Origin of the sequence: Pseudomonas sp. JS425, assembly GCF_018223845.1 — a bacterium.
Taxonomy (GTDB): Bacteria; Pseudomonadota; Gammaproteobacteria; order Pseudomonadales; family Pseudomonadaceae; genus Aquipseudomonas; species Aquipseudomonas asiatica.
Map to the genome: position 1 here is coordinate 5178880 of NZ_CP073661.1, position 113083 is coordinate 5291962.

106 protein-coding genes and 1 pseudogene (2 of these 107 running past the window's edge) are annotated in these 113083 nt (G+C 63.4%); 52 read left to right on the forward strand and 55 right to left on the reverse strand.

Translation table 11 applies throughout. The features are described from left to right. Positions 1-578, forward strand: partial view of an ATP-dependent RNA helicase RhlB gene (gene rhlB / locus KDB76_RS23865; protein ID WP_013974143.1) — the final stretch only. The gene continues 886 nt to the left of window position 1, outside the view; only the last 578 of its 1464 coding nucleotides appear in the window; its start codon lies off the left edge, out of view; its stop codon occupies positions 576-578. A gap of 128 nt (positions 579-706) precedes the next feature. Here rhlB and moaE read toward each other — a convergent pair whose 3' ends face one another. The 5 genes from moaE to KDB76_RS23890 form a co-directional block, all read right to left on the reverse strand. Then, positions 707-1153 (reverse strand): molybdopterin synthase catalytic subunit MoaE, encoded by a 447-nt coding sequence (moaE, locus tag KDB76_RS23870; protein ID WP_013974144.1) that lies wholly within the window; start codon positions 1151-1153, stop codon positions 707-709. A 2-nt stretch (positions 1154-1155) separates the two neighbouring features. Then, complete coding sequence (gene moaD / locus KDB76_RS23875; RefSeq protein WP_003251777.1) at positions 1156-1401, reverse strand: molybdopterin converting factor subunit 1; 246 nt, start codon at positions 1399-1401, stop codon at positions 1156-1158. After that, complete coding sequence (gene moaC / locus KDB76_RS23880) at positions 1401-1871, reverse strand: cyclic pyranopterin monophosphate synthase MoaC (RefSeq protein ID WP_013974145.1); 471 nt, start codon at positions 1869-1871, stop codon at positions 1401-1403. The genes moaD and moaC overlap by 1 nt, the downstream gene beginning before the upstream one ends. Before the next feature lie 114 nt (positions 1872-1985). Then, on the reverse strand, positions 1986-3380 hold the full coding sequence (locus KDB76_RS23885; protein WP_013974146.1) for a PhoH family protein: 1395 nt from the start codon (positions 3378-3380) through the stop codon (positions 1986-1988). A 365-nt stretch (positions 3381-3745) separates the two neighbouring features. Beyond that, positions 3746-4873, reverse strand: a complete 1128-nt coding sequence (locus KDB76_RS23890; RefSeq protein WP_038410129.1) for a polysaccharide deacetylase family protein — start codon at positions 4871-4873, stop codon at positions 3746-3748. 136 nt (positions 4874-5009) lie between these two features. Here KDB76_RS23890 and yaaA point away from each other — a divergent pair, with 136 nt between their 5' ends. From yaaA to KDB76_RS23965, 15 genes are all read left to right on the forward strand, one after another. Then, positions 5010-5789, forward strand: a complete 780-nt coding sequence (gene yaaA, locus KDB76_RS23895) for a peroxide stress protein YaaA (RefSeq protein WP_013974148.1) — start codon at positions 5010-5012, stop codon at positions 5787-5789. An 866-nt stretch (positions 5790-6655) separates the two neighbouring features. After that, positions 6656-7972, forward strand: coding sequence for a UDP-glucose/GDP-mannose dehydrogenase family protein (locus KDB76_RS23900; RefSeq protein WP_023660654.1), 1317 nt, complete (start codon positions 6656-6658; stop codon positions 7970-7972). 73 nt (positions 7973-8045) lie between these two features. Beyond that, a complete protein-coding gene (locus KDB76_RS23905) occupies positions 8046-9527 on the forward strand; it encodes a glycosyltransferase family 2 protein (protein WP_031324250.1) in 1482 nt (493 codons plus the stop codon). Between the two features lie 36 nt (positions 9528-9563). Next, entirely contained in the window at positions 9564-10730 is a 1167-nt protein-coding gene (locus KDB76_RS23910) for an alginate biosynthesis protein Alg44 (protein ID WP_013974151.1), read from the forward strand. A gap of 12 nt (positions 10731-10742) precedes the next feature. Next, complete coding sequence (gene algK / locus KDB76_RS23915) at positions 10743-12203, forward strand: alginate biosynthesis TPR repeat lipoprotein AlgK (RefSeq protein WP_038410130.1); 1461 nt, start codon at positions 10743-10745, stop codon at positions 12201-12203. Beyond that, positions 12200-13678 carry an alginate export family protein gene (locus tag KDB76_RS23920; protein ID WP_013974153.1) on the forward strand — a complete coding sequence of 493 codons (1479 nt, stop codon included), beginning with the start codon at positions 12200-12202 and terminating at the stop codon, positions 13676-13678. Before algK ends, KDB76_RS23920 begins: the two co-directional genes overlap by 4 nt. 22 nt (positions 13679-13700) lie before the next feature. After that, entirely contained in the window at positions 13701-15260 is a 1560-nt protein-coding gene (gene algG, locus KDB76_RS23925) for a mannuronan 5-epimerase AlgG (protein ID WP_013974154.1), read from the forward strand. Between the two features lie 13 nt (positions 15261-15273). Continuing rightward, a complete protein-coding gene (locus tag KDB76_RS23930) occupies positions 15274-16716 on the forward strand; it encodes an alginate O-acetyltransferase (RefSeq protein ID WP_038410131.1) in 1443 nt (480 codons plus the stop codon). 7 nt (positions 16717-16723) lie between these two features. Beyond that, a complete protein-coding gene (locus KDB76_RS23935; RefSeq protein WP_038410132.1) occupies positions 16724-17827 on the forward strand; it encodes a mannuronate-specific alginate lyase in 1104 nt (367 codons plus the stop codon). Between the two features lie 182 nt (positions 17828-18009). Beyond that, entirely contained in the window at positions 18010-19467 is a 1458-nt protein-coding gene (locus KDB76_RS23940; RefSeq protein WP_013974157.1) for an MBOAT family protein, read from the forward strand. 10 nt (positions 19468-19477) lie between these two features. After that, positions 19478-20635 carry an alginate O-acetyltransferase gene (locus KDB76_RS23945; RefSeq protein WP_038410133.1) on the forward strand — a complete coding sequence of 386 codons (1158 nt, stop codon included), beginning with the start codon at positions 19478-19480 and terminating at the stop codon, positions 20633-20635. A 16-nt stretch (positions 20636-20651) separates the two neighbouring features. Continuing rightward, positions 20652-21299, forward strand: coding sequence for an alginate O-acetyltransferase AlgF (locus KDB76_RS23950; protein ID WP_013974158.1), 648 nt, complete (start codon positions 20652-20654; stop codon positions 21297-21299). Positions 21300-21334: 35 nt separating this feature from the next. Beyond that, a complete protein-coding gene (locus tag KDB76_RS23955) occupies positions 21335-22789 on the forward strand; it encodes a mannose-1-phosphate guanylyltransferase/mannose-6-phosphate isomerase (RefSeq protein ID WP_024087718.1) in 1455 nt (484 codons plus the stop codon). Positions 22790-22886: 97 nt separating this feature from the next. Continuing rightward, on the forward strand, positions 22887-23351 hold the full coding sequence (locus tag KDB76_RS23960) for a hypothetical protein (RefSeq protein ID WP_023660659.1): 465 nt from the start codon (positions 22887-22889) through the stop codon (positions 23349-23351). 150 nt (positions 23352-23501) lie between these two features. Then, on the forward strand, positions 23502-24314 hold the full coding sequence (locus tag KDB76_RS23965; RefSeq protein ID WP_024087719.1) for an SDR family oxidoreductase: 813 nt from the start codon (positions 23502-23504) through the stop codon (positions 24312-24314). 130 nt (positions 24315-24444) lie between these two features. Here KDB76_RS23965 and KDB76_RS23970 read toward each other — a convergent pair whose 3' ends face one another. From KDB76_RS23970 to KDB76_RS23990, 5 genes are all read right to left on the reverse strand, one after another. Next, positions 24445-25239 (reverse strand): SDR family oxidoreductase, encoded by a 795-nt coding sequence (locus KDB76_RS23970; RefSeq protein ID WP_024087720.1) that lies wholly within the window; start codon positions 25237-25239, stop codon positions 24445-24447. Between the two features lie 56 nt (positions 25240-25295). Next, the gene (locus KDB76_RS23975; protein ID WP_038410134.1) at positions 25296-26747 is read right to left on the reverse strand and encodes an efflux transporter outer membrane subunit; all 1452 of its coding nucleotides are present in this window, start codon (positions 26745-26747) and stop codon (positions 25296-25298) included. Next, positions 26744-27805: an HlyD family secretion protein gene (locus KDB76_RS23980; RefSeq protein WP_038410135.1), complete on the reverse strand. Its 1062-nt coding sequence runs from the start codon at positions 27803-27805 to the stop codon at positions 26744-26746. The genes KDB76_RS23975 and KDB76_RS23980 overlap by 4 nt, the downstream gene beginning before the upstream one ends. A 28-nt stretch (positions 27806-27833) precedes the next feature. Next, positions 27834-29375: an MFS transporter gene (locus KDB76_RS23985; protein WP_024087721.1), complete on the reverse strand. Its 1542-nt coding sequence runs from the start codon at positions 29373-29375 to the stop codon at positions 27834-27836. Between the two features lie 236 nt (positions 29376-29611). Beyond that, entirely contained in the window at positions 29612-30520 is a 909-nt protein-coding gene (locus KDB76_RS23990) for a LysR family transcriptional regulator (RefSeq protein WP_024087722.1), read from the reverse strand. A gap of 271 nt (positions 30521-30791) precedes the next feature. Here KDB76_RS23990 and KDB76_RS23995 point away from each other — a divergent pair, with 271 nt between their 5' ends. Further along, positions 30792-31241, forward strand: a complete 450-nt coding sequence (locus KDB76_RS23995; RefSeq protein ID WP_013974167.1) for a universal stress protein — start codon at positions 30792-30794, stop codon at positions 31239-31241. A 105-nt stretch (positions 31242-31346) separates the two neighbouring features. Here KDB76_RS23995 and KDB76_RS24000 read toward each other — a convergent pair whose 3' ends face one another. The 4 genes from KDB76_RS24000 to KDB76_RS24015 are packed head-to-tail and all read right to left on the reverse strand — an operon-like array spanning position 31347 to position 36126. After that, the gene (locus KDB76_RS24000; RefSeq protein WP_013974168.1) at positions 31347-32207 is read right to left on the reverse strand and encodes an HlyD family secretion protein; all 861 of its coding nucleotides are present in this window, start codon (positions 32205-32207) and stop codon (positions 31347-31349) included. Positions 32208-32217: 10 nt separating this feature from the next. Further along, a complete protein-coding gene (locus KDB76_RS24005; RefSeq protein WP_003257154.1) occupies positions 32218-32418 on the reverse strand; it encodes a DUF1656 domain-containing protein in 201 nt (66 codons plus the stop codon). 4 nt (positions 32419-32422) lie between these two features. Then, positions 32423-34600: an FUSC family protein gene (locus tag KDB76_RS24010; RefSeq protein WP_038410136.1), complete on the reverse strand. Its 2178-nt coding sequence runs from the start codon at positions 34598-34600 to the stop codon at positions 32423-32425. Then, entirely contained in the window at positions 34597-36126 is a 1530-nt protein-coding gene (locus KDB76_RS24015) for an efflux transporter outer membrane subunit (protein ID WP_013974171.1), read from the reverse strand. The genes KDB76_RS24010 and KDB76_RS24015 overlap by 4 nt, the downstream gene beginning before the upstream one ends. 191 nt (positions 36127-36317) lie before the next feature. Between KDB76_RS24015 and KDB76_RS24020 the strand changes: the two genes are divergently transcribed. The 4 genes from KDB76_RS24020 to KDB76_RS24035 all read left to right on the forward strand — a co-directional run bounded on the left by KDB76_RS24020 (position 36318) and on the right by KDB76_RS24035 (position 40173). Further along, on the forward strand, positions 36318-37265 hold the full coding sequence (locus KDB76_RS24020) for a LysR family transcriptional regulator (protein WP_013974172.1): 948 nt from the start codon (positions 36318-36320) through the stop codon (positions 37263-37265). A 177-nt stretch (positions 37266-37442) separates the two neighbouring features. Then, complete coding sequence (locus tag KDB76_RS24025; RefSeq protein WP_013974173.1) at positions 37443-38417, forward strand: D-glycerate dehydrogenase; 975 nt, start codon at positions 37443-37445, stop codon at positions 38415-38417. A 217-nt stretch (positions 38418-38634) separates the two neighbouring features. Then, positions 38635-39147: a hypothetical protein gene (locus KDB76_RS24030; RefSeq protein ID WP_212632197.1), complete on the forward strand. Its 513-nt coding sequence runs from the start codon at positions 38635-38637 to the stop codon at positions 39145-39147. A 42-nt stretch (positions 39148-39189) separates the two neighbouring features. Further along, the gene (locus KDB76_RS24035; RefSeq protein ID WP_013973047.1) at positions 39190-40173 is read left to right on the forward strand and encodes an IS5-like element IS2000 family transposase; all 984 of its coding nucleotides are present in this window, start codon (positions 39190-39192) and stop codon (positions 40171-40173) included. 321 nt (positions 40174-40494) lie between these two features. Here KDB76_RS24035 and KDB76_RS24040 read toward each other — a convergent pair whose 3' ends face one another. Continuing rightward, positions 40495-41397, reverse strand: coding sequence for an EamA family transporter (locus tag KDB76_RS24040; RefSeq protein WP_013974174.1), 903 nt, complete (start codon positions 41395-41397; stop codon positions 40495-40497). A 264-nt stretch (positions 41398-41661) separates the two neighbouring features. Between KDB76_RS24040 and KDB76_RS24045 the strand changes: the two genes are divergently transcribed. After that, positions 41662-42537, forward strand: a complete 876-nt coding sequence (locus KDB76_RS24045; protein ID WP_013974175.1) for an AraC family transcriptional regulator — start codon at positions 41662-41664, stop codon at positions 42535-42537. A gap of 90 nt (positions 42538-42627) precedes the next feature. On the opposite strand, the gene KDB76_RS24050 is transcribed toward KDB76_RS24045, so the two are convergent. The 9 genes from KDB76_RS24050 to KDB76_RS24085 all read right to left on the reverse strand — a co-directional run bounded on the left by KDB76_RS24050 (position 42628) and on the right by KDB76_RS24085 (position 51606). Beyond that, on the reverse strand, positions 42628-45018 hold the full coding sequence (locus KDB76_RS24050) for a TonB-dependent receptor (protein ID WP_038410138.1): 2391 nt from the start codon (positions 45016-45018) through the stop codon (positions 42628-42630). 218 nt (positions 45019-45236) lie between these two features. Beyond that, positions 45237-46220, reverse strand: coding sequence for a FecR domain-containing protein (locus KDB76_RS24055; RefSeq protein ID WP_024087726.1), 984 nt, complete (start codon positions 46218-46220; stop codon positions 45237-45239). Next, on the reverse strand, positions 46217-46792 hold the full coding sequence (locus tag KDB76_RS24060) for an RNA polymerase sigma factor (RefSeq protein ID WP_013974178.1): 576 nt from the start codon (positions 46790-46792) through the stop codon (positions 46217-46219). The genes KDB76_RS24055 and KDB76_RS24060 overlap by 4 nt, the downstream gene beginning before the upstream one ends. Before the next feature lie 4 nt (positions 46793-46796). After that, entirely contained in the window at positions 46797-47123 is a 327-nt protein-coding gene (locus tag KDB76_RS24065) for a DUF3325 domain-containing protein (RefSeq protein WP_013974179.1), read from the reverse strand. Further along, a complete protein-coding gene (locus KDB76_RS24070) occupies positions 47123-48670 on the reverse strand; it encodes a PepSY-associated TM helix domain-containing protein (RefSeq protein ID WP_212632198.1) in 1548 nt (515 codons plus the stop codon). Before KDB76_RS24070 ends, KDB76_RS24065 begins: the two co-directional genes overlap by 1 nt. Positions 48671-48750: 80 nt before the next feature. Further along, positions 48751-49506, reverse strand: coding sequence for an IS21-like element helper ATPase IstB (gene istB / locus KDB76_RS24075; RefSeq protein WP_038408850.1), 756 nt, complete (start codon positions 49504-49506; stop codon positions 48751-48753). Between the two features lie 17 nt (positions 49507-49523). Then, entirely contained in the window at positions 49524-51038 is a 1515-nt protein-coding gene (gene istA / locus KDB76_RS24080) for an IS21 family transposase (RefSeq protein WP_038408847.1), read from the reverse strand. Positions 51039-51178: 140 nt separating this feature from the next. Further along, positions 51179-51304: a hypothetical protein gene (locus tag KDB76_RS30110; protein WP_283091007.1), complete on the reverse strand. Its 126-nt coding sequence runs from the start codon at positions 51302-51304 to the stop codon at positions 51179-51181. Beyond that, entirely contained in the window at positions 51301-51606 is a 306-nt protein-coding gene (locus KDB76_RS24085) for a DUF3649 domain-containing protein (protein WP_013974181.1), read from the reverse strand. Before KDB76_RS24085 ends, KDB76_RS30110 begins: the two co-directional genes overlap by 4 nt. A gap of 232 nt (positions 51607-51838) precedes the next feature. Here KDB76_RS24085 and KDB76_RS24090 point away from each other — a divergent pair, with 232 nt between their 5' ends. Both KDB76_RS24090 and KDB76_RS24095 read left to right on the forward strand, forming a co-directional pair. Then, positions 51839-52186: an HPF/RaiA family ribosome-associated protein gene (locus tag KDB76_RS24090; RefSeq protein WP_003260689.1), complete on the forward strand. Its 348-nt coding sequence runs from the start codon at positions 51839-51841 to the stop codon at positions 52184-52186. 121 nt (positions 52187-52307) lie between these two features. Further along, positions 52308-52598, forward strand: a complete 291-nt coding sequence (locus KDB76_RS24095; protein ID WP_024087728.1) for a DUF3509 domain-containing protein — start codon at positions 52308-52310, stop codon at positions 52596-52598. A 3-nt stretch (positions 52599-52601) separates the two neighbouring features. Here the strand turns inward: KDB76_RS24095 and KDB76_RS24100 are convergent, their stop codons facing one another. Continuing rightward, on the reverse strand, positions 52602-53072 hold the full coding sequence (locus KDB76_RS24100; RefSeq protein ID WP_013974183.1) for a phosphate-starvation-inducible PsiE family protein: 471 nt from the start codon (positions 53070-53072) through the stop codon (positions 52602-52604). Positions 53073-53380: 308 nt separating this feature from the next. Next, a complete protein-coding gene (locus KDB76_RS24105; protein WP_038410380.1) occupies positions 53381-54709 on the reverse strand; it encodes an IS110 family transposase in 1329 nt (442 codons plus the stop codon). Between the two features lie 561 nt (positions 54710-55270). Here KDB76_RS24105 and KDB76_RS24110 point away from each other — a divergent pair. Further along, positions 55271-55534, forward strand: a complete 264-nt coding sequence (locus KDB76_RS24110) for a YebG family protein (protein WP_003260692.1) — start codon at positions 55271-55273, stop codon at positions 55532-55534. 242 nt (positions 55535-55776) lie between these two features. Here KDB76_RS24110 and KDB76_RS24115 read toward each other — a convergent pair whose 3' ends face one another. Then, positions 55777-56796 (reverse strand): Glu/Leu/Phe/Val dehydrogenase dimerization domain-containing protein, encoded by a 1020-nt coding sequence (locus tag KDB76_RS24115; protein WP_015271770.1) that lies wholly within the window; start codon positions 56794-56796, stop codon positions 55777-55779. Between the two features lie 124 nt (positions 56797-56920). On the opposite strand from KDB76_RS24115, the gene KDB76_RS24120 reads away from it, so the two are divergent. After that, positions 56921-57727, forward strand: coding sequence for a tetratricopeptide repeat protein (locus KDB76_RS24120; RefSeq protein WP_013974185.1), 807 nt, complete (start codon positions 56921-56923; stop codon positions 57725-57727). Here the strand turns inward: KDB76_RS24120 and maiA are convergent. The 3 genes from maiA to hmgA are packed head-to-tail and all read right to left on the reverse strand — an operon-like array spanning position 57721 to position 60963. After that, complete coding sequence (gene maiA, locus KDB76_RS24125) at positions 57721-58353, reverse strand: maleylacetoacetate isomerase (RefSeq protein ID WP_013974186.1); 633 nt, start codon at positions 58351-58353, stop codon at positions 57721-57723. The two genes, KDB76_RS24120 and maiA, sit on opposite strands and share 7 nt — an antisense overlap. Positions 58354-58365: 12 nt before the next feature. After that, the gene (gene fahA, locus KDB76_RS24130) at positions 58366-59658 is read right to left on the reverse strand and encodes a fumarylacetoacetase (RefSeq protein WP_013974187.1); all 1293 of its coding nucleotides are present in this window, start codon (positions 59656-59658) and stop codon (positions 58366-58368) included. 3 nt (positions 59659-59661) lie between these two features. After that, complete coding sequence (gene hmgA, locus KDB76_RS24135) at positions 59662-60963, reverse strand: homogentisate 1,2-dioxygenase (protein WP_013974188.1); 1302 nt, start codon at positions 60961-60963, stop codon at positions 59662-59664. Positions 60964-61137: 174 nt separating this feature from the next. On the opposite strand from hmgA, the gene KDB76_RS24140 reads away from it, so the two are divergent. Next, the gene (locus KDB76_RS24140; RefSeq protein ID WP_023661854.1) at positions 61138-61920 is read left to right on the forward strand and encodes an IclR family transcriptional regulator; all 783 of its coding nucleotides are present in this window, start codon (positions 61138-61140) and stop codon (positions 61918-61920) included. A gap of 350 nt (positions 61921-62270) precedes the next feature. Here the strand turns inward: KDB76_RS24140 and KDB76_RS24145 are convergent, their stop codons facing one another. The 4 genes from KDB76_RS24145 to KDB76_RS24160 all read right to left on the reverse strand — a co-directional run bounded on the left by KDB76_RS24145 (position 62271) and on the right by KDB76_RS24160 (position 65550). Continuing rightward, entirely contained in the window at positions 62271-63185 is a 915-nt protein-coding gene (locus tag KDB76_RS24145) for an SDR family oxidoreductase (protein ID WP_038410139.1), read from the reverse strand. 220 nt (positions 63186-63405) lie between these two features. Next, positions 63406-64311: an alpha/beta hydrolase gene (locus KDB76_RS24150; RefSeq protein WP_024087731.1), complete on the reverse strand. Its 906-nt coding sequence runs from the start codon at positions 64309-64311 to the stop codon at positions 63406-63408. A gap of 176 nt (positions 64312-64487) precedes the next feature. Then, on the reverse strand, positions 64488-65174 hold the full coding sequence (locus tag KDB76_RS24155) for an LrgB family protein (protein ID WP_024087732.1): 687 nt from the start codon (positions 65172-65174) through the stop codon (positions 64488-64490). Then, positions 65164-65550, reverse strand: coding sequence for a CidA/LrgA family protein (locus KDB76_RS24160; protein ID WP_013974193.1), 387 nt, complete (start codon positions 65548-65550; stop codon positions 65164-65166). The genes KDB76_RS24155 and KDB76_RS24160 overlap by 11 nt, the downstream gene beginning before the upstream one ends. A gap of 96 nt (positions 65551-65646) precedes the next feature. Between KDB76_RS24160 and KDB76_RS24165 the strand changes: the two genes are divergently transcribed. Beyond that, entirely contained in the window at positions 65647-66543 is an 897-nt protein-coding gene (locus KDB76_RS24165; protein WP_038410140.1) for a LysR family transcriptional regulator, read from the forward strand. Between the two features lie 127 nt (positions 66544-66670). On the opposite strand, the gene KDB76_RS24170 is transcribed toward KDB76_RS24165, so the two are convergent. Continuing rightward, positions 66671-67126 carry a flavodoxin gene (locus tag KDB76_RS24170; RefSeq protein ID WP_013974195.1) on the reverse strand — a complete coding sequence of 152 codons (456 nt, stop codon included), beginning with the start codon at positions 67124-67126 and terminating at the stop codon, positions 66671-66673. 128 nt (positions 67127-67254) lie between these two features. On the opposite strand from KDB76_RS24170, the gene KDB76_RS24175 reads away from it, so the two are divergent. Further along, the gene (locus KDB76_RS24175; protein WP_038410141.1) at positions 67255-67683 is read left to right on the forward strand and encodes a PAS domain-containing protein; all 429 of its coding nucleotides are present in this window, start codon (positions 67255-67257) and stop codon (positions 67681-67683) included. Positions 67684-67739: 56 nt separating this feature from the next. After that, positions 67740-68357, forward strand: a complete 618-nt coding sequence (locus KDB76_RS24180) for a hypothetical protein (RefSeq protein WP_038410142.1) — start codon at positions 67740-67742, stop codon at positions 68355-68357. Here KDB76_RS24180 and KDB76_RS24185 read toward each other — a convergent pair. Further along, positions 68342-69274 (reverse strand): MerR family transcriptional regulator, encoded by a 933-nt coding sequence (locus tag KDB76_RS24185; RefSeq protein ID WP_024087735.1) that lies wholly within the window; start codon positions 69272-69274, stop codon positions 68342-68344. The genes KDB76_RS24180 and KDB76_RS24185 overlap by 16 nt on opposite strands. Positions 69275-69493: 219 nt before the next feature. On the opposite strand from KDB76_RS24185, the pseudogene KDB76_RS24190 reads away from it, so the two are divergent. The 4 genes and pseudogenes from KDB76_RS24190 (at position 69494) to KDB76_RS24205 (ending at position 71460) form a co-directional block, all read left to right on the forward strand. Next, a pseudogene (locus KDB76_RS24190) lies at positions 69494-70049 on the forward strand (antibiotic biosynthesis monooxygenase). Between the two features lie 33 nt (positions 70050-70082). After that, positions 70083-70820, forward strand: coding sequence for a dihydromonapterin reductase (gene folM, locus KDB76_RS24195; RefSeq protein WP_013974200.1), 738 nt, complete (start codon positions 70083-70085; stop codon positions 70818-70820). A gap of 9 nt (positions 70821-70829) precedes the next feature. Continuing rightward, positions 70830-71126 carry a DUF1244 domain-containing protein gene (locus tag KDB76_RS24200; protein ID WP_013974201.1) on the forward strand — a complete coding sequence of 99 codons (297 nt, stop codon included), beginning with the start codon at positions 70830-70832 and terminating at the stop codon, positions 71124-71126. Continuing rightward, positions 71119-71460, forward strand: coding sequence for a HopJ type III effector protein (locus KDB76_RS24205; protein ID WP_003260709.1), 342 nt, complete (start codon positions 71119-71121; stop codon positions 71458-71460). The genes KDB76_RS24200 and KDB76_RS24205 overlap by 8 nt, the downstream gene beginning before the upstream one ends. 44 nt (positions 71461-71504) lie before the next feature. Here KDB76_RS24205 and KDB76_RS24210 read toward each other — a convergent pair whose 3' ends face one another. From KDB76_RS24210 to KDB76_RS24225, 4 genes are all read right to left on the reverse strand, one after another. Then, entirely contained in the window at positions 71505-72413 is a 909-nt protein-coding gene (locus tag KDB76_RS24210; protein ID WP_013974202.1) for an alpha/beta fold hydrolase, read from the reverse strand. Positions 72414-72580: 167 nt separating this feature from the next. Beyond that, positions 72581-73792 (reverse strand): enoyl-ACP reductase FabV, encoded by a 1212-nt coding sequence (gene fabV, locus KDB76_RS24215; protein WP_013974203.1) that lies wholly within the window; start codon positions 73790-73792, stop codon positions 72581-72583. Positions 73793-74035: 243 nt separating this feature from the next. Further along, complete coding sequence (locus KDB76_RS24220) at positions 74036-74569, reverse strand: cytochrome b/b6 domain-containing protein (protein ID WP_023661197.1); 534 nt, start codon at positions 74567-74569, stop codon at positions 74036-74038. Then, positions 74566-74832 (reverse strand): PepSY domain-containing protein, encoded by a 267-nt coding sequence (locus KDB76_RS24225; protein ID WP_024087737.1) that lies wholly within the window; start codon positions 74830-74832, stop codon positions 74566-74568. The genes KDB76_RS24220 and KDB76_RS24225 overlap by 4 nt, the downstream gene beginning before the upstream one ends. Positions 74833-75008: 176 nt before the next feature. Here KDB76_RS24225 and KDB76_RS24230 point away from each other — a divergent pair, with 176 nt between their 5' ends. Then, positions 75009-76187, forward strand: a complete 1179-nt coding sequence (locus KDB76_RS24230) for an acetyl-CoA C-acetyltransferase (protein ID WP_013974206.1) — start codon at positions 75009-75011, stop codon at positions 76185-76187. Positions 76188-76323: 136 nt separating this feature from the next. On the opposite strand, the gene metE is transcribed toward KDB76_RS24230, so the two are convergent. After that, a complete protein-coding gene (metE, locus tag KDB76_RS24235; protein ID WP_038410144.1) occupies positions 76324-78615 on the reverse strand; it encodes a 5-methyltetrahydropteroyltriglutamate--homocysteine S-methyltransferase in 2292 nt (763 codons plus the stop codon). 315 nt (positions 78616-78930) lie between these two features. On the opposite strand from metE, the gene KDB76_RS24240 reads away from it, so the two are divergent. After that, on the forward strand, positions 78931-80418 hold the full coding sequence (locus KDB76_RS24240) for a methylenetetrahydrofolate reductase C-terminal domain-containing protein (RefSeq protein WP_013974208.1): 1488 nt from the start codon (positions 78931-78933) through the stop codon (positions 80416-80418). On the opposite strand, the gene yjiA is transcribed toward KDB76_RS24240, so the two are convergent. From yjiA to KDB76_RS24255, 3 genes are all read right to left on the reverse strand, one after another. Beyond that, positions 80378-81355 carry a GTPase gene (gene yjiA, locus KDB76_RS24245; protein WP_208209249.1) on the reverse strand — a complete coding sequence of 326 codons (978 nt, stop codon included), beginning with the start codon at positions 81353-81355 and terminating at the stop codon, positions 80378-80380. The two genes, KDB76_RS24240 and yjiA, sit on opposite strands and share 41 nt — an antisense overlap. Before the next feature lie 146 nt (positions 81356-81501). Further along, positions 81502-81699 (reverse strand): YbdD/YjiX family protein, encoded by a 198-nt coding sequence (locus tag KDB76_RS24250; RefSeq protein WP_013974210.1) that lies wholly within the window; start codon positions 81697-81699, stop codon positions 81502-81504. Between the two features lie 13 nt (positions 81700-81712). Then, a complete protein-coding gene (locus KDB76_RS24255) occupies positions 81713-83779 on the reverse strand; it encodes a carbon starvation CstA family protein (protein WP_024087740.1) in 2067 nt (688 codons plus the stop codon). 178 nt (positions 83780-83957) lie between these two features. Here KDB76_RS24255 and KDB76_RS24260 point away from each other — a divergent pair, with 178 nt between their 5' ends. Together KDB76_RS24260 and KDB76_RS24265 are read left to right on the forward strand one after the other, a co-directional pair. Further along, positions 83958-84320, forward strand: a complete 363-nt coding sequence (locus KDB76_RS24260) for a PilZ domain-containing protein (protein WP_038410145.1) — start codon at positions 83958-83960, stop codon at positions 84318-84320. A gap of 263 nt (positions 84321-84583) precedes the next feature. After that, positions 84584-86101, forward strand: a complete 1518-nt coding sequence (locus KDB76_RS24265; RefSeq protein ID WP_013974213.1) for a nucleobase:cation symporter-2 family protein — start codon at positions 84584-84586, stop codon at positions 86099-86101. 176 nt (positions 86102-86277) lie between these two features. On the opposite strand, the gene radA is transcribed toward KDB76_RS24265, so the two are convergent. Beyond that, entirely contained in the window at positions 86278-87648 is a 1371-nt protein-coding gene (radA, locus tag KDB76_RS24270; protein ID WP_003251626.1) for a DNA repair protein RadA, read from the reverse strand. Positions 87649-87824: 176 nt separating this feature from the next. On the opposite strand from radA, the gene mscL reads away from it, so the two are divergent. Continuing rightward, positions 87825-88244 carry a large-conductance mechanosensitive channel protein MscL gene (gene mscL, locus KDB76_RS24275; RefSeq protein WP_013974214.1) on the forward strand — a complete coding sequence of 140 codons (420 nt, stop codon included), beginning with the start codon at positions 87825-87827 and terminating at the stop codon, positions 88242-88244. Between the two features lie 34 nt (positions 88245-88278). On the opposite strand, the gene KDB76_RS24280 is transcribed toward mscL, so the two are convergent. Continuing rightward, a complete protein-coding gene (locus tag KDB76_RS24280) occupies positions 88279-89055 on the reverse strand; it encodes a ferredoxin--NADP reductase (protein ID WP_023661108.1) in 777 nt (258 codons plus the stop codon). A gap of 211 nt (positions 89056-89266) precedes the next feature. Between KDB76_RS24280 and KDB76_RS24285 the strand changes: the two genes are divergently transcribed. Further along, positions 89267-89974, forward strand: coding sequence for an autoinducer binding domain-containing protein (locus KDB76_RS24285; protein ID WP_013974216.1), 708 nt, complete (start codon positions 89267-89269; stop codon positions 89972-89974). Positions 89975-90070: 96 nt separating this feature from the next. Then, positions 90071-91195 (forward strand): methyltransferase, encoded by a 1125-nt coding sequence (locus KDB76_RS24290; protein WP_013974217.1) that lies wholly within the window; start codon positions 90071-90073, stop codon positions 91193-91195. A gap of 116 nt (positions 91196-91311) precedes the next feature. Here KDB76_RS24290 and KDB76_RS24295 read toward each other — a convergent pair whose 3' ends face one another. Genes KDB76_RS24295 through KDB76_RS24305 form a run of 3 tightly spaced genes read right to left on the reverse strand, consistent with a single transcriptional unit; the run spans position 91312 to position 93924 of the window. Then, entirely contained in the window at positions 91312-91467 is a 156-nt protein-coding gene (locus tag KDB76_RS24295; RefSeq protein ID WP_013974218.1) for a DUF2474 domain-containing protein, read from the reverse strand. A gap of 9 nt (positions 91468-91476) precedes the next feature. Then, on the reverse strand, positions 91477-92484 hold the full coding sequence (gene cydB / locus KDB76_RS24300) for a cytochrome d ubiquinol oxidase subunit II (RefSeq protein ID WP_013974219.1): 1008 nt from the start codon (positions 92482-92484) through the stop codon (positions 91477-91479). Positions 92485-92487: 3 nt separating this feature from the next. Further along, positions 92488-93924: a cytochrome ubiquinol oxidase subunit I gene (locus tag KDB76_RS24305; protein ID WP_038410146.1), complete on the reverse strand. Its 1437-nt coding sequence runs from the start codon at positions 93922-93924 to the stop codon at positions 92488-92490. Positions 93925-94268: 344 nt separating this feature from the next. On the opposite strand from KDB76_RS24305, the gene KDB76_RS24310 reads away from it, so the two are divergent. From KDB76_RS24310 to trmA, 3 genes are all read left to right on the forward strand, one after another. Then, positions 94269-95489 (forward strand): MFS transporter, encoded by a 1221-nt coding sequence (locus KDB76_RS24310; RefSeq protein ID WP_013974221.1) that lies wholly within the window; start codon positions 94269-94271, stop codon positions 95487-95489. Between the two features lie 280 nt (positions 95490-95769). After that, a complete protein-coding gene (locus KDB76_RS24315; RefSeq protein ID WP_013974222.1) occupies positions 95770-97065 on the forward strand; it encodes an NCS2 family permease in 1296 nt (431 codons plus the stop codon). Further along, positions 97062-98147 carry a tRNA (uridine(54)-C5)-methyltransferase TrmA gene (gene trmA / locus KDB76_RS24320; protein WP_013974223.1) on the forward strand — a complete coding sequence of 362 codons (1086 nt, stop codon included), beginning with the start codon at positions 97062-97064 and terminating at the stop codon, positions 98145-98147. Before KDB76_RS24315 ends, trmA begins: the two co-directional genes overlap by 4 nt. Before the next feature lie 134 nt (positions 98148-98281). Here trmA and pcaG read toward each other — a convergent pair whose 3' ends face one another. Together pcaG and pcaH are read right to left on the reverse strand one after the other, a co-directional pair. Then, positions 98282-98887, reverse strand: coding sequence for a protocatechuate 3,4-dioxygenase subunit alpha (pcaG, locus tag KDB76_RS24325; protein ID WP_013974224.1), 606 nt, complete (start codon positions 98885-98887; stop codon positions 98282-98284). A 10-nt stretch (positions 98888-98897) separates the two neighbouring features. Beyond that, complete coding sequence (gene pcaH / locus KDB76_RS24330; protein WP_024087742.1) at positions 98898-99617, reverse strand: protocatechuate 3,4-dioxygenase subunit beta; 720 nt, start codon at positions 99615-99617, stop codon at positions 98898-98900. A 227-nt stretch (positions 99618-99844) separates the two neighbouring features. Here pcaH and KDB76_RS24335 point away from each other — a divergent pair, with 227 nt between their 5' ends. Together KDB76_RS24335 and KDB76_RS24340 are read left to right on the forward strand one after the other, a co-directional pair. Next, positions 99845-100729, forward strand: a complete 885-nt coding sequence (locus KDB76_RS24335) for a neutral zinc metallopeptidase (protein ID WP_013974226.1) — start codon at positions 99845-99847, stop codon at positions 100727-100729. Positions 100730-100975: 246 nt separating this feature from the next. Beyond that, positions 100976-102895: a methyl-accepting chemotaxis protein gene (locus KDB76_RS24340; protein WP_013974227.1), complete on the forward strand. Its 1920-nt coding sequence runs from the start codon at positions 100976-100978 to the stop codon at positions 102893-102895. 138 nt (positions 102896-103033) lie between these two features. On the opposite strand, the gene ggt is transcribed toward KDB76_RS24340, so the two are convergent. The 3 genes from ggt to KDB76_RS24355 form a co-directional block, all read right to left on the reverse strand. Continuing rightward, complete coding sequence (gene ggt / locus KDB76_RS24345) at positions 103034-104701, reverse strand: gamma-glutamyltransferase (protein WP_013974228.1); 1668 nt, start codon at positions 104699-104701, stop codon at positions 103034-103036. A 117-nt stretch (positions 104702-104818) separates the two neighbouring features. Next, positions 104819-105715, reverse strand: coding sequence for a LysR family transcriptional regulator (locus KDB76_RS24350; RefSeq protein WP_024087744.1), 897 nt, complete (start codon positions 105713-105715; stop codon positions 104819-104821). A 182-nt stretch (positions 105716-105897) separates the two neighbouring features. Beyond that, positions 105898-106488 (reverse strand): NAD(P)H-dependent oxidoreductase, encoded by a 591-nt coding sequence (locus KDB76_RS24355; RefSeq protein WP_013974230.1) that lies wholly within the window; start codon positions 106486-106488, stop codon positions 105898-105900. 158 nt (positions 106489-106646) lie between these two features. On the opposite strand from KDB76_RS24355, the gene KDB76_RS24360 reads away from it, so the two are divergent. Then, positions 106647-106961, forward strand: a complete 315-nt coding sequence (locus tag KDB76_RS24360) for a putative quinol monooxygenase (RefSeq protein WP_003258316.1) — start codon at positions 106647-106649, stop codon at positions 106959-106961. Here KDB76_RS24360 and KDB76_RS24365 read toward each other — a convergent pair. Continuing rightward, complete coding sequence (locus KDB76_RS24365; protein WP_038410147.1) at positions 106951-107715, reverse strand: sulfite exporter TauE/SafE family protein; 765 nt, start codon at positions 107713-107715, stop codon at positions 106951-106953. The two genes, KDB76_RS24360 and KDB76_RS24365, sit on opposite strands and share 11 nt — an antisense overlap. Positions 107716-107792: 77 nt before the next feature. Between KDB76_RS24365 and KDB76_RS24370 the strand changes: the two genes are divergently transcribed. The 5 genes from KDB76_RS24370 to KDB76_RS24390 form a co-directional block, all read left to right on the forward strand. After that, positions 107793-108674, forward strand: a complete 882-nt coding sequence (locus KDB76_RS24370) for a LysR family transcriptional regulator (protein WP_013974232.1) — start codon at positions 107793-107795, stop codon at positions 108672-108674. Positions 108675-109074: 400 nt separating this feature from the next. Continuing rightward, on the forward strand, positions 109075-109680 hold the full coding sequence (locus KDB76_RS24375) for a CDP-alcohol phosphatidyltransferase family protein (protein ID WP_013974233.1): 606 nt from the start codon (positions 109075-109077) through the stop codon (positions 109678-109680). Between the two features lie 30 nt (positions 109681-109710). Beyond that, positions 109711-111465, forward strand: coding sequence for a bifunctional alpha/beta hydrolase/class I SAM-dependent methyltransferase (locus tag KDB76_RS24380; RefSeq protein ID WP_038410148.1), 1755 nt, complete (start codon positions 109711-109713; stop codon positions 111463-111465). Next, a complete protein-coding gene (locus tag KDB76_RS24385) occupies positions 111466-112929 on the forward strand; it encodes a phosphatase PAP2/dual specificity phosphatase family protein (protein WP_024087746.1) in 1464 nt (487 codons plus the stop codon). Continuing rightward, a protein-coding gene (locus tag KDB76_RS24390; protein ID WP_013974236.1) for a hypothetical protein crosses the window boundary here: on the forward strand, positions 112926-113083 show its beginning. 274 nt of this gene lie beyond the right edge of the window; the window shows 158 of its 432 coding nt (coding positions 1-158); the start codon lies at positions 112926-112928; its stop codon lies beyond the right edge, outside the window. Before KDB76_RS24385 ends, KDB76_RS24390 begins: the two co-directional genes overlap by 4 nt.

The window sequence follows — 113083 nt, forward strand, 5'->3', positions numbered from 1 at the left end:
TGAACCTGGCCAAGCAGTGGACCACCAACCCGGCCATCGTCGAGATCGAGCCGGAGAACGTTGCCAGCGAAACGGTGGAGCAGCACGTCTATGCGGTGGCCGGCAGCGACAAGTACAAGCTGCTGTACAACCTGGTGACCCAGAACAAGTGGGAACGGGTGATGGTGTTCGCCAACCGCAAGGACGAAGTGCGGCGCATCGAGGAAAAACTGGTGCGCGACGGCATCAATGCCGCGCAGTTGTCGGGTGACGTGCCGCAGCACAAGCGTATCCGTACCCTGGAGAACTTCCGCGAAGGGCGCATCACCGTGCTGGTGGCCACCGACGTGGCGGGGCGGGGCATTCATATCGATGGCATCAGCCACGTGATCAACTTCACCCTGCCGGAAGACCCGGACGACTACGTGCACCGCATTGGCCGGACAGGCCGTGCTGGCACCAGTGGTGTGTCGATCAGCTTTGCCGGTGAGGATGACTCGTACCAGCTGCCAGCGATCGAAGAGCTGCTGGGGCGCAAGATCAAGTGTGAAATGCCGCCGGATGAGCTGCTGAAGCCGGTGCCGCGCAAGCATCATTGACCTGTGCCGGCCTCTTCGCGGGTGAACCCGCTCCCACAGGTACTGCACAGCTTTCAAAACCTGTGATGCACCTGTGGGAGCGGGTTCACCCGCGAACCGGGGCTTCGCCCCGGCCATCAAACAAGGATCTACCAGCGCTCCGCCGCATCCTGATCACTCTGTTTCCCTTCCACCCACCGTGCCCCTTCCTGGGTATTTTCCTTCTTCCAGAACGGCGCCCGCGTCTTCAGATAGTCCATGATGAAGTTGCAGGCATCGAACGCCGCCTGCCGATGGGCACTGGCCACGCCGACGAACACGATCGGCTCACCCGGCTCGAGCGCACCGATGCGGTGCAGCACCTCCACCTTGAGCAACGGCCAGCGCTGCTCTGCCTCCACCACGATCTTGGCCAAGGCCTTTTCGGTCATGCCCGGATAGTGCTCGAGGAACATCCCCGCCACCTCGCGGCCATCGTTGAAATCCCGCACGTAGCCGACAAAACCGACCACCGCGCCCACACCGACATTGGCCGCGTGCATGGCATTGGTCTCGGCTCCCGGGTCGAACGCACCTTCCTGGACTCGCACAGCCATGTTCAGCCTCCGGTCACCGGCGGGAAGAACGCCACTTCATCGCCCTCTTCCAGCGGCTCATCGAGCTTGCACAGTTCTTCGTTGCGCGCACACATCAGGTTCTGCTCGGCCAGCACTTCATACTGCCCACCCTTGGCCACCAAGGCCTGGCGCACATCGTCGAGCACCTTGAACGCACCCTCCACCCGCTCGGCATCCACGCCCAACAATTCGCGGTAACGGGCGAAGTACATCACCTTGACCTTCATCACGCCTCCACCTTGTAGTGGCCACTCTTGCCGCCGAGTTTTTCCAGCAGGCGCACCTGCTCGATGACCATACCTTTATCCACAGCCTTGCACATGTCATAGATCGTCAGCGCAGCCACGCTGGCGGCGGTCAGCGCCTCCATCTCCACGCCGGTCTGCCCGGCCAGCTTGCAGCGGGCGACGATACGCACGGCGTCCTGCCCCTCGGCACTCAGCTCGACCTTGACACTGGTCAGCATCAGCGGGTGGCACAGCGGGATCAGTTCGCTGGTCTTCTTCGCCGCCTGGATCCCGGCAATGCGCGCCACGGCGAACACGTCGCCCTTGGGGTGTTCACCGTCGACGATCATCTGCAAGGTCTGCGGCAACATGCGCACCCGCGCCTCGGCGGTGGCCTCACGCTCGGTCACGGCCTTTTCAGTGACGTCGACCATGTTGGCCCGCCCCTGGGAATCAAGATGTGTCAGCACTGCTCTGCTCCTGTGAAGGGAACTCGCAGTGTAAACCTGTGAGTCAGGTTTGAGCAGAGGGGCGTCAACCGTGCCCGCGAAAAAGCCGGGCGGCGGACCGCCCGGCGGAGAGGGTTACAGATGCGACTCGGCGTACTCGGCCAGCACCGAGCGTGGCACGCCCTGCAGGGTGATGTGCACGCCATGGGGGAAGTCCTTGAAGCGCTCGGTCAGGTAGGTCAGGCCAGAGCTGGTCGCGGACAGGTAGGGGGTATCGATCTGCGCCAGGTTGCCCAGGCAGACCACCTTGGACCCGGAGCCGGCACGGGTGATGATGGTTTTCATCTGGTGCGGCGTCAGGTTCTGGCACTCGTCGATCAGGATCAGGCTCTGCTGGAAGCTACGGCCACGGATGTAGTTCAGCGACTTGAACTGCAACGGCACGCGCTCGAGGATGTACTCGACGCTGCCATGGGTGCTTTCGTCATCCATGTGCAAGGCTTCGAGGTTGTCGGTGATGGCGCCCAGCCAAGGTTCCATCTTCTCGGCCTCGGTGCCCGGCAGGAAGCCGATCTCCTGGTCCAGCCCCTGCACACTGCGGGTGGCGATGATGCGCCGGTAGCGCTTGCTTACCATGGTCTGTTCGATGGCTGCGGCCAGGGCCAGGATGGTCTTGCCGGAACCGGCGGCGCCGGTCAGGTTGACCAGGTGGATATCCGGGTCAAGCAGGGCGAACAACGCCAGGCTCTGGTGGATGTCCCGCGGTTTCAAGCCCCAGGCTTCCTGATGCAGCAGCGGTTCCTGGTGCAGGTCCAGCAACAGCAGTTCGTCGTTTCGGATACCCTTGATCCAGCCGACGAAGCCCTGTTCATCGATGATGAACTCGTTGACGTGAACCGCCGGCAGGTTGTCGATCAATTGCACGCGGTGCCAGGTGCGGCCGCGCTCCTGGCGGGTATCGACCTTGCTCACCCGGTCCCAGAACGAGCCGGTGACCGAATGGTAGCCCTTGGACAGCAAGGACACGTCATCGACCAGTTGGTCGGTGCTGTAGTCCTCGGCCGCGATGCCACAGGCACGTGCCTTCAGGCGCATGTTGATGTCTTTGGTGACCAGCACAACATCCAGGTCGGTGCGCCGGGCCCGTACTTCGAGCAGCTGGTTGATGATGATGTTGTCGTTGAGGTTTTCCGGCAGCAGCTTGTTCGGCTCGTTGCGCGGAGTCATCAGGATGGACAGGAAGCCCTTGGGCCCGCTCTTGCCACGCTGGATCGGCACACCCTGCTCGACATCGCTGGGCGAGGCGTCACCAAGGGTCTGGTCGATCAGGCGAATGGCCTGGCGGCATTCGGCGGCGATGGTCTGTTTGCCGGTCTTGAGCTTGTCGAGTTCCTCCAGCACCGTCATCGGGATGGCGACATGGTGCTCCTCGAAGTTCAGTAACGCGTTGGGGTCGTGAATCAGGACGTTGGTATCGAGCACATACAGGATAGGCTTGCTGGAGGAAGGGTTGCGTCCTTGGTCATCCATACTCGGTCACCTTATGTCGAAGCCACACGGCGTGGTCTGTTACGCCGCAGAGTGACTGCCGCTGTCCCCGTATCCGCGTTGTTACGGGCGGGAAGCGAACCTGGCTAGGTGGGCCTGGATGACGCCACCTGTGCTGCAGGAATCGGCTGTCTGGTTTCTTCATACCGCAAAAATGATGACTAAAAAAAGTCTTTTTACGCGTAGGTGAAGTTTATTTTTCCAAATGACGAACAGGGGTTGGCGAGGGGGCGCGTGAGGACTACAGTCAAAAATCAGGCTGCCATTGCAGGGGCTATCGCCAGCAAGCCATGCACGGTACCTGTGGGAGCCGGCTTGCCGGCGATGGGCGGCGCAGCAGCCCCCTCTCACTCCCGGTTGGCATATCCCTGGCAGTCTCCCCAACCAATCCCGCTCTGCGCCGTATTGCGCAACAACCACTCCACCGCCGGCTGCGCCTTGGGCAGGCTGTCATGGAACTGGATCACGCCCTTGCGCCACAGCAGCATCAAGGTCAGCACCCGCTGGGCAGAGGCCTCGGCGCTCAGTGCGCCATCATCCTGGGCATCGATGTCCCACAACGACACTTGCAACTGCTGGCTGGCCATGAACGCCTCGCCATCGGCCCGGCGCTGCCCGTAGGGCGGCCGAAACAACGGTACATACTGCTCCGGCAAGTCGGCCTGCACCCGAGCCTGGCTGCGCCGCAATGAATCCTGCCAGTCTGTCCACTGCGCATGGGAGCGGTACTCCCAACCCTGAACCCCCACGCAATGCCCACGATAGAGCTGGCGCAAGGCATCTGCCGCACCGGCGTCGCGGCGTTGCTGCAGGCGGTTGCCGAGCACGAAGAACGTGCCTTCAAGCTTTTGCCGGCGCAGATAATCAGCCAGCAGATCGGTACTGCCGCCATCCGGCCCGGGCCCGCCGACGAAGGTCAGCAGGAACATGCGGTCGTTCAGTTCATCCCCATTGCGCTCGCGTGAGGACAACCGCTCCACCTCGCTGCTGGTCTGTGGCAGCAACGCAACCTTGCGCAGTTGTTCGTCCAGGTACCGCGCATGGAACTGGTGGCTCGGCTCGATCCAGCCCGTGTAGAACGTGCCGACATCGGCGGCGAACGTCGCTGCCTGTGTGCGCAACTCAGCCATCGACGTAACCGGATAGCAGAACGACGCATCCTGTTCGCAACTGCGCTGCGCCTGTTGATAACCTTCCCACAACCGCTGCCACATGCGCGCCCGCACCAGGCGCACCTTCTGCAGGTTGACCTGCCGTAGCCCCAAGCGTGCCGCCAGCGCCGCGTCGTCCAGCAGTTCGCTTTCATGCAGCACCTGGGCGAACGAGAGGATCTCGGCCCGCGAGGCCACATCGAACAACGCCGGGCTGTCCAGCTTTTCGGGCCACAGGCTGCGGTCCAGGCTCACCTGGGTTGAAGGGGCGGCTTGCGCGGCCAGGCTCAGCAGAGCGGCCAGCAAGGCAGAGGCAATACGCACGGTTGAAGCTCCGCAACGGCGAAACGCGCACTATAGCCTCTGCACTGGCCATGGTCTGTGACTATCGTCGCCATAGTTTGGACTTGCACCGCCCAGCCCGTAGAATTCCCGGCCTACGATGCCAGGAGCCGACCCGATGCTGACGGTGATATCACCCGCCAAGACCCTCGACTACGAAACCCCGCCGGTGACCGAGCGTTTCACCCTGCCCCAGTACCTGGACGACTCTCAGGAGCTGATCCAGCAGTTGCGCGACCTGTCGCCAGCGCAGATCAGCGAACTGATGCACCTGTCCGACAAGCTCGCCGGCCTGAATGCCGCGCGCTTCGGCAGCTGGACCCCGGACTTCACCCCGGCCAATGCCAAGCAAGCGCTGCTGGCGTTCAAGGGTGACGTGTATACCGGCCTCGACGCCGAAAGCCTGGGCGAGGACGATTTCAGCTATGCCCAGCAGCACTTGCGCATGCTTTCGGGCCTGTATGGCCTGCTGCGCCCGCTCGACCTGATGCAACCTTACCGCCTGGAAATGGGCACCAAGCTGGCCAACGCCCGCGGCAAGGACCTGTACGCTTTCTGGGGCACACGCATCAGCGAATGGCTGAACCAGGCCTTGGCCGAACAGGGCGATGACGTGCTGCTGAACCTGGCCAGCAACGAGTATTTCAGCGCGGTGAAACGCAGTGCGCTCAAGGCCCGGGTGATCAACGTCGACTTCAAGGACCTGAAGAACGGCCAATACAAGATCATCAGCTTCTACGCCAAGAAAGCCCGCGGCATGATGAGCCGCTTCGTGATCCAGCAGCGCATCAGCGACCCGGAGCAGCTCAAGCAGTTCGATGTGCAGGGGTACTACTACAGTGCCGAACAGTCGAAGCCGGACCACCTGGTGTTCCTGCGGGATCATCCTTCCGAGTGATCCTGTCACGCCCCCTTCGCGGCTAAAGCCGCTCCCACATGTACTTCACTGAACTCAAGATCAGTGCAAAACCTGTGGGAGCGGCTTTAGCCGCGAAGAGGCCAGCAGCCATTACGCACCTCCCCTGCCCTGCAACAGGGCACGCTTCATATCGCCATCACGCCACAAATCCGACGCCAAAAAATCGACATACCGCAACTTATAGCCAAACGCCATAAGACCGTTCGTAGCTTTTTTGACGAATTTTTCAAAATATTTTTCGATGCTGGCATAAAAATATCTCGCAACAGTTTCGCCCTTTATATATCGGAGCAAAACCCCCGAGTGCTATCAGATTGAAATTGTCCGCCACTGAAAAAATATTTAGAAATCTTTCATCCACGCCGAACCCACCCCGGAACTTCTGCTACGACGAATCGCTCATAGTGCCGTAACGATTTTCCTGCCCTTGGGCTGTGAGAAATGACTTACAGATGACAACGGCAGGTATCTACTACTAGCCCCAACAACTTCGACAGGTATGACGGGAACCCCCGAAAACCCTGTCCATGCAGGAGAGAAGCGTCCCTTTCAATTCGTCCTAGTGGTTGATTTCAAAGGATTTTTCCACTTGAAAAAACAAGCACAGCAAAGCGCCACGTAGCGCATTGCAATAAAGACGGCTGCATTCCAGGGCACGTTTTTTAATTAATGGCTTTTTACTGCCACGTTTGAGTGCATAATTTTTTGCGCTCCGGATTTATTTTGCCTGCGCTCGGCGAAGTGTGCATTTCGCCATGGATCCGTGCGCCCGAAAACTGTTGTTAATCAACCCAGTCCGGCTCTCTCCGGAGGTGCCGGCGTGATAAACACATGAGGTGATAGCGATGCGTATCAGCATCTTTGGTTTGGGTTATGTGGGTGCAGTCTGTGCTGGCTGCCTGACGGCGCGAGGCCATGAAGTGATCGGTGTGGATGTATCCAGCACCAAGATCGACCTGATCAATCAGGGCAAGTCGCCCATCGTCGAACCTGGCCTGGAAGCACTGCTGCAACAGGGCATCGCCAACGGCCGCCTGCGCGGTACTACCGATTTCGCCGAAGCCATTCGTGCCAGCGACGTATCGATGATCTGCGTGGGAACCCCAAGCAAGAAGAACGGCGACCTGGGCCTTGAGTACATCGAGTCGGTGTGCCGCGAAATCGGCTACGTGCTGCGTGACAGCGAGCGCCGCCACACCATCGTGGTACGCAGCACCGTGCTGCCGGGCACCGTGAAGAACGTGGTGATCCCGATCCTCGAAGACTGCTCGGGCAAGAAAGCCGGCGTCGACTTCGGCGTCGCGGTCAACCCGGAATTCCTGCGTGAAAGCACCGCGATCAAGGACTACGACCAGCCACCGATGACCGTCATCGGCGAACTGGACAGCGCCAGCGGCGACATCTTGCAGGCCCTGTACGAAGAGCTCGACGCGCCGATCATCCGCAAGCCGATCGAAGTGGCCGAGATGATCAAGTACACCTGCAACGTGTGGCACGCCACCAAGGTCACCTTCGCCAACGAGATCGGCAACATTGCCAAGGCCGTAGGCGTGGATGGCCGTGACGTGATGGACGTGGTCTGCCAGGACAAAGTGCTGAACCTGTCCCAGTACTACATGCGCCCTGGCTTCGCCTTCGGCGGCTCGTGCCTGCCCAAGGATGTGCGCGCCCTCACCTATCGCGCCGCCAGCCTCGATGTACGCGCACCGCTGCTCGACTCGCTGATGCGCAGCAACGAATCGCAGGTGCAGAACGCCTTCGAGCTGATCGAAGCCCACGACAAGCGCAAGGTCGCCCTGCTCGGCCTGAGCTTCAAGGCCGGCACCGACGACCTTCGTGAAAGCCCGCTGGTGGAACTGGCCGAACGCCTGATCGGCAAGGGCTACCAGCTGGATATCTACGACGACAACGTCCAGTACGCCCGCGTCCACGGCGCCAACAAGGACTACATCGAATCGAAGATCCCGCACGTGTCGTCGCTGCTCAACGCCGACTTCCAGAAGGTGATCGACAACGCCGACGTCATCGTCCTGGGCAACCGTGACGAGCAGTTCCGTGCACTGGCCCAACAAGCGCCGGCCGGCAAGCACGTGATCGACCTGGTCGGTTTCATGAGCAAACCGACCTGCGCCACCAGCCGCACCGAAGGCATCTGCTGGTAAGTGCTGGCCGGGCAGCGGGGGCCTCCCCACCCCCGCTGCCCACCTTTTCCCGAATTCTCGACGGATGCTGAACATGCAAAGGATCCAGACAGTGCTGTTGCAGTGCGCCGGTTGGCTGCTCTACGTGAGTCTGCTCATGCTGATCGCCCTGGCCCTGCCAGCCGATATCTTCGACTCGCAGTCGAAGCACTTCATCTTCCTGGTCGGCGCAGTCGGCATCTGGCGCTACTCCATGGGCGCCACCCATTTCATCCGCGGCATGATCTTCCTCTACGGCGTATACCCGTACCTGCGCCGCAAGGTTCAGAAAATGGGCAAGGACGCCGACCCGTCCCATGTGTATCTGATGGTGACCAGCTTTCGCATCGAAGCTCTCACCACCGCCCAGGTGTACAGCTCGGTGATCCGCGAGGCGATCAACTGTGGCTTCCCCACCACCGTGGTCTGCTCGCTGGTGGAGATGTCGGACGAACTGCTGGTGAAAAGCCTGTGGGCCAAATACAACCCGCCAGCCCACGTGAAGCTGGACATCGTGCGCATCGCCGGTACCGGCAAGCGTGACGGCCTGGCCTACGGTTTCCGTGCGATCTCGCGCATGCTGCCGGACGAGAACGCCGTGGTGGCGGTAATCGACGGTGACACCGTGCTGGGCGATGGCGTGGTACGCAAGACCGTGCCGTGGTTCAAGCTGTTCCCCAATGTCGGCGGCCTGACCACCAACGAGTTCTGCGAAGTGCGTGGCGGCTACATCATGAGCGAGTGGCACAAGCTGCGCTTCGCCCAGCGCCACATCAACATGTGCTCGATGGCCCTGTCTAAGCGCGTGCTGACCATGACCGGACGCATGTCGATGTTCCGCGCCAGCGTGGTGACCAACCCCGAGTTCATCGCCGACGTCGAAAGCGACTCGCTGATGCACTGGCGCCTAGGCCGCTTCAAGTTCCTCACCGGTGACGACAAGTCCAGCTGGTTCAGCCTGATGCGCCTGGGCTACGACACTTTCTACGTGCCGGACGCCGCCATCAACACGGTCGAGCACCCGCCGGAGAAGAGCTTCCTCAAGGCCAGCCGCAAGCTGATGTACCGCTGGTACGGCAACAACCTGCGGCAGAACTCCCGCGCGCTTGGCCTGGGCCTGCGCCGCCTGGGGCTGTTCACCAGCATCGTGCTGTTCGACCAGCGCGTGTCGATGTGGACCAGCCTGCTGGGCCTGACCGTGGCGGTGATCGCCAGCCTCAAGTTCGGCCTGGGCTTCCTGCTGGTGTATCTGCTGTGGATCGGCATCACCCGCTTGATCCTCACCATCATGCTGCTGTGCTCCGGCCACAACGTAGGCCCGGCCTACCCGCTGATTCTCTATTACAACCAGATCATCGGCGCACTGATGAAGATCTACGTGTTCTTCCGCCTCGACAAGCAGTCCTGGACGCGTCAGCCCACTGCCCTCAAGCGTGACCTCGCCAGCTTTCAACAATGGTTCAACACCTGGTCCTCGCGGACCATGACCTTCTCGGCTGCCAGCATCTTCGTTGCTGTGCTGTTCATGGTCGTGTGAGCCCAACCCGGATCGGAACTAACAGGAACAAACCACATGAATACCGCCGTGAACGTCAACGTCGTGCATGAGTCCGAAGCCCAGCGCCAGCATGCCCGGGTACGCATCCCCGCCAAGCTGCGGTTCCTCGACCCTCAGCGCCAGGCCCACGATGTGAAGGTCGACGACCTCTCCGCCGGTGGCCTGAGTTTCCACACCAAGCAACAACTGTCGGTTGGCGACGTGCTCCGCGGGCGGCTGCAGTTCACGGTCGACAACCTCGGCCTGTCGATGGACATCGAGTTCCAGGTGCGCTCCTACAATCCGGGCAGTGGCCGTACCGGCGCGCAGTTTCAGAACCTCGAGCTCCGCGACATCGCCACGCTGCGCCACATCATCACCTCGCATCTGTCGGGTGAGCTGATCACTGCCGGCGATGTGCTCAGCACCCTGCAGCGCGACAACTTCACCAAGGCGCGCAAGCAGAAGGACGGCGGTGCCGGCCTGAGCGCGTTCGGCCGTCTCAAGGCGGTCACCGTCACCCTAGGCGTGTTCGTGGTCGGTGTCGCCGCCTTCGGCTTCATCGCCAAGTCGCTGTACGGCATGTACTTCGTCAGCCATGCCGAAGCCGGCGTGGTCGCGGTACCCACCACCAACGTCACCATGCCGCGCGACGGCACCGTGAACAGCCTGGTCGAAAGCGGTGGGCAGATCGCCAAGGGCGCGCCACTGGCCAGTTTCACCACCAGCATGCTGGACATGCTCAAGGGCAACCTGGAAGACGCACAGCTGGAGCCGGCGAAGATCGAGGAACTGTTCGGCAAGCAGCTGTCCGGCACCCTCACCAGCCCGTGTGATTGCGTGGTTGCCCGCCAGCTGGTGGACAACGGCCAGTACGCCGCCAAGGGCCAGCCGATCTTCCAGCTGATCCCGCGCACCACCAACCCGATGGTCGAGGCGCGCTTCACCTACCGCCAGTTCGACGAGGTCAAGCCAGGCACCCGCGTCAACTTCCAGGTAGCCGGCGAAGACGAAGTGCGTACCGGCCAGATCGTCAGCAGCGCCAGCCTCAACAGCGAAGACCTGGCCGCCGACATCCGCGTGCAGATCAAGCCCGACAGCGCCCTGCCCGCCGAACTCGCCGGTCGCCCGGCTTCGGTCAACAGCGACCGTGGCCCATCGCTGAACTGGCTGATCGACAAAGCCATGGCCCGTGGGCTGTAAGAGGACCACAACATGATTCCCCACAAGAAAAGCGCCAGCCTGGGCCTGTGTGCCCTGGCTGCAGCCATCACCCTGGCCGGCTGTGCAGGCCTGCCCGACCAGCGCCTGGCCGGCTGTGCAGGCCTGCCCGACCAGCGCCTGGCCAACGAAGCCATGAAGCGCGGTGACACGGCACTGGCCGAGCGCAACTACAAGGCGCTGGCCGACCTGGGCTACAGCGAAGCGCAAGTGGGCCTGGCCGACATCAAGGTCGCCACCCGCGACCCGGCGAAAATCAAGGAAGCCGAGGCCACCTACCGCGCCACGGCCGCCATCTCGCCGCGTGCCCAGGCGCGCCTTGGCCGCCTGCTGGTGGCCAAGCCCGACAGCACCCAGGCCGAGCGCGAAGAAGCCGAAACCCTGCTCAAGCAAGCCGCCAAGCAGGGCGAAAGCAACACTCTGATCCCGCTGGCGATGCTCTACCTGACCTACCCGCAGAGCTTCCCCAAGGTCAATGCGCAGCAGCAGATCGACCAGTGGCGCGCCGCCGGTAACCCGGAAGCGGGCCTGGCCCAGGTGCTGCTGTACCGCACCCAGGGCACCTACGACCAGCACCTGGGCGAAGTGGAGAAAATCTGCAAGGCCGCGCTGAACACCACCGACATCTGCTACGTCGAACTGGCCACCGTGTACCAGAAGCGCGGCCAGGCCGACCAGCAGGCTGCCCTCCTCGGCCAGCTCAAGGCTGCCTACGCCCAGGGCGCAGTGCCGGCCACCCGGGTCGATAGCGTTGCCCGGGTACTGGCTGACCGCAGCCTCGGCCAGACCGACGAAAAAACCGCCAAGGACCTGCTCGAGCAGGTGGCCCCGGCCAACCCGGCGTCCTGGGTCAGCCTGGCGCAACTGGTGTACGACTTCCCCGAGCTGGGCGATACCGACCAGCTGATGGCCTACATCGACAAGGGCCGCGAAGCCGAACAGCCACGCGCCGAACTGTTGCTGGGCCGCCTGTACTACGAAGGCAAGACCGTGCCTGCGGACGCGGCCAAAGCCGAAGAACTCCTGCAGGCTGCCGCCGACGCCGGCGAAGTCAGCGCCCATTACTACCTGGGCCAGCTGTACCGCCGCGGCTACCTGGGCAATGTCGAGCCGCAGAAGGCCGTCGACCACCTGCTGGCCGCCGCCCGTGGCGGGCAGAACAGCGCCGACTATGCCCTGGCCCAGCTGTTCAGCGAAGGTCACGGCATTCGCCCGCAACCGGGCAACGCCTGGGTATTCGCCCAGCTCGCCCAGGCCAACCCGTCGCCGCAATCCGCTGAACTGCTGCAGCAGCTCGACCAGCAACTTACGCCTGACCAGCGCAGCCAGGCCCAGCAACTGCTGGCACAAGAGAAGCAGGCGCGCGGCAGCATGGCGCAAGGTGCCAACAGCACCCTGGCCATCGAAGCCCTGCAAGACGACGAAAAAGAAGTAACCGGTGAGGACTCGCTATGACGCTCAATCCCTTCGTGAAAGCTGGCATCGGCCTGAGCTTCGCCCTGCTGTGGTCCTGCCCGACCCTGGCGGAAATGACCGCTGAAAAGAACTTCGGCCTGGATGTGAAAATCACCGGCCAGTCGGAAGACGACCGTGACCTTGGCACCCGCTCCGGCGGTGACGTCAACGGCCTCGGTCTCGATCTGCGCCCTTGGGTATATGGCGAGCGTGGCAACTGGAGCGCCTATGCCATGGGCCAAGCCGTCACCGCGACCGACACCATTGAAACCGATACCTTGCGCCAGAACGACGACGGCACCAGCACCGACACCGCCGCCGACGGCCGTGAACAGGACAAGAGCTACCTGGCCATGCGCGAATTCTGGGTCGGCTACAGCGGCCTCACCGCCTACCCCGGCGAACAGCTGCGTTTCGGTCGCCAGCGCCTGCGCAGCGACGATGGCATGTGGCGTGACACCAATATCGAGGCGCTGAACTGGACCTTCGACACCACCCTGCTCAAGGCCGACCTGGGCGTGGCCCAGCGCTTCAGCGAATACCGCACCGACCTCACCGAGCTGGCCCCGGAAGACAAGGACCGCACACACCTCTACGGCAACGTCGCCACGCAGTGGACCCCTGGCCACTGGGTCGGCGTTCGCGCCCACCATACCCACGATGGCGGCAGCCTGAAGAACCCGGGCGAAACCGTCGATGCGCTGGACAAGACCCGCACCGGCGACCTCACCTGGCTGGGCCTGGAAGCGAACAGCGACGCCTACAACTGGCGCAACGACCACACCGTCAACTACTGGGGCAGCGTCACCTGGCTGACCGGTGACCGCGACACCCTCAGCAGCCAGGTCGTCGGTGACGAAACCGTGGCCACCGGCAAGCAGAGCGGTGACGTCAACGCCTGGGCCACCGACCTCGGCATCCGCCTGCGCCTCGACCCGCAATGGCAGGTCGGTGCGGCCTATGCCCGTGGCAGCGGCGGCGGTGGCGACGACGGTTCGAGCAACTACGAGCAGACCGGCCTGGAGAGCAACCGCTCCAACTACACCGGCACCCGTTCGCGCGTGCACCGCTTCGGTGAAGCCTTCCGTGGCGAGCTGGGCAACCTGCAGGCGGCCACCCTGTTCGCCTCCTGGCAACTGCGCGACGACTACGACGCCAGCTTCATCTACCACAAGTTCTGGCGTGTCGATGGCAACCAGAACATCGGTTCCAGCGGCATCAACGCGGTGGTCAACGACAACGGTGTGAACCGCCCGCTGGTCGATGGCGAAAAAGACCTTGGCCAGGAAATGGACGTGGTCGTGACCAAGTACTTCAAGCAAGGCCTGCTGCCGGCTTCGATGAGCCAGGCCATCGACGAGCCATCTGCCCTGGTGCGCCTGCGCGCCGGTGTGTTCAAGCCGGGTGACGCCTACGGCAAGGAAGCGGACTCGTACATGCACCGCGCCTTCGTCGACGTGATCTGGCGCTTCTGAGGCCGGTAGAGGACTTACCGTTATGAACCTTCACCCGCACTTACGTCACAGCCTGCTGGCCAGCGCCTTGCTGCTGGCCAGCGGCCTGGTGGCTGCCGCAGAGCCCCAGGTGATCGCCAAGGAACTGCAGCAGGCCAAGACCTACACGGTCTCCAGTGCACCGGTCGAGCCGCTGCACATGGACCCGCCGAAGCTGCCTGACCTGACCGGCTACACCGCCGAGGCGGTGCAGAAGAAAATCGACCGTCGCCACAAAGGCAAGGTCAGCCTGCGCCGCATGTTCCAGGAGGATACCCTCAAGGAATTCGTCGGCGGCGACAACAAGGCGGCCGAGTGGGTCCAGCGCCAGCATGGCATTCCGCAGGCGATCTTCGTCGATGACGGCCATGTCGACCTGCTCGAGTTGAGCAAGAAGGTACCCAAGCAGTACCTCAGCGAAGTCGAGCCGGGCGTATACCTGGCGCGCCTGCCGATCGTGGTCGGGCAGAAGGGCATCCTCGAGATCGACGGCAAGGTCAAGCAACTGCGCCTGTCCCAGGAAGGCGGTTCGTTCCTGGTCAACGACGGCAAGCTGTTCGTCACCGACACCCAGGTGACCGGCTGGCGGGAAAAGGAAAACGGCCCGGCGACCTTCCGTTCGCCCAAGGAATTCCGCCCGTTCCTGCTGTCGTGGGGCGGCACCGAGACCTACATCGTCAATACCAAGATGGCCAGCTTCGGCTACGCCAAGTCCAAGTCGTACGGCGTGAGCATCTCGCAGTACACGCCGAACATGGCCAAGCGCATGGGCCGCCCGGAACCCACCGGCTGGATCATCGGCTCCGAGTTCAGCGACATGTGGTACGGCTTCTACTGCTACGAAACCCAGGACTTCGTGGTCAAGGACAGCACCTACCGCGACAACATCGTCTACGGCATCGACCCGCACGACCGCTCGCACCGGCTGATCATCGCCGGCAACACGGTGTACGGCACCAAGAAAAAGCACGGCATCATCGTCTCGCGTGAGGTCAACGACAGCTGGATCATCAACAACAAGAGCTTCGACAACAAGCTCTCGGGCGTGGTGATCGACCGTAACAGCGTCAACAACCTGATTGCCTACAACGAGATCTACCGCAACCACACCGACGGCATCACCCTGTACGAAAGTGGCGACAACCTGATCTGGGGCAACAAGCTGATCAACAACCGCCGCCACGGCATCCGCGTGCGTAACAGCGTGAACATCCGCCTGTACGAGAACGTCGCAATGGCCAACGGCCTGGTCGGCGTGTACGGCCACATCAAGGACCTGTCCAACACCGACCGCGACATCGCCCTCGACCCGTTCGACACCAAGGTGTCGCTGATCCTGGTCGGTGGCGAACTGGCGGCCAACGGCTCGGGCCCGCTGTCGATCGACTCGCCGCTGTCGGTCGAGCTGTACAAGGTATCCATGCTCGCCCCGCGCAAGGCCAACGGCATCAGCCTCAACGGCATCCTCGGCGAACGCCAGGACGAAATCCTCGACCTGCTGGTACGCCAGCAAAAGGCTGTGCTGATCGACCCGGTCGAACGCCAGACCGAAATGATCGATTAAGGAAGCCCAGACCATGACTCCACATCTGATGAAACTGCTGGGCCTGTCCGCCGCCCTTCTGGCGATCAGCCAGGGCGTGCGCGCCGAAGACGTCAAGGCCCCCACCTTCAGCGCCGAGCCTTGCTGCCAGCTGTGCCCTGAAGCGCATGACCCAAGCCGCTACACCACCCGTTACCAGCAGAACTTCACCACGCTGGTGCAGGCGAAGGGCGACTGGCTGTTCCGTACCCGCGAAGACCTGCGCACCGAGTTCAATACCACCCCGGCCGGCTACAAGCGCCTGCAGCAAGTGCACGACGCATTCAAGAAGCGCGGCGTGGAACTGGTGGTGGTGTACCAGCCGACCCGCGGCCTGGTGAACCGCAACATGCTCAACCCGGCGGAAAAGGCTGCCTTCGACTACCAGAAGGCCCTGGGCAACTACCAGGCCATGCTCAAACGCTTTGCCAGCATGGGCTACAACGTGCCCGACCTGTCGCCGCTGACCAACGAACAGCTGGCCGCTGCCGACCAGGGCAAGGACTTCTACTTCCGCGGCGACCAGCACTGGACGCCCTACGGCGCCGAGCGCGCGGCCAGGATCGTGGCCGATACCGTGCACAAGATGCCGGCTTTCGAAGGCATCCCGCGCAAGGAATTCGAAACGAAAAAGTCCGGGCGCATGGGCAAGACCGGCACCCTGCATAACGTGGCCGGCCAGCTGTGCGGCACCAGCTATGCCGTCCAATACATGGACCAGTTCGCCACCGAGCCGAAAGGTTCCACCGGCGGCGGCGACGACCTGTTCGGTGACGGCGGCAACGCGCAGATCACCCTGGTCGGCACCAGCCACAGTGGCAAGAACTACAACTTCTCCGGCTTCCTCGAGCAGTACATCGGCGCCGACGTGCTCAACGTGGCCTTCCCTGGTGGTGGCCTGGAAGGTTCGATGATCCAGTACCTGGGCAACGAAGAATTCCAGAAGAACCCGCCGAAGATCCTGATCTGGGAATTCTCCCCGCTGTATCGCCTGGACCAGGAAACCATCTGGCGGCAAATCCTTGGCCTGCTCGACGACGGCTGCGATGACCGCCCGGCCCTGATGAGCGCCAGCGCCACCCTCAAGCCCGGCAAGAACGAGCTGATGGTCAATGGCAAGGGCGGCGTGATCAAAGACCTGATCAACCGCAACATGCAGATGGACATCAAGTTCGAAGACCCGTCGGTGAAGGTGCTGCAAGCGACCCTCTGGTACCTCAACGGCCGCCACGAGGACATCAAGCTGGAAAAACCGGAAACCTCCGACACCGACGGCCGCTTCGTCTTCCAGATGCGCGAAGACGAGGACTGGGCCAGCCAGAGCCTGCTGGCGTTCGAGGTGCAGGGACCGGAAAGCGGTACCCAGAAGGTCGAAGCCAAGCTTTGCAAACGCAACAACTTCGCCGTGCCTGCGCAGACCGCGCAGGCCGGCCAGTGAGGCGACCATGATCCCGTTCAAGCGAATTTCCCGCCCCGCCCTGCTCGCCCTGGCGTTGTGCGGCGGTGCCGCGCACGCCGCGCTGGTACCGCCCCAGGGTTACTACGAGGGGATCGAAAAGCTCAAGACCGGCGACGGTAACTTCCGCTGCGAAGCTGCCCCCAAACCGTATACCGGTGCCCTGCAGTTCCGCAGCAAGTACGAAGGCTCGGACAAGGCGCGGGCAACACTCAACGCCGACTCGGAAAAGGCCTTTCGCAAGTCCACCGAAGACATCACCACCCTTGAGAAAGGCGTGAGCAAGATGATCGGCCAGTACATGCGTGACGGCCGCCCGGCGCAGCTCGACTGCACCCTGGCCTGGCTGGGCAGCTGGGCACGCGCCGATGCGCTGATGTCCACCGACTACAACCACACCGGCAAGTCGATGCGCAAATGGGCGCTGGGCAGCATGAGTGGTTCGTGGCTGCGCCTGAAGTTCTCCAATTCGCAGCCGTTGGCCGCGCACCAGGCCGAGGCCGAGCTGATCGAAAAATGGTTCGCCCGCCTGGCCGAGCAGACCGTGCGCGACTGGAGCGACCTGCCACTGGAGAAGATCAACAACCACAGCTACTGGGCGGCCTGGGCGGTAATGGCCACCGCCGTGGCCACCGACCGTCGCGACCTGTTCGACTGGGCCGTGAAGGAATACAGGGTTGGCGCCAACCAGGTAGACGAGCAGGGCTTCCTGCCCAACGAACTGAAGCGCAAGCAACGCGCCCTGGCCTACCACAACTACGCCCTGCCGCCGTTGACGATGATCGCCAGCTTCGCCCAGGTCAATGGCGTGGACGTGCGCGGCGAGAACAACAACGCCCTGCAGCGCCTGGCGCAGCGGGTACTGAACGGTTCGAAGGACCCAAGCGCGTTCAAGGCCCGCAATGGCAAGAAACAGGACATGAAAGACCTGAAGATCGACAGCAAGTATTCGTGGATGGAGCCCTATTGCAGCCTGTATGCGTGCAGTGGCGACACCCTGCAGCGCAAGCGCGGTATGCAGCCGTTCAACAGCTTCCGGCTGGGCGGCGACCTGACCCGGGTCTATGACCCGAGCGCGGAATCGAAAAAGTAACGTAAAACCCCTGTGGGAGCGGGTTTACCCGCGAAAAGGCCAGACCTGCCATGTGCGGTGCCTGTGCCGGCCTCTTCGCGGGTAAACCCGCTCCCACAGGAATCTAGGTAGCCCGCCACGAACATGTGGGGGGTTTGGGGGGCGCTTTGCCCCGGATGCTGTGAACAAAAAGGAGAACCGGGATGGTCTTCTCGTCCAACGTGTTCCTGTTCCTGTTCTTGCCGATCTTCCTCGGCCTGTACTACTTGAGCGGGCAACGCTATCGCAACCTGCTGCTGCTGGTCGCCAGCTACATCTTCTACGCCTGGTGGCGGGTCGACTTCCTCGCCCTGTTCGCCGGCGTGACCCTGTGGAACTACTGGATCGGCCTGAAAGTCGGCGCCGCCGGCGTGCGTACCAAGCCGGCCCAGCGCTGGCTGCTGCTCGGCGTCGGTGTGGACCTGGCGATTCTCGGCTATTTCAAGTACGCCAACTTCGGTGTCGACAGCCTCAATGCGATCATCTCCTCGTTCGGCCTGGAGCCGTTCATCCTCACCCACGTGCTGCTGCCGATCGGTATCTCATTCTACATCTTCGAGTCGATCAGCTACATCATCGACGTGTACCGCGGCGACACCCCGGCCACCCGCAACCTGATCGACTTCGCGGCGTTCGTGGCGATCTTCCCGCACCTGATCGCCGGCCCCGTGCTGCGCTTCAAGGACCTGGTCGACCAGTTCAACAACCGCACCCACACCCTGGACAAGTTCTCCGAAGGCTGCACCCGCTTCATGCAGGGCTTCATCAAGAAAGTGTTCATCGCCGATACCCTGGCGGTAGTGGCCGACCACTGCTTCGCCCTGCAGAACCCGACCACCGGGGATGCCTGGCTCGGCGCTTTGGCCTACACCGCGCAGCTGTACTTCGACTTCAGCGGCTACAGCGACATGGCCATCGGCCTGGGCCTGATGATGGGCTTCCGCTTCATGGAGAACTTCAAGCAGCCGTACATCAGCCAGTCGATCACCGAGTTCTGGCGGCGCTGGCACATCAGCCTGTCGACCTGGCTGCGCGACTACCTGTACATCACCCTGGGCGGTAACCGCAAAGGCACCTTCAACACCTACCGTAACCTGTTCCTGACCATGCTGCTGGGTGGCCTGTGGCACGGCGCCAACTTCACCTACATCATCTGGGGCGCCTGGCACGGCATGTGGCTGGCCATCGAGCGCGCGCTGGGCATCGACACCAACCCACAGCGTTTCAACCCGGTGAAGTGGGCATTCACCTTCCTGCTGGTGGTGGTCGGCTGGGTAATCTTCCGTGCCGAGAACCTGGAAGTGGCCGGTCGCATGTACGGCGCCATGTTCAGCTTCGGCGACTGGCAGCTGTCGGAACTCAACCGTGCCCAGCTCACCGGCCTGCAGGTAGCCACCCTGGTGGTCGCCTACATCACCCTGGCGTTCTTCGGCCTGCGCGACTTCTACCGCAACGCCCGGCCAACGCCCAAGGCCACCCCGGTGGAGGTCAACAGCGACGGTTCGATCGGCCTGGACTGGACCCGGGTGATGACCCGCGCCCTGGTGCTGCTGCTGTTCGTAGCCTCGATCCTCAAGCTTTCGGCGCAGAGCTACTCGCCGTTCCTTTACTTCCAGTTCTGAGGTTGATGACATGACCCGGACATTACGCATTACCTATTCGCTGTCGTTCCTCGGCCTGCTGGTGGGCATGGGCGTCTGGTCCACCGGTGGCCTGCAAAGCTTCCAGCGTACCGAGCAGATGACCCTGCTCAACGGCAAGCTGGCCAAGGCCGCCGAGACCCACTACGACGAACAGTTCCCGATCAAGCGCCTGGGCACCAACCTTTGGGCGGCGATGGACTTCAAGCTGTTCAACGAAGGCCGCCCTGGCGTGGTGCTGGGCCGCGACCAGTGGCTGTTCAGTGACGAAGAGTTCAAGCCCACCGCCGGTGCCGAGCAGCTGATGCAGGAAAACCTGGCGCTGATCCGTGGCGTGCGCGACACCCTGCAGCAGCACGGCAGCCAGCTTGTATTGGCGATCGTGCCAGCCAAGGCGCGGGTGTACGCCGAATACCTGGGCAACGAACTGCCGACCAGTCTGCATGACGATCTGTACAACCAGTTCCATGCCCAGGCACGCCAGGCCAACGTGTTCGCCCCGGACCTGATGGCACCCATGGAGCAGGCCAAGGCGCGCGGCCAGGTGTTCCTGCGCACCGACACCCACTGGACGCCGATGGGCGCCGAAGTGGCTGCGCAGGCACTGGCCGAAGCGGTCAGCCGCCAGAGCCTGCTCAACGGCGACCCGCAGGCGTTCATCACCGAAGCCGGCAGCACCGCGCCATACAAGGGCGACCTGACCAACTTCCTGCCACTGGACCCGCTGTTCAGCAACCTTCTGCCGGCCCCGGACAACCTGCAGCAACGCACCACTCGCCCGGTCGAGGCCGATGGTGAAGCCGGTGACGCACTGTTCGCCGACACGCAGATCCCGGTTGCGCTGGTGGGCACCAGCTACAGCGCCAACCCGCACTGGAACTTCCTCGGCGCGCTGCAGCAGGCCCTGCGCAGCGATGTGGCCAACTACGCCGAAGACGGCCATGGCCCGCTGCTGCCGATGCTCAAGTACCTGCAAAGCGATGCCTTCAAGAACGCCGCACCCCAAGTGGTGGTGTGGGAATTCCCCGAACGTTATCTGCCAATGAAGAACGACCTCAGCAGCTTCGATCCACAGTGGATCGCCCAGCTGAAGAACACCCGTAAATCCGAAGAAAACCTGGCTTTGTCGTCCACCCGGACTAACCACTAATCAGAGGAACATACATATGACTACCAAGACTTCCATTGCCAAAGCCCTCACCCTCGCTGCCGGCCTGTCCCTGGCCTCCATGCAGGCCTTCGCCGGCGCCGACGCCGCGCTGTATGGCCCGAGCGCGCCGAAAGGCTCGACCTTCGTGCGCCTTTACAACGCTTCCAGCGCACCGGCGGCAGCTTCGGTCGGCAACACCCAGATCAAACAGGTTGGTGCACAGGGCAGCAGTGACTTCAGCTTCCTGCCAGGGGGTGACTACACCGCTCAGGTCGGTGGCAAGAGCGTGCCGGTCAAGCTGGCTGCGGACAAGTACTACACCCTGGTCAACAGCGCCAGCGGCAACCCGCAGTTGATCGAAGAGCCGCCGTTCAAGAACAAGCAGAAAGCCCTGGTTCGCGTGCAGAACCTGAGTGACCAGCAACTGACCCTGAAGACCGCCGACGGCAAGACCGAAGTGGTCAAGCCGGTGGCCGCCAACGGCCGCGGCGAACGCGAAATCAACCCGGTCAAGGTCAACCTGGCGCTGTTCCAAGGAGACAAGAAAGTGGGTGACGTCAAACCCGTCGCCCTGGAGCGCGGCGAAGCCGCAGTGCTGTACGTAACGGGTTCCGGCAACGCCTTGTCGCCGGTGTGGGTAACTCGCCCCGTGGCTAGCAACTGATTCCCCTGCCTCTCAACGACTATTGGAGAAACATGATGATCCCGGTAATTCTTTCTGGTGGTAGCGGTTCCCGTCTGTGGCCTCTGTCGCGAAAGCAGTTCCCCAAGCAGTTCCTGGCCCTGACCGGTGAACACACACTGTTCCAGCAAACCCTCGAGCGCCTGGTGTTCGAAGGCATGGACACGCCGATCGTGGTCTGTAACAAGGACCACAAGTTCATCGTCCAGGAGCAACTGGCCGCGCTGAAGCTGGAAACCCAAGGCATTTTGATGGAACCGTTCGGCCGCAATACCGCGCCGGCCGTGGCCATGGCTGCCATGAAACTGGTCAACGAAGGCCGCGACGAGCTGATGCTGGTGCTGCCCGCCGACCACGTGATCGATGACCAGAAGGCCCTGCAACGCGCCCTGGCCCTGGCCACCGTGGCCGCCGAGCGTGGCGAGATGGTGCTGTTCGGCGTGCCGGCGACCAAGCCGGAAACCGGCTACGGCTACATCCGTTCCAGCCAGGACGCCCTGCTGCCTGAAGGCGTGGCGCGCGTGGCGCAGTTCGTCGAGAAGCCCGACGAAAAACGCGCCGCCGAGTTCGTCCAGGCCGGCGGCTACTTCTGGAACAGCGGCATGTTCCTGTTCCGTGCCAGCCGCTTCCTCGAAGAGCTGAAAAAGCACGACGGCGACATCTACGACACCTGCGTGCTGGCCCTGGAGCGCAGCCAGGAAGACGGTGATGTGCTGAGCATCGACGAAGCCACCTTCGCCTGCTGCCCGGACAACTCCATCGACTACGCGGTGATGGAAAAGACCCAGCGCGCCTGCGTGGTGCCGATGTCGGCTGGCTGGAGCGACGTGGGCTGCTGGTCGTCGCTGTGGGAAGTGCACGAGAAGGACGACAACGGCAACGTCACCAAGGGCGATGTGGTGGTGCAGGACAGCCACAACTGCATGATCCACGGCAACGGCAAGCTGGTGTCGGTGATCGGCCTGGAGAACATCGTGGTGGTCGAGACCAAGGACGCCATGATGATTGCCCACAAGGACAAGGTCCAGGGCGTCAAGCAGATGGTCAAGACCCTCGACGAGCAGGGCCGCAGCGAAACCCAGAACCACCTGGAAGTGTATCGCCCGTGGGGCTCGTACGACTCGGTGGACATGGGCGGCCGCTTCCAGGTCAAGCACATCACCGTCAAGCCGGGCGCCAGCCTGTCGCTGCAGATGCACCACCACCGTGCCGAGCACTGGATCGTGGTATCCGGCACCGCCGAAGTGACCTGTGACGAGAACGTGTTCCTGCTGACCGAGAACCAGTCCACCTACATCCCGATCGCCTCGGTGCACCGCCTGCGCAACCCGGGCAAGATCCCGCTGGAGATCATCGAAGTGCAGTCCGGCAGCTACCTCGGCGAGGATGACATCGAGCGCTTCGAGGATGTTTACGGGCGTACCTCCACTCCGATCGAACGGGGTGTTTCGGTGAAGACCATCGCGCAGTAATGCAACCCTGGGGCCGCTTTGCGGCCCCGCTTTTTGAGCCACTCTCCATTTCGGGCTACGATGGTCAGACCCCGCGCAATCAAGGTCTGCACGTCCCATGATCATCGGTGCCTTCCTCATCCTCACCTGGCTGGTGCTGCTGTTGCGCTACCCGGCCAAGGCCCTGCCGATCTCGATGGCAGCCGTTTGTGGCCTGGGCCTGGTGGCCCTGTTCGTCGTCTGGCAGGACACCCGCGAAACCTCGCAATTGGCCCGCCTGGACCTACGCCTGACCTACGCCCCCGAACACTGCCCCGCCGACCGCGCCCTGCAGGTGCGCATGAAGAACGGTAACGACGTGCCGCTGACCGAGTTGCGCTGGCGGGTGGCGGCGTATGCGCCGGGCGATACCGTGAACCTGGCGGAGAACACCTACAACGCCCCGCGCTACCGTGGGCCGGGTGAGCTGCAGCCAGGGGCCGAGTGGAAGGACTGCCTGCCACTGCCGCCACTGCGCTCCGGGTACCGGCCGCAGACCCTGGAGTTTCGTGCAGAGCATCTGCAAGGTACGTTTGCCAACTAATGTATCGCCTGTGCCGGCCTCTTCGCGGGTAAACCCGCTCCCACACGGACTACACAGGTCTCAAATTCTGTGGTGTACCTGTGGGAGCGGGTTTACCCGCGAAGAGGCCGGCACAGGAAAAACCAATCCTCCCTGACAGCAGGCCCCACCATGCCCACCGTCCTGATCACCGGTTGTTCCAGCGGCATCGGCCGCGCCCTGGCCGACGCCTTCCGCGATGCCGGCCACCACGTCTGGGCTACCGCCCGCAAACCTGAGGATGTCGAGCAACTGAACGCCGCCGGCTTCACCGCGCGGCAACTTGATGTGAACGACAGCGAGGCGCTGGCCCGCCTGGCCGAGGAACTGGTAAACCTCGATATCTTGATCAACAACGCCGGCTACGGCGCCATGGGCCCGCTGCTCGATGGTGGTGTGGATGCCCTGCGCCAGCAGTTCGAAACCAATGTATTCGCCGTGGTCGGCGTTACCCGCGCATTGTTCCCCCAGCTACGCCGCTCACGGGGCCTGGTGGTGAACATCGGCAGCGTATCAGGCGTGCTGATCACGCCATTCGCCGGCGCCTACTGCGCCTCGAAAGCCGCCGTGCATGCCCTGAGCGATGCCTTGCGCCTGGAACTGGCGCCGTTTGGTGTGCAGGTAATGGAAGTGCAGCCAGGAGCGATTGCCTCGCAGTTCGCCAGCAATGCCCAGCGCCAGGCCGAGCAGGTGCTGGCGACGGATTCGGCGTGGTGGCCGTTGCGCGAGCACGTGCAGGCACGGGCACGGGCTTCGCAGGACAAGCCCACCTCGGCGGCGGTGTTTGCCCAGGGCGTGTTGGCAGCGGTCGGGAAGTCGCCGGTGCCGGCGGTGGTGCGGTTGGGGAACGGCAGTACGGCGTTGCCGTTGATGGCCCGGTTACTGCCGCGGCGGGTGCTGGATTGGGCGTTGCGCAAGCGGTTTGGCCTGCTGCGCCCGCTCTGATTGATTGGTTGTCTGTGCTGGCCTCTTCGCGGGTAAACCCGCTCCCACAGGTACCCCACAGAATTTGAGCCCTGTGCGATACCTGTGGAAGCGGGTTTACCCGCGAAGAGGCCGGTACAGGCAAAACAGATCAGGCAATGGAACGCAGCACCCCGCCATCCACCCGCAAGGCAGCCCCGGTAGTGGCACTGGCCTGCATCGATGCCAGGTACACCACCATGTTCGCCACCTCCTCCACCGTCGCCAGCCGCTTGATCAGCGAGGTCGGCCGGTGCTCGGCCAGGAAGTTGGCTTCCAGCTCTTCAGTCGACACCCCCTGCTCCTCGGCCAGCCTGGTAAAGAAGTCGCCCACACCTTCCGAACGCGTAGGCCCCGGCAACACCGAATTCACCGTCACCCCGGTGCCGGCCAGGGTCTCGGCCAGCCCACGCGACACCGCCAGCAATGCGGTCTTGGTCATGCCGTAATGAATCATCTCGGTCGGGATCTGCAGCGCCGACTCACTGGACAGGAACACCACTCGCCCCCAGTTGCGCTCGGCCATGCCCGGGGCATAGTGGCGCGACAGGCGAACGGCACTGAGCACATTGACGTCGAAGAAACGCTGCCAGTCCTCATCCTCGATCTCGAAGAACGGCTTGGGCTCGAAGATGCCCAGGTTGTTGACCAGGATGTCGGTGTGCGGCACCTGCTTGAAAAGCGTCTGCGCACCGGCCTGGGTGCCCAGGTCGGCAGCGATGCCGATGATGCGCGACTGCGGCAGGCGCTCGCGCACAACTTTGAGGGCTTCGTCGACCCGGGCCTGGGTGCGACCGTTGAGGACCACTTCGGCCCCCGCCTCGGCCAGGCCGATGGCGATGGCCAGGCCGATGCCGGCGGTGGAGCCGCTGACGATGGCGCGCTTGCCGTTCAGGGAAATGTGCATCTGTGCCTCCTCGGTAATCATGACAATTGCCGGGGCTGCTTTGCAGCCCCAAAAAATCACACTTTCTTCACAGGCTGCTCATCAAACGCCTGCCAGCCACCACCCAGGGCCTTGTACAACCCCACCAGCGCCTGCGACACCGCCGCAGAACTGTCGATCCACTGCTCCTCGCTGGCCAGCAAAGCCCCCTGCACCGTGAGCACATTGAGAAAGTCCACCGCCCCTTCCACATACTGGCGCTGGGCAGTTTCCAGGGCGATGCGGTTCTGCCGCACCGCCTCGGCCAAGTGGTCGCGGCGCAGCTGGCTGGCGTTGTACAGGCGTAGCACATCGTCGATTTCATGCCAGGCACCCAGCACCACCTTGCGGTAGTTCAGCGCCGCTTCCTGCTGCTGCGCCTCGCGCAGCTCCAAGGTGCCCTTGAGCCGGCCACCCTCGAAGATCGGCAGCGACAGCTGCGGCCCGAAGGCGAAGCGGCGTGAATCCCAGGCGCCGAAATCGGACAGCTGCATAGCCTGGAACCCGACACTGCCCGACAGCCGGATGCTGGGGTAGAAGTCGGCCTTGGCCACGCCAATGCTGGCGGTGGCAGCATGCAAACGAGCCTCGGCCTGGCGAATGTCCGGGCGGCGTTCGGCCAGTTCGGACGGCAGGCCAATGGCGAACTTCTGCTGCGGCGCAGGCAGTTCGCCGCCCTGCAGCAACTCGGCCTGCAGGCTGCGCGGCGGTTCGGCGGCAAGCAGGCTGAGGGCGTTGATCAAGTCGTCGCGCCGCGCTTCCAGGCTAGGCAGGCGCGACTCGATCGAGGCGACCTGGGCACTGGCCTGAGCCACGTCCAGGCGCGTGGCGACACCTTCGGCCTGGCGGTTCTCGGACAACTTCAGGCTGTGCTGGGCGACCTTGAGGTTGTCGCGGGTCACATCGATGGTGTGCTGCACAGCGCGCAGCTGGATATAGTTGCCTGCGGTTTCCGAAAGCAATGCCAACAGCACGCCGCGGCGGTCGTTCTCGGCCACTTCGACCGTGGCATCGGCAGCCTCGACCTGGCGCCGCACACGGCCCCACAGGTCCAGCTCCCAGCCGGCCACAAGGTCACCCTGCCAGAGGTTGAAGGCTTCCTTGCCCGCCTTGCCGGACGGGTCACTCAGGCCTTCGGCACTATTGCGCGCACGGCTGTAGCCGGCGTTTACGTCCACTGACGGTACTTCGTCGGCAGCCACGGTGCTGCGCAGGGCGCGGCTTTGCAGCAGGCGGGCGCTGGCCATCTGCAGGTCGAGATTGCGCTCGGCAACGCGTTGGATCAAGGCACTCAGGCGGGCGTCGTGGAAGCTCTCCCACCAGCGCAGTTCCAGCGGTTCGGCCTGCGGCTGGCTGGCCGCCGCCTCGCCTTGCAGCGGCGCCCACTGTTGCGGGGCCTGGCTGTCAGGGCGCTGGAAGTCAGGGCCCAAGGTGCAGCCGGCCATCAATACGGCCAGCAGCAACGGGCTCAAGCGTAATGCCGCTTTCATCGTGCACTTACCTCTTTGCCGTCCAGCTTGTCACCACGGGTGTCGATGGTCGCTTCCACCGACATGCCCACGCGCAGGCGGGCAAGCAGCGGCTGGCCGTCATGGAAAACGATCTTCACCGGGATGCGCTGCACCACCTTGGTGAAGTTGCCGGTAGCGTTGTCCGGCTTGACCGCAGCGAAGGTCACACCGGTGGCCGGGGCGATGCTTTCCACATGGCCTTGCAGCTTCTCACCGGCAAAGGTGTCGACGCTGATGCTCACGGCCTGGCCAGGCTGTACGTGGGTCAGCTGGGTTTCCTGGAAGTTGCCGACCACGTAGGCCTGCTGCAACGGCACCACCGACAGCAGGCGGGCGCCCGGGTTGACGTAGGCACCGACACGCAAGGCACGCTCGCCGACCATGCCGTCCACCGGCGCGGTGATGCGGGTGTAGGACAGATCGAGCTGGGCCTTTTCCAGCCCTGCCTCGGCCCGCTTCAGCTGGCCGTCGGCACTGGCCACCTGGGCGGTAAGGATATCCACCTGCTTGCGCGCCGCTACCAGTGCCGCCTGGGCATTGGCCAGGCGTGCGCGGGCCTGGTCGACCCCGCTGCGTGCCTGCTGGGCGTTCTGCACGGTGCCGGCACCTTGCTCGGCCAGGCGGCTGTAGCGGTTGACCTCATGGTCGGCGAACGCAGCTTCGGCCTGGGCCGCTTTCACTGCAGCCTCAGCTTGGGCAATCAGCGACGCCTGGCGCTCGAGGGTGGCACGGGCATCGGCGCTTTGCGCCTGGGCCACCAGCAACTGCGCCTGCGCAGCATCCAGCGCGGCCTGGTAGTCACGGGCATCGATGGTAGCCAGCAACTGGCCGGCCTTGACCTGCTGGTTGTCCTCCACCAGCACGTCCTTGATGAAGCCGGCGATCTTGGGCGCGACCACGGTGTAGTCGGCGACAACATACGCGTCATTGGTGCTCTGGCGGTGGTCGCTGCCAAACATCCACGGGCCGACGATGGCAGCCAGGACGGCCACGGCAAGCACCGAGCCGATGAACAGGGTTTTGCGGTTGTTGGTCATTTAAGTGGTTCTCGAATTCATCCAGGGTTCAGGCCACCGCGCGCGGCGGATAGACCCGGGTAGGCACGAAAGGAATCAGGCAGATCAGGGCCACGGCAATGCAGGCCATGACCAGGTAGAGGTCGGCCGAGGTCAGCACCAGCGCCTGGTCGTGGATGCGCCTGGCCAGGCCGGCTGCGTTACCGTCGACCAGCGGGGCGTTGCCAAGGCTGTCCACCAGGTGGTTGGAATGAAAGTGCCGGCGCAGGGTGCCCAAGGCGTCCAGCAGGCCACCGGCGATCACTGCGGCCAGGCCTTTGACAGTGTTGAACCAGCTGGAGGCGAACGGGCCTTCCTGTGGGGTCATGCCGTTGGTGGACAGCATCAGCAGCGGCAGCACTGCCATTGGCTGGCCGAGCACCTGCAGCAGGTAGAACGGGTAGAAGTCACCCCGGATCCACTCGCTGGTCAGCAGGCTGCTGCCGACACAGGACACCGCCAGCATCGCCAGGCCGATCCCCAGCACCCAGCGGCAGTCCACTGCGCGGATATTGCACAGCGCCGCCGTCAACGGCAGGGCGACCAGCTGCGGCATGGCCACCAGCATCATCAGCGGGCTGGTCTGCGCCGGGCGGTAGCCCTGAATCTGCGCCAGATAGGCCGACGGAATGCTGCCGACGCCCGAGAGCACGATCAGCACACCGGCCAGGGTCACCAGAGCGAAACTCAGGTTGCGCCGCGACAGCATGCGCAACTGGAAGAATGGCAACGGCTCGGACCATTCGTTGTACATGAACAGCACCAGCAACAGCAGGCCACCGCCGAGCAGCCAGCAGATCAGCGGCGAATCGAACCAGCCCCAGCGGTCACCCAGCGACAGGCCCAGCACGATGCAGCTGATGGCGGGCAGGCCGAGCAGCACGCCGCGCCAGTCGAACTGCTTGAAGCGCTCCAGGCGCAGCGGGTCCTGCGGCAGGCCCCAACCGACGCAGAACATGGCCAGCGCCGAGGGCAGGATGATCTGCCAGAACGCCCACTGCCAACCGACGTATTCAGTCCACAGCCCTGCCAGCGGCGTGCCGAGGTTGGGGCCGAAGGTGGCGGTGAGGGCATAGCAGGCCAGGCCATAGACCTTGATGCCCGGTGGCAGGAAGCGCAGGGCCACGCTCATCAACATCGGCGGCAAGGCACCAGAGGCGAAGCCCTGGAGCACACGCAGCAGCATCAGGCTGTGCAGGTTGGGGGCGAACGGTTGCAGCAGGCCGAGCACGGCGAACAGACCGATCGCGCTCATGGTGAAGCGCCGCAGCGAGAACGTGGTGGCCAGCCATGGCGCGAAGGCCATGGCCGAAACCGAGGCGGCGCTGTAGACCGCCAGCAGCCAGGCGCCTTCGTCGGCACCGATGCCCATGGCCCCACGGATATCGGCCAGGGAGATCTTGGTCACCGACTCGTTGAGGCCCGCGCACAACACGGCCAGCAGCACACCGAACAGCCCGACCACTACCTGCAGGCCGAACGCAGTCTGCGCAGGCGCGGCCGGCGCGGGGGCGGCGGCAATCACGGCAGACGGGGCGGACAGGGAACTCATGGGCAGACATCTCCAGCAACAAATTTGCGACTGGAGCAAGTCTAAGAAGGTCGAATGCTGACGAAAACTGACTTATCGGTAGGTTTATGTTGCGTCAGGCGCAATCCACTTCAAAACCCAGTCGCCTGCTTCGCGGGTGAACCCGCTCCCACAGGGACATCACAGGCCTTGAGAGGTGTGTTGTACCTGTGGGAGCGGGTTCACCCGCGAAAAGGCCGGCCCAGGCAGAACATCACTCAAGGGTCGACACTGCAGCAAGCCTTCAGGGTCTGCCGCAACCACCGATGCGCGGGGTCATTGTGAAACCGTGGGTGCCATGCCTGCAGCACGTTGACCCGCTCTAGCGGCACCGGGATCTCGAACGAGCGCAGCGGCAGCCCTAGCTTGTGCACGCTGTTGAGGATGTTGGCCGGCATCGGCAGGATCAGGTCGGAATCCGGCAGCGAGAACAGCGCCGAGTGAAAGCTCGGGGTAATCAGCGCCACCCGCCGTTGCACCTTGAAGTTGGCCAGTTCCACATCGATCGGCCCATTGGCCCGTCCACGGCGTGACACGCTGATCTGTGGATAACTGGCAAAGCTGTGCGCCGTGATCGGCTGCTCGAAGATCGGGTGGTCGCGCCGCGCCAGGCCCACATAGTAGGTCTGGAACAGGCTCTGTACCTTGATCTCCGGCCCCAGGTCCACGGTCGAGCTGATGATCAGGTCGGTACGCCCGTCGCGCAGCACGCTGTCGTCATCGCCGCCGGGGCTTTCCGGCACGAAGCGCAGCACCGTGCGCGGTGCCTGTTCGTGCATGCGCCGCAGCAACTGGGCGCCGTACAGGGCGATGAACAGGTCGTTGGTGCGGATGTTGAAGGCCCGGTCAAGCTTGGGCAGGTCGACCTCGTCGCCACTGCGGAACACCTCGCCGGCCTGCTCCACCAACGCCGCCACCTGCTCGCGCAGGGCCAGCGCCCGCGGCGTCGGCACCAAGCCGCGACCGGCGCGCACCAGGATCGGGTCACCCAACGCATCGCGGATACGCCCCAGGGTCCGGCTCATCGCCGCCGGGCTGAGGTTCATGCGCTGCGCCGCGCCGACCACGCTACCTTCGTCGAGCAGGGCATCGAGGGCGACGAGCAGGTTCATGTCCGGGAGTTGCATGGCCGTTTTCCGTTACAGCTGTGGGGAATGGCGATGGTAGCAGGTTGCTGGATTGCACCAGACGCAATGCGCTCATGCGTGGTGGGGCATTTATCCTGAGGGTGGATTGAGCCAAGAATGAGGAATGGCAGGTTCGGCCTCTTCGCGGGTGAACCCGCTCCCACAGTGACTGCACAGGCTTTGAATACTGTGGCGCACCTGTGGGAGCGGGTTTACCCGCGAAGAGGCCAGAACAGACAACCCCTTAGCCAGCCTGAAACAAGGATTCCACATGCCCAGCCCCGTCCTGATCGCCATCGACGCCTCCCCTGCATCCACTGCCCTGCTCACCCTCGCCCGCCGCTACTGCCGCCCCGACGACCACGAACTGCACGTGCTGCTGGCCATCGACTCTACCTTCGCCGTCCACGACCAACCCGCGCCTTACACCGCAGAAGAACTGGAAGAATACCCCGCCGCCTGCGAAGAGCAGCACCAGGCCGACCAGGCCGTGGCCGAGGCGGTGCGCGAGTTGCAGCAAGCCGGCTTCGCCAGCCGGGGCTGCATGGTGGCCGGGCAGCCGGTCGAGGCGATCGTGGCCAAGGCGCAGGAACTGGATTGTGAACTGATCATCATGGGCCACCGCCACCTGTCGCGGCTGGGGCGGATGCTGGACCCGTCGATCAGCGCGAAGGTGATTGATCGGGTGAGGGTACCAGTGTTGGTGGGGGCAGCAAGCTAACTGCGCCGCTCCCACAGGATTTGCGCCAGCCCCAAGAGCAGCGCACCACTTGTGGGAGCGGGCAAGCCCGCGAAGAGGCCAGTAGCTGCACCACCTCACCCCGGCTCAGCCCTCGCTCGGCTTCACCACCACCGTACAAGTCGTACCCGCCGCCAGCAAAAACCCGTCCGGCACTTCATCGATATGAATGCGCACCGGCACCCGCTGCGCCAGCCGCACCCAGTTGAAGGTCGGGTTCACATCGGCGATCAACTCGCGGCTTTGTGGGTTGTCGCGGTCGTAGATGCCGCGGGCGATGCTCTCCACGTGGCCCTTGATGCGCTCGCCGCTCATCATCTGCAGCTCGGCCTGGTCACCCACCTTCACATGCGGCAGCTTGGTCTCCTCGAAGAACCCGTATACCCAGAACGAATTCTCGTCGACCACCGCCATCACCGCTTCACCGGTACGCGCATAGTCACCCTTGTGGATATTCAGGTTGGTCACGTAGCCGTCCACCGTGGCCACGATATGGGTGCGCTTGAGGTTCAGTTCGGCGGCAGCCAGCTCGGCAAGGGCCTGCTGGTAGTCCGCCTGGGCGGAGTTGGCGATGTTGCTGGCGTCATCGCGGTTTTCCTTGGAAATCACCAGGTTGTCCATGTCGGCACGGCGCTTGGCGTTGACCTTGCGCATCTCCCAGGTGGCCTTGCGCGATGCAACCTGCGCCTTGGCCTGGTCGACCGCCAATTGGTAATGCTCGGGGTCGATCTGGATCAGCAGGTCGCCCTTCTTCACCCGCTGGTTGTCCTTGACCGGCACATCCACCACATAACCAGGCACGTCGGCAGCGACGTTGATGATGTCGGCACGCACACGGCCGTCGCGAGTCCAAGGCGTGGTCATGTAGTGCAGCCACAACTGGCGACCGATCACCACGGCAGCGGCAAGCACCAACAGGGTGGCGATCAGGCTGAAGAACTTTTTCATCGAAGGATTCTCACCAGTAGAGCGACAGCGCCAGGGCGCCGAATAGGCAGACGAACAGGCTCAGGCGCAGCAGCGCCGGGTGCCAGAAGAAGCGGTAGCCATCATGGCTGGCAATGTACCGGTCCAGCCCCCAGGCCAGGCCCAGGGCGAACAGGAACATCAAGGTCATGGTGGGCATGTACACGCCATGGAAGGCGATTTCACGGGGCATGGTTTCACGGAGCATCGTGCAGTCCTTTCGCCGGTGCCAACGGCGACTGTGGGTCGAGCAGGGAAGATCGGATGAAGTGCAGGTAGCTTTGCGCGCGGCGCAGCACCGAAGTGTCGAAGTGGCGGGCGAAGGGCTCGTCGGTGGCCTGCACGCGGGCGATGGCGTGGTCCACTGCCACCAGCGCGCGTTCGTGGTTGCTGGCGCTGGGCTGAAGGAACAACCGGGCCAGGGCACGGCCCATCACGCGGATCGCCTGGCGCCAGGGCTGCGACTCGGCGTAGGCCGGGTGCACCGGTGCGCGGGCCTGCTCCTTGCGCAGCTCGATGATGGCATGGCCGATTTCCAGCACGGTGAACATCCAGCCCATCAACTGGCTCTGTACCTGCGGCTTGCCGGCTGCCAGGCCATAGGCCTGGTGCAGCAGGTCACGGGTGCGGCTTTCGAAGGCTGAACCCAGGCCGCGCAGGCGCCCGCTGATGGCGAACAGCACCTGCTCGCGCAGTTCCTGCTCCAGGCGGCTCCACAGCCAGCGGCTGTTGGGCGGCAGGATGATCGCCCCGGCAGCGGCACAGACGAACATGCCGATGACCATGCCGATGTAGTCGTTGATGAAGGTGTACGGGTCATACACGGTGAGGTTGTTCGGCACCGAGCCGATGGCGAAGAACACCAGCAGGCCGATGCCGTAGCCGGCATAGGCCGGCCGTGACGAGAGGAACGCGCCCAGTACGAACACCGGTGCCAGGACCATGCACAGCAGCGGGAAACCGTCGATCCAGGGGAACACAAAGAAGGTTTCGAAGAAGCCGACGAAGGCACCAATCGCCGTGCCGCAGGCCATCTGGAACGACATGCGCTTGGGGTTCGGCGAGGCCGCAGACAGGCCCACGGTGACGGAGGCGATCAGGGTCATCATGGCGCCGCTGGGCCAGTCGCTGAGCAGCCAGTAGCTGCCCAGCAACAACAGCACCGCCGAGGCGCGCACACCGGCGGCCAACGATACCAGCCAGCTGGTCTGCGCCACGTAGGGCTCATCCCACTGCTCGCGTTCGTGCCGGTGCGCTGCCAGCGAGGCATGGGTTTCGGCATAACTGTACATCTCGTCGACGAAGCGGTAGAGCAGCTCGAAGGCAGTATGGAAGTCGAGCAGGTCGGACTCGCTCGGCTCGGTTGCCAGGTACTCGGCGCGCAAGCCGCGCACCTGTGCCTGCAAGCCTTCCTTGTAGGCGGCCAGCTCCAGGGTCAGGCGCAGCGCATCGGCGTCGGTCAGCGCCCGGCCCACGTAAGGCTGCAACAGCTCCACCAGGGTGTTCAGGCCTGGCTCGATGGCGCCGACGATCTGCAGCGGGCCGCGGGCGCGAAGGCGTTCCAGCAAACGGTGCAGGGCATTGAAGCGCGTGGTGATGGCCATGAACTCGCTGTTCATGCGCACCAGGCGACCAGAGCGCCGGCGCATGTGCGGGTCTTCGAAGGCGGTGACGTTGCGCAGGCTCTCGAGGCCCACTGCTTCAGCGACGAAGCGCACGTTGCTGCTCTCGAAGCGGTCCCGCTGGCTTTCGCCGCGCAGGGCCTCGACCACCACCCCGGCGAACACGCCAAAGCGCTGGTACAGGGCGTTGCGCATGGCGGCACTGGCCGACTGCGGCAGGATCGCGGCGCTGACGAAGGTCGACACCAGAATGCCCAGGGCGATTTCCAGCACCCGCCATACCGCCGCCATGAAAGCCTGGTCAGGGTGCTCAAGCACCGGCAGGCCGATCATCGCCGCGGTGTAGCCGGCCAGCACGAAGCCATAAGCGCGGAAGGTGCGGTAGCGCATGGCACCGGCCGAACACAGGCCTACCCACAGGGCCAGGCTGGGCAGGAACAGCTCGGTGTTCTGCGGGAATATGGCGATCAGCGCCACCATCATCGCCGAGCCGGCCAGGGTGCCGAGCACCCGGTAGAAGCTCTTGGCGAACACATGCCCGCTTTGCGGCTGCATGACGATGAACACGGTGATCATCGCCGTGCGCGGTTGCGGCAGCTCCAGGCGCATGGCCAGCCACAGGGTGATGAACGCAGCGGCCAGCACCTTGAAGATGTACACCCAGGTCACCCCGTCGGTGCGCGCCCAGGCAAAGAAGCCCCGGCGCCATTCCAGGCTCTGCAGCCAGCGCACGGGCAAACTGGAAGTGCTCATTCGGCGTTATCCGGCTTCTTGTCGAGAATGGCCAGGGTGGCCGGGGTTTTCGGTGCGGCCTGGCGCTCCTCTTTCGGCACATCCTGACCAGCCTGCAAGCCACCGCCCAGGGCGGTGACCAGCTCGGCATGGGCAATCAGGCGGGCAGCCTGCACCTGCTGTTGCACCTGCTGCTGGCGGAACAGCAAGGTCTGGGCGTTGAGCACGTTGAGGTAGTCGGTAAGGCCACGCTGGAAGGCGACCATGGCAATGTCGTAGGTTTTCTGCGCGGCCGCTACCGACTCGGCGGCGAAGTGCGACTGCTCTTTCATCGACTCACGGCGAATCAGCTGGTCGGAGATGTTCTTCAGCGCACCGACCACGGTCTGGTTGTAGCGCGCCACGGCCACGTCATAGCCCGCCGAGGCCACGCCCAGCTGCGAGCGCAGGCGGCCACCGTCGAAGATCGGCAAGCTGATGGCCGGGCCAACGTTGTAGTTGAACTTGCGCCCGGTGAGGAATTCCAGCGGGCCACCACCGGTTGCCATGAAGCCAAGGCTGCCGACCAGGTCGACGTTGGGGAAGAAGCCGGCGTGAGCGACATCGATGCCCCGCGCCTGGGCGGCTACCTGCCAACGGCTGGCGACCACGTCGGGGCGCTGGCCGACCAGTTCGGCCGGCAGGTTCGACGGCAGCCTCAGCGGCGCGGCCAGGGCCAGGCTCGGGCGCTGCAACTGCGCGCCCTCCCCCGGGCCCTTGCCGGCCAGGGCGGCCAGCTGGTTGCGGGCCAGGGCAATTTCTTCGTCCAGGCTGTCGAGCTGGCGGTGGGTTTCCGGCAACGGTGCTTCGGCCTGGCTGACTTCGAAGTGAGTGCCGATGCCGGCATCCAGGCGGCGCTTGGCCAGGGCCAGGATCTGCTCCTGCTGTTCCAGCTCGGCCTTGACGATATCGCGCTGGGCGAAGTGCAGGCTCAGCTGGATGTAGGCGCGCACCACGTTGTTCTGCAGCTCCAGCTGCGCCTGGCGGGCTTCGGCCACGCTCATGTGCGCCTGGTCCACGGCCTGCTCGCTGGCGTTGCGTTCGCGGCCCCACAGGTCGAGCGCATAGCTGAAGCCAATGGCGGCGTTGTTGTCCCAGGTATTGGCGCCGGACAGCGCGCCCGGGCCATAGAACTGGTCTTCAGGCCAGTTGTGGCGCTTGAGCGTGGCCTGGCCGTTGCCCTGGAGTTTTTCCGCCGACTCGACCACGCCGGCCATGGCCTTGGCTTCGCGCACCCGCGCCGCAGCCATGGCCAGGCTCGGGCTGCCGGCCACGGCCAGGGCAACCCAGCGGTCCAGTTGTGGGTCGCCATAGGCGTGCCACCACTGCTGGTCGGGCCAGTGGGCGTCGGTCGCGGCTTCGCGTATGGCCGCGTCGGTGGTCAGGGTATTGGCTTGCAGCGTCTTGCTTTGCGGGGCAATGCCCCAGGTTCCGATACAGCCGCTCAAGGTGAGGGCAAGGGCACAGGCACTGAACGCATTGAGCGTTCTGATGATGCGACGCGGCACAGCTGCGATTTCCCGAGGAAGAGGTGAAGGGGCCGGGCAATTCTAGGGGGCGGCAGCACTGGCGATAAGCGTGGATTCCTGCGAATCTTTGTTACCAAAACAGCGATAATCCGCCTTTGGTCGAAGGCAACTTTTCATCTCTTTTACGTTACTTCGTGACACAATTTTGTCCTCTACATCGAGAGTGACCCATGGACACCCTGCAAAACATGCGTGCTTTCAGTTGCGTAGCCCAACTCGGCAGCTTTACCGCTGCCGCCGGGCAACTGGATACGACCACCGCGAACGTGTCGCGGGCGGTCTCCAACCTGGAAGCCCATCTGCAAACAAGGCTGCTCAACCGCACCACCCGCCGCATTGCGCTGACCGAAGCCGGCAAGCGCTACCTGATGCGTTGCGAACAGATTCTTACCTATGTCGAAGAAGCCGAAGCCGAGGCCAGCGACGCCCATGCCCGCCCGGCCGGGCAGTTGAAGGTGCACTCGATGACCGGGGTCGGTCAGCACTTCGTGGTCGACGCCATCGCCCGCTACCGCGAATCGCACCCGGACGTGACCTTCGACCTGACCATGGCCAACCGCGTGCCTGACCTGCTCGACGAGGGCTATGACGTGTCCATCGTGCTGGCCACCGAACTGCCCGACTCGGGGTTCGTGTCCCAGCGCCTGGGCATCACCTACAGCATCGTCTGCGCCTCGCCCGCCTACATCGCCCGCCACGGCGTGGCGCACAAGCCTGCCGACCTGCTCAAGCACGCCTGCCTGCGCATGGTCAGCCCGGTGATCCCGTTGGAAAAATGGCTGTTCGACGGGCCGGAAGGCCAGGAAATGGTCAACATCACCAGCTCGCCGTTCATGGTCAATACTGCCGATGCCATGAAGACCGCCATCCGCAGCGGCATGGGCGTGGGCGTGCTGCCAATCTATTCGGCCATCGACGGCCTGCGCGATGGCAGCCTGGTACGGGTGCTGCCCGAGTACCGGCTGCAGGAGCTGAACCTGTACGCCATCTACCCGTCGCGGCAGTACCTGGATGCCAAGATCAAGACCTGGGTCGAGTACCTGCGCAACTCGCTGCCGGAGATTCTGGCAGCCCATGAGGCAGACCTGAAAACCCATCAGGTGATGATTGCCAACTAAAAAGCTGCTGCATTGCGGGGGCGGACAATGGTAGGTTGCTAACCATTGTCAGGCCATTCGCGGGCACGCCCGCTCCCACAGGTAATGCACAGGCCTTCAATCTGTGCGGTACCTGTGGGAGCGGGCGTGCCCGCGAAGAAGCCCCCACCGTCCCACGCCTTGCAGAGAAGTTGCCCGATGAAAAAGACCGTCCTGGCCTTCAGCCGTATCACCCCGGCCATGGCCGAACGCCTGCAGCAAGACTTCAACGTGATCGTGCCGAACCCCAAGCTCGGCGACATCAATGCCCAGTTCAACGAAGCCCTGCCCGAGGCCCATGGCCTGATCGGCGTTGGCCGCAAGCTCGGCCGGGCGCAACTCGAAGGGGCGACCAGGCTGGAGGTGGTATCCAGCGTGTCGGTCGGCTACGACAACTACGACCTGGACTACTTCAACGAACGCGGCATCGCCCTGACCAACACCCCCGACGTGCTGACCGAAAGCACCGCCGACCTGGGCTTTTCGCTGATCATGGGCTGCGCCCGCCGCACCGCCGAGCTGGATGCCTGGACCAAGGCCGGCAACTGGCAAGCTACCGTAGGCCCGGCCCACTTCGGCAGCGATGTGCACGGCAAGACCTTGGGCATCGTCGGCATGGGCAACATCGGTGCCGCCATTGCCCGTCGCGGCCGGTTCGGTTTCAACATGCCGGTGATCTATTCCGGCAACAGTCGCAAGACCGCACTGGAGCAAGAGCTGGGCGCACAGTTCCGCAGCCTGGAGCAACTGCTGGCCGAGGCCGACTTCGTCTGCATCGTTGTGCCGTTGTCCGATGCCACCCGCAAGCTGATCGGTGCGCGTGAGTTGCAACTGATGAAGCCGAGCGCGTTCCTGATCAACATCGCCCGCGGGCCGGTGGTGGACGAGGCGGCGCTGATCGAGGCACTGCAGAACGGCACCATTCGCGGTGCGGGCCTGGATGTGTACGAAAAAGAACCGCTGAGCGATTCGCCGCTGTTCAAGCTGCCCAATGCCCTGACCTTGCCGCACATTGGCTCGGCCACTGCCGAAACCCGCGAGGCCATGGCCAACCGGGCAATCGACAACCTGCGCGCGGCGCTGCTGGGTGAGCGGCCGCGGGACCTGGTGAACCCGCAGGTGTGGAGGAATTGACAGCTTCAGATTCACTTCTTTTCAAAAGTGCCATGTAACCTTTACGGCGCGACCTGTCTAAACACAGTAAGCGCCGCGAACAAAGCTCAAAGTCAAAAATTGCCCCTCTATCAGCGGCAGAAAAGCATCTGAAGCCGCTTTGCAACTGATAAAATTGCCAGTTTCATTTTTTAGCGGACCGATAGAACAATAACGCCTCAAAACATGGAGGCGCATGATGAAAATCACCATCGACACTATCAAGCCAAATTTTCTAATTCTCCCTCTGAGACAAAGCTTCACACTTAAGTCATCCTTGAATACCCCCTTGCGCTGGGAGCTAGAAGGAGAAAAACTGGGAACACTAAAAGAGGAGGGAGCAAATGCTATTTATACTTCCCCAGATGAAATAATTCCCGGAGACTCTGACGATATCCTTTCGCATTTCAAAAAGGACATCGTGACAGCTTTCAAAGATGGGATGTACTACAGTGCGACCATACTAACAACCAATCTCACTTCGGATTCGTACAAGATTGAACTAGAAGCCTCCAACAATCAGAAACTGCTGCGACTTTACAGAAACAGAAAATTGGAAGGATGGGTAGAAATCCCTCTGGAAAGTACGGAGTGGTATACATTGACCGGTAACGGTCGCGTGGACCCAAAAAATGGCGAGTACTATAGCTCTGGCGACAACCCTTTAGGGATTCTCCGATCAAGTCAGCACAGGCCATCTGACCTGTGCTGAAATAGCCCTCCGTCCAACTGCCTTCTACAAGTCCGCCATCCCATGAGTCAGATGAGCTTTTCCGATTTCGAGTACGCCGGCAAGCGCAAGCAAACCCGTCGCGAGCGTTTCCTGGCCGAGATGGAACAGGTGGTACCGTGGAGTGGACTGGTGGCGTTGATCGAGCCTCACTACCCAAAGGCTGGCGGTGGCCGCAAGCCTTATCCTCTGGAAACCATGCTGCGCATTCACCTGCTGCAGAATTGGTTCTCTTTGAGCGATCCCGCCATGGAAGAGGCGCTGTACGAGATCACTTCGATGCGCCAGTTCGCTCGTCTGACGCTCAGCGCTCCGATCCCCGAAGACACGACGATCATGAACTTCCGGCACCTGCTGGAGAAGCATCAGTTGGCAGCCGGCATTCTGGAAACCATCAACAATTACCTGCAAGACAAGGGCCTGTCGTTGCGCCAGGGCACCATTGTCGACGCGACCATCATCCACGCGCCCAGTTCGACCAAGAACAAGGAAGGCAAGCGCGATCCTGAAATGCATCAAACGAAGAAGGGCAACCAGTACTATTTCGGCATGAAGGCCCACATCGGCGCGGATGCTGAATCGGGTCTGGTGCATCACGTTCATGGCACCGCCGCGAACGTAGCTGACGTGACGGAGGTCGCTCAGCTATTGCATGGCGAAGAGAATGTCGTGTGTGCGGATGCGGGTTACACAGGCGTGGAAAAGCGGCCAGAACACGAGGGACGGCAGGTGATATGGCAGGTCGCTGCCCGCCGCAGCACCTACAAACACTTGAGCAAACGCAGCGTGCTCTACCAAGCCAAGCGCAAGATCGAAAAGGCCAAGGCGCAAGTGCGTGCGAAGGTGGAGCACCCGTTCCGGGTGATCAAACGCCAGTTCGGCTATGTAAAGACTCGTTTTCGCGGCTTGGCCAAGAACACGGCGCAACTGACCACGCTGTTTGCCCTGTCGAATCTGTGGATGGTGCGCCGGCAATTATTGCCTGCTGCGGGAGAGGTGCGCCCGTGAGTCCGGATAACCAAGGCTTTGCCTTGGTTATCCAATAATCAGCGACTGAAAAGCGGGCTTTTCGGCATCCCTAAGCCGCCCATTTCCGACTGATGAGCAACTTGTTCGGAGTTTCCTTAACTACAGTCATTCTTGCCAACGACAAGAGTAATGATGACTTTTGGGGGTATTCACTAATCACCGTTGAAGCTGACTAGATATTCTGGCTGCCAGCGTTGATGGCACGAAGTCGCAGGATCTGGAACGATCTTCTATTGGAACCTCCTGCACCGGGCTCTTCTCGACAAGCTCAAGAGGGGGCCGATGCAGACTATGTACGCTTCACTTCGCTACCGCAGCTGCCTCAATGACCCGGCCCTTCGGCTTGCGAAACACCAGCACATTCCCCGCCATCACCGCCACCAGCCCCAACAAGGCCGGCGCTGTCCACTGATACCCCTCGGCCACCGCCGACACATTCAGCGCCACCAACGGGAACAGCACCGTGCAGTACGCTGCCCGCTCCGGCCCCATGCGCCCGACCAGGGTCAGGTAGGCGGTAAAGGCGATCACCGAGCCCGGCACCACCAGGTACAGCAACGAGCCTATGTACCGCACGTTCCACTCCATGCTGAATGGCACACCGCTGACCACGCAGAACACCGCCAGCATCACCGCCCCGTAGACCATGCCCCAGGCATTGGTGGTCATGGGTTTGAGCCCGGCCTTCTGCTGCATGCTCGACAGCATGTTGCCGGCCGAGAAGCACAGCGTGCCGAGCAGGGCCAGGCCAAGGCCGTACAGGGTTTCGCGGCTGGCCGCGTGGTGGGACAGCTCGGGCCAGAACAGCAGCCCCAGGCCAAGTAGCCCCAAGGCGCCGCCGCCGAGCACGTTGCTGGCGATCTTCTGGCCGAAGAAGATCCGCGCGTTGAGTGCGTTCCACAGGGTGGCGGTGGAGAACACCACGGCGATCAGGCCGCTGGCAATCCACTGGCTGGCGCTGAGGAAGCAGATGAAGTTGACACAGAACAGGCACAAGCCCTGGGCCAGGCAGATCTGGTGGCCACGCCGGTTCATTGGCTGCAGGCGGCGGGTGAGCAGCAGGAAGGCGAACAGGATCAGCCCGGCCAGGGCGAAGCGGTAGACGATCGAGACCGGAATGGCGACCACACCCAGTTGGAGTTTCAGGGCGATCCAGGTGGTGCCCCAGATCAGGACGGTTAGCAGGTAGAGTGACAGGTTCATGGCGACGGTTCCTTGGGCCTTTCAAGATCGGTGCCCGGCGCTTCGCGGCCAAAGCCGCTCCCACAAGGACCGCGCTGCTCTCGAGGCTGGCGCGGTCCCTGTAGGAGCGGGCTCACCCGCGAATCGAGGGCGCAGCCCTCGCCGAGGCATTTCAGTGTTCTCCTGTCGAACACCCACGCGCTTGCACAAACTTGCGCATTTGTCCCGCGGGTTGCTGTAAGCCTGCCCAAGGCGCAGTAGGATGGCAGGCAAGAGGAACCGCCCATGACGCCACTCACCCAGCTGCAAGTGTTCAACGCCATGCACGCCTCGCCCCACGCCCGGCTGGAGCTGAGCGCGCACCTGGGCGACGGGCTGGCGGCGGCGTTGTGGAGCAACCGCGACGATGCCCGCGACTACCAGGCACCGAGCCATCACACCCTGTCGTGCTACATCGCCGACGGCACTGGCACCTTTCGCCGCCAGCGCCCCGGCGACAAAGGGGCGCCCGACAAGCTGTGCGTGATGCCAGCCGGACAGGAATCGAACTGGGTGGTCAATGGTGCGATACGCCTGGCGCACCTGTATGTCAGCGAAACGCAGTTCGCCCTGGGCTGCGTGCGCCTGCTCGATCGTGAACCCCGTGAGCTGCAACTGCAGGAAGCGACCTTTCTCGACGACCCGCAGCAAGCCAAGCGCTTTCGCCAGCTGATAACCCTGGACTGGGATGAACCTGGCGAACGCCTGCTGGCCAGCAGCCTGGCGCACGAGATCGTCGACCATGCGCTGCTCAACCAGGTCGGGCTGCGCCAGGGCCTGCGCCTGAAAGGCGGGCTGGCACCGAGCCTGCGCCGGCAACTGGTCGACTACATCGAAGCGCACCTGGACCAGCCCATTACCCTGGGTGAACTGGCCTTGCGCTGCAACCTGTCCGAATACCACTTTGCCCGTATGTTCCGCGCCAGTTTCGGGCTGCCGCCGCACCAGTACCTGCTGGCTCGACGGCTGCATCGGGCCTGCCAGCTGTTGCGGCTGGGGGTGATGCCGCTGGGGGAGATTGCCCTGTTGTGCGGGTTTGCCAGTGCCAGCCATTTCAGCAACCGGTTCCGCCAGGCGGTCGGTGCAACGCCAGGCGAATACCGTACGGCCATTCGCGGCTAAAGCCGCTCCCACAGGGATCGCGCCACCCTCAAGGGCAGTGCAGTACCTGTGGGAGCGGCTTTAGCCGCGAAGAGGCCGGTTCAGGCTGGCCTAGAACTCGAAGGTACTGGACAAGCTCACCTGCCGCGCATCACCAATGGCCACAAAGTACTGGTTCACCGCCGAGCTGTAGTAAACCTTGTCGAACAGGTTCTTCACGTTCAGCTGCAGCAGCACCTTGTGCTCGTCGAGCCTGGTCTCGTAGCTGGCAAAGGCATCGGCCACGGTATAGGACGGCAGGTCGAAGGTGTTGGTCGAGTTACCCGCGCGCTCGCCGACATACCTTGCACCGGCACCGAGACGCAAGCGGTCGCCACCGAACAGGCTGCCATAGTCATACACCGCCGACAGCGAACCACTGTGCCGGGCCACGTTCTGCAGGCGGTTGCCCTGCAGGGCCGGGTCCTTGGTTACCTTGGCATCGGTGTAGGCATAGCTGCCAATCAGGCTCCATCGCTCACTCAGCTGGCCAGTCAGGTCCAGCTCAACGCCCCGTGAACCGCCCTCCCCGGCATTGCTGTACACCGTTTCACGAGTACTGGTATCAAAGTTGGAAACCAGTACGTTGCGCTTGGTGATATCGAACAACGCCAGAGTGCCTGTCAGGCGGCCCGGCATGTCGAGCTTGGCGCCCAGTTCCCACGATTTGCCCTCCTCCGGCGCCACCGACGAGTCGAGCACTACATTGCCGACCAGCGGCGCGATAGTCGAGTTGGGCTTGAACGACTCGCTATAGCTGCCATAAAACGACAGTTGGTCATCGACCTTGTAGACGATACCTGCATGCGGCACCCACGCCTGGCCATTGATGTCGGTGTTGGCCTTGAAAGGGCGGCCACGGCCAGCGTACTGGTCGAACTGCTGGAAGCGCGCACCAGCCACCAGGATCCAGTGATCATCCAGGTGCAGCGCGTCCTGCACGAACAACGCGTCGGTGCGCAGCTTGTCGGTCTGGTCGCTGTCACTGGCTTTGACAGTGGTGCCCTCCACTTCCTGCCCGTAGACCGGGTTCATATAGCTGAAGGTGGATTGGGCGGTCTGCCGGATCATGTCACCGCGGAAAATCTTGCGGTCCTCGTGATCAATGCCGAACAGCAGGTCGTTCTGCATCCCGGCCAGTTGCACATTACCGGCCAGGCTCAAGGTGGCGAACTGGTCACGGCTCATGGCGTTGTGGGTGCCGTCGATGCTGCGCGACAGCGTGCCGCTATTTTCATTCACGCCGGTCACCCGCACCTGGCTGGCATCATAGGTTTCGCGGTTGAAGCTGTAGCCGAAGTGCAGCTTCCAGTCATCGGCCAGCTGGTGGTCGACTTCCAGACGGTAAAGGTCGGAGCGCCCTTCCATGTCGTTGAAGGGCTCGTCCAGGCGCCGCGTGGCTGGGATGTCCAGCGGGTGGCCGTTGTTGCCGAACGCCGTGCCACGGTCGAAGGGGTAGAGAAACTCGCGATGCTCGTAGGCCAGCACCACCTGGGTGTCTTCGCCCAGCCAGGCCAGCGACGGCGCTACCAGCGATTCGCGGTGCACGCCGTAGTTGCGCCAGTAGTCCTCATCTTCGTGGTCGACGATCAGCCGATAGGCGAAGTTGCTGTCGCCCAGTGCGCCGGTACTGTCGAACCCGCCACCGCTGCCGTTCTTGCCGCTGCCGTAGGTAGAACCGCGCACGGTCAGGGCGTTGTACTGCTCGAGTTGCGGGCGCTTGCTGACCACGTTGATCACCCCGCCCGGGTCCTGGATGCCGTACAGCAGCGAGACCGGGCCCTTGAGCACTTCGACCCGCTCGGTGCTGGCGTTGAGGCTGCGGCACTGCACGATGGGCATGCCATCGCGCATGATCGAGCCGTCGCGGTTGTCGCCGAAGCCGCGCTTCATCACGGTATCGGAGGTACCACCGAAATTGTTGCCCTGGGTGATGCCGCTGACATTGGCCAGAGCGTCATCAAGGTTGCGTGGGGCCTGGTCACGGATGACCTGGACCGGTACCACATTGATGGCCTGGGGGATGTCCTGGCTCGGGCCCTGCCCGCGCATGATCGAGGCGGTAGCGGGGGGCTGATAGCTGTAGTCGTCCAGTTGCGAGGTCACGGTGATGGCCTGCAGGTTGAGGGCGCCGGAAGTGTCCACCGCTTCGAGGGTGAGCGTGCGCGAATCGACGCGGCGCCAGGCCAGCCCGGTAGTACCCAGCAGCTGTTGCAGGGCCTGTTCGGCGCTGAACCTGCCGTTCAATGCCGGCGCCTGCACACCTGGCAGTTCCAGGGTGTAGACCACGCTCTGGCCGGTGGTGCGGCTGAAGGCGCTGAGTGCCTGGGCAAGGGGTTGCGCCGGCTGGGCGAAGGTATACGCCTGCTGCTGCTCGGCGGCACAGGCCAGGGGGGCGACAGCGAATGCCGGGAGCGCGGAAAGGCCGAGCCAGAGAGGGACGCAACGCGGGGTGAACTTCATGGACGCTGACCTGTGAGAGGGATATGACTGCGAATGAATCGCACTTCCACTCATTACACGGATGCCACGTCCTGTTACCTCACCCGCTATCTGAAAATATTTTTGCCTGTGCGGGCCTCTTCGCGGGTGAACCCGCTCCCACAGGTACTGCACAGGATTTGAAACTTGCGCCCTTCCTGTGGGAGCGGGTTCACCCGCGAAGAGGCCCGCACAGGCGACTACCGGATCAGGGTCAACCGCCCCAGCACAGTCTGCCGCGAAAAACCCATCACCTTGCCCAGCGAATCCAGCGCCAGCAACGGCTCGGCCACGGGGAAACTGCCACTGACCTTGCGCTGCCCCAACTCATCCTCGAGCAACAGGATGCGCCCCGGGTAGTAGCGCCCCAAGTCTTCGACCACCTGCGCCAGCGGCACCTGGTAGTAATTCAGCCAGCCCTGGCGCCAGGCCAGGCGGTTGTCACTATCCACCGCCAGGGTGTCGCCGACTTGGCCGGCAGCATAGGCCACCTGCTGGTTGGCCGTCAGTTCACGCGCTGCTGCACCCGGCGCCGGGCTCACCGCCACCCGCCCGCTGCTCACAGTGACCTGGGCCCCCTCGACCTGCTCGCGCACTTCGAACTGGGTGCCAAGCACGCGCACCTCGCCACCGGCAGCTTCCACTACGAACGGCGTGCCGGTATGCGTGACCTGGAAAAACGCCGCGCCATGCAACAACCGCACGCGGCGCTCGCCCTGCACAAAATCGACTGCAATCGCGCTCCCCGCATCCAGCGTCACCTGCGACTGGTCGGCCAAGGTCACCTGGCGAACTTGACCAGCACTGCTGTAGTCGGCCTGCAGGTCCTGCAGCCACAGGGCCGGGTGCCAACCACCGGCAACGCCCACGGCCAGTACCAGGCACGCAGCCACCGCCAGCGCCGCGACCCGCTGCCGCCAGGGGTGCCTGGTCGGTGGCCTGGCCATCGCATCCAGGTAACGTTGCAGGCTTGCCTGTTCTTCAGCGGCCAGGCGCGCCGCCGGGGCGGCGCTGTTCTGCCACAGCGCCTGGGCCTGGGCGTAGGCCTCACGGTGCCCAGGTTCGGCCAGCAGCCAGCGCTTGAACGCCGCGCCCTCGGCTTGCGCAGGCTGCTCGTTGATGCGGCTGAGCCATTGAAGTGCAGCACGGGACTGCGCCTCGGTGATCGGCGGTAAACGGCTCATCGACGGGCACTCCCTGGCCGGCGTGGGGTGGACGCGGGCTCGGCAACACTCGCCTTGCACGCTTCGAGGGCGCGCATCATATGCTTTTCCACCGCACTCTGGGACAGTTGCATGGCCTTGGCGATCTCGCCGTACTTGCAGCCGTGGATACGGTTGAGCAGGAAGATCTGCCGGGTGCGCTCGGGCAAGGCGCGCAAGGCAGCGTCGATGCGCTGCAAGTCGTGATCGACCTCCACGGCCTGTTCCGGGGCCTGGGCCATGGCCGCTTCATCCAGCGGCAACACAGCTTCGGCTGCGCGCTCGCGGCTGCCTTCGCTGCGCAGGTGGTCGATGGCGAGGTTCCCGGCGCAACGCAGCAAGTAGGTATCCAGCGCCTCGACCTTGACCTCAGGGCGACGCCAGAAGCGCAGGAACAGCTCCTGGACCAGGTCCGATGCCGTCGCCCGGCAGCCGACCCGGCGGCTCACCAGGGCTTCCATGCGTGCCCGCTGGGCCTGGAACACCTGGACGAAACGCGCACGTCCGCCGCCGCTTTCGGCATCCGCCTCGATCATGTCGCCCGGTTCGCTCACCTGGTCACTCGGCGAACACGGCCAGCAACGGCCCCAGCACCACGCTGGCGGCGGCCAGGCCCAGCAACAGGCGGGGCTGGTATGGCAGGCCGAACACCCACAGGGTCACCCCGGCCATCATCACTGCGGTCCACTCCACCAAGCCATGGGCCCAGCCCCGCAGGTGCACGCTGAGCACCAGCGACAGCACCAGCAACAGCCAACCGGCACTGCGCAACAGGCGCAACGGCCCGGGGCGCGGCTTGCGCCCGAGCAGGTCGACGAAGTGCTTCTCCATGGCCAGGCACAGGGCAACGAAGCCGGCGTAAGCGATCAGTGCATTACCCAGCATCAGCTCGCCTCCGCCGTCTCAGTGCTTGGCTTCCTTGCCGCACGAGGGGCCCGCATGGCCACAGCCTTCGGGCTGTGTAACATCTTGCCGGCCATCCAGGCCAGGAACAGGCCGGTGCCCAGCGCTGTCAGGTCGAAACCAGCCATGACCCAGTCACCCGCAGGTAGCGAATGGTTCAGGCCCTGGCCGGTGGTCAGGCCGTTAAGCAGCGGCAGCAAGGCGAAGGCCAGCGCGCCCAGTGCCAGTTGCTCGCCCCATGCCCGCCGCCCACTACGCAGCACAGCGTGCACCAGTGACAGGCCCCAGGCGGTGAAAAAGGCGTTGACCTCCCAGTCGGCCCGGCCTTCGACACCCATCGGGATCAGGCGGTTGGCCCAGAAGAAGCCCGCCACGGCCAGCAACAGGCCGCTCATGCTGGCGATATTGAGCACCTCGACCAGGCGTAGTTCACCCGGCAGGCGTTCGCTCCTGGCATGCTTGAGCTGGCGCTTGCCCAGCCACATCACCAGGCCGGTGCCAATCACCGCAGTACCGGCCACGCCAAAGAAGAAGTACAGCCAGCGCAGCCAGGGCCCGGCGAAATTGCCCATGTGCAGGCCGGCAAAGCTGAAGGCGGTCATCATTGCCCCACTCTCCGGTTTGCCCTGGCTCAACAGCACACCGCTGACGCCATCGAAGGTCCAGTTGGCGCTACGCCGGTAAGCCACGTGGTCGGCAGCCGATTGCGTGAAGGTAACGCGGGCATTGCTGTCGCCGGCATTTTCCACCTGGATACGGCCGATACGCGCGCCCGGTTGCAGGTCCTGCACCTTGGCATAGAGGCTCGGCAACGGTACCAGCGGCGCGGCCACATGGGCCGCCTTGGGCGCATTGTTACGGCCGAACAGTTCGTTGAAGTACTTGCCGGTGTCATTGCCGTAGCTGGCCATGATGCCAGCCGGCATCACCATGTACATGAACAACACCAGGCTGCTGTAGCTGATCATCAGGTGGAAGGGCAGCACCAGCACGCCAATGGCGTTGTGCCCGTCCAGCCAGGAGCGCTGGCCCTTGCCTGGGCGGAAAGTGAAGAACTCCTTGAAGATTTTCTTATGGGTGATGATGCCGGTGACCAGCCCCAACAGCATGATGAAGGCGCACAACGTCGATAGCCATCGGCCGAAAGGGTGTGGCATCTGCAACTGGAAGTGGAAGCGGTAGAAGAACTCGCCACCGCGACTGTCGCGTGCCGCCACCGGCTGCCCGGTCTGGGTATCAAGGGTCTTGGTGACGAAACCGCGTGGCCCGCCATTTGGGTCGCGATAACCCACGTTCAAGGCGGCCTCGCGTGCGTTGGGCATACGAATCAGCCAGGTGCCCGAATGCCCTGCATTGTCCTGCAGATAACGCTGGGCCACCTCCAGGCTATGGCTCGGGTCCAGCGCATGGCTTCGTACTTCTGGTTGCGTCCAGTGCGTGATTTCTTCCTTGAAATACGACAGCGTGCCAGTGAGGAAGATGGCGAACAAAAGCCAGCCGAAGATGCGGATTCCACGCCATTCGGACACTCAGCCCACGCTGATCCGGACACCTGTTCCACGATCATTCGGACAGGCAGTCGGAGCGCAGCGACGCAGGGGTTGCATTGTTAGTCTGAGGCGCCCGGCGCCGTCAATTTCTTCACCCGCTTTCTCATCGACTCGCCCTTGAGGTTGATCCGGTAGGCGTTGTGCACCAGGCGGTCGAGGATGGCATCGGCCAGGGTTGGATCGCCGATCAGTTCGTGCCAGTTGTCCACGGGCATTTGGCTGGTCACGAGGGTCGAGCGCTGGCCGTAGCGGTCGTCCAGTAGCTCCAGCATGTCGCGGCGCTGTTCGGCGGTGAACGGGGCCAGGCCCCAGTCATCAAGGATCAGCAGGTCGGTCTTGGCATAGCCGCTCATCAGCTTGGCGAAGCGCCCGTCGCCATGGGCTAGGCCCAACTCTTCCAACAGGCGCGGCAAGCGCAGGTAACGCACGCTGTAACCCTCTCGGCAGGCCTGGTGTGCCAGGGCGCAGGCCAGCCAGGTTTTACCCACGCCGGTGGGCCCGTTGATGATCAGGTTGAGTCCGTCGCGTAACCACTGACCGCTGCTCAGCTGGAGGATCAGCGCCTTGTCGAGTCCGCGCGGGCTGCGGTAGTCGATGTCTTCGAGGCAGGCGTTGTGCTTGAGCCGGGCCTGACGCAGGCGGCTGCTGAGGCGCTTGTCGTCGCGTTCGGTCAGTTCGCGGTCGACCAGCAGGCCGAGGCGTTCCACGAAGCTCAGGCTGTCGATGTCGGGGGTTTTCAGTTGCTCGGCGAGTGCCTTGAGCATGCCGGTCAGGCGCAGGGTCTGGAGCTTGTCCAGGGTCGGATGGGGCAGCATGGTGGGATTCCTTGTGTTCAGTGGTAGTAGCCGGGGCCGCGCAGATTGGCGTGGTCGTCCGGCAGCAGGGGCAGGTTGGCTTGAGCCAACGGCAGGCTTTCCAAACCCTGGCGCAGGATCGATTCGAGGCTCTTGTAGCTGCACGCACCGAGGCTGAGGGCGCGACGGCAGGCCAACTCCAAGCGCACTTCGCCATGGGTCTTGCCCAGGCGCAGGATGCCCAGGCAGGCCCGGTAGCCTTGGGTTGGGTGGATGCGCCGTTCGAGGATGTGGCTGATCACGCCGGCCGTGTTCGGCCCGGTCTGCTCAGCCCAGCGGATCAGCCGTTGTGGCGTCCACTCGGCGTGCTCGCGATGGCTCTTGGGCATGTGCTCGGCCTGTGTGCTGTGCCGGCCCTTGTGCGGTGAGCGAAGATGGCTGGCCACCCGCTGATTGGCGTGGAAGCACTCCACCGTGCGCGCTGTCAGGCGTACTTCCAGTTGTTTCTTCACCAGTTGGTACGGCACCGAGTAGTAGTGCCCATCAACCTCGACGTGGTAGTCGATGTGCACACGCGCCTTCTTCCACTCGGCATACACGTAGGGTTGCTCCGGCAGCGGCCGCAGCACCGGACGATCCAGGGCTTCGAAGGCCGAGTGCCGGGAGCCCGGCAGCTTGCGAAACGGTCGTCGGTTGAGGCGCTCCAGCAATAAGGCGATGGCGCTGTTGAGTTCGTTCAAGGAGAAGAACTGGCGGTTCCTCAGCGCGGCGAGGATCCAGCGCTCGACCACCTGCACGCCGACCTCGGCCTTAGCCTTGTCGCGCGGCTTACGCGCCCGCGCCGGCACCACCGCCACGCCATAGTGCTCGGCCAGATCGCGGTAGCTCGGGTTGATGTCCGGCTCGTAGCGATGGCTCTTACTCACCGCGCTGCGCAGGTTGTCCGGCACCACGATCTCCGGCACGCCCCCGAGGAAGGCGAAGCAGCGGGTATGCGAGCCCAGCCAGTCCGGCAGCTGCTGCGACCAGGTGGCTTCGGCGAAGGTGTAGCTGGAGGCGCCGAGCACCGCGACGAACACCTGCGCCTGGCGGATCTCGCCGCTGTGCCGGTCGATCACCGGCACCGTCTGCCCGGCGTAGTCGACGAACAACTTCTCGCCGACGCGATGTTCCTGGCGCATCACCACGTCCAGCTTGCCCTGCCAGGCCCGGTAGTGCTCGCAGAACCAGCTGTACTGAAAACCCTGCGGCTGGCTCAGGCGATACTCCTGCCAGAGCAGCGCCAGGGTCACGCCGGGGCGACGCAGCTCGGCGTGCACCCAAGACCAATCAGGCAGTGGCCGCTGCTCACTGGGCACCGCAGGGGCCAGTGGGAACAGTTGCTGTTCCAGTTCGGAATCGGACAACGAGCAGGGCCAGGCTAGACCGCTGGCGGCAAAGCGACAGAGGTAATCACCGGCACTGCTGTGGCCTATGCCCAGACTGCGGGAGATCTTACGGACAGACAGCCCGCAATCGAACTTGAGGCGCAACACCTCACGGATTTTACGCATGGACAAACGCTCCACGACGACCTCTCTGCTTCGAAAAAGAGGTCGATGGTAGTGAATAAATCCTGCGTAGCTGCCTGCCTGGAAAGTGTCCGGATGGCCGTGGAATCGGTGTCCGGATGCTCGTGGAATGAGTGTCCGGATCAGCGTGGAATCACTGTCCGGATGTGCGTGGAATGGGTGTCCGAGTCAGCGTGGAATCCGCAGCCGAAGATCAGGCCGGTCCAGGTGTGCAGCCAGGCCATGGCCTGGCGGAAGCCTTCTTTCATGGGGTTTTCATCCAGTAAGCCAACCCGCTGATCACCCCCAGCAGCACGCTTGGCGCCAGTACGCCCAGCCAGGCGCGCAAAGCGCTGCGGCAGGCAAAGCACCAGATGAACGCCAGCAGGTAGAAAACGAATGACAGCAGCAGGCCGGTGAGCGTGGCATCGACCCGTGGCAGCGGCGCTACCAGGGAAATGCAGACGCTGGCCACGGACGCCAGCAGGTAGCCACCCAGCAGCGCGGCAAGGCTGCGTGACGTCACGGCCAGGCGATAGCTGAGCGAGAGACCGGCGGTTTTGCGCGTCATGGCGATGGTCCGGGCGTTTTCGGGGCTGCAATAATAATGATTTCAATTCTCATAAGCAAAGGCCACGCGATGAGCCGCCTGCTGCCTTGAATGCAACAAGAAATTTATTTTCAAAAAGGGCTTGAATTCGTTTCGCCGTTGCCTGACCTTAGAGTCAAGAGACGCAGAAATACCAAGGGTCTCAGAGGCCTAGGCGCGTCTCCATGCGAGCAAGCTGAATAAGGATTGAATCATGCAAATCCAGGTCAACAGCAGCAACCATTTCGAAGGCAACGCCCGGCTCGACCAGTGGGTCCGCAGCACACTGCAGAACTCGCTGGAACGTTACGAAGACGACCTCACCCGCATCGAGGTTCACCTGCGCGACGAGAACGGCGCCAAGCCCGGACCGCATGACAAACGCTGCCAGATGGAGGCTCGCCCCAAAGGCCATCAACCGATTTCCGTGACCCACACCGCCACTTCGCTGGACCAGGCGGTCGATGGTGCCGCCACCAAGCTCAACCACGCGCTGGAACACTTCTACGGCAAACTGCGCAGCAAGCGCGGCGCCCTGGAACTGAGTGACCCAGACGCCTGATCGGCAACGCAAGACGCCCGGCCTGATGCCGGGCGTTTTCGTTTGTATCGATCGATGGCGCTGAACCAACAGGTAATTTCCCCGGTCAACTTCTGCATTCATTCAGCGCAGAAGCATGACCATGAACAACCCATTCGAACGAATCAGTGCTGCATTCGCCCCCGAATACCGGGTCAACCTGAGCATTGCAAACCTCGACGGCAGCATCATGCTGACCCTGTCCGACGACGCTGGCGTGGTCGCCAAGCGCCTCATCACCCAGGCCCAGCGCAATGACCCGGTGCGCCTGCAGCGGGTGATCGACAGCATCCGCCTGGGCCTGGCCATCGAGCACAACCAGAACCCCCTTCAGGTGCTGGCCGCGCTGACCCGTGACGCCCGCCACGAGCCGCGCCATTTCATCGCCAACTGAGGGCTACTTGCCCTCCTCCACTTCCTTGCCGCTGGCATCCAGTACCTTGGTCGAGGGGTAGCGGTACGAGGCGTAGCGCACCACCAGGATCGCGAACGCCAGCAACAGGATGCCGCCGCACAGGTACAACAGCCCTACGTCCGGCGCCTTGTGGTGCGAGACGTCGCCGATCAGCAGGCGGGTCAGCGCGGTGATGGCCACGTACAGCAGGAAGCGGATCGGCATGTGGTTGGTCTTGAAGTAGATGCCGACCATCGCCCCCAGCTCCAGGTAGATGAACAGCAACAGGATGTCATCGACACTGACCCCGCCCTTGCCGAGCATGTCGAGGAACGTCATCACCGCCGCATAGGCGGTGATCGCGCCAATGCCGAACAGCGCCAGGTAATGGAATGCCTCGACGCACAGGTTTCCCAGCGAGTCGGCCGAGCCGTGCAGACCCTTTCGCAGCTTTTCTGCCCATTTGATGTTCACGATGTTCCATTCCCCGATACGTCTTGAAGGATGATGCGTCACCGGTGTGACGCTTGTGCCATGCAGTTAAAGGGCCAGGCCCCTGCCTTGGAAGGCGACCGATTGCCGCAAGGCACCTTGAGGCGTGGCAAGTTGCATGAGCTGGAGACGTTGCGGGCTTTGCTTGAGTCGGCACTGGTTCAGGTGCAGATGCCCGCTGAGCCTCGGAGTTTGCACTGAGGTTTGAGTGTTGCGTTGTCTGGGCTGGCCTCTTCGCGGGTAAACCCGCTCTCATCAAACAAAATGCAACCCGCTGTTTTTTAAGCACCTTAGGCTGCCACCAATTGATATCCCAGCTTTCGGGCTTTGCGAAGCAAAGCCCGAAGCTGTCGGTCTTGGCTTTTGGCTTCGAATGCTTCGAGCCCCTGTTCAACATAAGTCTGTTTTTTTGTCAGCAGTGTGTAGACCAGTCGAGCCAGTTGGTGTGCAGTGGCTTTGATGGCGCAACTGGTGTCCATGCGAGTCAATCTGGCTCGATGCGATGCCCCGATGAAACCCTTGTCGTTGCGTGCATTTGAAGCGGCCTGCTTGAGCGCCTGTGCCGCTCGGTTAATGACCTTAGGACCGCCCCCTGATAGCTGGCGGCCGCCTGAGATACGAGTCGGCGGGGCCAACCCTAGCCAGGAGCAAAAGTGCTGGGATGATGGAAATCGTGAGAGATCAGAGCCGATCTCTCCCGCCAGCACCAGGGCGGTGTCCACGCCAATTGTTGGAATAGCGGTCAAATCGACCCCTAGCACCTGCCAGAGGGCTTGGTGTAGCGCTGCCTGTTGAGCGCTCGTCCGGTGTGGGCTTCGCAGCGCTTTCCTGGGTGGTTGTGGTTCATGCTCTAGTACGGGTAGTTGTTCCAATGCCTTTCCGATGACGGCATCGCATTCAGCGATCTGTTGCTCAAGAAAGTCATAGGCTGCGAGCTCCTGCGCCAATGCATGCAGGTGCTCTCGTCGCCAATTGCCATGCAGGCTACGCGCAATGGTGTCTTTACCTGCCTTGATGCGGCCATCGGTCAGCTCAGCCAATCGAACAGGATCTCGCTCACCCGCGATGATTGCTCGCAAAATTCTCATGCCCGTCACGCCTGAAATATCACTGATGACATTGGCCAACTGGATGTTCATTTGGCTCAGTGCCTTCTGTATCCGGTTCAAGGTTTGAGCCTGGTCTTTCACTTTGAAAGCCCGTTGCCTGACCAGTGAGCGAACGCAGCATGTTGGGTCGCTTGGGCGAAAAGCGCCTCGCAAGAGACCATGAGTCATCAGTTGCCAGATCCATTGGCAATCCAGCACGTCAGACTTGCGTCCAGTTATTTGCCGGGTAGCTCGGGCATTAACAAGATAGACCTCGAATCCCCGTTCGCTGAGGATTTCGTAAATCGGAATCCAGTAAACGCCTGTGGACTCCATGGCTACGACCTTGATGGCCAAGCTATCGAGCCAATCGGCCAGCTTGTACAAGTCGTCGGTAAAGGACGTGAATGACTGAACGGCGTTCTCGTACTGGGGATCAACCGCGACAAAGTGTTCTCGACTACCTACATCAATCGCAGCGCAGTCGGGATGAACGATGGTGAAGCGTTGCTTGGAAGGCTTGCGCGCCATGGTGAATACTCGCAGGATAAAGGGCGCGCGGGGCACACGGTGGCGAAAGGGTTCACTCTCTCATACGTGGTCACAGCTGATTCAGCTGATGCCTACAGGGACTTCACGCCGATACCGTGCGGATCACTCTCCCACGCGGGTGTGCTGACACACACCAGTGCTGGCTACGATCTCTGTCCCGCGCGCTCAAACCCTAACAAAGCGAAAGGCGGCTGGCCCTAATAGGCCAGCCGCCTTTTCTTTTTCAAAATGTCAGCGCTGCCACAGATCTGAAGTCATGCGCCTCATGTTTGCTGCGCGACAGCGCAGCCCGGAAGGGCTGGGTGATCTCCCACAGGATCTCCACAGGCCTTGAGGTAGATGCCGTACCTGTGGGAGCGGGTTCACCCGCGAAAGGGCCCGGATGGCCAAGGCGCTGATGGATGATGCTGAGTTGGGCATGAAGCAGTAAGCCCTCTGCACCACGCTACAATTTCTGCTTGCGAAGCAATCAACATTGCCATTACTGTATATAGATACAGTAAATCGAAACGCAACCAGCAAAAGGCATAGAGGTGATGAATGGCCGTCGAAGTGGTGTATCGCAGCAGTCGCGACCCGGAGCGCTTGTTCATGGATAAGGCCGAAGCAGACCGTCACGACAAGATGCTCGAACTGGCCGAGCGCCTGGCCGAAGTACTGCACAAGGCAGTGCCCTCGCTGAGCGAGAAACAGGTCGAGGAAGCCGGTATCTACATGGCCAAGAACCGCGATGTATTCGCCCGGGCGTTCAAGAGCCAGCCGGATGCGCTGGCCGAGTTGCTCGAAGCGCCAGCGGCCGAGTAATTACCTGCACTGGCCGCTTCTGCAAGGATTGCGCATGGATTGAGGTTCAGCGCGGTCAAGGTGGATGGCACGGGCTGCGCCCGTGTTCGCGGGCACGCCCGCTCCCACAAGGACCGCGCAGGTTTTCAGAGTTTTGGGCAGAACAGTTGCTGCTTCAGGTACGGCACAAGCGCTGAGCTCGGGCGCTATCCCTGTGGGAGCGGGCGTGCCCGCGAAGAGGCCAGCAAAGCCGGTATCGCCCCTCAGCCGTAGAGCAACCGCTCCGCCAGCATCTGCGCCACTCGCGCCGGTGAGCGCTTCTCTGCCTGTGCATGGCCAAACACTTCGGTCAGCCGTGAAGGTATCCGCGCCAGGTGCGCGGTGATGGTGCCCAGGTCTTCGCCACGATGGGTAAGTGCCACGTAGATCAACCCACCGGCATTGATCACGTAATCGGGCGCATACAGTATCCCGCGCGACTCCAGCTGGTCGGCTACCTGCAAGGTGGTCAGCTGGTTGTTCGCCGCCCCCGCCACGGCCGCACAACGCAACTGCATCACGCTCTGCCCGTTCAACACCGGCCCCACACCGCAAGGGGCAAAGATGTCGCAAGGGGTGCTGATCAACGCATCGTTGGTCACCGGATGGGCATTGAACTGCTCCACCGCCAGCCGCACCCGCCCGGGGTCCAGGTCGCTCACCAGCAGGTCAGCACCCGCCGCATGCAGCTGCTCCGCCAGCGCATACCCGACATTGCCCAGCCCTTGCACCGCAACCCGAAGCCCTTGCAGGTCATCACTGCCAAGGCGGAACGAAGTGGTGGCACGAATGCCGGCAAAAACTCCCATCGCCGCATGCGGGGAGGGGTCACCCGAGGCCGTGGTGCTGGTCACATGCGGTGTGCTCTGGGCAATGCAGTCCATGTCCAGGGTCGAGGTGCCGCTGTCCACGGCGATGATGAAGCGCCCTTGCAAGGTGTCGATGAAGCGGCCGAAGGCCTCGAACAGCGCGGCACGGTTTTCCACATGCGGGTTGCGCATGATCACCGCCTTGCCGCCCCCCAATGGCAGGCCAGCCAGCGCCGCCTTGTAGCTCATACCCTGGGCAAGGCGAATGGCGTCTGTCATGGCGCTTTCATCATCGGCATAAGGCAGGTAGCGGCAACCGCCCATGGCGGGGCCCAACTGCTCGCTGTGGATCACCACCACAGCCTTCAGGCCGGTAGGCGGATCGGTGAACAAGTGCAGCGACTGGGTACGGGTGCTTTGCATCAGCGCGAACATCGACAGGCTCCCCTACGAGGTGCTCTTTCCAGTATAGGCACGGCCCTTGGGCTGGTAGCGCCGCCGGACCACTGGACGAAACCGCGCACCGCGGCTAATACTCAAGCGTGTGTGGAGAAGCCCCATGAAGCCACGTCAAGCCTGCCTGGCCTGCCTGGAACGCGAGCCCGTCGCCCTGCTGGAAGCCGCATTATGGATTGCTGCCGAGCACGACCGAAGCGTCGAGCCCGCGGCCAGCCTTGCCAAGCTGCATGACCTGCAGCGTGAGATAAGCACCAATCTGCCGATGCTGCCGCTGTGCGAACTGGCACAGCCATTGTTGCGCCAACTCAATGCCCTGGGCTTCCAGCAGGATGAATATCACCCGCTGCGCCCGCATGCCGCGATGATGGACAAGGTGCTGCAACGCCGACGTGGCCAACCGCTGACACTTGCCATCCTCGCCCTGGAACTGGCCCGGCGTCTGTCCATACCCCTTGAGGGCGTAGGCTTCCCTGGCCATTTCCTGCTGCGCGTGCCGGGTGCCGATCACCTGCTTGACCCCTGTGGCGGCCGGCGTCTCTACCCCAACGACTGCCGTGAGCTGCTGGCTCGCCAGTTCGGCCCGCATGTAGCGCTGACTGCCGAGCACATGCGCAGTGCCAGCCCGCTGCAGATGCTGCAACGCCTGTCACGCAACCTGCGCCAGTTGCATATAAGCAACGACAACCACCTGGCGGCACTGATCGATGCCGAGCGGGTCATGCAACTGGGCCCGGTGCAGGTCAGCGACTATGTGACTCGCGCTTCGCTATACCAGCATCTGGATTGCCCGCAGGCCGAGCGCTTCGATCTGGAGCATGCGTTATTGCTGACAGAGGACCCGGTCCAGCGCCTGAAGCTTTCCGAACGTATCGGCAAGCTTCCGGCGGCGAACCGTTCCATTCACTGAGCCGGGCTGTCCGGCTGCCGGGCGGGGTGGGCCTGGGCGAACGCCGCGTGCTCGGCCGCAAGGGCGGCAACCCGAAGGATGCGCGGGAAGCTGTCGAGGTCGACGTTGAAACGTTCGGCCGCGTACAACTGCGGGATCAGATAGACATCCGCCAGGCCCGGCTCATCGCCGAAGCAGAAGCCATGATCGCCTATCAGTTGCTCAACTGCCCCCAACCCTTGGCTGATCCAGTGACCAATCCATTGGTTGACCTGGCTTTCGTCCTGGCCGGCCTGGCGCAGCCGGTTGAGCACGCTGACGTTGTGCAGCGGATGGATATCGCAGCCGATGATCGCCGCCACGCCCCGCACCTTGGCACGCGCCTCGGCCGTGGCCGGTAACAGCGCAGGTTGTGGATAAACCTCTTCCAGGTACTCGATGATCGCCGGCGACTGCACCAGCAGCTCACCGCCATCGGTACGCAACGCCGGAACGCGCCCCTGCGGGTTGACCGCGACATAACCCGCGCCGCGCTGTTCGCCCTGCAGCAGGTTGACCGGAAGGGACTGGTAACCCAGCCCCTTCAGTGCCAAAGCAATGCGTACCCGGTAGGACGAGGTGGAACGGTAATAGGTGTACAGCTCCATGCCCCTGCCTCCTCAGTTGGCCGCGACGACCTTGCCGCGGCATTCGCCGAAACCGATGCTGGCCACGCCCTCACGCACGCAGCGGGCACGCAGGATGATCTCGTCGCCGTCTTCGAGGAACTTGCGCACCTCGCCACTGGCCAGTTCCACCGGGTGCTTGCCACCTTCGGTTATCTCCAGCAGGCTGCCGAACGAACCTGGCGTGGCGCCCGACAGCGTGCCCGAACCGAACAGGTCGCCCGGTTGCAGCTGGCAGCCGTTGACGCTGTGGTGCGCGACCAGCTGCGCCACGGTCCAGTACATGCTGCGGGTGTTGCTCAGGGTCAGGCGGTGCGGGGCGAGGCCCTGCTCGCGCATTTGCTCGGTCAGCAGCAATACCTCAAGCTCGATATCGAATGCACCTGCGGCCTGGTCGCGCTTGTCCAGCAGGTACGACAGTGGCTGCGGGTCGCCCTCCGGGCGTGACGGCTGGGCACAGCGGAACGGCTCAAGCGCTTCGGCGGTAACTACCCAAGGCGAGATGGTGGTGATGAAGCTCTTGGACAGGAACGGCCCCAGCGGCTGGTATTCCCAGGCCTGGATGTCGCGCGCCGACCAGTCGTTGAGCAGGCACAGGCCAGCCACGTGCTCGGCGGCATCGCCTACCGGGATCGCCTGGCCAATGTCGTTGCCCTGGCCGATCCAGATACCCAGCTCCAGCTCGTAGTCCAGGCGCGCGCAGGGGCCGAAGCTTGGCTCGGTGTGCCCGGCCGACAGAGTCTGGCCCTTGGGCCGGCGCACATCGGTGCCGGATGGGCGGATGGTCGAGGCGCGGCCGTGATAACCGATCGGCACGTACTTGTAGTTGGGCAGCAGCGGGTTGTCGGGGCGGAACAGCTTGCCCACGTTCTTGGCGTGCTCGATGCCCACGTAGAAGTCGGTGTAGTCACCGATCTGCGCCGGTACATGCAGCTGGCAGGCGGTTGCCGGGTACAGTGCGGCCTGCAGAGCCGCCTTATGTTCACTGTGTTCGCCCAGCAGCACCAGCAGGCGCTCGCGCAGGGCAACGCGGGCACCGCGGCCGAGGGCGAAGAATGCGTTCAAGACCCCACCACGGGTGGCCTCGACCGCGGCCTTGGCTGCACCGTCGAACAGGCCGGCGGCCAGCACCGCCTCCAGGTCCAGGATCGCGTCGCCGATGGCCACGCCACAGCGCTTGGCTTCACCCGGCCGGCTGAAGATGCCCAACGGCAGGTTCTGCAGCGGGAAGTCGCTGTGCCCGTTGGCGTGCTCGACCCAGCTACGGGCAATGGCGGTCTGATTCATGGGTTATCTCCGGTTCGGGTTGAAGGTGCTCGGCAAGGTGGCCCAGCAACTATCGTAGTCGGCCTGCAACTGCGGGCATTCAAGGGCTTGCAGGCTCGGGCGCAGCACCTGGCTGGTCTCGAACATGAAGGCCATGGTGTTGTCGATCTTGTGCGGTGCCAGGTCGGCAGCAATAGCCTTTTCGCAGGTTTCGGCGTCGGGGCCATGGGCGCTCATAACCCCGTGCAGCGAGGCGCCACCCGGCAGGAAGCCCTCGGCCTTGGCGTCGTAGGCACCATTGATCAGGCCCATGAACTCGTTCATCAGGTTGCGGTGGAACCATGGTGGACGGAAGGTGTTCTCGGCCACCATCCAGCGTGGCGGGAAGATCACGAAGTCCATGTTGGCCATGCCATGCACGCTGGTCGGCGAGGTCAGCACAGTGAAGATCGACGGGTCCGGGTGGTCGAAGCTGACCGTGCCGATGGTGTTGAAGCGACGCAGGTCGTACTTGTACGGCACGTTGCTGCCGTGCCAGGCGACCACGTCCAGCGGCGAGTGCTGCAGTTCGCAGGCCCAATGTTCGCCCAGGAACTTCTGCACCAGCTGCACCGGGCCATCGGCCTCTTCGTAGTGCGCCACAGGGGTGAGGAAGTCGCGCGGGTTGGCCAGGCCGTTGCTGCCTATCGGGCCCAGGTCCGGGATGCGCAGCGGTGCGCCGTGGTTTTCGGCGATATAGCCGCGGGCCTCGCCGTCGAGCAGTTCGACGCGAAACTTCATGCCACGCGGGATGACCGCGATTTCCAGCGGCTCGACTTCCATCACCCCCAGTTCGGTGGCAATGCGCAGGCGGCCCTGTTGCGGCACCAGCAGTAGTTCACCGTCGGCGTTGAAGAACACCCGCTCCATCGACCGGTTGGCGCGGTAGATGTAGATGCTCACGCCGGCCGGTTTTTCCGCAGCGGCGTTGGCCACCATGGGCAGCCAGCCCTCGATGAAATCGGTCGGTTCGACGGGGATCGGCTGGGGGTTCCAGCGCAGGCGGTTGGGAGTGATGGGCCCCAGCGGGCCGGTCAGCGGCTGACGCGCCAGGCGCTCGAAACGCGGGTGCAAGGCAGACGGACGAATACGATACAGCCAGGTGCGGCGCAGCTCGCTGCGGGTCATGGTGAACGCCGTGCCCGAGAGCAGCTCGGCATACAGCCCATAGGGCGCCTTCTGCGGCGAGTTCTGCCCGACCGGCAAGGCCCCAGGCAGCGCTTCGCTGGCAAACTCGTTGCCGAAGCCGCTGAGGTAGTGAAGGTCGGGTGACGTATCGCGATTCATCGATGCCTCCGGGCTCTGGCCGAGCCGTTGCTGGCAGCTGGCTGCTGGCCCGGGGCGGGGTGGCAGCGCGTCTGCATTGTTTTTATCGTAATCAGATTACGAATAACGTAATTTGCTACGGGCAATGCGTCAAGCTATAAAGGCGCGACTCGACGAATCCGGAAGAAGATGTCCATGGCCAAAGCCAGCTCCCCCGCCGACAACGGCAAGCAGAAAGTCCGCTCGGCGGAGGTCGGCACCGACATCCTGAAGGCTCTTGCCGAGCTCTCCCCGTCCACCTCTCTGTCGCGCCTGGCGGAACATGTGCAGATGCCAGCGAGCAAGGTGCACCGTTACCTTCAGGCATTGATCGCCAGCGGTTTTGCCGAACAGGATGCGGCCACCAACCATTACGGCCTGGGGCGCGAGGCTCTGCGGGTAGGGCTGGCGGCGCTGGGTAGTATCGATGTGCTGAAGATTGCCGCGCTGCCGTTGTCACAGCTGCGCGATGAACTGAACGAGAGCTGCTTCGTTGCCGTATGGGGCAACCAAGGCGCGACAGTGGTCAGCATCGAGCCGGCAGTACGCGCGGTCACGGTGGTAACGCAGATCGGCTCGGTTCTGCCGCTACTCACTTCGTCCACCGGGCTGGTGTTCGCCGCCTATCTTCCCGAGCGCGAGACCGTGGAGTTGCGTGACCGGGAACTGGCCGCCCTGCAGCACAGCGCCGCCGACTACCAGGCAGTACTGGCGGGCATTCGTGAACGTGGCCTGCACCATGTGCACGGGCTGTTGATGCCGGGCGTGGATGCGCTGTCGGCCCCGGTGTTCAATGCCATGGGGCAGATCGCCGCGGTGATGACGGTGGTCGGGCCGACCTCGATCTTCCATGCCGACGAGCATGGTCCGGCGGCGCAACGGTTGCTGGCAGCAGCACGGGAAACCAGCTGGCGCATGGGCTATTCGCCCGCCAACTGAGCGCCTTCGGCACTATTGCCCGATACGTAAAGGTGAATGTCATAAGCGGCTATTTTTCCTGCAGGATCAGGCGCTTATTCTTACCTCACTGGCCGGCATGAAGGGCTCTCCCCCCGCCTTTCAGGCCTGCGAGGTTCACCGACGTAGATTTTGAAGCTCCTTGATCTGACGTCTCGATTGGCCGCTGCGGCTTGCAGCGGCCTTTTTTATCTGCCCTGAAAATTTCTTCGCCTGTGCTGGCCTCTTCGCGGGTAAACCCGCTCCCACAGAGATATCACTACCCCAGGGGCTTGTGGTGTACCTGTGGGAGCGGGTTTACCCGCGAAGAGGTCAGCACAGGCATACAAGTTTCAGCCCAGCGGATACTTCTGCAAGTTCGCCATCATCTGCTGCAACGCCTGCAAGCTGTCCTGTGGGTGCACTGCCCCGTCGAAGTCGCCAACCCGTGCCCAGTTCTCCGCCACCTGCTCCGGAGTAAAGCCTTCACGCGGATCGAAGCCTACCCCCAGGCTGCGCTCCCAACGCACCTTGCCCACCCAACCGCCACCCACTTCGAACAACTCACCACTGCCCTGGCACTGCTCGCTGCCCAGGTACACAACCAGCGGGCTGACCAGCTCAGGCTTGAGCCGCTCGAACACCTGGGGCGGGATCAACCCTTCGGTCATGCGGGTGCCACCCGTGGGGGCGATGGCGTTGACCAGGATGCCATGCTTGCGCCCTTCGATCGCCAGGGTACGTGTCAGCCCATACAGGCCCAGCTTGGCCATGCCGTAGTTGGCCTGGCCGAAGTTGCCGTAGATGCCGGATGTGGAAGCGGTGGAGATCACCCGCCCCCAGTTCTGCTCACGCAGGTGCGGCCAGGCGGCGCGGGTGACCTTGTAAGCCCCCTCGACATGCACCTGATACACCTGCTCCCAGTCGCTGTCTTCCATCTTGTGGAAGGTTTTGTCACGCAGGATGCCGGCATTGTTCACCAGCACATCGACCCGGCCGAAGCTGTCCAGGGCCTGCTCGACAATACGCGCGCCTTGGCTGACCGAATCATGGTTGGCAATGGCACTGCCACCAGCGGCGCGGATCTCCGCTACAACTCGGTCGGCGGCGGAGGCGCTGGCACCTTCACCGTGGGTGGACCCGCCGAGGTCGTTGACCACCACCCGCGCACCACGGGCAGCGAACAGCAGCGCATGGGCACGGCCCAGGCCGCCCCCGGCTCCGGTGACTATCACCACGCGATCTTGCAGACAGACAGGCTCGCTCATGCTCATGGCTCCAGGCAGATTCAGGTAGGCCGAGTGTCCGCCGCCAGCGGCGGGTGGACAATCAAGCTCACGCAGGCTGAATGCCTGGCAATAACGCAGCACGATGGTTACGGGGCCGCTTTGCGGCCCATCGCCGGCAAGCCAGCTCCCAAACCAACCGCGCCGGCCTCCAGGCATGCGCTGTACCTGTGGGAGCCAGCTTGCCGGCGATGAGGCCCTGTCAGGACCACGCCACTTTCTGCTGGAAACAGCTCAACGGTTGTTCACGAAAGGCCAGGTAATGGCGCAGCACCTGCACCGGCGCTTCGGTATGCGGGTAATGGCCGATGCCGTGCAACTGCACGGTGTCCGGCTCCGGCACCAGTTGCCGGTAGCGCTCCACCATGTGTGCGCCGGAAAGCGGGTCGTCCACGCCATTGATAAAGCGCAGCGGCACGCCTTCGTGCTGCATCGCGCCAACCCAGCGGTCCCGGTGCAACCTGCGCTCTGGCATGTAACCCACCAGCTTGTGCAGGATGCGCGTGCCACGGTTGGCGGCTATCAGGCTCCAGCAGTCATCCAGCGCACTTTCACTGGGGTGGGTGCAAGGGCCGTAGACCTGGGTCAAGTTGCGCACCAGGTCGTCGCGACCGAACGAGCGCCCTACCAGCCAGCCCAGGCGGCTGAGCAACAGCTTCTGTACCAGCAGCATGCGGCAGCTTTCGGGGAACAGCCCGCTGTTCAGGAACACGCAGCTGGCAATGCTGGCGCGCTGTTCATGATGCCGCGCCAGCATTTCCTGGGCCACACTGCCGCCGTAGTCATGGGCCAACAGATGCACCGGCTGGTCGACCTTCAGCTCGGCGAGCAAAGCCTGCTGCAGGTCGGCCTGCTCCATCAGGCTATACACGTGATCGACCGGTTTGGCCGAATCGCCAAAGCCGAGCATGTCACAGGCGATAACCCGGAAGCGCTGGGCCAAAGGCCCCCACAGGTAGTGCCAATCCCAGCTGGCGGTGGGGAAACCGTGCAACAGAAGCAGGGGCTCTCCTTGCCCTGCGGTCCAGTAGCGGATGCTCTGGCCCCGGAAGCTGAAACTCTGTCCCCGGGTACGCCAGACGCACAATGGAATTTCGGCCATGGGCATCAGAACGGTCCCGGTGAAGTGGTGTTGGCGGAATAGAGCAAGGCTGCGGTCATTGCATGTCACCTCGGCACTTACATGTGCTCTCTATGTCGAGGCTGAGTCTAGCCAGCAGCCCATGGGCTGGAACTTGCGTTGCCAGCCAGCTTGATGACTTGGCGAGTCAGTGGCACGAACGGTCAGAGCAGCATGGCCAGCAGCGGTGCCGCGAACAGGTTCAGCAGCCCGGTCAGGACCATGACCAGGCCGGCCACCGAGCCCTCTTCGCGGCCTACCTCCTGTGCCCGGCTGACACCGGCACCATGGGCGCCCACGCCGAACAGCGCGCCCCGCGCCAGCGGCGTGCGCAACGGCAACCAGCGCAGCAGCACACCGCCGAACATGGCGCCCAGCACGCCGGTGAACATCACGAACACCGCCGTGAGCTCCGGTACACCACCCAGGTCATGGGCCAATGGCATGGCAAAGGGCGTGGTGATCGAACGCGGCACCAGCGACAGGCTGGTCGCGCTGTCCAGCGCCAACATATGAGCCAACCCCCAGGAACTGGCGATCGAAGCGCTGCTGCCGGCGACCATGCCCACCATCAGTGCCGGCCAGTGGCGCGCCAGCATGGCCCGTTGCTGCCAGATCGGCACCGCGAAGGCCACGGTCACCGGGCCAAGCACGCTCATCAGCCAGTGGGTGTTGCGGGCGTACTCGGCATAGGCGGTGTGCAGCGGCACGGCCACCGCCAGCAACAAAACCGGCACCAGGATCAGCGGCGACAGCAGGTAGCGCCCGCTGCGCCGGTACAACCAGCGGCTGCCCAGGTACGCCAGCAAGGTCAGGGCCAGCCAGAACAGCGGCATAGGTTCAAGGCTCATGGCGCAACCTCCAGCGGCACACCAGTTCCACGGTCAACGCGGTCACAACCATTACCATCAGGGTGCTCACGGCGATCACCAGCAGGATGCGCCAGCCCTCGTCACGAATCAGGGCGCCGTAATCGAGCAGGCTCATCAGCGCCGGGATGAAGAACAGCAGCATCTCAGCCATCAGCCAGCCGGCGCCCAGTTGCAGCATGGCCGGCTTGAGCACACCCGAGGCGAACAGCAACAGCAGCAATGCCAGGCCCATCACGCCGCCAGGAATCGGCCAGCCCAGCCAAGTGGCAAGCTGGCCACCGAGCAGGAACAGAGCACAGAGGATCGCCAACTCGACGAGCAGGCGCAGGGCTTTTTTCAACAACGCGGGTTTCATGGGGGGTTCCTCTACAGGCCCTCATTTTAAGATTTGGCTGCCTAGGCCAGAAGCGAATTGTTAGACTGAACACCATTCCAGAATGGAATGGTGATCATGGAATTCAAACAGCTGCGCAGCTTTATCGAAGTGGTCCACCGCGGCGGTTTTACCCAGGCCGCGCAGACCCTGCACATCAGCCAGTCGGCGGTGAGCAAGCAGGTGGCTCAGTTGGAGCAAGATGTGGGCCAGCCGCTGCTGGAGCGCCAGGCCTCGCAGTTGCACCTGACCGCTGCCGGGCGCATCGTGCTGGAGCGTGGCGAAGCCTTGCTGCGCCAGCGTCAGGCACTGCTCAGCGAACTGGACGACCTCAGCCAGATGGGCCGCGGTGAGCTGCGCCTGGGCTTGCCGATGCTGGGCAGCGACGCGCTGTTCGCCGGGTTGTTCGCCGAATATCGGCGGCGTCACCCGAACATCGCGATCCAGTTGCTCGAAGGCGGCAGCCGCAGCATCGAACAGACGGTCAGGAGTGGCGAACTGGAACTGGGTGGCAGCCTGACGCCCAGTGACGAGGCGTTCGACTACCAGCCCTTCTGCAACGAGCCAATGGATGCCCTGTTGCCTGCCGGGCACGAGCTGGCAGGCCAGGAAGTGGTAGATCTGCGGCAGCTGGCCGATACGCCGTTCCTGCTTTACCAACGCAGCTTCGTGCTCAATGACCGGCTGCTGAAGGCGTGCCAGCAGCAGGGTTTTACCCCCAAGGAAGGCGGGCGCAGTGGCCAGGCGGATTTCCTCGCAGCGCTGGCAGCGGCGGGCCAGGGCGTGGTGTTGCTGCCCCGTGTGGTGGCGAAAGCGCTGGAGCGCCCCGGTGTGGTGCGCTTGCCGCTGCGCTCGCCGGCAGATTTGCGTTGGGATATCGCGTTCATCTGGCGGCGCGGGGCGTATCTGTCACGGGCGGCGCAGGCGTGGTTGGCACTGGTGAGCGGGTGGCCGGTGCTCGGCAGCAAGGGATGAGTTGCCCTTGCCGTCCTCTTCGCGGGTAAACCCGCTCCCACAGGAACACCACAGCCTCTGAAATCTGTGCAGTACCTGTGGGAGCGGGTTCACCCGCGAAGAGGCCGGTACAGGCGAAAAATACCCGTCAGGCTTTAAGTGTACTCACCAACTCAGCCAACCAAGGCTCTGCATCCGCCTCCGGAGTCACCGTCTCGCTGGCATCCAGGCGCAACATCGGTTGCACTTCGCGCACGCCCAGTTCGGCAAAAAGTTCGCGCATCTGCTCGCCTCCACCGCAATAGGTATCGCCATAACTGCTGTCGCCCAAGGCAATCACCGCACCCGGCAGGCCACGCCAGGCCGCAGGCAGGGTATCGCGAATGCTGCAATACAACGGCATGAGGTTGTCCGGCAGTTCGCCCATGCCAGTGGTCGAGGTCACGGCCAGCAAGGCGTCGGGGGCGAAACCTTCAAGGTCCTGCAAGGTGGCGCGCGCCGCATGCCAGGCCTCCAGGCCAGCAGCCTTGAGCAGCGATTCAGCGTGACGGGCGACTTCTTCGGCGGTGCCGTAGACCGATCCGGAAATAATGGCGACTTTCATCGGGTAGAGGATTCCGAAACTGAGTGAAAACGTAGGATACTAGCATCCGGCGCTGGCAAAAGGCCGCCTCTACCAAAGTCACCATCCTCAACCCTGCTTCGCACCTTTGTTCACTCAATGGCCCGAACATGATCAATGCGCAACTACTGCAATCCATGGTCGATGCGTCCAACGACGGCATCGTGGTCGCCGAACAGGAAGGCGACGACACCATCCTCATCTACGTGAACGCGGCCTTCGAACGCCTGACCGGCTACGGCCGTGACGAAATCCTCTATCAGGATTGCCGCTTCCTGCAGGCCGACGATCGCGACCAGCTTGGCCGCGCCCGCATCCGCAAGGCCCTGGCCGAAGGCCGCGCGTGCCGCGAAGTGCTGCGCAACTACCGCAAGGATGGCAGCCCTTTCTGGAACGAACTGTCGATCACCCCGGTAAGGCACGACACTGAACAGCGCACCTATTTCATCGGTATCCAGAAAGACGTCACTCGCCAGGTCGAACTGGAGCGGGAACTGGCACAACTGCGCGTTCGTCAGAAACCCGACGAACGCACCTGAACCAAGTTCGCCACGCACGGTCAATCCCGTTGAAGAAATCGCCATCGAGTTCGATCATGCAAGCAGAAGCGCTCCTGACCCAGGACGAGCTGGATTTCATACAGAACATGCAGCATACGCCGCAGTTGAACCTGGCCGACCCCATGTCGAGCCTGCTGGTCAATGGCGACCATCGCATCCAGAGCTTGCTCACCCGCTTGGTGGCCAACGAGCAGGTAACTCTGCAGGCCCAGTTCAACAACCAGCAAATCAGCTTCCCGCTGCAACTGGTGGAAGACGAGTTCCACGCCCTGCACCTGCAACTGGGCTCACCGGAAATCTACGAGGACGGCCCCATGCTGCGCCCCTGGCGCCTGTCGATGGAGAAGCCGAGCGCACTGCTCGATGCCCATGGGCAGGAAACTGGCCTGTGGGTTCGCGAGATCTCGTTCAAGGGCACATTGCTGGAAGTCCGTGGCCTGCCAGCGGCACCAGCCCACTTCGAATTGCGTTTCGCCCCTGATGGCATCCCCCCCATCGAACTGCATGGCGTGCTGGGCCGGCGCATCGGCCCGGACCTGGCAGCCTACGACCTCAGCCAAAGCCCGGCCGAAGAGATCGAACGCCTGCGCGACTACATCCTCCAGGCCCATCGCCGGGCCCACCCCGAGCTACACACTCAGGTATCGAACTGACCGGCCAGAAACTGCCGCAAACGCTGGCGCATCACGCTACCCTGCGCACCCAGGCAAGCGATCGGGCTGCCAGCCAGGCTGTCCTGTGCCAGTTCCGCCGCTTCACCCGCCAGTAACAACGGGCACTCCAGCCCTGCCACTAGGCGCGTCAGCCGCCGTGTGAGCTCCGCCGTGGGCGGCTGATGGGAAAACAGCACCAGGGCATCCGGTTTCAGGCGTTCGCAGACCAGTGCCAGTTCTGCCAGCGGCTGCCCGCTCGCCAGTGGCGTCACGCCAACTTCATCGCTGCCCAAGGTCAGGCTGGTCACCAGCAAATCCAACTCGTGGCACTGCCCCGGCAATGGCGCCAGCAGCACCATGCGGCTGCGCGGCGCACGGGCGAGTTGCAAGCGGGTATACACCCGGCCACGCAGGAACTGATCGAGGAACAGCCACTCGCTGGCCTGCCCGTAGCCGCCCTGACCGGCCGCCAGGTCATGCCACACCGGCATGAACACTTCACTGAATACCTGGTCCAGGGTGCAGGCGGCAAATACCTCGTCGAACAGGCGGTCCAGGCCGACAAGGTCAAAACGTTGTAACGCCTGGCGAATCTGCTGCTGCCAGCGCCCCCAGGCGCCCGTCGCGCCACCTGCCTGCCCGGCACGGGCATGGTCGCGCGCGAGGATGCTGGCAACCTTGCTTACCGCCACGCCGCGCTCCAGCCAGCCAAGGATGCGGCGGATGTCATCGATGTCGGCCTGGGAATACAGGCGGTGGCCGCTGTCGGTGCGGGTTGGCTGGATCAGACCGTGGCGGCGCTCCCAGGCGCGCAAGGTCACGGCATTGACGCCGGTCAGGCGGGAAACCTCACGGATCGGAAACAGGTCCTGCGCGAGGCCCGCATCGATTACCGGATTCAGTCCCTGTTCGTTCATCTGCACGGGGTTCCCTGTGTGTCCAAGTTGAACACCTAGTCTACTACGGCAATACCAGACGCTGGGGCGCAACCGTTTGCCGGCTTACAGTTGCCGAAGATCGCGGATGGGCGATAATCCGCGCCCGATTCTTGCATGCATGCCTGTGTCGCCCACCACCCCGGGCCACTCAGCCAAAGGGGCCGGCTACCCGCCAGCCCCGTTGCCAGGAGATACACAATGTCTACCCCACCCGTCACCTTGATGGTGTCGCGCCGCCCATGGCCGCTACCAGGACTTGCTGGCCTGGCTGCATGAAGGCGAGCAGCTGGCCACCGACTTCCCCGGCTACCTTGGCTCGGGCATCCTCGCGCCCCCCCACGACAGCGACGAATTCCAGATCATCTTCCGTTTCAGCGACGAGCCTACTCTGCATGCCTGGGAACATTCCGCCTCGCGTCGGGCCTGGTTGCAACGCGGGAACGGGCTCTTCGAACGCCCCAAGGAAGCGCGCGTGAGCGGCATCGACGACTGGTTTGGCACCAACATGGTGCAAAAACCACCACGTTGGAAGCAGGCTGTGGCCATCTGGCTGGCCTTCTTCCCGGTCTCGCTGGTGTTCAACCTGGTGTTCGGCCACTGGCTCGCTGCGCTGGACCTGGTACCACGGGTACTGCTCAGCACCCTGGGCCTGACGCCGGTGATGGTCTACCTGTTCATCCCCCTGTCCACCCGTTTGCTGGCCGGCTGGCTGCATGCGTCCCCCGCCCCTGCCGGCGCCCTGCGCAGCCGCTGAGGCCAGGCCGTACACGCGGTAGACAGTTCGGGTATGCTGGGCGGCAACCAAAGGACAGACAAGTTGACCGCCCCGAACATGAACAGCCCCATTCTCGTTACCGGAGCCAGCCAGCGCGTCGGGCTGGCCCTGGCCCTTGAACTGGCACAGGCCGGCCATACGGTGGTCAGTGCCAGCCGCAGCATCCAGCCACAGGCGGCCCACCCGAACATCGTGCAGTTCCAGGCCGACCTGTGCCAGCTGGCCGATCGACAGGCCCTGATCGACTACTTGCACAACCATTACGACGGCCTGCGCGCGGTCATCCACAACGCCTCGTTGTGGCTCGACGATGGCCTCGACAACCTCGAGACCATGTTCCGCCTTCACGTCGAAGCGCCCTACCACCTCAACCTGGCCTTGGGCGACCTGCTGGCCAAGGTGGAAAAGGCCGACATCATCCACATTTGCGACGAAACCTCTTCGCGCGGCAGCAAAAGCCACATCGGCTACGCCGCGACCAAGGCCGCGTTGCAGAACATGGTGCTGTCGTTCGCCGAAAAATATGCGCCCAAGGTGCGTGTGAACGGTATCCTGCCCGGGCTGCTGATCCTCAAGGAAGGGGGTGACGAAACCTACCGCCAGCAGACCCTGAAAAAGGCCCTGCTGGAGTTCGAACCCGGCGCCGGCCCGCTGATCGAGACGGTAAAGTACCTGCTCGCCAGCCAGTACAGCACCGGCAGCCAGGTGGTCATCAACGGTGGCCGCCACCTGAAGAACCGCATGACCTGAGAGAAGCCCATGACCCCACAGCAACAGCTCGAACTCGAGGCCGCCGCGTTCCGGCGCCTGATCGAACACCTGCAGAAGCGCACCGACGTGCAGAACATCGACCTGATGAACCTGTCCGGTTTCTGCCGCAACTGCCTCTCCAAGTGGTACAAGGCCGCGGCTGACGAGCGCCAGCTCGACCTGAGCCTGGATGACGCCCGCGAAGCGGTGTACGGCATGCCTTACGCCGAGTGGAAAGCCCAATACCAGAAAGAAGCCAGCGCCGACCAACAAGCGGCGTTCGAAAAAGGAAAACCTCGTGACTGACCTGAACACACTGCGCGCCAGCCTGGCCAGCGGCCAACACGTGTTTGCCGACACCCTGGCGTTCATTGCCGACAACTACAGCTACCAGCCACAGGCCTTCGACAATGGCGGCGTGGCGAATGCAGCCGGGCAGAACGAAGGTTCGTGCAAGACCCTGGGCCTGGCGCTGCTGGAAGGGCTGAGCGACCAGGAAGCGCTGCTGGCCTTTGGCGAGCACTACCGTGACGTGGTGGCCACGCCCGAGGGCAGCGACCATGGCAATATCCGGGCGCTGATCAAGCATGGGCTGGCGGGCGTCAAGTTCGCCGAGCTGCCGCTTGCGCGCAAGGCTTGAGATTTTGGGGCCGCTCCGCGGCCCTTTCGCCGGCGCAGACAGCATCAACCCATGATCCTTCCTGGGACCTCACCCGCCAACCCACCCTGCTGCAACCACTGCAAGGCCACCGGCCACAACCTTTCGCGAAAGCGGTCATGGAAGAACGCGAAATGGCCAATTTCATCGACCGAGATATCCACAGGCGCAATACGCAGGTGCTGGCGCTCGGCGCCCTGCAGATAACCCAGCAAACGCTCGGTCGCCGCCACGGTACCAAAGGGGTCATCGGTCAGGCTGATGGCCAGCGTCGCCGCCCGCACCTGGGCGAACGGTAGTGCCTCCAGTGCAAGCCCGCTGGGTCGGTGCTCATAGCGCGGGGTACGGGTGGTCCAATCGTGCACCACGCCGGATGGCGTGTCCTCCAGCCAACCCAGGCGCTTGCCGGGAAAATAACCGAACACGCGGGTGAGCAGCGGCATTACCACATGCCACTTGCAGAACAGCTGCCAACGCTGGTCAGCCGCATAATCACGCCAGTAGGCGAATTGCGCGCCAACCATCACCACCCGGCGAACCTTGCTCGCCGACGGTGCCAGCCCCACTGCGCACCCGCCAAAACTGTGCCCCACCACGTCCACCGGCTGGCCGGGGAAATGTTCTGCGGCATGCACCAGCATGGCTTCGAAATCCAGCCGGCCCCAGTCGCTCCATGATGCCTGGAAGCCACGCAGCGATGCCGGGCGGGATTCGCCGATGCCACGGTAGTCGTATGTCAGCACATCGCAACCTTGGGCGAACAGGTAGTCGGCGAAACGCGAGTAGTAGTGGCAGCGTACCGAAGTGGCAGCGTTGATGATCACCAGCGGGCGCTGGGGGTCAGGTCGGGCGTGGCGCCAGCGGAAACCGCCGAGGCTGTAGCCGTCGGCTGCGGTGTGGCGAAAGGCAGTGGCGGGTTGGGTGAGGCTGCTCATGGCACATTCCCTGTTGTTGTGCGCCAAAGCTAGCAAAGATTTTATAGCCTGTACCGGCCTCTTCGCGGGTAAACCCGCTCCTACAGGTACTCCATTCCCCTCAAGTTAAAAGGGATCCCTGTGGCAGCGGGTTTACCCGCGAAAGGGCCGGTACAGGCCGGCAGCGATTACAGCTCGATGCAGTCGAACTTCACATCGGTAGCCACGTCTTCGTCGTAGTTGACGTCAGCGCGCTCGAAGCCGAACAGGTTGAGGAACTGCTTCTTGTAACCGGCATAGTCGGTCAGCTCGAACAGGTTCTCGGTGGTCACCTGTGGCCACAGCGCCTTGCAAGCGTCCTGCACGTCATCACGCAGTTCCCAGTCGTCCAGGCGCAGGCGGCCCTTCTCGTCGACCTCGGCCGGCGCGCCGTCGGCACGGTACATGCGGTCGCGGTACATGCGGTCCAGCTGGTCCTGGGTGCCTTCGTGAACACCCTTCTCCTGCATGATCTTGAACACCATCGACAGGTACAGCGGCATCACCGGGATGGCCGAGCTGGCCTGGGTAACCACCGACTTCAGCACCGCCACGTTGGCGCCGCCCTTGACTTCATCGGCCAGCTTCTTGTCCAGGCGCAGGGCGGTTTCGTCCAGGTCCTGCTTGGCCTGGCCCAGCGCACCGTGCCAGTAGATCGGCCAGGTGATGTCGCTGCCGATGTAGCTGAAGGCCACGGTGCGGGCGCCTTCGGCCAGCACGTTGGCACCAGCCAGGGCGTCGATCCACAACTGCCAGTCCTGGCCACCCATGACGGTGACGGTGTCGGCGATTTCCTGCTCGGTAGCCGGCTCGATGCTGGCCTCGATGATGGTGTCCTTGTTGGTGTCGATGGCGGTCGACTTGTACGGCTGGCCGATCGGCTTCAGGGCCGAACGCACCAGTTCACCGGTCTGCGGCAGCTTGCGTACTGGCGAGGCCAGCGAGTAGATGACCAGGTCGACCTTGCCGCCCATTTCGTTCTTGATCAGCTCGATGACCTTGGCACGAGCTTCGTCGGAGAAGGCGTCACCATTGATCGATTTGCTGTACAGGCCCTCGGCATTGGCGAACTTGTCGAAGGCTGCAGCGTTGTACCAGCCAGCGGTGCCGGCCTTGGTCTCGGTGCCTGGTTTTTCGAAGAACACGCCCAGGGTGTCGGCCTTGAAGCCGAACGCCGCGGTGATGCGGGCTGCCAGGCCGTAGCCGCTGGAAGCACCGATGACCAGAACCTTCTTCGGGCCATCCTCGCGCACGCCCAGCTTGCGGGTGGCTTCGATCTGGTCACGGACGTTGAGCTCGCAGCCCTTCGGGTGAGTCGTGGTGCAGATGAAACCGCGGACCTTAGGATGAATGATGGCCAATGTCTGTACCTCGTCAGGTTTATGCCGGGGGAAGCGCCGCCATGGGCGATTCCGGTTGATCAGAGGGTGAGACTACCCCCGCAGGTTATCCGACACATATTACGGGGTGATCAAAGGGATTCAAAACCGAGGTTTGCCTCTGCCGGCCTCCTCGCGGGTAAACCTGCCCACAGGGACCGCGCAGATCTTGAGGGCTGCGCAGCAGCTGTGGGAGCAGGTTCAGCCGGGAAGTGGCTGCCAACGTCAATCGCGGTGCCGACGGCGCCCCGTGATCATCGACCACGGCAGGTTTTCCCGCATGCGCACGCTCTCGTAGATGGCCGCCAGCACATGGACGCAAACCAGCACCAGCAGCGCGTTGGCCAGCCAGCTGTGCAGGTCCATCGGCCAGTCGACACCAAACAGTGCGTCCACCTCCTGCGACGCCCACCCGGTAAGGCCCAGGCCGGCGATGCAAGTCAGCATCAGCACCATCACCAGGGCGCCAATCGGCGAATGCCCCATATGATGGTCAAGCCCCCCATGCAGCAGCGCACGGGCATGTCCGACCAGGCTTGCCGGGGATGGCCAGAAATCGGCCCAGCGCGCGCTGCGTGGCCCGACAAAGCCCCAGACCACACGCACCACCACAACGGCCAGTGCGTAGTAGCCCAGCCACTGGTGCCAGTCTTCACCCTCTTCGTTGAAGAAGTAGTTGGCGAAGAACACCACGGCGATAGACCAGTGGCACAGCCGCAGTAGGGGGTCCCACAGCTGTACCGTGCCGTCGCTGTTCAATCGTGGTACTCGGTCTTGACTGCCTTGCCCGTCACTGGGTCATGGTAGATCTCGACCTTCTTGCCATCCTTGTCGAAACCGTAGATCTCGTAGCAGTTACCCTTGGTGACCTTGAACTTGTTGATCTTGTAGCCCTGCTCCTTGAGCTGCGCCTGGAATTTTTCCTGATCCTGCCAGGTGCTTTTGTCAGCGGTGGTGCATTCGGTGGCGGCGAATGCAGCGCTGCTGCCGATCAGGAGGGTCATGGCGATCAATATACGCATGGGCATGTGCTCCCATCCAGATGAGTGTAATAGCGCATCCCTGAGCATAGTTCCGCAGGTCGCTTCGCGCTCATTCATTTGCTTTACACATCAATCGCAAAGAAAAACAAACTTAACAAATGAGCCAAAGCCACCGATGCTTGAGGCATTACGCCCATCGCACGGAGAACAACAACATGAACGACGTGGTGATCGTCGCCGCAACCCGTACCGCCATCGGCAGCTTCCAGGGCGCCTTGGCCACTGTGCCTGCAGTAGACCTCGGTGCCGCCGTGATCAAGCGCCTGCTGGAACAGACCGGGCTGGCCCCGGAGCAGGTCGACGAAGTCATCCTCGGCCAGGTGCTTACCGCCGGTGCCGGGCAGAACCCGGCACGCCAGGCCGCGATCAAGGCCGGCCTGCCCTTCAGCGTGCCGGCAATGACCCTGAACAAGGTCTGCGGCTCGGGCCTGAAGGCACTGCACCTGGCCGCTCAGGCCATTCGCTGCGGTGATGCCGAGGTGGTCATCGCCGGCGGCCAGGAGAACATGAGCCTTGCCCCCTACGTGATGCCGTCGGCCCGCACCGGCCAGCGCATGGGCCATGGCCAGCTGATCGACAGCATGATCAGCGACGGCCTGTGGGATGCCTTCAACGACTACCACATGGGTATCACCGCCGAAAACCTGGTGGACCAGTACGGCCTCAGCCGTGAGCAGCAGGATGCCTTCGCCGCCGAGTCGCAGCGCAAGGCGGTGGCGGCGATGGAAGCCGGCCGCTTCGATGATGAAATCACCCCGATCGTGCTGCCGCAGAAGAAGGGAGAACCCAAGGTGTTCGCGCGGGACGAACAGCCACGCCCGGATACCACCACTGAATCCCTGAGCAAACTTCGCCCGGCGTTCAAGAAGGACGGCAGCGTCACCGCTGGCAACGCCTCGAGCCTGAATGACGGTGCCGCCGCCGTACTGCTGATGAGCGCCGCCAAGGCAAAGGCTCTGGGCCTGCCGGTGCTGGCCAGGATCGCGGCTTACGCCAGTGCCGGTGTAGATCCGGCGATCATGGGCATCGGCCCGGTGTCGGCCACCCAGCGCTGCCTGGACAAGGCCGGCTGGCAACTGGCCGAGCTGGACCTGATCGAAGCCAATGAAGCCTTTGCCGCGCAGGCGCTGGCCGTGGGCAAGGCGCTGGAATGGGATGCCACGCGGGTCAACGTGAATGGCGGGGCGATTGCCCTTGGCCACCCGATTGGTGCGTCCGGGTGCCGGGTGCTGGTGACCCTGCTGCACGAGATGATCAAGCGGGACGCCAGGAAAGGCCTGGCAACCCTGTGCATTGGTGGCGGGCAAGGCGTGGCCCTGGCAATCGAGCGGTGATCACAGATTGAATTGAACAGGCCTGGCCCTTTCGCGGGTAAACCCGCTCCCACAGGAACCCCACTGAAGCTGAATCCAGTGGGGACCCTGTGGGAGCGGGTTTACCCGCGAAAGGGCCGGTACAGCCAGCGAAAAATCAGGCAGTGGCACGCAGCTCGCGGGCAGCTGCGACCATGTTCACCAGCGCTGCCTCGGTCTCCGGCCAGCCGCGGGTCTTCAGCCCGCAATCCGGGTTGACCCACAGGCGCTCGGCCGGGATACGCTGGGCAGCCTTGTGCAGCAGCTTGACCATTTCCTCACGGGTCGGCACCCGTGGCGAGTGAATGTCATACACACCCGGGCCGATCTCGTTGGGGTAGGCGAACCGTTCGAAAGCCGCCAGCAGCTCCATGTCGGAGCGCGAGGTCTCGATGGTGATCACATCGGCATCCATCGCCGCGATCGACTCGATCACGTCGTTGAACTCGCTGTAGCACATGTGGGTGTGAATCTGGGTTTCGTCACGCACCCCCGAGGCACACAGGCGGAAGGCCTCGGTGGCCCACTCCAGGTAATGGGCCCAGGCGCCGTGGCGTAGCGGCAAGCCTTCACGGAACGCCGCTTCGTCGATCTGCACGATCCTGATACCCGCCGCTTCCAGGTCGACCACTTCGTCGCGGATCGCCAGCGCCAGCTGGCGCGCCTGCACTTCGCGGCTCACGTCTTCACGCGGGAACGACCACATCAGCATGGTCACCGGGCCGGTCAGCATGCCCTTCATCACCTTGCTGGTCAGGCCCTGGGCATAAGTGATCCACTCCACGGTCATGGCCTTCGGCCGGCTCAGGTCGCCAACGATCACCGCAGGCTTCACACATCGCGAACCATAGCTCTGCACCCAACCGAAGCGGGTGAATACATAGCCATCGATCTGCTCGGCGAAGTACTCGACCATGTCGTTGCGCTCGGCCTCGCCGTGCACCAGCACATCCAGGCCCAGGTCCTCCTGGATTTTCACCGCATGGCGGATCTCGCTGTGCATGGCCTCGACGTAATCGGCCTCGGTCAGCTTGCCCTGCCTGTAGGCCTGGCGTGCCAGGCGAATCGCCGAGGTCTGCGGGAACGAACCGATGGTGGTGGTCGGGAACGCCGGCAGGTCGAGCCCCGCACGTTGCTTGACGATACGTTGGGCAAAGGCTGATTTTCGCTGGCTGTCAGCGGGCTTGATGGCTGCCAGCCGGGCCTGCACGCCAGGCTTGTGAGTACGCGGCGAAGCGGCGCGGCTGGCCTGCACGGCCTGGCTCTGGGCCAATGCGGCGGCCACGTCGGCGGCGTGCGGGGCATTGATGGCCTTGGCCAGCAGCGCAACTTCCTGGCACTTCTGCACGGCGAAGGCCAGCCAGCTGTGCAGTTCGGCATCGAGCTGGTCTTCACGGTCCAGGTCCACCGGGCTGTGCAGCAGCGAGCAGGACGGCGCCACCCACAGCCGCTCTCCCAGGCGCTCATGGGCATGGCGCAGTACCTCCAGCGCCTTTTCCAGGTCGCAGCGCCAGACGTTGCGGCCGTTGACCAGGCCCAGCGACAGCACCTTGTAGGCCGGCAGGCGGTCGAGGATGGTCGGGTACTGCTCGGGCGCCCGCACCAGGTCGATGTGCAGGCCATCGACTGGAAGGTTGGCGGCCAGGCCCAGGTTGTCTTCCAGGCCGCCGAAGTAGGTGGCGATCAGCTTCTTCAGTGGCGCCCGCTGAAGGATGTTGTAGACGCGCTCGTAGGCATTCTTCCAGTCCTGAGGCAGGTCCAGGGCCAGGATCGGCTCATCGATCTGCACCCATTCCACGCCTTGGGCAGCCAGGCGGTTGAGGATCTGGTCATACAGCGGCAGCAGGCGGTCGAGCAGCTCCAGCTTGTCGAAATCGCCACCTTTGGTCTTGCCCAGCCACAGGTAGGTCAGCGGGCCGATTACCACCGGTTTGACCGCATGGCCCAGGGCCTGGGCTTCTGCCACTTCTTCGAACAGTTGCTCCCAGCTCAGGGCAAACTGTTGGTCGACAGTGAATTCGGGGACCAGGTAGTGGTAGTTGGTGTCGAACCACTTGGTCATTTCCTGGGCGTGCGCGCCGCCGCAGCAATTGTCACCCACGGCGCCACGGGCCATGGCGAACAGGGTCTGGAGAGTGGGCCTGGCAGCGTCGTGGCTGCGGAAGCGCTGCGGGATCACGCCGAATGTCAGCGAGTGGGTGAGCACCTGGTCGTACCAGGCGAAGTCGCCAACCGGCAGCAGTTCGATGCCGGCGTCTTTCTGCACCTGCCAGTGGCGGGCACGCAGCTCGCGGCCGACGGCGCGCAGGCCGGCTTCGTCGAGTTCGCCCTTCCAGAAGGCTTCCTGGGCCTTTTTCAGCTCGCGGTCGCGGCCGATACGTGGAAAGCCCAGGTTGTGTGCCAGTGCCATGTCTTGTCCCTCAGCATGCATAAATGAATGAGGGGATTTTCCCGGCGCCGGCATCTTGAGACAAACTCATTAAATTTGAGATGAACTCAAGATTTTCTCATGTTTGTGAATTTGTACTGCCTGTACTGGCCCTTTCGCGGCTAAAGCCGCTCCTACAGGTACCGCGCCACCCTGTGGGAGCGGCTTTAGCCGCGAAAGGGCCGGCACAGGCAAACCCGGATGTCTCATTCAGAGCACCACCCTGCGCATCCGGACATGACCGCACCCGCCTTCTGCCGCACAATGCCAGCCTGACCAAACCAGGTACCCGGCCCCATGAGCCTGCTGAAAACCGCGCTGCGCGAAAACACCTTCGTCTGCGTCATGGAGTTCGTCCCCAAGCCCTCCACAGAACGCTTCGCCGCCATGGACGCGATCCTGGCCCGTGCGCACCTGTGCGGCTGGCCGATGACCGTGGCAATCGGCGACCGCGTCGGCAGCCCGCTGGACATGTCGCCACTGGACGCCCTCGCCTCGTTCAGCAACCCGGTACCCGCCCTGCCGCACTTCTCCGGCAAGGATCGCGAACGCCACCACCTGCTCGCCCAACTGCAACGCATGGATGCCGCCGGCCTCGACCAACTGTTGCTGCTTACCGGCGACCGCCTGCCCGGCCACCAGCCCGGCCAGCGCCCGGTACGCTACCTGGAATCGGTCGCAGCCCTGCAGATCGCCCGCCAGGCCTGCCCGCACTGGCTGCTTGGCGCGGCGCTCAACCCGTTCAAGTACTGCGAGGAAGAAGGCGGCGCCCAATACTTCAAGGCCGAGAAAAAACTGGCGGCGGGCGCCGACTTTCTCACCCTGCAACTGGGTTTCGATGCCGGCAAACACCAGGAAGCCATGCACTGGATGAGCTGCCAGGCCACGCCCAGGCCGATGCTGGCTTGCCTGATGAGCCTCACCCACGGGCGTGCGACGATGCTCGAGCACGTGGCCGGCGTGACCGTCACGCCGTCCATGCGCGACATGCTGGAAGCGGAAGCGGCGCAGTCCAAGGCCTTTGCCCTGGCGCGCAGCGTCGACCGCCTGGCCTTGCAGATCATCGGCGTGAAGCTGATGGGCTACGCCGGCGTGCATCTGTCGGGGGTTCATGAACTCAAGCAACTGCTGGCCCTGGAGGCACGCATCGAGCACTGGCAGGCGCAAATCCACACACTGGAACAATGGGCGCCGGCCTGGCAGGCCAGCTGGCAGATGCCCGGCCTGCCGGCAGTCAGCTTCCATCCGCCGCAGGCAAGCTGGCGCCAGGGCGAGTCACGAGTCGATGCCTCGTTCAAGGAGAAAGCGCGCTATCACCTGATGCACGGCATGCATTCGCTGCTGTTCAGCCGCCGCAATAGCCTGAGCAAGGCATTTGGCTGGGCCGTACGCCAACCGATGTGGGCTACCCGCCTTGGCGCACAGGTGCTGCACAAGGTGGAACACGCGGTGAAGCACCCGCTGGTAGGCTGCGACACCTGTGGCCGCTGCCGCCTGGAAGACACCCTGTACATCTGCCCGGAAACCTGCCCCAAGGGCCTGGCCAACGGCCCCTGCGGCGGCACCGCGCTGAACCGCTGCGAGTTCGGCGACCGCGAATGCATCCACAGCGTCAAGTACCGCACCGCCAAGGCGGTGCGGCAGACGGCGCTGCTGACCGAGCGCCTGATCCCGTGCATCGAGCTCGAGACACGCCACCGCAGCTCATGGCCGCAGTGGTTCCAGGCCCAGACGCCGCGTCAGCTCAGCCCGCAGCCAGCGCCTCGAACCCAGCCCGAATCGTAGCTTCGGGCAATTCGTCAGCGATGAACACCATCACGCTCTCGCGAGTTTCACCCTCGGCCCACTCGGCGTCCCAGTCGAAGCCATAGAGCTTGAGCACACCCTGGAACACCAGCTTGCGCGCTTCACCGGCAATGTTCAGCACGCCCTTGTAGCGCAGCAGCTGCTTGCCGTGGGTTTCCAGCAGTTCGTTCATGAAGTCGCTGAGGCGGTCGATGTCCAGCGCGCTTTCCGTGCGCAGCACCAAGGTGGAGATCCGGTCCGGGGTAGCGGGCTTGAGCAGCGGGCGTAGCGCTGGCTTCAGGTTCGCGCCCAGATCGGGGTTGAGGTTGAAACCACGCACATCCAGCAGCTCGGCCAGGTCGATGCGACCATGCTCGACCACGCGGATCGCCGCCCTGCCATTGATGCGGGCCAGGCGCTCGCGCAGGGCCTCGACCGCAGCGGGCTCGACCAGCTCGGTCTTGCTCAGCAGCAGGCGATCGGCAAAGCCGACCTGGGCCTGGGCGATGGTCTGGGTCAGGTGCAGCTCGGCGTGGGCGGCATCGACCAGGGTGATGATGCCGTCGAGGATGTAGCGCTCACGCAACTCTTCGTCGATGAAGAAGGTTTGGGCCACCGGCGCCGGGTCGGCCAGGCCGGTGCATTCGATTACCAGGCGGTCGAAGGCGATCTCGCCGGCATCCAGGCGTTCGAGCAGCAGGTACAAGGCGCGGGTCAGGTCGCCGTGGATGCTGCAGCACACGCAGCCATTGGCCAGGGTCATCACCTGCACCGGCTCGTCGCCCAGCAGCTGGCTGTCGATGCCGGCCTCGCTGAATTCGTTTTCGATCACGGCGATCTTCAGGCCGTGCTCGGCCTTGAGCATGTGCTTGAGCAAGGTAGTCTTGCCGGCACCGAGGAAGCCAGTGAGTACGGTTACGGGGATAGGCGTCTGCACGCAGAACATCTCCTGTGCGGAAAAAACACTGGTCTCATCGCCGGCAAGCCAGCTCCCACAGGTACCGCACAGACCTTTAGGGCTGTGGAGTACCTGTGGGAGCTGGCTTGCCGGCGATGAGGCCGGGACAGGTTAACGCTTGAGGCTCAACAGCACTTGGGCCCGGACTTGCCGCCGTAACGCGCTTCCTGGCGTTCGCGGAAGAACTCCTCGTACGTCATGACCGGCTTGTCCGGGTGCTTGGTCTGCATGTGCTCGACGTAGTTGTCGTAGTCGGGCATGCCGACCATCAGGCGGGCTGCCTGCCCCAGGTATTTACCCAGTCGACCCAGGTCGTTGAACATCGCAGCAGTCCTCTCAAGCGTCAGGCAGGGCCTGGAACGGGGTTTCCTTGTCGGTGCGCTCCTTGCGGCCGAGGGCGGCGAAGCCGACCTTGACAGCGAAGAACAGCACGCTGAACACCACCACCAGGAACAGCACGGTCAGGCCGGCGTTGGTGTAGGCATTGAAGATCACGTGCTGCATCTGCCCGATGTCCTTGGCCGGGGCCAGTACCTGGCCGGCGTCCAGTGCGGTGCTGTACTTCTTGGCCAGGGCCAGGAAGCCGACTGCCGGGTTCGGGTCGAACAGCTTGATCAGGCCTGCGGTGGTGGTGCAGATCAGCAGCCACACGGCCGGCAGCAGGGTGACCCAGACGTAGCGCTGGCGCTTCATCTTGATCAGCACCACGGTGCCGAGCATCAGGGCGATACCCGCCAGCATCTGGTTGGAAATGCCGAACAGCGGCCACAGGGTATTGATACCACCCAGCGGGTCGATCACGCCCTGGTACAGCAGGTAGCCCCACAGGGCCACGCAGCCGGCAGTACCGATCAGGTTGGCAGTCCACGACTCGGTGCGCTTGAGCGCCGGCACGAAGCTGCCCAGCAGGTCCTGCAGCATGAAGCGCCCGGCACGGGTGCCGGCGTCCACTGCGGTGAGGATGAACAGCGCCTCGAACAGGATCGCGAAGTGGTACCAGAAGGCCATGGTGTTTTCACCCGGCAGCACCTGGTGCAGGATCTGCGCGATACCCACGGCCAGGGTCGGCGCACCACCGGCACGAGCCAGCACGGTGTGCTCGCCAATGTCGCGGGCAGTGGCCTCGAGTTGCTCAGGGGTGATCAGGAAGCCCCAGCTGCTGACCGTCTGCGCCACCGACGCCACATCGGCTCCGACCACCGCGGCCGGGCTGTTCATGGCGAAGTACACGCCTGGTTCGATCACCGAGGCGGCGACCATGGCCATGATGGCAACGAACGACTCCATCAGCATGCCGCCGTACCCGATGTAGCGAGCGTTGGTTTCGTTGTCCAGCAGCTTTGGCGTGGTCCCTGAGGAGATCAACGCGTGGAAGCCGGACACCGCACCACAGGCGATGGTGATGAACAGGAACGGGAACAGGGTGCCCTTCCACACCGGGCCAGTGCCGTCGGTGAACTGGGTCAGCGCCGGCATCTTCAGCTCGGGCGCGATGATCAGGATACCGATGGCCAGGCCGACGATGGTGCCGATCTTGAGGAAGGTCGAAAGGTAGTCACGTGGCGCAAGTACCAGCCATACAGGCAGTACCGCGGCGACGAAACCGTAGCCCACCAGCATCCAGGTGATCTGCACACCGGTAAAGGTAAACGCCGGGCCCCAGGTCGGGTCTGCGGCAATCTGGCCCCCCAGCCAGATCGAAGCCAGCAGCAGCACCACGCCGATGACCGATATCTCACCGATATGGCCCGGACGGATGTAGCGCATGTAGATGCCCATGAACATCGCGATCGGGATGGTCGCCATCACCGTGAACATGCCCCAAGGGCTTTCGGCCAGGGCCTTGACCACGATCAATGCCAGCACCGCAAGGATGATGATCATGATCAGGAAGCAACCGAACAGCGCGATGGTGCCTGGAATGCGGCCCATCTCCTCGCGCACCATGTCGCCCAGCGAGCGGCCGTTGCGGCGGGTGGACAGGAACAGGACCATGAAGTCCTGCACCGCACCGGCCAGCACCACGCCGGCGATCAGCCACAGCGTGCCGGGCAGGTAGCCCATCTGCGCGGCGAGTACCGGGCCGACCAAGGGGCCTGCGCCAGCGATGGCGGCGAAATGGTGACCGAAGAGGATGTGTTTGTTGGTCGGGACGTAGTCCAGGCCGTCGTTGTTGAGCACCGCCGGGGTGGCACGGCGAGGGTCGAGCTGCATCACCTTGGTGGCGATGAACAGGCTGTAGTAACGATAGGCGACCAGGTAGATGGCCACTGCCGCGACCACGATCCACAAGGCATTGATCGCCTCGCCGCGACGCAGGGCAACCACACCCAGCGCACAGGCTCCTATGACTGCCAGCGCCAGCCACGGAATGTGGCGTAGCAGGCTATTATTGTTGTTCATGGTTTGCTTCCAGCTGGTGGATTGGAAAAGACCGCCCATCGAGTCTAGGGCGAGTCATCGCGCATTGCCACACTTGCTTTGGTCTAGAGCCTCTGCGGCCAGATTGCGGTACCTGATGTACATACCACTCTAACTATAGTCAGGATGTCACCTGAGGACCTATGCGAGGATCTAACCCATGAGCGACCACGACGAACGCCGCCGTTTTCAGCGCATCGATTTCGACGCCCCCACCGAGCTGCGCCAGGGCCTGCGACGCTGGCCTGCGAAGCTGCTGGACCTTTCACTCAAGGGTTTGCTGATCGAACGACCGGCCAATTGGGATGTCGACCTGACCCAGGACTTCGATGCCATCATTCACCTGGGCCCCGATGCACGCGTGCAGATGCAGGTTGAACTGCGTCATGAGGAACCAGACCGCCTGGGTTTCATCTGCTTGTACATCGACCTCGATTCGATGAGCCATCTGCACCGTCTTGTGGAATGGAACGTGGCCGACAGCACCGAAATGATGCGTGAGCTGCGCGAACTGATCGAATAATGAAATCTCTTAGCTAGCTAATCGCTTCCCCACCTTTTGTTTCCTGTCTACCCAGACAGCTTTAAGCCTGGGTAGCAGCGTTTTGTACACACCCCTCTAGCACAGCCTCTGACAGGTTGGTACGCCTTCTGCATTGAGTTCCCGCACACCTTGCGGGCGCTCTTGTGCGCGCTCCGATCAAAATATTGTATACAATTCTTGTGGCAATCATTTGTAGGAAGTGTCTACAGTAGCACCACAACAATAAACAGAGAGCCTGCTCCATGACTACGTCCCCTAGCACGTCTCCCGCCAAGCGCCCCGAGGATGAAAACCTCGGCCTTGGTGCCAACCTGGCCTATGGTCTGCAGCATGTGCTGACCATGTACGGGGGGATCGTCGCGGTACCCCTGATCCTGGGGCAGGCCGCGGGCCTGAACGGTGCCGAAATCGGCATGCTGATCGCCGCTTCGTTGTTTGCCGGTGGCCTGGCCACCCTGCTGCAAACCCTCGGTCTGCCGTTCTTCGGCTGCCAGTTGCCGCTGGTGCAGGGCGTTTCGTTCGCCGGTGTGGCAACCATGGGTGCAATCCTCAGCAGCGAGGGCGGCGGTGGCCTGCCGGGCGTGCTCGGTGCGGTCATGGCAGCATCGCTGATCGGCTTTCTGATCACCCCGGTGTTCTCGCGCATCACCAAGTTCTTCCCGCCGCTGGTGACCGGCATCGTCATCACCACCATCGGCCTGACCCTGATGCCCGTGGCCGCTCGCTGGGTGATGGGTGGCAACAGCGCCTCACCGGAATTCGGCAGCGTGGCCAACATCGGCCTGGCGGCCCTGACCTTCGCCATCGTGCTGCTGCTGAGCAAGCTGGGCAGCGCGGCGATTTCACGCCTGTCGATCCTGCTGGCCATGGTGGTCGGCACCCTGATCGCCTGGGCGCTGGGCATGGCCGACTTCAGCAAGGTCACAGAGGGCCCGATGTTCGCCTTCCCCACGCCGTTCCATTTCGGCATGCCGGAATTCCACATCGCCGCGATCCTGTCGATGTGCATCGTGATCATGGTGACCTTGGTGGAAACCTCGGCCGATATCCTCGCCGTGGGTGAGATCATCGACACCAAGGTCGACTCCAAACGCCTGGGCAATGGCCTGCGCGCCGACATGGCATCGAGCATCCTGGCGCCAATCTTCGGCTCGTTCACCCAGAGCGCGTTCGCCCAGAACGTCGGCCTGGTAGCCGTGACCGGGGTCAAGAGCCGCTACGTGGTGGCCACCGGTGGCTTGATCCTGGTGGTGCTAGGCCTGCTGCCGATCATGGGCCGGGTGATTGCCGCAGTCCCTACTCCGGTACTGGGTGGCGCGGGCATCGTGCTGTTCGGCACCGTGGCTGCCAGCGGTATCCGCACCCTGTCCAAGGTCAGCTACAAGAACAACGTCAACCTGATCATCGTCGCTGCCTCGCTGGGCTTCGGCATGATCCCGATTGCCGCACCGACCTTCTACCACCACTTCCCGAACTGGTTCGAGACCATCTTCCACTCGGGCATCAGCTCGGCGGCGATCATGGCCATCCTGCTGAACCTGATCTTCAACCACTTCACCGCCGGCAACTCGGACCAGCAGTCGGTGTTTGCCGCCGCGTACGAGCGCACCATCCAGTACTCGGACATTTCAGCGCTGCGTGATGGCGACTACTTCAAGGATGGCAAGCTGTTCGATGCCGAGGGTAATGAGGTGCCGATGCTGGAACTGGACGAGCATGGCAATGAAACGGTCAGGCGCAGTGCGGTTGCCGAGCATTGACCGCTGACTGAGCGGTGAGGTGGGGGGCCGATGCGCATCGTCGGCCCCTTTTTCGTTTTGCCTGTGCCGGCCCTTTCGCGGGTAAACCCGCTCCCACAGGGTTTGCGCAATCCTGAAGCTGATGCGGTACCTGTGGGAGCGGGTTTACCCGCGAAGAGGCCAGTACGGGCCACGAATTATTCGAACAACGCATCCAAAGCCTGCTCCAGCCGGGTAACGGCAATCACCTGCAACCCGGCCGGAGCCTCTTTCGGCGCATTGCCCTTGGGCACGATGGCCCGCTTGAAACCATGCTTGGCGGCCTCCTTCAAACGCTCCTGACCACTGGGCACCGGCCGTACCTCGCCAGACAGGCCGATCTCGCCAAACACCAGCAGGCCATGGGCCAGGGGCCGGTTGCGCAGGCTGGACATCACCGCCGCCAGCAACGCCAGGTCCGAGGCGGTTTCCAGCACCTTCACCCCACCCACCACGTTGAGGAACACGTCTTGGTCATGGGTGGGAATACCGCCGTGGCGGTGCAGCACTGCCAGCAACATGGCCAGGCGATTCTGGTCAAGGCCCAAGGTCACCCGGCGCGGGTTGGCAAGGTGGCTGTCGTCGACCAGCGCCTGCACCTCCACCAGCATCGGCCGGGTGCCTTCCCAGGTGGCCATCACCACGCTGCCCGGTACTTCCTCCTGGGTGCGGTTGAGGAAGATCGCCGAGGGGTTGGACACCTCCTTCAGGCCCCGGTCGGTCATGCCGAACACACCCAGCTCGTTGACCGCGCCAAAGCGGTTCTTGACTGCCCGCAGCAGGCGCAGGCGGCCATCGGACTCGCCCTCGAAATACAGCACGGTATCGACCATGTGCTCGAGTACCCGCGGGCCGGCGAGCGAGCCTTCCTTGGTCACGTGGCCGACCAGGAAGATCGCCGTGCCGCTCTGCTTGGCGTAGCGCACCAGCAACGCCGTACTTTCGCGCACCTGGGCCACACCGCCGGGTGCCGATTGCAGCTGCTCGGTGAAAATGGTCTGGATCGAGTCGATCACCATGACCCGCGGTTTTTCGACGCGAGCCGTGGCGATGATGGTCTCGATACAGGTTTCGGTCATCACCTTGAGCTGGTCCTGGGGCAGGCCCAGGCGCCGGGAGCGCATGGCCACCTGCTGCTGCGACTCCTCGCCGGTGACATACAGCGCCGGCATGCCCACCGCAATGTTGCACAAGGTCTGCAGCAGGATGGTCGATTTGCCGATGCCGGGGTCACCACCGATCAACACCACCGAGCCATCCACCAGGCCACCGCCCAACACGCGGTCCAGTTCGGTGCTGCTGGTGGTGAAGCGCGGGATCTCCTCGACGCTGACTTCGGCCAGGGTCTTGATCTGCGCCTGCTGCCCGGTCCAGCCAGCACGGCCGCTACTGGGCGCAGCGGCACCGCCGCTTTCGATCATGGTCTCGACCAGGGTGTTCCAGGCCCCGCATTCGCCACACTGGCCGGCCCATTTGGGGAAGGTCGCACCGCACTCGGTGCAGCCATACAAGCGCTTGGCCTTGGCCATGGCTGGGGTCTCCTGGAAAAAACCGCCATGATAGCCGAGCTGGACGTGCCTCGAACGCCTCGGGATGCGACAAAACTATTCGTTCTAACAGCGGTCTGTGGCCCTGAACACAACGCATGAAGCGTTTAAGTGGCTTACACTGCGTAAACCTCACCTTTTGTTACAAGGAACCAAACATGGGCATGATCAGTGAGTTCAAGGCCTTCGCGGTCAAAGGCAATGTCGTCGACATGGCGGTTGGTATCATCATCGGCGCGGCCTTCGGCAAGATCGTTTCGTCTTTCGTCGGTGACGTGGTCATGCCGCCACTGGGCCTGTTGATCGGTGGTGTGGACTTCAGCGACCTGGCAATTACCCTGAAGGCTGCCGAAGGTGACGTTCCGGCGGTGGTGCTGGCGTATGGCAAGTTCATCCAGACCGTGATCGACTTCGTCATCGTGGCCTTTGCCATCTTCATGGGAGTCAAGGCGATCAACCAGCTCAAGCGTGAAGAGGCGGTGGCGCCGACTGCACCGCCTGTGCCGACTGCGGAAGAGACCTTGCTGACCGAGATTCGCGACCTGCTCAAGGCGCAGAACCAGAACCGCTTGCCTTGAATTTGCGGGGGGCCGCTTTGCGGCCCCATTAGCCTTACCAGTAATTCTCTACCGCCACCTGCCCCGGCCGCTTGCTCAGGCTCAATTGCAGGTCGCGCGCCTTCAGTACCTTGCGCGTCTCATCAATCATCTCCGGGTTGCCACACAGCATCACCCGCGAATGTTCCGGCGACAGTTCCAGCCCCGCCGCCTTCTCAAGCTCGCCATTCTCGATCAGCGTGGTAATCCGCTGGTTCAACGCCCCTGGGTGCTGTTCACGGGTCACCACCGGAATGAACTGCAACTTGCCGGCGAATTCAGCCAGGTAATCGCGCTGCTCCAGCCCGGCAATGTCGTCCACATAGGCCAGCTCTTTCGCTTCGCGCACCGAGTACACAAGCTTGATGTTGTCGAAACGCTCCCAGGCCTCGAAGTCCTGCAGGATCGACATGAACGGCGCAATGCCAGTACCGGTCGCCAGCAACCACAGGTCACGGCCACCAACGAAGCGGTCGAGGGTAAGGAAGCCGAAGGCCTGGCGATCGATCAGCAGGGTATCGCCTGCCCCCAGCCGGCTCAGTTCGCTGGTGAACTCCCCGCCTGGCACCACGATGGAGAAAAAATCGAGGTGCTCGTCATGGGGCGCGCTGACCATGGAATAGGCGCGCCACACCACACTGCCATCGGCCTTGGTCACGCCAAGGCGGGCAAACTGGCCGGAACGGAAGCGGAACCCCGCATCGCGCGTAACCCGCAGGCTGAAGAGGTTCGGCGTGAGTGGCTGAACATCGAGCAGGGTCTGGCGGGTGAACTTTTCGGCGCTAGCGGTCATATCGGGCTCCAGGTTTGGCGTGCGCACAGTGTCGCGCAAAGTGACGCGGATAAAAACCACTGCTTTGTAGGGCCTCGTCTGCGACGATCCTGTCTTACTCGCAGCAAATCCTGACTGCTATAACAAAAAATTCTCAGCGAATCGGTAGGTCCTTTCCTACAATCATGCGGGTACCCAAACGGACTGGTTCCTGAGGCAAGGAGTATTTCAGATGCTTAACTGGAAACCCGAGCATCTTCATTTGTTCGTCGACGAACGCTGCCCACAGAAGTTGTTCGACATCGCCGTGCATCTGGCGCAGGACCTGGGCATGGAGTACCTGGGACTGAACATTCGCATCCAGATCGCGACGCAAACCCCCCACCTGTTCCTGTACAGCAATTACCCCCGCGAATGGATCGAGCGCTACCAGCGCGATGAGTTCTACAAGCAGGACGCGGCCGCCAATGTGAGCCACAGCTCGACCATGCCGGTGCTGTGGACTGATGACCTGTATCACGAGGCTCCGCAGTTTCGTGAAGCGGCCTGCCGGAGCGGTCTGCGCTATGGTTGGACACAGTCATTGCACGACCAGCGGCACAACGAAAGCCAGATCAGTGTGGCCAGGCCCGCCGGGGCCATCGATACAGTCGAACTCTACAGCAAGGCCGGCAATGTGCAGTGGCTGTGCCATACGCTGCATGCGGTGCTTGGCGAACATCACCTCAAAGCACTGTGCCCGCCACAACCGAAAATGAGCGAGCGGGAGCTGGAAGTGCTGAAATGGTCCGCCGCCGGCAAGACCGCCGCAGACGTTGCCTGCATCCTTTCACTGTCGCAAAGCACGGTGAACTTCCATATTCGTAGCGTTATCACCAAGACCAACGCCGCCAACAAGGCCGGCGCCATCGCCATCGCCGCCCTGCGTGGCTGGCTCTGAGCTCGAAACCTGCGACCTTGGGCAAAGCCCTGTAGAATCGCCCGGCAAAGCCCGGGGCGAACCGCAACGGGCAGTTTCATACCCGAGCCAGACGCCATGCCCCTGTTGACCACCCCATACGCCGAACTCGACCTGATCCGCCAGCCGGAACAGGCCAACGACCCGCTGCAGGCTTTCGATGCCGCCGACGAGTACCTGCTTGCGCAGCTGCACGAGCAGGCACCCGAGGCCAACTGCCGGGTGCTGGTGCTCAATGACAGCTTCGGCGCCCTGGCCGCCAGCCTGGCAGGCAAGCTGCAGGTGGTCAGCAGTGGCGATTCGCACCTGGCGCACCTGGCCCTGGAAAAGAACCTGGCACGCAATGGCCTGCCGTTCGACAGCGTGCCGTTCGTGCCGGCCAGCGAACATTGGCAAGGCCCGTTCGACCGGGTACTGGTGCGCGTGCCCAAGACCCTGGCCCTGCTCGAAGAACAGCTGATCCGCCTGCAGGGCCACCTGGCACCCGGTGCGCAGGTGATTGCCGGGGCGATGATAAAGCACCTGCCACGGGCGGCCGGAGACCTGATGGAGAAGTACATCGGCCCGGTGCAGGCCTCGCTGGCGCAGAAAAAGGCCCGCTTGCTGACCGCGACGGTGGCCGAACGGCCGGTCGCCCGCTCGCCCTACCCTAGCCGCTACCGCCTCGACGCGCCGGCGCTGGAACTGCTCAACCACGCCAACGTGTTCTGCCGGGAGGGGCTGGATATCGGCACGCGGGCGTTCCTGCCGCACCTGCCCCGCGAACTGGGCCGCGCGCGAGTGGCGGACCTGGGCTGCGGCAACGGCGTGCTGGCGATAGCCAGTGCCCTGGCAAACCCGGATGCCCAATACACCCTGGTCGACGAGTCGTACATGGCGGTGCAATCGGCGCGGGAGAACTGGCAGGCAGCGCTGGGCGAGCGCCCGGCTGTGTTCGAGGCAGCCGATGGGTTGGCGGGGGTAGAGAAGCAGTCGCTGGACGTGGTGCTGTGCAACCCGCCGTTCCACCAGCAGCAGGTGGTGGGCGATTTCCTCGCCTGGCGCATGTTCCAGCAGGCGCGTGAAGCGTTGGTGGTGGGTGGGGCGCTGTATATCGTGGGTAACCGGCACCTGGGCTATCACAGCAAGCTGGCGCGGTTGTTCCGGGGGGTGGAGCAAGTGGCGGCAACGCCCAAGTTCGTTATCCTGAAGGCCCGCAAGTAAGCCTGTACCGGCCCTTTCGCCGGCAAGCCAGCTCCCACAGGTACTCCACTGCATTCAGGGCAGTGACTTACCTGTAGGAGCTGGCTTGCCGGCGATAGGGCCAGAACAGGCTTACCTCAATGGGTGGTCAGCCCCGCAGCCCCCATGAACAGGCGCATCACGTAGGCCGCCACGCCCAGGGCCGCCACGCTCATCGCCCAGATCAGCAGCAGCCAGCCCAACCGCTGCCACAGGGGTTTCTTCTCCTCCAAGCCAGGCTTGCCGGTCATCATGCAGCCCTCCTAGTGATAGCCGTCTTCATGGGTCACCTTGCCGCGGAACACGTAGTAGCTCCAGAAGGTATACATGAGGATGAACGGCAGGATGAACAGTGTGCCCACCAGCATGAAGCCCTGGCTCTGCGGTGGCGCCGCGGCATCCCAGATCGAGATCGACGGCGGGATGATGTTCGGCCACAGGCTGATGCCCAGGCCGCTGTAGCCGAGGAAGATCAGCACCAACGTCAGCAGGAACGGCGTGTAGTGCGCATTGCGCGCCACCGCCTTGAGCAACCCGTAGAAGGTTACCAGCACCAGGATCGGCACCGGCATGAACCAGACCAGGTTAGGCATGCTGAACCAGCGCTCGGCAATCTGCGGGTAGGCGATCGGTGTCCACAGGCTGACGATGCCGATCACCACCAGCAGCACCAGCGCCAGCGGCCGGGCAATGTCGTGCATCTTCTGCTGCAGCGACCCTTCGGTCTTCATGATCAGCCAGGTGCAGCCCAGCAGGGTGTAGGCAACGATCAGCCCCAGGCCGCAGAACAGGCTGAACGGGGTCAGCCAGTCAAGGGTGCCACCGGCGAAATGCCGGTCGACCACCTTGAAGCCTTCGAGGAACGCACCCAGCGCCACGCCCTGGAAGAAGGTGGCGATCAACGAGCCCCAGATGAACGCCTTGTCCCAGATGTGGCGCTTGTCGGCCTTGGCCTTGAAGCGGAACTCGAAGGCCACGCCGCGGAAGATCAGACCGATCAGCATCAGGATCAATGGCAGGTACAGGGCCTCCAGCACTACCGAGTAAGCCATCGGGAACGCCCCGAACAGCCCGGCACCGCCCAGCACCAGCCAGGTCTCGTTACCATCCCAAACGGGGGCGACGGTGTTCATCATCACATCACGGTCATGCTCGCCCTTGACGAACGGGAAGAGCATGCCGATCCCCAGGTCGAAACCATCCATCACCACGTACATCATGACGCCGAAGATGATGATCACGGCCCAGATCAGCGGAAGGTCGATACCCATGGCTCAGTTCCCCTTGCTCAGGCTGGCGGAGTTGGCCTCTCGGCCATCATCGGCGGCGGACAGCGGTCGCGCCGGCGTGCGTTTGGTGCCAGGGCCACCAGGGTTGTGCTCGTCACCCTCACCGGTCCGCGGCCCTTTGCGCACCAGGCGCATCATGTAGCCAAGACCGGTACCGAACAGGGCGAAGTACACCACCACGAAGGCCACCAAGGTGAAGCCGAGCTGGGCGTAACTGTGGTTGGACACACCGTCTGCCGTGCGCATCAGGCCATACACCACCCAGGGCTGGCGGCCGATTTCGGTGGTGAACCAGCCGGCCAGCAGCGCGATCAGCCCGGAAGGGCCCATCCACAGGGCCAGGTACAGGAACGGCCGCGAGGTGTAGAGCGTGCCGCGCTTGCGCAGCCAGAGGCTCCACAGGCCGACGAAGATCATCAGGAAACCCAGCCCGACCATGATCCGGAACGACCAGAAGACGATGGTCGAGTTGGGCCGGTCTTCGGGGGGAAACTCCTTCATCGCCGGCACCTGCTTGTCCAGGCTGTGGGTCAGGATCAGGCTGCCGAGTGCCGGGATCTCGAGCTTGAAGCGGGTGGTTTCGGCCTGCATGTCGGGGATGCCGAACAAGATCAGCGGGGTCGGCTCGCCGGGCACGTTCTCCCAGTGGCCTTCGATCGCGGCAATTTTCACCGGCTGGTGCTTGAGGGTGTTCAGGCCATGGAAGTCACCAATCACCGCCTGGATCGGGGCGACGATCAGCGCCATCCACATGGCCATCGACAGCATCTTGCGCACGGCCGGGTTGTCACGCCCGCGCAGCAGGTGCCAGGCCGCCGAGGCACCAACGAAGAACGCGGTGGAAACGAATGCGGCAGTGGCCATGTGCATCAGGCGGTAGGGGAACGAGGGGTTGAATACCACTGCCAGCCAGTCCACCGGCACAACCCGGCCGTCGATGATCTCGTGACCTTGCGGGGTCTGCATCCAACTGTTGGAGGCGAGGATCCAGAAGGTCGAGACCAAGGTGCCGAGCGCCACCATCACCGTGGAGAAGAAGTGCAGGCCACGGCCGACACGGTTCCAGCCAAACAGCATGACCCCCAGGAAGCCAGCCTCCAGGAAGAACGCGGTCAATACCTCGTAGGTGAGCAGCGGGCCGGTGATAGCGCCGGCGAAGTCTGAGAAACGACTCCAGTTGGTACCGAACTGGTAGGCCATGACCAGGCCGGAGACCACCCCCATGCCGAAGTTGACGGCGAAGATTTTCGACCAGAAGTGATAGAGGTCACGGTAGACCTCGTTGTTGGTCCGCAGCCAGAGGCCTTCGAGGACTGCCAGGTAGCTCGCCAGGCCAATGGTGATGGCCGGGAACAGGATATGGAACGACACGGTAAAGGCAAACTGCATTCGGGCGAGCTCTAAGGCCTCTATTCCGAACATGGTGCTTCCTCTTCAGATAATCCGGCGTCCGGGCCGCTGGCCCCGTCGCCCACTGCCCCCACGGTAGTCGAGTGCGGCGCGTTGGAATTGTTCTGTTCGATCGCAGGGATTTCGGCCCAAGGGCCCGATCGTTACATCTGGAACGATTGACCCAGATCAACGATTGCTAGGAAGCATAGTCCTGAATGGCCCGCCGGGCCGTGTGGTTGATTGCCGCGTGACCGGTTGCCCCACCCCCTTCCACGCCGAATGAAAAAGTGCCGACCCCAGCAAACAGTAACCGTTTGTTACAAACAGATGATACGCTGCGCCCCCCTCTACTGCGCCGAGGCCCCTGGTTTCCGATGTCCGATTCCGAACCGCAGTTGTTGCGTCACCACCGCCCTTTCCTGGCCTTCTGGCTGGCCCGCGTGTTCACCGCCAGCGGCTTCCAGATGCTCACCGTGGCAATCGGCTGGCACCTCTACCAGCTGACCGGCAATGTGCTGGACCTGGGCCTGGTCGGCCTGGTCGAATTCGCCCCACGGGTGCTGTTCATGCTGCATACCGGGCATGTCGCCGACCGCTATGACCGGCGCAAGGTCGCTGCGCTGTGCCAGAGCCTGCAGGGACTGATAGCCCTGGCATTGGCGCTTGGCAGTGCCACCGACAACGTCACCCGCGAGCTGATCTTCGCCCTCGCCTTCCTGCTCGGTGCCACGCGTTCCTTCGAAATGCCGGCGACCCAGGCGCTGCTGCCCAACGTGGTACCGGCCGGGCTGTTCCCACGCGCGGTGGCAGCTTCGGCCTCGGCCACCCAGTCGGCAACCATCGTGGCTCCGGCGGTGGGCGGCTTCCTGTATGCCTTCGGCAGCATCTGGGTATACGGCCCCACCGTGGCCCTTTACGCCATCGCCTGCGTGCTGACCCTGAGCCTGCAGGCACGCGGCCAGGTGGCACAGCGCGGGCGCGCCAGCATCGAATCGCTGCTGGCCGGCATCCGCTTCATTCGCAGCCGGCCGGACATCCTCGGCGCCATCTCGCTGGACCTGTTCGCCGTACTGCTGGGCGGGGCCACCGCACTGCTGCCGGTGTTCGCCAAGGACATCCTGCTGACCGGCCCGCTGGGCCTCGGCCTGCTGCGCTCTGCGCCAGCGGTGGGGGCGTTGCTGATGTCGCTGTGGCTGGCGCGCTTCCCGTTCGAGCGCAATGTGGGGCGGACCATGTTCACGGCAGTGGGCGTGTTCGGCGTGGCGACCATTGCCTTCGGCCTGTCGACCTCGTTCTGGTTCTCGCTGGCAGTGCTGGTGGTGCTGGGCGCGGCGGACATGATCAGCATGGTCATCCGCGGCGCTTTCGTGCAGTTGGAGACGCCGGATGAAATGCGCGGGCGGGTGAGTGCGGTGAACGGTCTGTTCATTGGTGCCTCGAATCAGCTCGGCGAGTTCGAATCGGGGGTGACCGCGCACTGGTTTGGCACAGTGCCGGCTGTGGTGCTGGGTGGGGTGGGTACGTTGGTGGTGACCGGGGTGTGGATAAAGCTGTTCCCGACACTGGCCAAGCGGGACCGGTTGCATAATGGTTGATCTGTAGCCTGTACCGGCCCTTTCGCGGGCAAACCCGCTCCCACAAGGACCGCGCCGCCTTCAGCCCTGGTGGAGTACCTGTGGGAGCGGGTTCACCCGCGAAGAGGCCGGCACAGGGAAAAAATGACCATTCCCCAACGGCCATAGGCCCCCGCCAAGCATGCTGGTATGATGCGCGGCTTTTTTCCGCCCCACACAAAACCACGGCAACCGGTACGGTCTGTGCTTTGCTGATGGGGTCGATATATTCATGGCGCCGGGGGCGCCTTGGGGAGCGGGCATGCTGGAAAGGCTGTTTCAACTAAAAGCACACAACACCAATGTGCGCACCGAGATTCTCGCGGGCGTCACCACCTTCCTGGCCATGGCCTACATCCTGTTCGTCAACCCGAGCATCCTCGGCGAGACCGGCATGGACAAAGGTGCGGTATTCGTCGCCACCTGCCTGGCCGCGGCCATCGGCTCGGTGACCATGGGCCTGATCGCCAACTACCCGATCGCCCTGGCGCCAGGTATGGGCCTGAACGCGTTCTTCACCTACACCGTGGTCCTGCACATGGGCCACACCTGGCAGGTGGCACTGGGTGCGGTGTTCCTGTCGGCGGTGATGTTCTTCCTGCTGTCGATCTTCCGCATCCGCGAATGGATCGTGAACAGCATCCCGCTGCCGCTGCGTTCGGCCATTGCCGCGGGTATCGGCCTGTTCCTGGCGCTGATCGCCCTGCATAACGCAGGCATCGTCGTCGATAACCCGGCCACCCTGGTGGGCCTGGGCGACCTCAAGCAGCCGGCACCGATCCTCGCCACCCTGGGCTTCTTCCTGATCGTCGGCCTTGAGTCGCTGAAAGTGCGCGGTGCCGTGCTGATTGGCATTCTCGCCGTAACAATCGCCTCGATCCTGATGGGCGTGACGCCCTTCGGCGGCGTGGTCTCCATGCCGCCTTCGTTGGCGCCGACCTTCCTGCAACTGGACATCGCCGGCGCGCTGGACGTGGGCCTGGTCAGCGTGATCTTCGCCTTCCTGTTCGTCGACCTGTTCGACAACTCCGGCACCCTGATCGGTGTGGCCAAGCGCGCCGGGCTGATGGGCAAGGACGGCCACATGCCGAAAATGGGCCGTGCCCTGATCGCCGACAGTACCGCCGCCATGGCCGGTTCCCTGCTGGGCACCTCGACCACTACCAGCTACATCGAATCCGCCGCGGGCGTGAGCGCCGGTGGCCGCACCGGCCTGACCGCCATCGTGGTCGCCGTGCTGTTCCTGCTGGCGCTGTTCTTCGCCCCGCTGGCCGGTAGCGTGCCGGCCTTCGCCACCGCCCCGGCGCTGCTGTTCGTCGCGGTGCTGATGGCCTCGGGCCTGGCAGAAATAAACTGGGACGACGTCACCGAAGCCGCACCGGTGGTGGTGACCGCCCTGGCCATGCCGCTGACCTACTCGATCGCCAACGGCATCGCCTTCGGCTTCATTTCCTGGACCGCCGTCAAGCTGATCTCCGGCCGCCACCGCGACCTGAACCCGGCCCTGGTGATCCTTTCCATCCTGTTCGTCATCAAGCTGGGCTGGTTCAACGCATGAGTGCTGCTTTCGACCCCTCCTCCTACACCACCCAGCTGGACGCCAAGGTGGCCCGGCTGCGCGAGCTGCTGGCGCCGTTCGGCGCGCCGGAGCCGGCTGTTTTCGACTCGCCGCGCGAGCATTACCGCCTGCGCGCCGAATTCCGCCTGTGGCGCGAGGATGGCCAGCGCCACTACGCCATGTTCGCCCCGGGCGAGAAGCACAAGGCGATCCTGATCGAGGACTTCCCTATTGCCAGCCAGCGCATCAATGCACTGATGCCGCGCCTGAAGGCGGCCTGGCAGGCCAGCGAGGAGCTGGGCAACCGCCTGTTCCAGGTGGAGTTCCTCACCACCCTGGCTGGCGATGCCATGGTCACCCTGTGCTACCACCGCCCGCTGGACGAGGCATGGGAAACGGCCGCACGGCAGCTGGCCGAAGACCTGGGCGTCAGTATCATCGGCCGCTCCAAGGGCAAGCGCCTGGTCATCGGCCGTGACTACGCGGTGGAAAACCTCGAAGTCGCTGGCCGTGTGTTCAGCTACCGCCAGCCGGAAGGCGCGTTCACCCAGCCCAACGGCGCGGTGAACCAGAAGATGCTGAGCTGGGCCTTCGAGGCTATCGGCGAGCGCGACGATGACCTGCTGGAGCTGTACTGCGGCAACGGCAACTTCACCCTGCCGCTGGCCACCCGCGTGCGCCAGGTGCTGGCCACCGAAATCAGCAAGACCTCGGTCAATGCCGCGCTGAGCAACCTTGACGAGAACGCTGTGGATAACGTGCGGCTGGTGCGCCTGTCGGCAGAAGAGCTGACCCAGGCGCTGAATGAGGTGCGGCCGTTCCGCCGGCTGGAAGGCATCGACCTCAAGAGCTACGAGTTCGGTACGGTGTTCGTCGACCCGCCACGGGCGGGGATGGATCCGGACACCTGCGAGCTGACCCGGCGTTTCGAGCGGATCCTGTACATCTCGTGCAACCCGGAGACGCTGGCGGCGAACATTGCCCAGCTGCAGGATACGCACCGCATCGAGCGGTGTGCGTTGTTTGACCAGTTCCCGTATACCCACCATATGGAGAGTGGGGTTTTGCTGGTTCGGCGCTGACGGTTGAAAGTGACTGGGGCCGCTCTGCGGCCCTTTCGCGACACAAGGCCGCTCCCACAAAGACCTGCGTACGCCGATCAATGTGGGAGCGGCCTTGCGTCGCGATGGGCTGCAAAGCAGCCCCCAGACTCGACTCAGAAGTCGAAGAACACCGTCTCCCCTTCCCCCTGAATACGGATATCGAAGCGATACGCCGTCTTCCCGTCCACCTCGCAACGCTTGGCCACCAGGGTCTCGCGCCGCTGCGGCTGCTCGATCAGGTTGAGCACCGGGCACTTGGCATTAGCCTCGGCCTCGTCATCGAAATACAGCCGCGTGTGCAGGTGGATGTTGATCCCCCGGGCAAACAGGCTGATGTTGATGTGCGGCGCCATCGGCACGCCCGCAGCGTTGTTCACCGCACCCGGCTTGACCGTGTGCAGGGTCCACTCACCGGCATCGAAAGTGGTGGCGGTGCGACCAAAGCTGTTGAAGGCGTTTTCCAGGTTGTAGGCATCCTGGTACTCGCCGTTGGCATCGGCTTGCCACACTTCCAGGAACGAATCGCGCACCAGGTGGCCGTTACCGTCATACACCTGGCCGATCAGCAGGATGTGCTCGCCCGGCGCGTCCGGCTTGGCCAGGCGGTTCCAGATTTCCTGGTCGCGGGTCGGGTTGCCGGCCGCTTCCAGGGCCAGGCCGATGTGTACGTAGGGGCCGGCAGTCTGCGAAGGGGTTTCCGGCAGCAGTTCGATTGGCATGGCGGGGTCCTCAGCAGTTTTCGAAGTGGGTCTTGCGCTGGCCGCGCAGCACGATGTCGAAGCGGTAGGCCAGGCAGTCCATCGGGTTGGCGTTGCTCATGTCGAGCTTGGCGATCAACTGCTGCACGGCTTGCGGGTTGGCGATCGACTTGACGATCGGGCACATCGGGATCAGCGGGTCACCCTCGAAGTACAGCTGGGTAATCAGCTTGGTGGCGATCGACGGGCCGCTGATGGCGAAGTGGATGTGCGCCGGGCGCCAGTCGTTCGGGCCGTTGCGCCATGGGTACGGGCCCGGCTTGATGGTGCGGAAGCTGTAGTAGCCATCACGGTCGGTCAGGCAGCGGCCGACGCCACCGAAGTTCGGGTCCAGCGGCGCCAGGTAGCGGTCGTTCTTGTGACGGTAGCGGCCGCCGGCGTTGGCTTGCCACATTTCCACCAGGGTGTTCGGCACAGGCTTGCCGTACTGGTCGACGATACGGCCGGCAACGATGATGCGCTCGCCGATCGGCAAGCCGCCGTTGTTGAAGTTCAGCAGCAGGTCATGGTCATGGGCGCCGAAGCCCAGGTGGGAAAAGTCCGGGCCGGTGGTTTCGCTGATCGACTGCGGGATGCTGACCAGTGCCTGGCGTGGCGAACGGGCAATGGACGTCTTGTAGTCAGGCGTAAGAGCTTTCGGGTGCCAGTTGCGATCACGGATCACGAAGCGGCTGTTGTCCTGGGCGGGCATGCCGGTTTCCTCTCTTGGAATTATGGAAATGCGCGGGGGGATTATTTGAACCCCTGTCGCGGGCAAGCCCGCTCCCACATGCAGTTTCAGGCAGGTAGCGCGCAATGAATATTGAAATCAGCCACATCAAACATAACCATTTGGTTATGCATAAGCACCTTGGCCTGACACTCGCCGCTGTCGTGGACTAATCTTTGTCTTCTTGTTTCACGCTTCGGAGAGCATTCATGGATTGGCGAAAAGGCCGACGCAGCGACAATGTGGTCGATGCCCGAGGCGAAGGTGGTGGCGGCGGCATGCGTTTCGGCGGCGGCAAGGGGCTCGGGCTTGGTGCGGTGCTGCTGATTGTCGGTATCGGCTGGCTCACCGGCCAGGACCCATTGCAGATTCTTGGTCAGCTCGCCGGCCAGATGGAGCAGCAACAGCAGGCACCCAGCAGCGCGGGCGGCAAGGCGCCGCCGGCCAACGACCAGCAGGCCGAGTTCGTCGCCTCGATCCTGGGCGACACCGAAGACACCTGGAAAGCCCTGTTCGCCGAGGGCGGCAAGCAGTACCGCGACCCCAAGCTGGTGCTGTTCAGCGGCCAGGTCAATTCGGCCTGTGGCTTTGCCTCGGCGGCGGTGGGGCCGTTCTACTGCCCGGCAGACCAACGGGTCTACCTGGACATGTCGTTCTTCCGCGAAATGGAAACCCGCTTCGCCGCCGCCGGCGACTTTGCCCAGGCCTACGTGATCGCCCACGAAATCGGCCATCACGTGCAGACCCTGCTGGGCGTGTCGGCCAAGGTCGATGCCGCGCGCCGCAGCGGCCAGCGCATGGAAGGCGACAATGGCCTGCTGGTGCGTCAGGAACTGCAGGCCGACTGCCTGGCCGGTGTATGGGCCTACCAGGCGCAGAAGCGCCTGAACTGGCTGGAGCCGGGCGATGTCGAAGAGGCCCTGAACGCGGCCAATGCCATTGGCGATGACCGCTTGCAGCAGCAAGGCCGCGGGCGCGTGGTACCAGACTCGTTCACCCACGGCACCTCAGCGCAACGGGTGCGCTGGTTCAAGACCGGGTTTGCCGAGGGTGAGGTGAACCGCTGCGATACCTTCAGCGCGCGCAACCTTTGAATAGCTTCCAAAACCCACGCGATCCCTGTAGGAGCGGCTTTAGCCGCGAACACCGGCAAAGCCGGTGCCATCCACCGCGAAGGGCTGCAAGGCAGCCCCAATCAAACCAGTTACAAATCTGCTGAAAAAGCGTTTCAGCTTCCTCCATCACTGCCGATAACCCCTGCACGAATCAGCGGGCATCCAGAACAACAACGCCTGGCGATCGAAGATCAAGCGAGCGAAAACAACTTCTGGAGAGCGTGCATGAACAGCTGGTTCGCCAACATCAGCGTCAACCTCAAACTCGGCCTGGGCTTCGGCCTGGTACTGATCCTCACCGGCCTGCTGGCCCTGACCGGCTGGACCAGCCTGGGCAGCCTGATTGACCGCAGCAACTGGATGGGCGATATCGGCCAGCTCAACAAGGACCTGACCGACCTGCGCATTGCACGCCTGCAGTACATGATCGCCAACGGTGACGATGCTGCCGCCGCCAACACCCAGACCAAGCTTGACGCCTTCAGCAAGCAACAGGCCTACCTGGCCAGCACCTTCAAGAGCCCGGAAAACATCAAGCTGCTAGGTGAACTGGGCGAGACCATCAGCGCCTACAAGGTGTCGCTGAACAAGATGCGCCAGGGCTACGATGCCACCCGCACCGCGCGCACGGCCATGGACGGCTCGGCCAGCCGTGCCGACCAGGCCATGGACGCCCTCAGCCAGGAAGTCATGGCACGCCCCGAAGCCGACAGCGTGCGCCTGGCCCAGTACCAGCTGATCAGCAAGGCCCGCCAGCAACTGCTGCAGGTGCGCATCGACGTACGCGGCTACATTGCCGAAAACAGCGCTGCCAACGAGCAGGCAGCCCTGCGCCAGCTGGACACCGCCCTGGCCGAAATCGACAACCTCAAGCGCCAGCTGCCGGCCGAAGACACGCGCCTGCGACAGTTCGAAGGCTCGGTGCTGGCCTACCGTGAAGCCGTACGTCAATTCCGCGATGCGGTCGCCAACATCACCACTGCGCGCGCCGAGATGACCGTTCAGGGTGCCGACATCGTCAAGCGCAGCGACGCTCTGTACCAGATCCAGCTGCAGCGCCGCGACATGGAAAGTACCCAGGCCCGCAGCCTGCAGGCCATCGCCACGCTGCTGGCGCTGTTGGTCGGCGTGCTGGCGGCAGTGCTGATCACCCGGCAGATCACCCGCCCACTGCGCGACACCATGGTGGCAGTTGAAAAGATCGCCAGCGGCGACCTCACCCAGCACCTGCGCGTCACCCGCCGCGACGAACTGGGCGTGCTGCAACAAGGCATCGCCCGCATGGGCACCACTTTGCGCGAGCTGATCAGCGGCATCCGCGATGGCGTCACCCAGATCGCCAGCGCTGCCGAGGAATTGTCGGCAGTGACCGAGCAGACCAGCGCCGGCGCCAACAGCCAGAAGGTCGAGACCGACCAGGTGGCCACCGCAATGCACGAAATGGCCGCTACCGTTCAGGAAGTGGCACGCAATGCCGAGCAGGCCTCGCATGCTGCCACCGGTGCCGATGACGAAGCCCGTGCCGGCGACCGCGTGGTAGGCGAAGCAATTGGCCAGATCGAACGCCTGGCCGAAGAAATGCACCGTTCCACAGAAGCCATGAACCTGTTGCAGCAGGAAAGCCAGAAGATCGGCAGCGTGATGGACGTGATCAAGTCGGTGGCCGAACAGACCAACCTGCTGGCGCTGAACGCAGCGATCGAGGCGGCGCGTGCCGGCGAGGCTGGCCGTGGTTTTGCCGTGGTTGCCGATGAAGTGCGCGGCCTGGCCCAACGCACGCAGAAATCCACCGAAGAGATCGAAGAACTGATCGCAAGCCTGCAGCATGGTACCCAGCAAGTGGCTACGGCCATGCACGGCAGCCGTACCCTGACCGATAGCAGCGTCGAGCTGGCGCGTAAGGCCGGGGCTTCGCTGGAGAGCATCACCAGTACCGTGTCGAGCATCCAGTCGATGAACCAGCAGATTGCCGCGGCGGCGGAACAGCAGAGTGCGGTGGCGGAGGAGATCAGCCGCAGCATCCTGAATGTACGCGATGTGTCGGAGCAGACGGCGGCGGCCAGTGACGAGACGGCGGCGTCCAGCGTGGAGTTGGCGCGGTTGGGTGGGCAGTTGCAGACGTTGGTCAGCCAGTTCCGCGTCTGACCTGAAGACCCTGGGGCCGCTTTGCGGCCCTATCGCGACACAAGGCCGCTCCCACATTGATCGGCGTACGCAGGTCTTTGTGGGAGCGGCCTTGTGTCGCGATAGGAGGGCAAAGCCCTCCCAGCATTCTGGCAGGTATTACTTGACGATCATGCCTACCCCGCGCCCACGCGGATCCGAAGCGGTCTCCAGCTTCGTCCCATCAACCCGGATCGCCTGGATATCCCCCATCTCCCAGCCCTGGTCCTCCAGCACATAGCCCATCTTCTTCAGTTCATCAGCCACCGGCCCGGTAAGCGGTGCATAGCTGTCGAAGTAGATGGTGTCCTTGGGCAGCAACTGATGGTGCACGCGCTGCGCCGCCACCGCCTTGTCCAGCGGCATGCCGTAGTCGTACAGGTTGTTCATCACCTGGAAGATCGAGGTGAAGATCCGCGAGCCACCCGGGGTGCCGATGACCAGCTCGACCTTGCCATCGCGGGTCATCAGGCTGGGGCTCATGGACGACAGCATGCGCTTGCCCGGGGCGATGGCATTGGCATCGCCACCTACCACACCAAAGGCATTCGCCGCCCCCGGCTTGGCGCTGAAATCGTCCATCTCGTCGTTGAGCAGGAAGCCGGCGCCTTTCACCACCACACCACTGCCGTAGTCGAGGTTGAGGGTGTAGGTGTTGCTGACCGCATTGCCCTGCTTGTCGACGATCGAGAAGTGCGTGGTCTGGTGCGGTTCCAGGCCCGGCTTGACCTTGTCGGTATCGGAAATGGCCTTCGGGTTGACCTGCGCGGCGCGCTTGGCCAGGTAGTCCTTGGCCACCAGCTGATCCACCGGCACTTTGGTGAAGGCCGGGTCGCCAAGGTAGTCGGCGCGGTCGGCGAACACGCGCTTCTCGATCTCGGCCAACAGGTGTATGTACTGCGCCGAGTTGTGCGCCACCCCCTTGAAGTCCGCCGCCCGGTTTTCCTTGATACCCAGCAGCTGGGCCAGGGCGACACCACCGGAGCTTGGCGGTGGCGCGGTATACACCACGTTGCCACGCCAGCTCACGGCCATCGGCTCACGCCATACGGCCTTGTAGTCCTTGAGGTCCTGCTTGGTGATCAGGCCCTTGTCGGCCTGCATCTGCGCCACCAGCAGATCGGCGGTCTTGCCCTGATAGAACTCGCTCACGCCCTTGTCGGCGATGCGTTCCAGGGTCTGGGCCATTTCCGGTTGCTTGAAAAGCTCGCCGACCTTCATGTTGCCGAAGTAGTCGTTGAAATTGGTCGCGGTCTTGAACATGCCCTGGGCGTCGTTGCGGTACTGGTACTGCTTGGCCGCAACCTTGAAGCCGTTTTTCGCATAGCCGATGGCCGGGGTCAGCAGTTCGCTCCAGGGCAGCTTGCCGAACTTCTGATGCGCCTCCCACAACCCCATCACCGTGCCCGGAACGCCAGCAGCACGTGCCCCGACCAGGCTGAGGTTTTCGATGACCTCACCCTTTTCGTCCAGGTACATGTTGCGCGTGGCGGCCTTGGGCGCGACTTCGCGGTAATCGAGGAAGTAGGGTTTGCCGTCTACGAACAGGGTCATGAACCCGCCACCGCCGATGTTGCCAGCCTCGGGATAAGTCACCGCCAGGGTGAAAGCCGTGGCCACTGCCGCATCCACCGCGTTGCCGCCTTTCTTGAGGATATCGGCGGCCACCTGTGCACCATATTGATCGGGCGCGGCCACTGCGCCGCCCTCAAGATTGGCGGCATGGACCGAGGAACAGCTCAGGATCGCGGCTGCGAGAGCCAGGTACTGGAACGGAGCAATACGCATGACACTTCCTTGGTGTTGTTTTTGTTGAGCAGTCAGTAAGGCCGAAGCGCTTCGACTGTGCAATCAACCGCAGGAAGTTTCGCCGCCCGTGGACAGGACCTGTCGCGTTCAGGCAACTCAGCTGGCGTACATCGCCAACTTGCGCTGGATGAAATCGAGGAAGCACTGGATACGCAGCGCCAGCTGGGTGTTGCGGTAGTACACCGCATGGATCGGCTGGCGATAGCCGTTGTTGGCTTCGCTCAGCAGCACTTGCAGGCGCCCGGCGCGGATGTCCTCGTGGGTCATGAAGTGCGAAAGGCTGACGATGCCCTCGCCGGCCAGCGCCAATTGGCGCAGGGTCTCGCCGCTGGAGGCGATCAGCGCCGGGCGGATGCTCCAGCGGTCACCCTGGGCATGGCGCAGTGGCCAGTGGTTGAGCGATTCGGGCTGGCTGAAGCCAAGCAGGCAGTGGTTGGCCAGGTCCTCAACCCGCTGCGGCGTGCCGTGTTGCTCGAGGTAGGCCGGGCTGGCCAGCACCTGTACCGGGCTGCATCCCAGGCTGCGCGCGTGCAGGCTGGAGTCGGCGAGTTCACCGATGCGGATTGCCACATCGGTGCTCTGCTCCAGCAGGTCGATGATCAGGTCGTCGGTATTGAGTTCCAGTTCGATGCCAGGGAATTGGCGGCGGAACTCACCGATCCACGGCAGGATGGCATGCAGCATGAACGGCGCGGCGGCGTTGATGCGCAGGCGCCCGGTGGGGGTCTGGCGGTTCATCGACAGGCGCTCTTCCATCTCGTCCATCTGTTCCAGGATCAACCGCGCGCGCTCGAGGAAGAAGCGGCCCTCCTCGGTCAGGTCCATGCGTCGGGTAGTGCGGTTGACCAGCGTGGTACCCAGCTTGCCTTCAAGGCGCGACAGGGTACGGCTGACGGCAGACGGAGTCTGGCCCATCTGCTCGGCAGCAGCGGAAATCGAGCCGCAGTCGATGACGGTGACAAATACCTGGAGTTCTTCGGATCGGGTTTTCACATCTGCGCCTGTGATTGGTCTCTGCAGGGATAGATAGCCGCTTGTCGAGGCCAAGTCCAGCGGTGCCTGTGTTGGCCTCTTCGCGGGTAAACCCGCTCCCACAAGTGCTGCACGGTTGTCAAAGACTGTGGGGTACCTGTGGGAGCGGGTTTACCCGCGAAGAGGCCAGCACAGGAAAAACCTTACTGTGCCTTGCCAAATACCTTGTCCAGATGCGCCTCATAGGCCGCCAAAGCAGCCGGCACATCCGGCCGCTTCATCACATCCACCGCCAGGAAAGTCGGCAACCCGGTCATGCCGAGGAACTGGTTGGCCTTGTGGAATGGGAAGTACACCGCGTCCACCCCCTTGCCCTCGAAGAAATCGCTAGGGTCGTCGAATGCCTGCAGCGGTGCATTCCAGGTCAGCGAAAGCATGTACTGCTTGCCGTGCACCAGGCCACCACTGCCGTACTTCTGCGAGTGGTCCGAACGGGTACGGCCGTCGTTGGCATACAAACTACCGTGGCCGGCGGTGAACACCTCGTCGATGTACTTTTTAACGGTCCATGGCGCGCCCATCCACCAGCCGGGCATCTGGTAGATGACCACATCGGCCCAGAGGAACTTCTCCACCTCTTCCTGGGCATCATAGCCACCGTCGATGAAGGTCTGGCGTACATCGAAACCGGCCCGGTCCAGGTGAGCGATGGCCGCTTCGTGCAAGGTCGTGTTCAGACGACCGTCGGAGTGGGCGAACTGTTTACCACCGTTGAGCAAAAGGATCTTCTTCATGCGGGCCTCGCGGAAAAAAAATTCAGGCCGGCAGGTTAGGGGCTCGCGGGCGCGGGATACAGTAATGCAGCGGCAAAATACAATTGACCTGAAGTCACGAATCAATAATGCATTATTGCTTTAGAATCGCATCACCTCCCATCACCGAGTAGCGACCCATGAGTGAGCAGTACGCCTTCATCCTCAAAGCCAAGACCCGCCCGGAAATGGCTGAAGCGTTCGAAACCCTATTCCGCGCTTACGTCGAGCCAAGCCGCCAGGAGCCGGGCTGCATCGAGTACCACATGCTGCGCGACAAGCAGGACCCGAGCCTGTTCGTGTTCTTCGAGGTCTGGGCCGACAAGGCCGCGCTGGATGTGCATTCGGCACTGCCGCACATGACCGCGTTCTTCGAAAAACGCATGGACTACCTGGAACGCGATTTTGACATCCAGATGATCGACATGCTCAGCGCATCAAGCGCTAACCGCTGATCAGCAAATGGCCGCCGAGCGCGGCCAGGCCGATGAAGAAGCACCGTTTGAACAGCGGCGTACTGATGCGCTGCCGCAGCCACTGGCCGGCCAGCATGCCGACGAAGGCCGGCGCCAGCATCAGCAGCGAAGCACCCAGCGCCTGGCCACCCAGGGCATGCTGCCCGGCCAGGCCAACGGCCAGGGCCAGGGTCGAAACCGTGAACGAAAGGCCCAGGGCCTGGACCATCTGATCCCGATTCAAAACCAGGCTCTGCAGGTAGGGTACAGCCGGTATCACGAACACCCCGGTCGCCGCCGTGACCACGCCCGTGACCAGCCCGCAAAGCGGCGCCAGCCAAAGCTCCCGCCCCGGTGCCAGGCGCAGGCCCGGACCGACCAGCCCGTACAGCGCATACACCATCAAGGCCGCGCCCAGTGCATGTGCGGCCCAAGGGCCGCTGTTGATCCCCAGCCAGGCGCTGCCCAGCAAGGTACCGACGAAGATCATCGCCAGCATCGGCCACAGGCGTGCCAGCAACCTCCGCAGGTGCCCCCCACTGGCCAGCTGCCAGAGGTTGGTGAGGGTCGAAGGCACAATCAGCAATGCCGCAGCCTGCGCCGGTGACATAGCCAGGCCCAGCAGGCCCATGGCGATTGTCGGCAAGCCGAGGCCGATCACCCCCTTCACCGCGCCGGCCAGCAGGAAAGTCAGTACCACCAGCAGCGACAGCGCTGGGCCAATGTTCTGGTAGAAAGCGAGCAAGGTATTCATGGGCCGATGATGGCGTGCGTCGGCCGGGCTGAAAATCTGCCATATACTCAGCCAGACTCTTGCCAGGACAGAGCCACATGCATTTCGACCTGATCGACCTCAGGCTGTTCCAGCACACCCTGGAGTGCGGCAACATCACCGCCGGTGCCAGCCGCAGCCATCTTTCGCTGGCAGCAGCCAGTGCGCGGATCCGCGCCATGGAGGCTTCGCTGGGCATCCCTTTGCTGGAACGCAACCGCCGTGGCGTGCAAGCAACTCTGGCCGGCCAGGCACTGCTGCAGCATGCCCGGCTGATATCGCAGCAGGTCGAGCGCCTGCAGTTCGACCTGGGCCAGTACGTTCAAGGGCAGCAGGGCCAGGTGCGCCTGCTGTGCAACACGGCTGCACTCACGGAATACCTGCCGGAGCTGCTGGCCGGCTACCTGGCTGAAAACCCAGGCGTCAGTGTGGATGTGCAGGAGTTGCCGAGCCTGCGCATCGTGCAGTCGATTACCCAGGGCATGGCGGACCTGGGCATAGTTTCAACCGCCGCCCCCAGCGAGCACCTGCAGACCCGGCCGTTTCGCGAAGACCCACTGGTGCTTGTAACGCCGCAGCGCCATCCACTGGCCAGCGAGGAAGCGCCGAGCTTCATCGATAGCCTGGCCCATGGCTATGTCGGCCTGGGTGCCGGCAGTGCACTGGCGTTGTACCTGGAAGAGCAGGCACTGCGCGAGGGCCGGCGCATGCGGGTTCGGGTGCGTGCCGAAGGGTTCGATGGCGTGATCCGCATGGTTGCGGGCGGAGCCGGAGTAGGGATTGTGCCGCTGGCTGCGGTGAAGCGCTGGCAAGGGGTGTTGCCGTTGCACTGGGTGGCGATGACGGAACCATGGGCCAATCGCCGGTTGCTGGTGTGTGCACGCGACTTTGCGGCATTGCCGGGGTATGCCGCAGGGTTGGTAACCACCCTCACCCGCTGACGAAGTGGATGGCACGGGCTTCGCCCGTGTTCGCGGGTGAACCCGCTCCCACAGGATATGTGGTAGCTCTCGGATGGACGCTATACCTGTGGGAGCGGGCGAGCCCGCGAAGCAGGCACCGCGATTGATGGCACGGGCTTCGCCCGTGTTCGCGGGTGAACCTGCTCCCACAGGATGTGTGGTATCTCTCGGCTGGACACTATACCTGTGGGAGCGGGCGAGCCCGCGAAGCAGGCACCGCGATTGATGGCACGGGCTTCGCCCGTGTTCGCGGGTGAACCTGCTCCCACAGGATGTGTGGTATCTCTCGGCTGGACACTATACCTGTGGGAGCGGGTTTACCCGCAAAGAAGGCTCACACACAATGGCGCCATAACGCCCCACCGAAAAGGACTTTCCAGTGGCATCGATCTACCAGCTCAAACCGCACTTCCAGGCCATGCTCCGCCCTGCTGTCCAGCGCCTCCATGACCGCGGTGTCACCGCCAACCAGGTCACTGTCGCCGCCGCCCTGCTGTCAATCCTGCTGGGCCTGCTGCTGGCTGCCCTGCCCCATCTCACCTGGCTGTTCATCCTGGTGCCAGTCTGGATGCTGCTGCGCATGGCACTGAACGCTGTCGACGGCATGCTCGCCCGCGAGTTCGGCCAGCAATCCACCCTCGGTGCCTACCTCAACGAACTGTGCGACGTGATCGCCGATGCCGCGCTGTACCTGCCCTTCGCCCTGCTGGCCGGTGTATCGCCAACCTTGGTCGTGCTCGTGGTGCTCAGCGCCACCTTCAGCGAATACGCCGGTGTCATGGGCCCACTGGCCGGTGCTTCACGGCGCTACGATGGCCCAATGGGCAAGAGCGACCGGGCCTTTGCCTTCGGTGTGCTGGGTACCGGTGTCGCTCTAGGCCTGCTGAATGGCACCTGGCTCAACGGCTTGTTGCTGGTCATCCTCGCACTCTCGCTCTATACCCTCTACAACCGGGTTCGCCAGGGGCTGGCCGAAACCCGCTGAGCCCACTGCCGTCGCAAAAGGATGTCGACCATGCGCCAAGCGCAAGCGCTGCACTTCTCCACCCATGACGGCGTCGAGCTGCATTACCGTCACTGGCCTGCCACGCGTAACCAACACCAGCCACGCCGGGCCGTGGTGATGTTCCATCGCGGCCACGAACACGGCGGGCGCATGGCACACCTGGCCGACGAGCTGGACATGCCGGGCTACGATTTCTTCGCCTGGGATGCCCGCGGCCACGGCCATTCGCCGGGCGCGCGTGGCGACAGCCCGGGCTTCGCCACCAGCGTGCGCGATGTGCAGACCTTCATCGAGCACATCCAGGCCAGCCATGGCATCGCCGAACAGGACCTGGTGGTGCTGGCGCAGAGCGTAGGGGCCGTGCTCGTGGCCACCTGGGCCCACGACTACGCGCCCAAGGTGCGCTGCCTGGTGCTGGCCTCGCCAGCGTTCAAGGTCAAACTGTATGTGCCGTTCGCCCGCACCGGCCTGAAACTGCTGAAAGCCTTGCGCGGAAACTTCTTCGTAAACAGCTACGTCAAGCCCCGCCTGCTCACCCACGACCCCGAACGGGTCATGTCGTACGTGGCCGACCCGCTGATCAGCCGGCCGATTTCGGTGACCATGCTGCTGGGCCTGTACGAAGCCGCCGACCGGGTGGTGGCGGATGCCCAGGCCATTCAGTTGCCAACCCAGCTGCTGGTGTCCGGTGCCGACTTCGTGGTCGAACGCCAACCGCAGGAACGCTTCTTCGAACGCCTGGGCAGTGCGCGCAAGGAAATGCACATCCTGCCAGGCTTTTTCCACGACACCCTTGGCGAGCGTGACAGGGCCCATGCCTTGCGGCGCATCGAGCGGTTTGTCGAACATTGCTTCGCCAGCCCCGCCGCCCTGCCGTCACTACTCGATGCCGACAAGATCGGCGCCAGCTGCGCCGAAGCCGAAAGCCTGGCCGCACCGCTGCCGCGCAACTCGCCCCGCGACCTTTACTGGCGTGCTACCCGTGCCGGGCTGCGGCTGGGCAATGGGCTGTCCGAAGGTGTGAAGCTGGGTTTCGATACCGGTTTCGACTCGGGCAGTACCCTGGACTACGTGTACCGCAACCAGCCGACCGGCAAAGGCAAGCTCGGCCGCCTGATCGACCAGAACTACCTCGACGCCATCGGCTGGCGTGGCATCCGCCAGCGCAAGCTTCACGTAGAGGAACTGCTGCGCCTGGCCATCGTCCGCCTGCGCGAACAGCAGCGGCCGGTGCACATCGTCGATATCGCCGCCGGCCATGGCCGCTACATTCTCGAGGCCCTGCAGGAGCTCGAACAGCTGCCGGATTCGATCCTGCTGCGTGACTACAGCGAACTGAACGTGCAGCAAGGCAGCGCACTGATTGCAGAAAAGGGCCTGGCCGACATCGCCCGCTTCGTCCAGGGCGATGCCTTCGACCGCCAGAGCCTGGCCACCCTGGAACAACCACCGACCCTGGCCGTGGTCTCCGGCCTGTACGAACTGTTCGCCAGCAACCAGTTGGTAGGCAACTCGCTGGCCGGCCTGGCGGATGCGCTGAAAGATGGCGGCTATTTGGTCTACACCGGCCAGCCGTGGCACCCGCAACTGGAAATGATCGCCCGCGCCCTCACCAGCCACCGCGGCGGGGAGGCCTGGGTGATGCGTCGCCGCAGCCAGGCCGAAATGGACCAGCTGGTAGAAGCGGCCGGGTTCCGCAAGCTGGCCCAACGCATCGATGAATGGGGCATTTTCAGCGTCAGCCTGGCACAACGGGTGCGCTGAATGAGCCCATCACGCGAGCCCCGGCTGATCCGCCGAGGCGTGTTCTGGCTTCTGTTGCTGGGGCCGCTGTTTTTCCTCAGTTACGGGCTGGCGAACAACCATACCGCCGGGCGCAGTGATGTCGGCAGCCTGGTGTTCGGCTGGGAAAGCCGCATGCCGTTGTGGCCGTGGACGATCATCCCGTACTGGTCGATCGACCTGCTCTACGGTTTGTCCTTCCTGCTGCCACGCACGCGCCAGGAAATGGACCGGCACGCGCTGGCGCTGCTCACCGCGCAGCTGATCAGCGTCAGCTGCTTCCTGCTCTGGCCGCTGCGTTTCACCTTCGAGCGGCCGGAACTGGGCGGGGTGTTCGGCTGGATGTTCGATGTGCTCATGGGCTTCGACAAGCCGTTCAACCAGGCACCGTCGCTGCATATTGCCCTGCTGGTGATCATCTGGACGATGTTTGCCCGGCACGTGCAGCGCCAGCCCTGGCGTTGGCTGATGCATGGCTGGATGGCACTGATCGGGGTGTCGGTGCTGACCACCTGGCAGCACCATTTCGTCGACGTGCCGACCGGGGCATTGGCGGGGTTCGTCTGCGTCTGGTTGTGGCCACATCAAGGGCAACTGCCCTGGCAGCAGGTGCGCCTTGCGCGGGATGCCAAGCGTTGGCGGTTGGCGTTGTTCTATACAGTGGGTGGGCTGCTGTGCGCAGTGCCTGCCGTTGCGTTGGGCGGCGCCTGGCTGTGGTTGACCTGGCCGGCCGTGTCGCTGGCTTTGGTGGCGCTGAACTATGGCGTGCTCGGTGCAGGCGGGTTTCAGAAAGGCGCCGATGGGCGCTTGTCGAATGCAGCCAGCTGGCTGCTGGCACCGTACCTGATTGGGGCGTGGGTCAACTCGCGGTTGTGGACCTGGCGGCACCCGCAGGCGGATGAAGTGTGTGATGGCGTCTACCTTGGGCGGATTCCTGGGTGTGGCGCGCAGTTCGCTGCGGTGGTCGATTTATGCGCAGAACTACCGTGCATTGTTGGCCGCCCTGTCGCGGACACTTGTGGGAGCGGCCTTGTGTCGCGAAAGGGCTGCGAAGCGGCCCCAGATTTTCAGCTTCGCAGCAGATATTGCTGGGTCCGCTTCGCGGCCCTTTCGCGACACAAGGCCGCTCCCACAGGGTCCGCGTCAGCCGGTCAGGCAGCGCATGGCTACGCATGTTTTCCTACCTTGGACCTGATCGCCCCGGAAAGCCCATTGCTGCACCAAGCCGCCGTCGCCATCGAACGCCTGCGCTCGCAAGGCCCGGTGCTGGTCTGCTGCGCCCTGGGCTATTCGCGCAGCGCCAGCGCCGTGGCAGCCTGGCTGGTGCTCACGGGCCGCTGCAGTGATGCTCGCCAGGCCGAAGCGCTGATCCGCAAGGCCCGCCCTGGCGTGGTGCTGCACAGCGCACACCGCCAGGCCTTGCAACAGCTAGGGACACAACCATGACGCTGTACGTGGTGGCCAGCCTGCTGGGCCGAGGCAAACAACTGGAACGCCTGTCGGACGGCCTCACCCTGCTGGCCCTGGCCTACGGTTTGGCGCCCTTGCTGGGTGCCCAATTGCAACCGCTGGCCAGCCTGCTGTGCATTGCGCTGCTGGT

Excerpts from the sequence above, each read along its gene's own strand:
- KDB76_RS23945 (WP_038410133.1), top strand. The coding sequence starts at position 19,478 with ATGACCCGGACATTACGCATTACCTATTCGCTGTCGTTCCTCGGCCTG.
- KDB76_RS24090 (WP_003260689.1), top strand. The coding sequence starts at position 51,839 with ATGCAAATCCAGGTCAACAGCAGCAACCATTTCGAAGGCAACGCCCGG.
- KDB76_RS24285 (WP_013974216.1), top strand. The coding sequence starts at position 89,267 with ATGCTTAACTGGAAACCCGAGCATCTTCATTTGTTCGTCGACGAACGC.
- KDB76_RS24250 (WP_013974210.1), bottom strand. The coding sequence starts at position 81,699 with ATGTTCAACGACCTGGGTCGACTGGGTAAATACCTGGGGCAGGCAGCC.
- hmgA (WP_013974188.1), bottom strand. The coding sequence starts at position 60,963 with ATGAATCGCGATACGTCACCCGACCTTCACTACCTCAGCGGCTTCGGC.
- fahA (WP_013974187.1), bottom strand. The coding sequence starts at position 59,658 with ATGAATCAGACCGCCATTGCCCGTAGCTGGGTCGAGCACGCCAACGGG.
- KDB76_RS24185 (WP_024087735.1), bottom strand. The coding sequence starts at position 69,274 with ATGAACGAACAGGGACTGAATCCGGTAATCGATGCGGGCCTCGCGCAG.
- KDB76_RS24140 (WP_023661854.1), top strand. The coding sequence starts at position 61,138 with ATGGCCAAAGCCAGCTCCCCCGCCGACAACGGCAAGCAGAAAGTCCGC.
- KDB76_RS24260 (WP_038410145.1), top strand. The coding sequence starts at position 83,958 with ATGAGCGACCACGACGAACGCCGCCGTTTTCAGCGCATCGATTTCGAC.
- KDB76_RS24150 (WP_024087731.1), bottom strand. The coding sequence starts at position 64,311 with ATGCCCATGGCCGAAATTCCATTGTGCGTCTGGCGTACCCGGGGACAG.
- KDB76_RS24180 (WP_038410142.1), top strand. The coding sequence starts at position 67,740 with ATGCAAGCAGAAGCGCTCCTGACCCAGGACGAGCTGGATTTCATACAG.
- istA (WP_038408847.1), bottom strand. The coding sequence starts at position 51,038 with ATGCGTAAAATCCGTGAGGTGTTGCGCCTCAAGTTCGATTGCGGGCTG.
- KDB76_RS24305 (WP_038410146.1), bottom strand. The coding sequence starts at position 93,924 with ATGTTCGGAATAGAGGCCTTAGAGCTCGCCCGAATGCAGTTTGCCTTT.
- KDB76_RS24385 (WP_024087746.1), top strand. The coding sequence starts at position 111,466 with ATGAGCCCATCACGCGAGCCCCGGCTGATCCGCCGAGGCGTGTTCTGG.
- KDB76_RS24355 (WP_013974230.1), bottom strand. The coding sequence starts at position 106,488 with ATGAAGAAGATCCTTTTGCTCAACGGTGGTAAACAGTTCGCCCACTCC.
- KDB76_RS24175 (WP_038410141.1), top strand. The coding sequence starts at position 67,255 with ATGATCAATGCGCAACTACTGCAATCCATGGTCGATGCGTCCAACGAC.
- KDB76_RS24315 (WP_013974222.1), top strand. The coding sequence starts at position 95,770 with ATGCTGGAAAGGCTGTTTCAACTAAAAGCACACAACACCAATGTGCGC.
- KDB76_RS24370 (WP_013974232.1), top strand. The coding sequence starts at position 107,793 with ATGCATTTCGACCTGATCGACCTCAGGCTGTTCCAGCACACCCTGGAG.
- yaaA (WP_013974148.1), top strand. The coding sequence starts at position 5,010 with ATGCTGACGGTGATATCACCCGCCAAGACCCTCGACTACGAAACCCCG.
- KDB76_RS23990 (WP_024087722.1), bottom strand. The coding sequence starts at position 30,520 with ATGCAACTCCCGGACATGAACCTGCTCGTCGCCCTCGATGCCCTGCTC.
- KDB76_RS24055 (WP_024087726.1), bottom strand. The coding sequence starts at position 46,220 with ATGAGCCGTTTACCGCCGATCACCGAGGCGCAGTCCCGTGCTGCACTT.
- KDB76_RS23980 (WP_038410135.1), bottom strand. The coding sequence starts at position 27,805 with ATGACCAACAACCGCAAAACCCTGTTCATCGGCTCGGTGCTTGCCGTG.
- maiA (WP_013974186.1), bottom strand. The coding sequence starts at position 58,353 with ATGGAGCTGTACACCTATTACCGTTCCACCTCGTCCTACCGGGTACGC.
- KDB76_RS23960 (WP_023660659.1), top strand. The coding sequence starts at position 22,887 with ATGATCATCGGTGCCTTCCTCATCCTCACCTGGCTGGTGCTGCTGTTG.
- KDB76_RS24200 (WP_013974201.1), top strand. The coding sequence starts at position 70,830 with ATGACCCCACAGCAACAGCTCGAACTCGAGGCCGCCGCGTTCCGGCGC.
- folM (WP_013974200.1), top strand. The coding sequence starts at position 70,083 with ATGCTGGGCGGCAACCAAAGGACAGACAAGTTGACCGCCCCGAACATG.
- KDB76_RS23955 (WP_024087718.1), top strand. The coding sequence starts at position 21,335 with ATGATCCCGGTAATTCTTTCTGGTGGTAGCGGTTCCCGTCTGTGGCCT.
- KDB76_RS24025 (WP_013974173.1), top strand. The coding sequence starts at position 37,443 with ATGAAAAAGACCGTCCTGGCCTTCAGCCGTATCACCCCGGCCATGGCC.
- KDB76_RS23965 (WP_024087719.1), top strand. The coding sequence starts at position 23,502 with ATGCCCACCGTCCTGATCACCGGTTGTTCCAGCGGCATCGGCCGCGCC.
- KDB76_RS23935 (WP_038410132.1), top strand. The coding sequence starts at position 16,724 with ATGATCCCGTTCAAGCGAATTTCCCGCCCCGCCCTGCTCGCCCTGGCG.
- KDB76_RS23920 (WP_013974153.1), top strand. The coding sequence starts at position 12,200 with ATGACGCTCAATCCCTTCGTGAAAGCTGGCATCGGCCTGAGCTTCGCC.
- KDB76_RS24280 (WP_023661108.1), bottom strand. The coding sequence starts at position 89,055 with ATGACCGCTAGCGCCGAAAAGTTCACCCGCCAGACCCTGCTCGATGTT.
- KDB76_RS24310 (WP_013974221.1), top strand. The coding sequence starts at position 94,269 with ATGTCCGATTCCGAACCGCAGTTGTTGCGTCACCACCGCCCTTTCCTG.
- KDB76_RS23900 (WP_023660654.1), top strand. The coding sequence starts at position 6,656 with ATGCGTATCAGCATCTTTGGTTTGGGTTATGTGGGTGCAGTCTGTGCT.
- KDB76_RS24040 (WP_013974174.1), bottom strand. The coding sequence starts at position 41,397 with ATGAACCTGTCACTCTACCTGCTAACCGTCCTGATCTGGGGCACCACC.
- KDB76_RS24065 (WP_013974179.1), bottom strand. The coding sequence starts at position 47,123 with ATGCTGGGTAATGCACTGATCGCTTACGCCGGCTTCGTTGCCCTGTGC.
- KDB76_RS24035 (WP_013973047.1), top strand. The coding sequence starts at position 39,190 with ATGAGTCAGATGAGCTTTTCCGATTTCGAGTACGCCGGCAAGCGCAAG.
- KDB76_RS23910 (WP_013974151.1), top strand. The coding sequence starts at position 9,564 with ATGAATACCGCCGTGAACGTCAACGTCGTGCATGAGTCCGAAGCCCAG.
- KDB76_RS24265 (WP_013974213.1), top strand. The coding sequence starts at position 84,584 with ATGACTACGTCCCCTAGCACGTCTCCCGCCAAGCGCCCCGAGGATGAA.
- KDB76_RS24240 (WP_013974208.1), top strand. The coding sequence starts at position 78,931 with ATGAGCCTGCTGAAAACCGCGCTGCGCGAAAACACCTTCGTCTGCGTC.
- KDB76_RS23950 (WP_013974158.1), top strand. The coding sequence starts at position 20,652 with ATGACTACCAAGACTTCCATTGCCAAAGCCCTCACCCTCGCTGCCGGC.
- algG (WP_013974154.1), top strand. The coding sequence starts at position 13,701 with ATGAACCTTCACCCGCACTTACGTCACAGCCTGCTGGCCAGCGCCTTG.
- KDB76_RS24255 (WP_024087740.1), bottom strand. The coding sequence starts at position 83,779 with ATGAACAACAATAATAGCCTGCTACGCCACATTCCGTGGCTGGCGCTG.
- pcaH (WP_024087742.1), bottom strand. The coding sequence starts at position 99,617 with ATGCCCGCCCAGGACAACAGCCGCTTCGTGATCCGTGATCGCAACTGG.
- KDB76_RS23940 (WP_013974157.1), top strand. The coding sequence starts at position 18,010 with ATGGTCTTCTCGTCCAACGTGTTCCTGTTCCTGTTCTTGCCGATCTTC.
- KDB76_RS24365 (WP_038410147.1), bottom strand. The coding sequence starts at position 107,715 with ATGAATACCTTGCTCGCTTTCTACCAGAACATTGGCCCAGCGCTGTCG.
- KDB76_RS24095 (WP_024087728.1), top strand. The coding sequence starts at position 52,308 with ATGAACAACCCATTCGAACGAATCAGTGCTGCATTCGCCCCCGAATAC.
- KDB76_RS24110 (WP_003260692.1), top strand. The coding sequence starts at position 55,271 with ATGGCCGTCGAAGTGGTGTATCGCAGCAGTCGCGACCCGGAGCGCTTG.
- KDB76_RS24000 (WP_013974168.1), bottom strand. The coding sequence starts at position 32,207 with ATGAAAAAGTTCTTCAGCCTGATCGCCACCCTGTTGGTGCTTGCCGCT.
- algK (WP_038410130.1), top strand. The coding sequence starts at position 10,743 with ATGATTCCCCACAAGAAAAGCGCCAGCCTGGGCCTGTGTGCCCTGGCT.
- KDB76_RS24105 (WP_038410380.1), bottom strand. The coding sequence starts at position 54,709 with ATGGCGCGCAAGCCTTCCAAGCAACGCTTCACCATCGTTCATCCCGAC.
- KDB76_RS24295 (WP_013974218.1), bottom strand. The coding sequence starts at position 91,467 with ATGATGACCGGCAAGCCTGGCTTGGAGGAGAAGAAACCCCTGTGGCAG.
- KDB76_RS23975 (WP_038410134.1), bottom strand. The coding sequence starts at position 26,747 with ATGAAAGCGGCATTACGCTTGAGCCCGTTGCTGCTGGCCGTATTGATG.
- KDB76_RS24050 (WP_038410138.1), bottom strand. The coding sequence starts at position 45,018 with ATGAAGTTCACCCCGCGTTGCGTCCCTCTCTGGCTCGGCCTTTCCGCG.
- KDB76_RS24290 (WP_013974217.1), top strand. The coding sequence starts at position 90,071 with ATGCCCCTGTTGACCACCCCATACGCCGAACTCGACCTGATCCGCCAG.
- moaE (WP_013974144.1), bottom strand. The coding sequence starts at position 1,153 with ATGGCTGTGCGAGTCCAGGAAGGTGCGTTCGACCCGGGAGCCGAGACC.
- radA (WP_003251626.1), bottom strand. The coding sequence starts at position 87,648 with ATGGCCAAGGCCAAGCGCTTGTATGGCTGCACCGAGTGCGGTGCGACC.
- cydB (WP_013974219.1), bottom strand. The coding sequence starts at position 92,484 with ATGGGTATCGACCTTCCGCTGATCTGGGCCGTGATCATCATCTTCGGC.
- istB (WP_038408850.1), bottom strand. The coding sequence starts at position 49,506 with ATGCTGCCCCATCCGACCCTGGACAAGCTCCAGACCCTGCGCCTGACC.
- KDB76_RS24020 (WP_013974172.1), top strand. The coding sequence starts at position 36,318 with ATGGACACCCTGCAAAACATGCGTGCTTTCAGTTGCGTAGCCCAACTC.
- ggt (WP_013974228.1), bottom strand. The coding sequence starts at position 104,701 with ATGCGTATTGCTCCGTTCCAGTACCTGGCTCTCGCAGCCGCGATCCTG.
- trmA (WP_013974223.1), top strand. The coding sequence starts at position 97,062 with ATGAGTGCTGCTTTCGACCCCTCCTCCTACACCACCCAGCTGGACGCC.
- KDB76_RS24160 (WP_013974193.1), bottom strand. The coding sequence starts at position 65,550 with ATGAAACCCGCGTTGTTGAAAAAAGCCCTGCGCCTGCTCGTCGAGTTG.
- KDB76_RS24145 (WP_038410139.1), bottom strand. The coding sequence starts at position 63,185 with ATGAGCGAGCCTGTCTGTCTGCAAGATCGCGTGGTGATAGTCACCGGA.
- KDB76_RS24010 (WP_038410136.1), bottom strand. The coding sequence starts at position 34,600 with ATGAGCACTTCCAGTTTGCCCGTGCGCTGGCTGCAGAGCCTGGAATGG.
- KDB76_RS23995 (WP_013974167.1), top strand. The coding sequence starts at position 30,792 with ATGCCCAGCCCCGTCCTGATCGCCATCGACGCCTCCCCTGCATCCACT.
- KDB76_RS24005 (WP_003257154.1), bottom strand. The coding sequence starts at position 32,418 with ATGCCCCGTGAAATCGCCTTCCATGGCGTGTACATGCCCACCATGACC.
- KDB76_RS24155 (WP_024087732.1), bottom strand. The coding sequence starts at position 65,174 with ATGAGCCTTGAACCTATGCCGCTGTTCTGGCTGGCCCTGACCTTGCTG.
- KDB76_RS24165 (WP_038410140.1), top strand. The coding sequence starts at position 65,647 with ATGGAATTCAAACAGCTGCGCAGCTTTATCGAAGTGGTCCACCGCGGC.
- KDB76_RS24120 (WP_013974185.1), top strand. The coding sequence starts at position 56,921 with ATGAAGCCACGTCAAGCCTGCCTGGCCTGCCTGGAACGCGAGCCCGTC.
- KDB76_RS24210 (WP_013974202.1), bottom strand. The coding sequence starts at position 72,413 with ATGAGCAGCCTCACCCAACCCGCCACTGCCTTTCGCCACACCGCAGCC.
- KDB76_RS24115 (WP_015271770.1), bottom strand. The coding sequence starts at position 56,796 with ATGTTCGCGCTGATGCAAAGCACCCGTACCCAGTCGCTGCACTTGTTC.
- KDB76_RS24030 (WP_212632197.1), top strand. The coding sequence starts at position 38,635 with ATGAAAATCACCATCGACACTATCAAGCCAAATTTTCTAATTCTCCCT.
- KDB76_RS24225 (WP_024087737.1), bottom strand. The coding sequence starts at position 74,832 with ATGCGTATATTGATCGCCATGACCCTCCTGATCGGCAGCAGCGCTGCA.
- KDB76_RS24170 (WP_013974195.1), bottom strand. The coding sequence starts at position 67,126 with ATGAAAGTCGCCATTATTTCCGGATCGGTCTACGGCACCGCCGAAGAA.
- KDB76_RS24085 (WP_013974181.1), bottom strand. The coding sequence starts at position 51,606 with ATGACGCGCAAAACCGCCGGTCTCTCGCTCAGCTATCGCCTGGCCGTG.
- KDB76_RS24230 (WP_013974206.1), top strand. The coding sequence starts at position 75,009 with ATGAACGACGTGGTGATCGTCGCCGCAACCCGTACCGCCATCGGCAGC.
- moaD (WP_003251777.1), bottom strand. The coding sequence starts at position 1,401 with ATGAAGGTCAAGGTGATGTACTTCGCCCGTTACCGCGAATTGTTGGGC.
- mscL (WP_013974214.1), top strand. The coding sequence starts at position 87,825 with ATGGGCATGATCAGTGAGTTCAAGGCCTTCGCGGTCAAAGGCAATGTC.
- pcaG (WP_013974224.1), bottom strand. The coding sequence starts at position 98,887 with ATGCCAATCGAACTGCTGCCGGAAACCCCTTCGCAGACTGCCGGCCCC.
- KDB76_RS24340 (WP_013974227.1), top strand. The coding sequence starts at position 100,976 with ATGAACAGCTGGTTCGCCAACATCAGCGTCAACCTCAAACTCGGCCTG.
- KDB76_RS30110 (WP_283091007.1), bottom strand. The coding sequence starts at position 51,304 with ATGAAAGAAGGCTTCCGCCAGGCCATGGCCTGGCTGCACACCTGGACC.
- KDB76_RS23930 (WP_038410131.1), top strand. The coding sequence starts at position 15,274 with ATGACTCCACATCTGATGAAACTGCTGGGCCTGTCCGCCGCCCTTCTG.
- KDB76_RS23970 (WP_024087720.1), bottom strand. The coding sequence starts at position 25,239 with ATGCACATTTCCCTGAACGGCAAGCGCGCCATCGTCAGCGGCTCCACC.
- KDB76_RS24380 (WP_038410148.1), top strand. The coding sequence starts at position 109,711 with ATGCGCCAAGCGCAAGCGCTGCACTTCTCCACCCATGACGGCGTCGAG.
- KDB76_RS23885 (WP_013974146.1), bottom strand. The coding sequence starts at position 3,380 with ATGGATGACCAAGGACGCAACCCTTCCTCCAGCAAGCCTATCCTGTAT.
- KDB76_RS23985 (WP_024087721.1), bottom strand. The coding sequence starts at position 29,375 with ATGAGTTCCCTGTCCGCCCCGTCTGCCGTGATTGCCGCCGCCCCCGCG.
- KDB76_RS24045 (WP_013974175.1), top strand. The coding sequence starts at position 41,662 with ATGACGCCACTCACCCAGCTGCAAGTGTTCAACGCCATGCACGCCTCG.
- KDB76_RS24360 (WP_003258316.1), top strand. The coding sequence starts at position 106,647 with ATGAGTGAGCAGTACGCCTTCATCCTCAAAGCCAAGACCCGCCCGGAA.
- metE (WP_038410144.1), bottom strand. The coding sequence starts at position 78,615 with ATGGCACTGGCACACAACCTGGGCTTTCCACGTATCGGCCGCGACCGC.
- KDB76_RS23905 (WP_031324250.1), top strand. The coding sequence starts at position 8,046 with ATGCAAAGGATCCAGACAGTGCTGTTGCAGTGCGCCGGTTGGCTGCTC.
- KDB76_RS24335 (WP_013974226.1), top strand. The coding sequence starts at position 99,845 with ATGGATTGGCGAAAAGGCCGACGCAGCGACAATGTGGTCGATGCCCGA.